Annotated in this window: 103 protein-coding genes, 2 tRNA genes and 1 riboswitch (1 of these 106 running past the window's edge); of the genes, 39 read left to right on the top strand and 66 right to left on the bottom strand. The window is 39.1% G+C overall.

Annotated features, from left to right (window positions below; translation table 11 throughout):
• Both ED557_00005 and ED557_00010 read left to right on the top strand, forming a co-directional pair.
• Positions 1-1,046, top strand: a 1,046-nt coding sequence (locus tag ED557_00005) for an insulinase family protein (protein ID RNC85197.1), incomplete at its 5' end; no start/stop codon positions are given.
• A 61-nt stretch (positions 1,047-1,107) separates the two neighbouring features.
• On the top strand, positions 1,108-2,601 hold the full coding sequence (locus ED557_00010) for an asparagine--tRNA ligase (protein RNC85198.1): 1,494 nt from the start codon (positions 1,108-1,110) through the stop codon (positions 2,599-2,601).
• A gap of 184 nt (positions 2,602-2,785) precedes the next feature.
• On the opposite strand, the gene ED557_00015 is transcribed toward ED557_00010, so the two are convergent.
• Together ED557_00015 and ED557_00020 are read right to left on the bottom strand one after the other, a co-directional pair.
• Positions 2,786-3,187: an RDD family protein gene (locus tag ED557_00015; protein ID RNC85199.1), complete on the bottom strand. Its 402-nt coding sequence runs from the start codon at positions 3,185-3,187 to the stop codon at positions 2,786-2,788.
• Positions 3,188-3,391: 204 nt separating this feature from the next.
• Complete coding sequence (locus ED557_00020) at positions 3,392-4,129, bottom strand: carbonic anhydrase (protein RNC85200.1); 738 nt, start codon at positions 4,127-4,129, stop codon at positions 3,392-3,394.
• Positions 4,130-4,378: 249 nt separating this feature from the next.
• On the opposite strand from ED557_00020, the gene ED557_00025 reads away from it, so the two are divergent.
• Positions 4,379-5,686 carry an MFS transporter gene (locus tag ED557_00025; GenBank protein ID RNC85201.1) on the top strand — a complete coding sequence of 436 codons (1,308 nt, stop codon included), beginning with the start codon at positions 4,379-4,381 and terminating at the stop codon, positions 5,684-5,686.
• Positions 5,687-5,728: 42 nt separating this feature from the next.
• Here the strand turns inward: ED557_00025 and ED557_00030 are convergent, their stop codons facing one another.
• From ED557_00030 to ED557_00050, 5 genes are all read right to left on the bottom strand, one after another.
• Positions 5,729-6,490: a hypothetical protein gene (locus ED557_00030; GenBank protein ID RNC85202.1), complete on the bottom strand. Its 762-nt coding sequence runs from the start codon at positions 6,488-6,490 to the stop codon at positions 5,729-5,731.
• 174 nt (positions 6,491-6,664) lie between these two features.
• Complete coding sequence (locus tag ED557_00035; protein ID RNC85203.1) at positions 6,665-7,201, bottom strand: SRPBCC family protein; 537 nt, start codon at positions 7,199-7,201, stop codon at positions 6,665-6,667.
• Positions 7,202-7,204: 3 nt separating this feature from the next.
• Complete coding sequence (locus ED557_00040; GenBank protein RNC85204.1) at positions 7,205-7,705, bottom strand: hypothetical protein; 501 nt, start codon at positions 7,703-7,705, stop codon at positions 7,205-7,207.
• A 2-nt stretch (positions 7,706-7,707) separates the two neighbouring features.
• Positions 7,708-8,037: an ArsR family transcriptional regulator gene (locus ED557_00045; protein ID RNC85205.1), complete on the bottom strand. Its 330-nt coding sequence runs from the start codon at positions 8,035-8,037 to the stop codon at positions 7,708-7,710.
• A gap of 305 nt (positions 8,038-8,342) precedes the next feature.
• The gene (locus ED557_00050; GenBank protein ID RNC85206.1) at positions 8,343-8,681 is read right to left on the bottom strand and encodes a hypothetical protein; all 339 of its coding nucleotides are present in this window, start codon (positions 8,679-8,681) and stop codon (positions 8,343-8,345) included.
• Positions 8,682-8,821: 140 nt separating this feature from the next.
• Here ED557_00050 and holA point away from each other — a divergent pair, with 140 nt between their 5' ends.
• Genes holA through ED557_00065 form a run of 3 tightly spaced genes read left to right on the top strand, consistent with a single transcriptional unit; the run spans position 8,822 to position 10,794 of the window.
• Positions 8,822-9,880, top strand: a complete 1,059-nt coding sequence (gene holA, locus ED557_00055; protein RNC85207.1) for a DNA polymerase III subunit delta — start codon at positions 8,822-8,824, stop codon at positions 9,878-9,880.
• A 54-nt stretch (positions 9,881-9,934) separates the two neighbouring features.
• Positions 9,935-10,546 (top strand): sigma-70 family RNA polymerase sigma factor, encoded by a 612-nt coding sequence (locus tag ED557_00060; protein RNC85208.1) that lies wholly within the window; start codon positions 9,935-9,937, stop codon positions 10,544-10,546.
• 41 nt (positions 10,547-10,587) lie between these two features.
• Complete coding sequence (locus tag ED557_00065; protein RNC85209.1) at positions 10,588-10,794, top strand: hypothetical protein; 207 nt, start codon at positions 10,588-10,590, stop codon at positions 10,792-10,794.
• 59 nt (positions 10,795-10,853) lie between these two features.
• Here ED557_00065 and ED557_00070 read toward each other — a convergent pair whose 3' ends face one another.
• From ED557_00070 to ED557_00095, 6 genes are all read right to left on the bottom strand, one after another.
• A complete protein-coding gene (locus ED557_00070) occupies positions 10,854-13,337 on the bottom strand; it encodes a T9SS C-terminal target domain-containing protein (protein ID RNC85210.1) in 2,484 nt (827 codons plus the stop codon).
• Positions 13,337-13,678 (bottom strand): hypothetical protein, encoded by a 342-nt coding sequence (locus ED557_00075; protein RNC85211.1) that lies wholly within the window; start codon positions 13,676-13,678, stop codon positions 13,337-13,339. The genes ED557_00070 and ED557_00075 overlap by 1 nt, the downstream gene beginning before the upstream one ends.
• Positions 13,675-14,310 carry a hypothetical protein gene (locus ED557_00080; protein ID RNC85212.1) on the bottom strand — a complete coding sequence of 212 codons (636 nt, stop codon included), beginning with the start codon at positions 14,308-14,310 and terminating at the stop codon, positions 13,675-13,677. Before ED557_00080 ends, ED557_00075 begins: the two co-directional genes overlap by 4 nt.
• A gap of 100 nt (positions 14,311-14,410) precedes the next feature.
• On the bottom strand, positions 14,411-14,752 hold the full coding sequence (locus ED557_00085) for a hypothetical protein (protein RNC85213.1): 342 nt from the start codon (positions 14,750-14,752) through the stop codon (positions 14,411-14,413).
• A 23-nt stretch (positions 14,753-14,775) separates the two neighbouring features.
• Entirely contained in the window at positions 14,776-16,113 is a 1,338-nt protein-coding gene (locus tag ED557_00090) for a hypothetical protein (protein ID RNC85214.1), read from the bottom strand.
• Positions 16,114-16,138: 25 nt separating this feature from the next.
• Positions 16,139-16,930, bottom strand: coding sequence for a hypothetical protein (locus ED557_00095; GenBank protein ID RNC85215.1), 792 nt, complete (start codon positions 16,928-16,930; stop codon positions 16,139-16,141).
• Positions 16,931-17,102: 172 nt separating this feature from the next.
• On the opposite strand from ED557_00095, the gene ED557_00100 reads away from it, so the two are divergent.
• Positions 17,103-19,844: a S9 family peptidase gene (locus ED557_00100; GenBank protein ID RNC85216.1), complete on the top strand. Its 2,742-nt coding sequence runs from the start codon at positions 17,103-17,105 to the stop codon at positions 19,842-19,844.
• Between the two features lie 388 nt (positions 19,845-20,232).
• Here ED557_00100 and ED557_00105 read toward each other — a convergent pair whose 3' ends face one another.
• The 5 genes from ED557_00105 to ED557_00125 all read right to left on the bottom strand — a co-directional run bounded on the left by ED557_00105 (position 20,233) and on the right by ED557_00125 (position 27,306).
• Positions 20,233-21,030, bottom strand: a complete 798-nt coding sequence (locus tag ED557_00105) for a TIGR02391 family protein (protein ID RNC85217.1) — start codon at positions 21,028-21,030, stop codon at positions 20,233-20,235.
• A 71-nt stretch (positions 21,031-21,101) separates the two neighbouring features.
• Positions 21,102-22,670: an RNA-directed DNA polymerase gene (locus tag ED557_00110; protein RNC85218.1), complete on the bottom strand. Its 1,569-nt coding sequence runs from the start codon at positions 22,668-22,670 to the stop codon at positions 21,102-21,104.
• Between the two features lie 68 nt (positions 22,671-22,738).
• Positions 22,739-24,721, bottom strand: coding sequence for a dehydrogenase (locus ED557_00115; protein ID RNC85219.1), 1,983 nt, complete (start codon positions 24,719-24,721; stop codon positions 22,739-22,741).
• Positions 24,722-24,935: 214 nt separating this feature from the next.
• Positions 24,936-25,910: a deoxyhypusine synthase gene (locus ED557_00120; protein RNC85220.1), complete on the bottom strand. Its 975-nt coding sequence runs from the start codon at positions 25,908-25,910 to the stop codon at positions 24,936-24,938.
• Positions 25,900-27,306, bottom strand: coding sequence for an arginine decarboxylase (locus tag ED557_00125; protein ID RNC85221.1), 1,407 nt, complete (start codon positions 27,304-27,306; stop codon positions 25,900-25,902). The genes ED557_00120 and ED557_00125 overlap by 11 nt, the downstream gene beginning before the upstream one ends.
• An 85-nt stretch (positions 27,307-27,391) precedes the next feature.
• On the opposite strand from ED557_00125, the gene ED557_00130 reads away from it, so the two are divergent.
• A complete protein-coding gene (locus ED557_00130) occupies positions 27,392-29,065 on the top strand; it encodes a hypothetical protein (GenBank protein RNC85222.1) in 1,674 nt (557 codons plus the stop codon).
• A gap of 2 nt (positions 29,066-29,067) precedes the next feature.
• On the opposite strand, the gene ED557_00135 is transcribed toward ED557_00130, so the two are convergent.
• Positions 29,068-30,612 carry a tetratricopeptide repeat protein gene (locus ED557_00135; protein RNC85223.1) on the bottom strand — a complete coding sequence of 515 codons (1,545 nt, stop codon included), beginning with the start codon at positions 30,610-30,612 and terminating at the stop codon, positions 29,068-29,070.
• Positions 30,613-30,683: 71 nt separating this feature from the next.
• Positions 30,684-30,799, top strand: a riboswitch (SAM riboswitch).
• Positions 30,800-30,846: 47 nt separating this feature from the next.
• Here ED557_00135 and ED557_00140 point away from each other — a divergent pair.
• The 3 genes from ED557_00140 (at position 30,847) to metF (ending at position 35,607) form a co-directional block, all read left to right on the top strand.
• On the top strand, positions 30,847-31,851 hold the full coding sequence (locus ED557_00140; protein RNC85224.1) for a 5-methyltetrahydrofolate--homocysteine methyltransferase: 1,005 nt from the start codon (positions 30,847-30,849) through the stop codon (positions 31,849-31,851).
• Positions 31,851-34,535: a methionine synthase gene (locus ED557_00145; GenBank protein ID RNC85225.1), complete on the top strand. Its 2,685-nt coding sequence runs from the start codon at positions 31,851-31,853 to the stop codon at positions 34,533-34,535. The genes ED557_00140 and ED557_00145 overlap by 1 nt, the downstream gene beginning before the upstream one ends.
• Before the next feature lie 115 nt (positions 34,536-34,650).
• On the top strand, positions 34,651-35,607 hold the full coding sequence (metF, locus tag ED557_00150; GenBank protein ID RNC85226.1) for a methylenetetrahydrofolate reductase [NAD(P)H]: 957 nt from the start codon (positions 34,651-34,653) through the stop codon (positions 35,605-35,607).
• A gap of 71 nt (positions 35,608-35,678) precedes the next feature.
• Here the strand turns inward: metF and ED557_00155 are convergent, their stop codons facing one another.
• The 9 genes from ED557_00155 to ED557_00195 all read right to left on the bottom strand — a co-directional run bounded on the left by ED557_00155 (position 35,679) and on the right by ED557_00195 (position 45,451).
• Complete coding sequence (locus ED557_00155) at positions 35,679-36,758, bottom strand: hypothetical protein (GenBank protein ID RNC85227.1); 1,080 nt, start codon at positions 36,756-36,758, stop codon at positions 35,679-35,681.
• Between the two features lie 6 nt (positions 36,759-36,764).
• Positions 36,765-37,751, bottom strand: coding sequence for a hypothetical protein (locus ED557_00160; GenBank protein RNC85228.1), 987 nt, complete (start codon positions 37,749-37,751; stop codon positions 36,765-36,767).
• A 25-nt stretch (positions 37,752-37,776) separates the two neighbouring features.
• Complete coding sequence (locus ED557_00165; protein RNC85229.1) at positions 37,777-38,826, bottom strand: hypothetical protein; 1,050 nt, start codon at positions 38,824-38,826, stop codon at positions 37,777-37,779.
• Between the two features lie 151 nt (positions 38,827-38,977).
• Complete coding sequence (locus tag ED557_00170; GenBank protein RNC85230.1) at positions 38,978-39,493, bottom strand: hypothetical protein; 516 nt, start codon at positions 39,491-39,493, stop codon at positions 38,978-38,980.
• Positions 39,486-40,826 carry a gfo/Idh/MocA family oxidoreductase gene (locus tag ED557_00175; GenBank protein ID RNC85231.1) on the bottom strand — a complete coding sequence of 447 codons (1,341 nt, stop codon included), beginning with the start codon at positions 40,824-40,826 and terminating at the stop codon, positions 39,486-39,488. Before ED557_00175 ends, ED557_00170 begins: the two co-directional genes overlap by 8 nt.
• A 63-nt stretch (positions 40,827-40,889) precedes the next feature.
• On the bottom strand, positions 40,890-42,791 hold the full coding sequence (locus ED557_00180) for a DUF1565 domain-containing protein (protein ID RNC85232.1): 1,902 nt from the start codon (positions 42,789-42,791) through the stop codon (positions 40,890-40,892).
• Positions 42,788-43,483: a class I SAM-dependent methyltransferase gene (locus ED557_00185; protein ID RNC85233.1), complete on the bottom strand. Its 696-nt coding sequence runs from the start codon at positions 43,481-43,483 to the stop codon at positions 42,788-42,790. Before ED557_00185 ends, ED557_00180 begins: the two co-directional genes overlap by 4 nt.
• On the bottom strand, positions 43,480-44,442 hold the full coding sequence (locus ED557_00190) for a phosphoribosylaminoimidazolesuccinocarboxamide synthase (GenBank protein RNC85234.1): 963 nt from the start codon (positions 44,440-44,442) through the stop codon (positions 43,480-43,482). The genes ED557_00185 and ED557_00190 overlap by 4 nt, the downstream gene beginning before the upstream one ends.
• The gene (locus ED557_00195) at positions 44,435-45,451 is read right to left on the bottom strand and encodes a LacI family transcriptional regulator (GenBank protein RNC85235.1); all 1,017 of its coding nucleotides are present in this window, start codon (positions 45,449-45,451) and stop codon (positions 44,435-44,437) included. Before ED557_00195 ends, ED557_00190 begins: the two co-directional genes overlap by 8 nt.
• Before the next feature lie 171 nt (positions 45,452-45,622).
• On the opposite strand from ED557_00195, the gene ED557_00200 reads away from it, so the two are divergent.
• From ED557_00200 to ED557_00240, 9 genes are all read left to right on the top strand, one after another.
• On the top strand, positions 45,623-46,597 hold the full coding sequence (locus ED557_00200; protein ID RNC85236.1) for a phytoene/squalene synthase family protein: 975 nt from the start codon (positions 45,623-45,625) through the stop codon (positions 46,595-46,597).
• A 54-nt stretch (positions 46,598-46,651) separates the two neighbouring features.
• A complete protein-coding gene (gene accC / locus ED557_00205; protein RNC85237.1) occupies positions 46,652-48,139 on the top strand; it encodes an acetyl-CoA carboxylase biotin carboxylase subunit in 1,488 nt (495 codons plus the stop codon).
• A gap of 4 nt (positions 48,140-48,143) precedes the next feature.
• A complete protein-coding gene (gene murQ, locus ED557_00210) occupies positions 48,144-49,064 on the top strand; it encodes an N-acetylmuramic acid 6-phosphate etherase (GenBank protein RNC85238.1) in 921 nt (306 codons plus the stop codon).
• Between the two features lie 3 nt (positions 49,065-49,067).
• Positions 49,068-49,796 carry a 1-acyl-sn-glycerol-3-phosphate acyltransferase gene (locus tag ED557_00215; GenBank protein RNC85239.1) on the top strand — a complete coding sequence of 243 codons (729 nt, stop codon included), beginning with the start codon at positions 49,068-49,070 and terminating at the stop codon, positions 49,794-49,796.
• Positions 49,793-50,476, top strand: coding sequence for a hypothetical protein (locus ED557_00220; GenBank protein RNC85240.1), 684 nt, complete (start codon positions 49,793-49,795; stop codon positions 50,474-50,476). The genes ED557_00215 and ED557_00220 overlap by 4 nt, the downstream gene beginning before the upstream one ends.
• 55 nt (positions 50,477-50,531) lie before the next feature.
• Positions 50,532-52,514, top strand: a complete 1,983-nt coding sequence (locus ED557_00225) for a GWxTD domain-containing protein (protein ID RNC85241.1) — start codon at positions 50,532-50,534, stop codon at positions 52,512-52,514.
• A 66-nt stretch (positions 52,515-52,580) separates the two neighbouring features.
• Positions 52,581-52,668 (top strand) — tRNA-Ser (locus ED557_00230).
• A gap of 285 nt (positions 52,669-52,953) precedes the next feature.
• Positions 52,954-55,221 (top strand): hypothetical protein, encoded by a 2,268-nt coding sequence (locus ED557_00235; protein ID RNC85242.1) that lies wholly within the window; start codon positions 52,954-52,956, stop codon positions 55,219-55,221.
• Between the two features lie 107 nt (positions 55,222-55,328).
• Positions 55,329-56,744 carry a hypothetical protein gene (locus ED557_00240; protein RNC86120.1) on the top strand — a complete coding sequence of 472 codons (1,416 nt, stop codon included), beginning with the start codon at positions 55,329-55,331 and terminating at the stop codon, positions 56,742-56,744.
• 46 nt (positions 56,745-56,790) lie between these two features.
• Here ED557_00240 and ED557_00245 read toward each other — a convergent pair whose 3' ends face one another.
• The 3 genes from ED557_00245 to ED557_00255 all read right to left on the bottom strand — a co-directional run bounded on the left by ED557_00245 (position 56,791) and on the right by ED557_00255 (position 59,924).
• On the bottom strand, positions 56,791-57,897 hold the full coding sequence (locus ED557_00245) for an FAD-binding oxidoreductase (protein ID RNC85243.1): 1,107 nt from the start codon (positions 57,895-57,897) through the stop codon (positions 56,791-56,793).
• Positions 57,898-57,960: 63 nt separating this feature from the next.
• The gene (locus tag ED557_00250) at positions 57,961-58,566 is read right to left on the bottom strand and encodes a penicillin-binding protein activator LpoB (GenBank protein ID RNC86121.1); all 606 of its coding nucleotides are present in this window, start codon (positions 58,564-58,566) and stop codon (positions 57,961-57,963) included.
• Between the two features lie 32 nt (positions 58,567-58,598).
• A complete protein-coding gene (locus ED557_00255; protein ID RNC85244.1) occupies positions 58,599-59,924 on the bottom strand; it encodes a hypothetical protein in 1,326 nt (441 codons plus the stop codon).
• Between the two features lie 52 nt (positions 59,925-59,976).
• On the opposite strand from ED557_00255, the gene ED557_00260 reads away from it, so the two are divergent.
• Both ED557_00260 and ED557_00265 read left to right on the top strand, forming a co-directional pair.
• Positions 59,977-61,620, top strand: coding sequence for a hypothetical protein (locus tag ED557_00260; protein RNC85245.1), 1,644 nt, complete (start codon positions 59,977-59,979; stop codon positions 61,618-61,620).
• A 110-nt stretch (positions 61,621-61,730) separates the two neighbouring features.
• Positions 61,731-65,198: a methylmalonyl-CoA mutase gene (locus ED557_00265; GenBank protein RNC85246.1), complete on the top strand. Its 3,468-nt coding sequence runs from the start codon at positions 61,731-61,733 to the stop codon at positions 65,196-65,198.
• A 28-nt stretch (positions 65,199-65,226) separates the two neighbouring features.
• On the opposite strand, the gene ED557_00270 is transcribed toward ED557_00265, so the two are convergent.
• On the bottom strand, positions 65,227-66,516 hold the full coding sequence (locus ED557_00270; protein RNC85247.1) for a hypothetical protein: 1,290 nt from the start codon (positions 66,514-66,516) through the stop codon (positions 65,227-65,229).
• A gap of 283 nt (positions 66,517-66,799) precedes the next feature.
• On the opposite strand from ED557_00270, the gene ED557_00275 reads away from it, so the two are divergent.
• Both ED557_00275 and ED557_00280 read left to right on the top strand, forming a co-directional pair.
• Positions 66,800-67,792 (top strand): hypothetical protein, encoded by a 993-nt coding sequence (locus tag ED557_00275; GenBank protein ID RNC85248.1) that lies wholly within the window; start codon positions 66,800-66,802, stop codon positions 67,790-67,792.
• 79 nt (positions 67,793-67,871) lie between these two features.
• Positions 67,872-69,047 carry a glycosyltransferase gene (locus ED557_00280; GenBank protein RNC86122.1) on the top strand — a complete coding sequence of 392 codons (1,176 nt, stop codon included), beginning with the start codon at positions 67,872-67,874 and terminating at the stop codon, positions 69,045-69,047.
• A gap of 33 nt (positions 69,048-69,080) precedes the next feature.
• Here ED557_00280 and ED557_00285 read toward each other — a convergent pair whose 3' ends face one another.
• Together ED557_00285 and ED557_00290 are read right to left on the bottom strand one after the other, a co-directional pair.
• The gene (locus tag ED557_00285) at positions 69,081-69,650 is read right to left on the bottom strand and encodes a hypothetical protein (GenBank protein ID RNC85249.1); all 570 of its coding nucleotides are present in this window, start codon (positions 69,648-69,650) and stop codon (positions 69,081-69,083) included.
• A 74-nt stretch (positions 69,651-69,724) separates the two neighbouring features.
• On the bottom strand, positions 69,725-70,579 hold the full coding sequence (locus tag ED557_00290) for a LytTR family transcriptional regulator (GenBank protein RNC85250.1): 855 nt from the start codon (positions 70,577-70,579) through the stop codon (positions 69,725-69,727).
• 59 nt (positions 70,580-70,638) lie between these two features.
• On the opposite strand from ED557_00290, the gene ED557_00295 reads away from it, so the two are divergent.
• Complete coding sequence (locus tag ED557_00295) at positions 70,639-71,730, top strand: ROK family protein (GenBank protein ID RNC85251.1); 1,092 nt, start codon at positions 70,639-70,641, stop codon at positions 71,728-71,730.
• Here the strand turns inward: ED557_00295 and ED557_00300 are convergent.
• From ED557_00300 to thrS, 12 genes are all read right to left on the bottom strand, one after another.
• A complete protein-coding gene (locus ED557_00300) occupies positions 71,727-73,058 on the bottom strand; it encodes a sugar MFS transporter (GenBank protein RNC85252.1) in 1,332 nt (443 codons plus the stop codon). The two genes, ED557_00295 and ED557_00300, sit on opposite strands and share 4 nt — an antisense overlap.
• 74 nt (positions 73,059-73,132) lie before the next feature.
• Entirely contained in the window at positions 73,133-73,819 is a 687-nt protein-coding gene (locus tag ED557_00305; protein RNC85253.1) for a hypothetical protein, read from the bottom strand.
• Positions 73,820-73,885: 66 nt separating this feature from the next.
• On the bottom strand, positions 73,886-74,572 hold the full coding sequence (locus ED557_00310; protein ID RNC85254.1) for an ABC transporter ATP-binding protein: 687 nt from the start codon (positions 74,570-74,572) through the stop codon (positions 73,886-73,888).
• 1 nt (position 74,573) lies between these two features.
• Entirely contained in the window at positions 74,574-75,386 is an 813-nt protein-coding gene (locus tag ED557_00315; GenBank protein ID RNC85255.1) for a TIGR00282 family metallophosphoesterase, read from the bottom strand.
• Between the two features lie 26 nt (positions 75,387-75,412).
• On the bottom strand, positions 75,413-75,706 hold the full coding sequence (locus ED557_00320) for a cell division protein ZapA (protein ID RNC85256.1): 294 nt from the start codon (positions 75,704-75,706) through the stop codon (positions 75,413-75,415).
• Positions 75,703-75,957 carry a hypothetical protein gene (locus ED557_00325; protein ID RNC85257.1) on the bottom strand — a complete coding sequence of 85 codons (255 nt, stop codon included), beginning with the start codon at positions 75,955-75,957 and terminating at the stop codon, positions 75,703-75,705. The genes ED557_00320 and ED557_00325 overlap by 4 nt, the downstream gene beginning before the upstream one ends.
• Positions 75,958-75,969: 12 nt before the next feature.
• Positions 75,970-78,378, bottom strand: coding sequence for a phenylalanine--tRNA ligase subunit beta (locus tag ED557_00330; protein ID RNC85258.1), 2,409 nt, complete (start codon positions 78,376-78,378; stop codon positions 75,970-75,972).
• Between the two features lie 13 nt (positions 78,379-78,391).
• Complete coding sequence (locus tag ED557_00335) at positions 78,392-79,399, bottom strand: phenylalanine--tRNA ligase subunit alpha (GenBank protein RNC85259.1); 1,008 nt, start codon at positions 79,397-79,399, stop codon at positions 78,392-78,394.
• Positions 79,400-79,491: 92 nt separating this feature from the next.
• Positions 79,492-79,839: a 50S ribosomal protein L20 gene (locus ED557_00340; GenBank protein RNC85260.1), complete on the bottom strand. Its 348-nt coding sequence runs from the start codon at positions 79,837-79,839 to the stop codon at positions 79,492-79,494.
• An 18-nt stretch (positions 79,840-79,857) separates the two neighbouring features.
• Entirely contained in the window at positions 79,858-80,058 is a 201-nt protein-coding gene (locus ED557_00345) for a 50S ribosomal protein L35 (GenBank protein RNC85261.1), read from the bottom strand.
• A 77-nt stretch (positions 80,059-80,135) separates the two neighbouring features.
• Positions 80,136-80,672, bottom strand: coding sequence for a translation initiation factor IF-3 (locus ED557_00350; GenBank protein ID RNC85262.1), 537 nt, complete (start codon positions 80,670-80,672; stop codon positions 80,136-80,138).
• Between the two features lie 15 nt (positions 80,673-80,687).
• Entirely contained in the window at positions 80,688-82,637 is a 1,950-nt protein-coding gene (gene thrS / locus ED557_00355) for a threonine--tRNA ligase (GenBank protein RNC85263.1), read from the bottom strand.
• Positions 82,638-82,798: 161 nt separating this feature from the next.
• Between thrS and ED557_00360 the strand changes: the two genes are divergently transcribed.
• Positions 82,799-84,886: a PAS domain S-box protein gene (locus tag ED557_00360; protein ID RNC85264.1), complete on the top strand. Its 2,088-nt coding sequence runs from the start codon at positions 82,799-82,801 to the stop codon at positions 84,884-84,886.
• Between the two features lies 1 nt (position 84,887).
• Here the strand turns inward: ED557_00360 and ED557_00365 are convergent.
• Positions 84,888-84,961, bottom strand: a tRNA-Val gene (locus ED557_00365).
• A gap of 96 nt (positions 84,962-85,057) precedes the next feature.
• Between ED557_00365 and nusB the strand changes: the two genes are divergently transcribed.
• The 3 genes from nusB to ychF are packed head-to-tail and all read left to right on the top strand — an operon-like array spanning position 85,058 to position 87,306.
• Complete coding sequence (gene nusB, locus ED557_00370) at positions 85,058-85,522, top strand: transcription antitermination factor NusB (protein RNC85265.1); 465 nt, start codon at positions 85,058-85,060, stop codon at positions 85,520-85,522.
• Positions 85,519-86,193: a serine/threonine protein phosphatase gene (locus ED557_00375; GenBank protein RNC85266.1), complete on the top strand. Its 675-nt coding sequence runs from the start codon at positions 85,519-85,521 to the stop codon at positions 86,191-86,193. Before nusB ends, ED557_00375 begins: the two co-directional genes overlap by 4 nt.
• An 18-nt stretch (positions 86,194-86,211) precedes the next feature.
• Positions 86,212-87,306, top strand: a complete 1,095-nt coding sequence (gene ychF, locus ED557_00380; GenBank protein RNC85267.1) for a redox-regulated ATPase YchF — start codon at positions 86,212-86,214, stop codon at positions 87,304-87,306.
• A 104-nt stretch (positions 87,307-87,410) separates the two neighbouring features.
• On the opposite strand, the gene ED557_00385 is transcribed toward ychF, so the two are convergent.
• The 8 genes from ED557_00385 to deoC all read right to left on the bottom strand — a co-directional run bounded on the left by ED557_00385 (position 87,411) and on the right by deoC (position 95,688).
• The gene (locus ED557_00385; GenBank protein ID RNC85268.1) at positions 87,411-88,076 is read right to left on the bottom strand and encodes a DedA family protein; all 666 of its coding nucleotides are present in this window, start codon (positions 88,074-88,076) and stop codon (positions 87,411-87,413) included.
• A gap of 48 nt (positions 88,077-88,124) precedes the next feature.
• Complete coding sequence (locus tag ED557_00390) at positions 88,125-89,324, bottom strand: hypothetical protein (GenBank protein RNC85269.1); 1,200 nt, start codon at positions 89,322-89,324, stop codon at positions 88,125-88,127.
• Positions 89,317-91,014: a HAMP domain-containing protein gene (locus ED557_00395; GenBank protein RNC85270.1), complete on the bottom strand. Its 1,698-nt coding sequence runs from the start codon at positions 91,012-91,014 to the stop codon at positions 89,317-89,319. The genes ED557_00390 and ED557_00395 overlap by 8 nt, the downstream gene beginning before the upstream one ends.
• Positions 91,015-91,022: 8 nt before the next feature.
• Complete coding sequence (locus ED557_00400) at positions 91,023-91,763, bottom strand: hypothetical protein (protein RNC85271.1); 741 nt, start codon at positions 91,761-91,763, stop codon at positions 91,023-91,025.
• A gap of 64 nt (positions 91,764-91,827) precedes the next feature.
• On the bottom strand, positions 91,828-92,391 hold the full coding sequence (locus ED557_00405; GenBank protein RNC85272.1) for an SPOR domain-containing protein: 564 nt from the start codon (positions 92,389-92,391) through the stop codon (positions 91,828-91,830).
• A gap of 1 nt (position 92,392) precedes the next feature.
• The gene (locus ED557_00410; protein RNC85273.1) at positions 92,393-93,259 is read right to left on the bottom strand and encodes an aldehyde dehydrogenase family protein; all 867 of its coding nucleotides are present in this window, start codon (positions 93,257-93,259) and stop codon (positions 92,393-92,395) included.
• 9 nt (positions 93,260-93,268) lie between these two features.
• Positions 93,269-94,777 (bottom strand): aldehyde dehydrogenase family protein, encoded by a 1,509-nt coding sequence (locus tag ED557_00415; protein RNC85274.1) that lies wholly within the window; start codon positions 94,775-94,777, stop codon positions 93,269-93,271.
• Between the two features lie 11 nt (positions 94,778-94,788).
• A complete protein-coding gene (gene deoC / locus ED557_00420) occupies positions 94,789-95,688 on the bottom strand; it encodes a deoxyribose-phosphate aldolase (protein ID RNC85275.1) in 900 nt (299 codons plus the stop codon).
• A gap of 205 nt (positions 95,689-95,893) precedes the next feature.
• Between deoC and ED557_00425 the strand changes: the two genes are divergently transcribed.
• Positions 95,894-96,289: a DUF1761 domain-containing protein gene (locus tag ED557_00425; protein ID RNC86123.1), complete on the top strand. Its 396-nt coding sequence runs from the start codon at positions 95,894-95,896 to the stop codon at positions 96,287-96,289.
• Positions 96,290-96,438: 149 nt separating this feature from the next.
• On the opposite strand, the gene ED557_00430 is transcribed toward ED557_00425, so the two are convergent.
• Positions 96,439-97,458, bottom strand: coding sequence for a glycosyltransferase family 2 protein (locus tag ED557_00430; protein ID RNC85276.1), 1,020 nt, complete (start codon positions 97,456-97,458; stop codon positions 96,439-96,441).
• Positions 97,459-97,562: 104 nt separating this feature from the next.
• Here ED557_00430 and ED557_00435 point away from each other — a divergent pair, with 104 nt between their 5' ends.
• Positions 97,563-98,078, top strand: coding sequence for a metallophosphoesterase (locus ED557_00435; GenBank protein ID RNC85277.1), 516 nt, complete (start codon positions 97,563-97,565; stop codon positions 98,076-98,078).
• On the opposite strand, the gene crtI is transcribed toward ED557_00435, so the two are convergent.
• Entirely contained in the window at positions 98,066-99,538 is a 1,473-nt protein-coding gene (crtI, locus tag ED557_00440; protein ID RNC85278.1) for a phytoene desaturase, read from the bottom strand. The two genes, ED557_00435 and crtI, sit on opposite strands and share 13 nt — an antisense overlap.
• 187 nt (positions 99,539-99,725) lie before the next feature.
• On the opposite strand from crtI, the gene ED557_00445 reads away from it, so the two are divergent.
• Complete coding sequence (locus tag ED557_00445; protein RNC85279.1) at positions 99,726-100,907, top strand: class I SAM-dependent methyltransferase; 1,182 nt, start codon at positions 99,726-99,728, stop codon at positions 100,905-100,907.
• Here ED557_00445 and rlmD read toward each other — a convergent pair.
• From rlmD to ED557_00465, 4 genes are all read right to left on the bottom strand, one after another.
• Positions 100,902-102,314 carry a 23S rRNA (uracil(1939)-C(5))-methyltransferase RlmD gene (rlmD, locus tag ED557_00450; GenBank protein ID RNC85280.1) on the bottom strand — a complete coding sequence of 471 codons (1,413 nt, stop codon included), beginning with the start codon at positions 102,312-102,314 and terminating at the stop codon, positions 100,902-100,904. The two genes, ED557_00445 and rlmD, sit on opposite strands and share 6 nt — an antisense overlap.
• Before the next feature lie 3 nt (positions 102,315-102,317).
• Complete coding sequence (locus tag ED557_00455; protein ID RNC85281.1) at positions 102,318-102,854, bottom strand: cyclic nucleotide-binding domain-containing protein; 537 nt, start codon at positions 102,852-102,854, stop codon at positions 102,318-102,320.
• 14 nt (positions 102,855-102,868) lie between these two features.
• Positions 102,869-105,199, bottom strand: a complete 2,331-nt coding sequence (locus ED557_00460) for an outer membrane protein assembly factor (GenBank protein RNC86124.1) — start codon at positions 105,197-105,199, stop codon at positions 102,869-102,871.
• A gap of 111 nt (positions 105,200-105,310) precedes the next feature.
• Positions 105,311-105,565, bottom strand: a complete 255-nt coding sequence (locus ED557_00465; GenBank protein ID RNC85282.1) for a DUF2795 domain-containing protein — start codon at positions 105,563-105,565, stop codon at positions 105,311-105,313.
• Positions 105,566-105,729: 164 nt separating this feature from the next.
• On the opposite strand from ED557_00465, the gene ED557_00470 reads away from it, so the two are divergent.
• The 7 genes from ED557_00470 to ED557_00500 are packed head-to-tail and all read left to right on the top strand — an operon-like array spanning position 105,730 to position 111,686.
• Positions 105,730-105,948: a twin-arginine translocase TatA/TatE family subunit gene (locus tag ED557_00470; GenBank protein ID RNC85283.1), complete on the top strand. Its 219-nt coding sequence runs from the start codon at positions 105,730-105,732 to the stop codon at positions 105,946-105,948.
• A 14-nt stretch (positions 105,949-105,962) separates the two neighbouring features.
• A complete protein-coding gene (gene gatA, locus ED557_00475; protein RNC85284.1) occupies positions 105,963-107,495 on the top strand; it encodes an Asp-tRNA(Asn)/Glu-tRNA(Gln) amidotransferase subunit GatA in 1,533 nt (510 codons plus the stop codon).
• Positions 107,496-107,521: 26 nt separating this feature from the next.
• Positions 107,522-108,286, top strand: coding sequence for an SDR family NAD(P)-dependent oxidoreductase (locus tag ED557_00480; GenBank protein RNC85285.1), 765 nt, complete (start codon positions 107,522-107,524; stop codon positions 108,284-108,286).
• Positions 108,279-109,250: a M28 family peptidase gene (locus ED557_00485; GenBank protein RNC85286.1), complete on the top strand. Its 972-nt coding sequence runs from the start codon at positions 108,279-108,281 to the stop codon at positions 109,248-109,250. Before ED557_00480 ends, ED557_00485 begins: the two co-directional genes overlap by 8 nt.
• Positions 109,250-110,080, top strand: coding sequence for a 50S ribosomal protein L11 methyltransferase (locus ED557_00490; GenBank protein RNC85287.1), 831 nt, complete (start codon positions 109,250-109,252; stop codon positions 110,078-110,080). The genes ED557_00485 and ED557_00490 overlap by 1 nt, the downstream gene beginning before the upstream one ends.
• On the top strand, positions 110,077-111,003 hold the full coding sequence (locus ED557_00495) for a Ppx/GppA family phosphatase (GenBank protein RNC85288.1): 927 nt from the start codon (positions 110,077-110,079) through the stop codon (positions 111,001-111,003). The genes ED557_00490 and ED557_00495 overlap by 4 nt, the downstream gene beginning before the upstream one ends.
• A 53-nt stretch (positions 111,004-111,056) precedes the next feature.
• Positions 111,057-111,686, top strand: coding sequence for a sigma-70 family RNA polymerase sigma factor (locus ED557_00500; GenBank protein ID RNC85289.1), 630 nt, complete (start codon positions 111,057-111,059; stop codon positions 111,684-111,686).
• 113 nt (positions 111,687-111,799) lie between these two features.
• Here ED557_00500 and queG read toward each other — a convergent pair whose 3' ends face one another.
• The 5 genes in view from queG to ED557_00525 are tightly spaced (at most 40 nt apart) and all read right to left on the bottom strand, a layout consistent with a single transcriptional unit that may run on beyond the window.
• Positions 111,800-112,792, bottom strand: a complete 993-nt coding sequence (gene queG, locus ED557_00505; protein ID RNC85290.1) for a tRNA epoxyqueuosine(34) reductase QueG — start codon at positions 112,790-112,792, stop codon at positions 111,800-111,802.
• 16 nt (positions 112,793-112,808) lie between these two features.
• The gene (gene ftsE / locus ED557_00510; GenBank protein RNC85291.1) at positions 112,809-113,516 is read right to left on the bottom strand and encodes a cell division ATP-binding protein FtsE; all 708 of its coding nucleotides are present in this window, start codon (positions 113,514-113,516) and stop codon (positions 112,809-112,811) included.
• Positions 113,510-114,277 carry a class I SAM-dependent methyltransferase gene (locus tag ED557_00515; GenBank protein ID RNC85292.1) on the bottom strand — a complete coding sequence of 256 codons (768 nt, stop codon included), beginning with the start codon at positions 114,275-114,277 and terminating at the stop codon, positions 113,510-113,512. The genes ftsE and ED557_00515 overlap by 7 nt, the downstream gene beginning before the upstream one ends.
• Positions 114,270-115,268, bottom strand: a complete 999-nt coding sequence (gene pdxA / locus ED557_00520) for a 4-hydroxythreonine-4-phosphate dehydrogenase PdxA (protein RNC85293.1) — start codon at positions 115,266-115,268, stop codon at positions 114,270-114,272. The genes ED557_00515 and pdxA overlap by 8 nt, the downstream gene beginning before the upstream one ends.
• Positions 115,269-115,308: 40 nt before the next feature.
• Positions 115,309-115,343: the 3' end of a GWxTD domain-containing protein gene (locus tag ED557_00525; protein ID RNC85294.1), read on the bottom strand. The gene runs 1,345 nt beyond the window's last position; the window shows 35 of its 1,380 coding nt (coding positions 1,346-1,380); its start codon lies off the right edge, out of view; its stop codon occupies positions 115,309-115,311.

A 115,343-nucleotide genomic window follows, 5' to 3' on the forward strand; every position in this document is an offset into this window, starting at 1 on the left:
ACGATATTGCTCAAAGTATGGAATCGGTTGGAGGCTATTTAAATGCCTTCACTTCTTCTGAATACACCTGTTATTACGCTCGTTGTGTGGATGATCAGCTAGAACGAGCATTAGATGTACTTTCAGATATGGTACTCAGCCCATCTTTTCCAGAAGAAGAAATTGAAAAGGAGAAGAAAGTGGTTATCGAAGAAATGAAGATGTACCGGGATTCCCCGGATGATTACCTCTTCGAGGAATTCAGTTCCAAGCTCTTTGAAGGTCATGCCCTGGGTCGCCCAATTCTTGGCTTCGAAGATACTGTATCCGCCTTCAAGCGACAGGATTTATATGATTATATGACAGACCGTTACAAGCCGTCTAATCTCTTGGTAGCTGTAGCCGGACATGTTGACCATGAAAAGGTAGTTGAGCTTGTGAGCGGCTATTTTGGAGCTAATCAGAGTGATCAGGTGGTTAATGGTCATCAGCCTATAGATGTATTTAGTCCTGAAAAGCTTCAACTCACTAAAGCGATTGAACAGACGCATTACATCCTCGGGAGAAGAGGGTTGAATTTTGATCATGATGACAAGTACCTGCTCCTATTAGCAAATACAGTACTTGGAAGTGGAATGAGTTCACGACTGCACCAAAATGTGCGCGAAAAATATGGCTACTGCTATTCCATCCAAACCTTCAATCAATCCTATTCCGATTCAGGAATATGGGGCGTGTATGTAGGAACGGATAAAGAATATGTGAGCCACGTTCATGAACTAGTTGTGAATGAGCTTGATAAGATCAGAAATGAAGAGATTCCAGCTAAAGAACTCGAAGAAGCAAAATCACAGCTGAAAGGAAAACTGTTACTTTCTCAGGAAAACACCAGTAACCGGATGATGCGATTGGCAAAGAGTGAGCTTTATTTTAATCGCTTTGTGACTTTAGATGAGCTTGAGGAAAACATTGAAAAAGTAAAAGCTGAGGATATCCAGCGGTTTTCTGATAGTTTCTTTGATCAACAACACTTTATGGAGGCAGTTCTTTCACCAGAGGACAATTAATCAATTTTTCAATGATCAATTAAGAATGATTCATTCTTAATTGACTAATTCTTAATTGTATATGACTTACATCAACCAACTTGCAAACCACGTAGATACCGAAGTAACCTTAAAAGGATGGGTTTACAATTATCGTAGCAGCGGAAGCCTGGTATTTATCGAAATGAGAGATGGAACCGGCCTTGCTCAGTGTGTGGTAGCTAAAGATGACGTTTCAGAGGCAGCATGGGAAGCGGCAGCTTCGTTAAAGCAGGAAAGCTCCCTGGAAATAGTTGGAACGGTTAAAGCCGATGAACGCAGTGTTGGCGGACATGAAATCCATGTTTCGGATGTAACGGTCATTCAAATTGCCGAAGATTATCCTATTACTCCTAAAGATCACGGCGTTGAGTTTTTGATGAATAATCGTCACCTCTGGTTGCGCAGTCAGCGCCAGTGGGCGGCGATGCGCGTACGGAATGAGATCATTTTTGCGATCCACACCTTTTTCCAGGGAAGGGGCTTTATGCAGATGGATTCCCCAATATTTACGGGTAATGCTGCAGAAGGAAGTACCACCTTATTTGAAACGGAATTCTTCGAAGAACCTGCTTATTTAGCTCAAACCGGGCAATTATATGGTGAGGCTATGGCGATGGCTCATGGTTTGATTTACACCTTTGGTCCTACTTTTCGGGCAGAGAAGTCCAAGACTCGTCGACACCTTTCTGAATTCTGGATGATTGAACCGGAAATGGCCTATTACGATTTAGCCATGAATATGGACCTGGCTGAAGATATGATCCGTTTCATTGTAAAAACGGTACTAGAGAAGAGGGGGGCGGAGTTAGAGATCCTGGGAAGAGATATTTCCAAGCTTCAGCCTTTGGTTGATAAGCCATTCATTCGAATGACCTATACCGAAGCAGTAGATATTCTCACCAGTGAAGCCACTGCTCAACTACTGGATGATATGATGGCTTCCCGAAAACAAGAAGAGAAAGACCTGAAAGAAGAGAGAGAAGCTATTAAGAAAGAACACGGCTCCGCAAAGAAATGGAGAAAGAAACAGATCGAAGCTCGTCAGATTGAAATAGGCGCTCGCTTAGACCAGATCGAAGAAGATTACCGCAATATCCCTCAGTGGAAAGAGTCTGCTAAAGGTTTTGAATGGGGTAATGATTTTGGTGGTAGTGATGAAACCGTATTGATGATACAATATGATGTTCCCATTATGGTAACTCACTGGCCAGCAGAAATTAAAGCCTTTTACATGAAGAGAGATGAAGGTGGTAAGCACGCTCTTGGTGTGGATGTACTTGCCCCGGAAGGTTATGGCGAAATTATTGGCGGAAGCCAGAGAGAAGACGACCTCGAACTCATGCACGAACGCATTGAAGAGGAGGGACTGGACAAAGAAGTCTTTGAATGGTACCTGGATTTACGCCGCTATGGAACTGTACCTCATGCCGGATTTGGCCTTGGCCTTGAACGAACCGTAGCCTGGATTTGCGGCCTTCAACATGTGCGTGAAACCATCCCATTCCCAAGAATGATGGGTAGGTTGACGCCTTAGAAAACTAACTACGGAGGTTTTGGGGATTTAGTCATCCTGAGGATACCTCCGAAGGATCCAATCGAATATCCGTTTAGATTCTTCGCTTTCGCTCAGAATGACTCTAATAAAGGGTTTTGGGTGTGTCCAAATGTATACTTAAATAAATTCAGTACAGTATGCTTGAGCCATAAAAGGGCCTAACTCATTTCTTAAGCTTTATCACAACTGATACTGAAAGCATATCATGAATAGCTCTTTTGTTGTCGCTAAACGAAACAGTTAATAGCGATAACCATCCTAGTAGAAATTTAGTCCAGTGCCTAAAGAATGAAAGGGCGACAAAGATGTTCTGATCCGGATCTCTATATTGTCTAACTCTCAATCCTATTAGATAATGCCCGATAGTGCCTCCAAAAAAACTTACTGTCAAAGGCTCATAAAGAAATAGAGGTACGACAAATAATGAGAGCCTTACCATAGGCAGGGGATCTTCAAAGTTTTCCAAAATTAAAGCTACAGCTACATAATAAGTGGCAAGCAAAATCCAGTCTATAAAAAAAGCTTTTATTCGATCGATTAGGTAAGGATAGGATATGTTTTCCATGGGAGGGATGTCGTTTGAGTAATACTGAATAGAACTCAATAAATACAAAAATAAGCTAAGACTTACCTTCTCTATACTTAGTTTTTCGGAGAGTAATTGCTATTCTTTGAAATTTCAAGAGTATTAGCAAAAGCTTAATACAGAAATAAAAAAAGCCCTCACGCTTTGGCGTGAAGGCTTTTCAGGTCATTATGCTGTGAGAACTTATTCGTTCTCAACAAAAGTTACTTCTCCGGTATCAAGATCGTAGTAAGCACCTACAACCATGATTTCACCTTGCTCTAACAAGCCTGCTAATACAGGGCTTTCAGCAAGCATTTCGTCAATAGTGGTGTCTACATTTTTGTGAACTACATCGTCTACAAACTCAGCGTTTGCGGAAGTCCTGTCGTCATAGCCTGTTACAGCGTCGATAGCTGGTTGTACTCTTCCAAGAAGAATGTCAGCGTTAGCACTTAACTCTGCTTTATCGATAGCAGCTTTAACGGCTCCACAAGCTTCGTGACCCATTACAACGATCAATTTAGAGCCCGCAACAGCTGCGCCGTACTCAATACTTCCGAGAATATCAGGATTAACAGTATTTCCAGCTACACGTGCAACGAATACATCACCTACACCTTTGTTGAATACTTTTTCAACAGGCACACGGCTATCGATGCATGATAGAATTACAGCTTTTGGATATTGACCGGCTGCAGTTGCAGCAACCTGAGCATTATAGTCTCTTGGTGTAAGGTCATTGTTCATATACTTAACGTTTCCTTCCTTGAAACTCTGTAGAATTTCTTCAGGAGTAAGAGCGGCTTGTTCTTCCGCAGTTAGTACAGCATCAACCAAATCTTCAGAAGATTCAGCGGTATAGTCCCCGGTATTTGTACATGCTGCAAAAAGGACAAGCATTAACATACCAGTCAATAGAGATGAGTATGATTTTCGCATAGTTGTTTAATTTTATGGGTTATTATGGTACAAAGTATTATTAACACTCGATAATCGATGGAATAACCTCTTGGATTATTCTCCTCGTTCTCCTGAAATTGTAAAGAAACGTAATATCGATGTAGCGCTTTAACCCTAAGTCGTTCAAAGGCTAATATCTTTTCTAATTCACTCAATTATTAGTGACTGGGTTTTGCGTCTGGGAAACGAACTCTATTTCATCTATACTCCACCAGCAAAAGAATTCTAATGAGTACAGTTACTACCACAGCATCAGCCAAATCTTCTTCAATCTTTCCCATTCTGCTGGTGAATTTCATTGGTGCCCTGGGGTACAGCCTGGTTCTTCCATTCCTGATAGTATTGGTACTTAACTTTGGTGGCAACGAAGTGATATATGGAATTCTGGGAGCTACCTATTCTTTCTTCCAGTTTATAGGGGCTCCTATTCTAGGTAAATGGTCAGATACCCAAGGCAGGAAAAGGATATTGATACTAAGTCAGGCCGGGACATTTATAGCCTGGATTCTTTTCCTGGTTGCGCTGGTGATTCCTAATACCATTATTTTTGAAATTGAATCTTCAACCATAGGTGTTTTTCTATTATCTATTCCTTTGATTCTTTTATTTGCCGCACGTGCTTTAGATGGGATCACAGGAGGGAATATCTCAGTTGCTAATGCTTATCTATCAGATATAAGTACAGATGAAACCCGTAAGAGCAATTTTGGAAAGATGGCTGCTTCTGCAAATTTGGGATTCATCATTGGACCCGCACTGGCAGGGGTTTTGGGCTCAACGGTATTAGAAGAAAAATTACCTGTATTGGTTACCATGCTTATATCCTTAGTGGCAATTGCTGTAATTAAGTTTTTGCTAAAGGAATCCAATCCTTGTGCCAGAAAAGACCAGATCCAAACCGGGGAATTGAAGAAGGTGATCGGAGCCGAAGTAAAGAACTGCTATGATGATACCAGTACAAAAAAAGCCGGGTTCTTTGAGATAGCCCGAATGGAATGGATTGGATTCATCCTGGTGCTCTATTTCCTCATTTTTCTTTCCTTCAATTTCTTTTATGTAGCCTTTCCGGTACATGCTGTTCAGGCCTTGGGGTGGGATTTATTTCAATTAGGAATTTTCTTTTCGGTGATGGGGGCTATTATGGTGCTTGTTCAAGGACCGGTTCTATCCTGGATTTCCAATAAGCTTTCCGAAGGCATACTTATTGTTTTAGGTAGTTTAATTTTGGCGATTGGCTTTTATCTATTTACCAAGCAGGATATGATCCTGATTTACCTGGCTGTAACATGCTTTGCAATTGGGAATGGCATTATGTGGCCTTCATTCCTTTCTGTGCTGTCTCAAAAGGCAGGAGGGGAGTACCAGGGAGTTATTCAGGGTTATGCAAGCAGTATGGGAAGTTTAGCCAGTATCATTGGAATGCTCTCAGGTGGATTTGCTTATGGTTTAATGGGAGGTCTACTGTTTTGGGTTCCGGCGATATTAATGGGAGGTATTGGTTTTATATCCGTTCGTTTCTTGAGGACTAGTTCTTAGTTATCCTTTAGCATATCAAGTCCGGGATGACCAAGGAAAAATCTAATCCACCTTATTAGCCAGGGTATCATGGTGCTCGAGGAGGAGGGAGCGTAGGTAACTTCCGATATAGTTTACTCCTTCAAAGCCAGCCTTTTTTGCGGCTTCATTTTCATCCTCGAAGGTGGTTTCTCCATCACCGGCAAAATCCCTAAGATTATAGTAGGCTCCAATGGTAAAAATATCCCACGATGGCCCAAAGACTCTTGTGAAGATCAGATTTCCTTTATGGTCAATATGGCTGTAAAACACATTCTCCATCTGGCGCTGCTTCAATAACTCTTCTTGCTTTCCAGCCAAAGCAGTAAAAATTTCAATGTGGAAATAGCCATACTCTTCAAACCAGCTAACAAAGGTTTCTCTATCAGGGCCTTCAACAATAGCCTCTTCCTGGAAGCTCACCAAATCAAAGAAGTCATCTCCATAAGCTTTGTTTAGTGTGGCAGAAGAGCTCCGCTTTTCTATGCTTTCTTCTGAAAGGTAAGAGCTAATATTCTCGATAGGGTAGATGAACATCAAATCCCAGTGGTCACCCTGGCTATGCCTCAGCAAATAGGGCTTTTCAATTCCAAACTCTTCATGATTTTGAATGTCTTCTTTCACTTCATCAATTAATTCCAGCAAATCACCAGGATTGGCCCTCAGTAAGGTAACTTTGTATTGTTGGGTTTGTGCTGAAACCGAAAGGCTCAAAAAAGTGATACAAAGAATAAGGAAGACTTTTCTTTGTATTAGGGAAGGTAAAAAATGGAAGAAACGCAGCATTGAATTTTTTTGAAGGAGTGTACTGCGTTTCTTCCAGTAAGACAATAGGGGATAAGTTTAGATATATAGGAACTCATCCGCGAGGTACGAAGCGGTCTCAGAGTGTCTAGAGATGATTCCGAGATTGCTTCGTCTCCCGAAAACCTTCGGGATCCTCGCAAATGATGAGTTGGACTAGATTAGCTTTTCATATTCCTCTTCAAGTGGCATGTGGACGCTCCAAAAACCTTTCGGTTTGTTTTGATTTAACACATCTTCTAGAATGTTGAGGTGAGTATGCCATCCAGCACTTACCCCGATCTTAAAGTCATGAGAATCCGGAACGCGCTTATGAGTCAGAACCAAAAGCACTTTATCTTCACCGACCTCCGAAAGTTCAAAAGTAACTTCTGAAGAAGAGTTATCAACTTCATTCCAGGTATAACTGAGCTTAGAGTAAGGATTCCAGATAGTCACATCGCCAAACATCGTGCTGGTCTCACCAATATCTTTGTATTTCTCAGGCAATGGCTCGTACTCACCACTTAATGAATGATGATCGAAATTGTGGGTTACTTTACCACCTACTTTAGGCTCTACATCTCCACCGGAAAGCCATTTCCCTTTATGCTCTGATTTAGTTAGGCAATCCCATACTAGCTCCAAATTACCAGTAAGCACTCGTTTGAATTGAAGGGTTTCGGTATCTAAAAAACTTCCAAATTGTGACATAAGTTACTCCGCTAATGTTGCTAAATGCTTGTCGAGGCAATCGAAGCTGGAATTCCAGCCTTCCACCACATGCATATTTTTGTGAAGATCTCTGTCGTGCTGAGAAGGGTAGGTCATAGTGAGGGTAAGTTTAGTTTTCCCCTCTACCTCTTCAAAAAGAGCTGTAATTGTATCGATTTGAGGAATCTCAACACCCATTTTTTTGGCCATTTCCTTGTACTCCTCTCCAAATTCATCGGTGGAGACAACCTTTTCGTTTTCAACTATCTCAATAAAGCGACCGGTTACGGGATATTCTGTGCCATCCGGTCCCGTCATTACAAATTTTGACCGACCACCAACTTGAAAATCATATTCTTCAACACGAGTGTCGAATCCTTCGGGGCCCCACCATTTGGCAATATGCTCCGGCTCTGTCCACACCTTGTAGAATAAATCTACAGGTGCATCAAAAACCCTGGTAATGATGATAGGTGGTATTTCATGTCTGGTCTCAGTAGTCATAGTTAATCCTTTTTAGTGCTTTGTTGAATTTCTTTGAGGTAGCTATCCAGGGCATCAAGCCGATTATTCCAAAGTTGCATATTCTTTTCTACCCATTCTGAAACTGGATTGAGTTCTTCTGGCTTAAGTTCACATATGCGTTCACGGCCTTCCTGCTGGATATCGATGAGGTTGCACTCTTCCAGTATCTTAATGTGTTTCGAAATGGCCGGGCGGCTAATATCAAATTGATCAGCAATGGCATTAAGATTCAAAGCCTCGCCTTTAGCCAACAGGCTGATTATTTCCCTGCGGGTGGGATCAGCAATTCCCTGGAAAACATCTCGTCTCATAGTTGTATTTATTTTCTTTGTTCTAGGAAAGAAATCTTTATTAGCGTTAAAGTCATTCCGATGCGTAAGCCGGAATCTAGATTGATATGAAAGGCTAACTCTAGATTCCTGCCTGTGCAGGAATGACTCATTAAATTATTTCTGCTACACCAAAACTGTTCTTATTAAGCAAAGAGTGTATTAATGTAACCGAATGATTACAAATATATATGTAACTATTCGGTTACGCAAATTAATTTTTTTCAAGGTGAGATCTAAAGAGGGAAGGGGGAAAGTAACCCCCTACCGTTAAGTAAGGGGAAAAATTAAAACTGAGGGGTTAATACAACTGTCGTATCAGCAGTGGGGTTATTTATAGTGAATTGCGCATACCAGTTATCTGGTTGAGCACCCACTTCTGTTACGGTTACAATATGGTCTACTGATAGTTGAAGATCCGTAATGCTTCTTGTTTCTTCAAAGGAAATGGTTCCATAGTTCTCAACGGAACCGCCAACGGGTTGAATGTGGAAGTCTACATCAATCTGGAATGCACTTGTCACATTCAAATCAAAAGTTGTGTCCGGTTCTGAATTGGAGGCATCGCTGCATGAAAAGCTCACAAATAGCCAACCCAATACTAATAAATAAGAGTACTTTTTCATTTTTTTGTATTCAAATTAAAGTTTGATATGCGAGTAAAGAGGAGGTAGTAATTCGACGTTACACAAAAGTGAATTTCGTAGACCAATCATAGACGATTTCTCAGCGAACTATCGGCTGCTTCTGTATCTTTGAAGAGTCTATGGCAGCCAAAAAGCAAAACAGTTCGGATATTTTTCAACAACTTCAGCAGGAGATAGGATCGGGGAGCCTTAAACCTGTTTATTATCTGTTTGGAGAGGAAGAATTCTATCTGGATGAGCTATTAGATCGTTTTTCAAATATCCTTCCAGAACATGAGAAAGATTTCAACTTTGATTTGCTTTATGGTCAGGATATAAACCCTGCAAAAGTACTTGGCATCGCCCGTAGTTTTCCAATGATGGCCGAGCGAAGGGTTCTTATCGTTCGGAATTTCCTTCAAACAGCAAAAGGTGCAGCCGGTGAAGGGGATATGAATGATTTCATTCCCTATTTAGAAAACCCAAATCCAGCCTGTCTCTTAATTCTTTTTGATACCTCAAAGCCAGCGGGTAATACTAAAATTGGTAAGGCTCTCTCCAAGAATCCGAATGTAGGTTTTTACCAGTTTGAAGCTATGCCGGATTATCTGGTACCGGAATGGGTAATTAGCTGGGTAGAATCTCATCATAAGAAAAGAATCAACCCGGGCGCTGCGCAAATGTTAGCTCAGTTTGTAGGTAATAATTTACAGCTATTGTCTACTGAAATAGACAAAGTGAGCACTTTTGTGGACACTTCAGATTCGATATCTGAAGACGATGTCAAAAAAATAATAGGCTCATATCGCGAATATACCGCCCTGGAGCTTAAAGAAGCGGTAATTAAGAGAGACTTAGAAAAAGCTCTATTTATCTCGGAACAGATGTTGCAACACAGTAAAACAGACACGGGGGAGTTAATCCGACTCGTGGGGTTCTTTTACAGTGTGTTTGTGAATATCTGGCAGATTAGAAGGCTAGCTGACCGTGGTAATGCTAAACAACAAGTTCAGGCTCAGCTAGGCATCAGCAACAACTGGTACTTTAACAAGTTGTGGGATGATGCTTCTCAATTCAGATACGGTGACATGCCCAGGGTTTTTGAAGCTCTGCTTGATGCCGATAAATCCATTAAAGGGTTCTCTACACTCGACTCCACTTCGATTTTATTCCTCCTTGTTAGGCGAATGATTGGCTAAACAGCTCATCGATCGCCGATTAACATTAACTGGAATGAAATTTGGAGATCGAAAATGGATGCGTTTAATCATACTGTTATTTCAAGCTATAGCGATGAAGACTTAATGGAATACTTTCAAGAGGGGAAGAACCTAGCTTTTAATGAGCTTATTAACCGCTATACCGATCGCCTCCATAATTTTTTGTATCGATATACTCATAACCATCAGGATTGTGAAGACCTTGTTCAGGAAACTTTTTTGAGAGTTCATAAGAGCAAGCAGTCCTACGTGAGAATCGCCAAATTCAGTACCTGGATGTACACAATTGCACTTAACCTGGCCAAGAGTTTGTATAAAAAGAAGTCGAGAATGCAGCAGGTTTCTATTCATAAAGATGATTCAGACCCAAATGATTATGAACTCACTATTGAGGATAAAGCCATTTTGCAGGATGAGGAATTGCACCAACAATTAAGTATTGAGCAGTTAGAAAAAGCATTAATGAGTCTCGCTCCTGAATTCAGAGAGGTAGTGGTTTACCGCGATCTGCAGGAATTTACCTATGAGGAAATTGCAGAACTCACTGGCGTAGCCATGGGGACGGTAAAGTCCAGGATCAATAGGGGAAGAGCTCAAATTCAACAAATGATCGGAAGTTATGTGGATATGGGAACATCTTTCTAGAATCGGAATACAAGGTTCTAAAGATGGACTAGCATTACCATATGAGAAATTTTATTGAGAAAGAATACCACCCGGTAATCGAAGAGTATATAACATCCTATGTAGACGACGACATAGAATCCGTTGAGAGAGAGACCTTCGAGGAGTTGCTGGTTTATGATGATGATCTCCGTGAACTGGCATTCTCCGCGAAGGAGGGGAAAAAACTTATGGAGACGCTACGATTGCTAAAGCAGGGTGATAATTAGGAATTTGTGAATTAGGAATAACTTCCCATATTCCTAATTCTATATTGACCTATTCTTAATTATTTGATCAATGTCATCTTTTTAGTGGAAACAAAATCTCCTGCTTCCAATCGGTAGAAATATACCCCACTTGATAGAGTTGATCCTTCAAATTGAACGGAATGAGAACCCGCTATTCTTTTCTCATTTACCAAAGTACTAACCAGGCGTCCGGTTATATCAAATACCTGGAGTTTTACTTCTGAAGCCTGAGGTAAATAGAAAGAAATGGTGGAGGTAGGGTTGAAGGGGTTGGGATAGTTTTGCATCAGCTCAAACGAGTCTATATTTCTACTTCCATCCTCATTAGATAAGCCTCTAGGGGCTAATTTATAAACTTTAATTTCATAAGGAGCGAGTTCTACTTCATGTAGCATCCATGAGTCATTCATAGGTGTAGTTGCTCCAAATCCCGGTTCAGAAAACAAAATCGGTTCAAGATAGTAGTCGATCAGTTCATTGTTATTCACCGCGTTGTAAGTAAAGGTGAAATTACTGGTAACCTGATTGCCACTAAGATTTATAAGTACAGTGTAAGCCGATAATCCATCAGTAAATCTTGAAAAACCAATGGTAGAATTGGTGGTACTATTTCCAAATTCTAATTCTCCTAACTGAAAAGGTTCATGATCATTTCTCAAGTGAATAAGATTCCTGTAGTGATTGAATAATGAATTCTGATCCTCACTCATCACCTCAACATTGAAATCTGCAAAGTTTGAGTTGGGGTTTCTCCAGGGAGAACCAGATGTAAATCCTGAATTAGATTCATCACTCCATTGCATGGGCAACCGAATATCTTCATCCGGCTTTTGGCCGAGCATACCTACTTCTTCTCCATAGTATAAATAGGGAATTCCTGGTAAGGTGAGCAGGAGGGAGGCGGCTACTTTAGCTTTGTTTATATCTTGTCCCAATACATTCATAACCCGGTTTTGGTCGTGATTGGTTAGAAAGGTCCCATATTGAAGGAAAGGATATACATCGTACACTTTCTGCATCTGGGAAATTATTGAAGCAGCGTTTCCACTATTTACAGAACCCAGAATGGCATTAGCCAAATCAAATTCAAAGGCATAGTCCAATCTATCATTGGAGATATAGTCTAGAACGATATTGGTAGGTTCCCAGGCTTCTCCAACATTAAAGGCATCAGGGTTAATGGATTTTACATGGGTGTTAAAGTCTTGCCAGAATTGAAAAGTCTCATCGGTATTTTTTAACTGAGAACCATCTTCATCAATATAAAGCACGGCATCCTGTCGAAAACCATCTACTCCTATATCGGATAACCAAAACTCAGCAACAGCAAACATAGAGTCTTTTAGGGCTTCGCTGTCATAGTTGAGGTCGGGCATTCCTCCCCAGAACAACCCGTAATAATATTCACCATTTCTTGAGTGCCATACCGTTTGTCCCCACGGTCCAGTATATCCAGGATTGGTATTGCTCCAGCGGTAAAAGTCTCTGTACTGAGGATCATTGGCAGCCGATTGTTCAAACCATGGATGCTGAGTAGAGCTATGATTCATTACCAGATCAATGATCACTCTTATTCCACGGTCATGAGCCTCAGAAAGGAAGTTCTTGAAATCTTCCAAAGTCCCATAATCCGGGTTAATGGATCGATAATCGACCACATCATAGCCATGGTAGGAGGGAGAGTCATGAATGGGCATCAACCAGATTCCGGTAATACCAAGATCCGTATCGGTATTGGGATCACCATCATTAAGATAATCCAGTTTCTCAGTCAACCCGTTGAAATCACCAATTCCATCTCCGTCTGAGTCATAAAAACTTCTGACAAATATTTCGTAGAAAACCGATTCGTTCCACCATTTGGTTTCTGCTAGCACCCGTTCGTTAACTTCTATATAGTTCTCATAAAAGAGGGTATCGAATACTTCTCCATCGGATACGATAAGCTCTACATCAAACAAACCAGTTTCTAAATACCTGATGGCAGGTTCAGCATCTGATGAGGTGTCAGGAGTCCCTCCTTCAAATGCCCATGAATAGCTGGTTACTTTGCCTGAGCTTAAATCATTGAACTGAACAAGGCTATTTTGAAAAATGCTTCTGCTTGAGGTTTCAAACCCAGCCGTTGGAGGGCCATCCGGGTCTACCTCATTATTATACCATACCAGGATGATGTTGGTATCGGCAGCGACGGTATATCTTCGGTTATTTCCAGCGCCGGGAAATTCTTCCCTGTCGTCCCAAGCTCCGTTATATCTGAATTTGTATTCGATTTCCTGACCTATGGTGAATCCACCTACTTCTACAGAATAGACAGAGTCGTCATCGGCATCATTGAGTTGGATAAGGTTTCCTCCCCAACCGTTAAATGTACCGGCGATATCTACAAATTCAGAGGAAAGGTCAAAGCTTCCCTTTTTGATTTGGTAACTCATATCCACCTGAAAAAGAATGGACTTATCCTGAGCCTGGATAGTAAGAGTAATAAGTAAGATGAATAGGAGTGAGAAGGTAGACTTCATTAACTAATTGATTGGAGCATGACTACTACTATAATGGCACTTAAAATAGAAATCAGGTTACCTATTAGAAAGTAGTCATTCGATACTTTGTTCTCATCTTGTTTGATTCTTGTACCAATCTTCAATGCTCCAAATGCAGTAATTACATGCGGGTAGCCTGCCATAAGTCCAACGATTAACACGATTCGTTCCAGTATTCCTTTTAGAACATCCTTTAAGTTGAGAGTAGGGGATGCTCCCTCCTGAATAGATTTGATCATTTTTTTATTAAGGATATAAAAGATCAGATGGACAACCACTTCCATCAAGGTCCAAATCAGTATACTTCGTGGGTCTGTCATAGTGTTTTAATGTAATCGAAGATAAAAGATTTGAGCAGGCTATACTCCTTAATCATCAGTGTTTTTCTACGCTTCCAGATTTGAGTCCTCGTTTTCTGATGGAGCTCCCCGACTTCCTGGTTATTCTCATTGTTGATCATATCCAGAATGAGAGGGAAGTCCTCTTTTTTCCACGATTCTATAATGCTGTCCAGGACCTCAAAAATTCGTGTTAATTGCTCTGAGTGAATCGGTTCGTCCAGATAAAATTGAAACCTCTTTCTATCCCTCTTTTTGGAGGTGAGCATTTTTCGGGCTTCGGTTAGGCCAGCGCCAAGCATTTCATGAGCTATATCGGGGTTTATTTCGGTATCAATCTCTCCATATTGATACACATAGTGTAGGTTGAAATCTAAGGATTGTTGAAGCCTTAGTTCTTCCATAGAGAATATGATGTTTATTGCAGTGGAAAGAGAATCAGTTACTCCCTGAAATTCATCACCGAGTGTGATAGTAAGAGGAGAAAAAATACTGTTCTTGAATAAACTATTCGCTTTATCAACCAGGGTTTTGAGGTCTGCCTTTAGCGCCTCAGCATCTTTAGTTGAGCTACCAGTTACATCACCCATCAATATGGAGTAGTTTTTCGACATGCTCTATTGTATCAAAAAAAATGAAACAAATCAATGTGTATCAAAAAAAATGAAACAATATAATATGTGTCAATAATTGTGAATCTGGACAGGGGCTATTCTACCACTCGCTGAAAGCGATAGTACCGTGGGTGAGGTGAGTTATATGCCGGGGATTGCTAATAGGATTTTGAGCTACCCAAAGCTCTATTTCAACTCCAAGAAGCTCGTCTTGTAATTCTTCAACGTTAAATCCTTGCTCAATACCCCGATTGATGTAGTACCTGGTATCGTCACCCTCCAGCTTGAAAACAATATCATAAGAAGGGCCTTCAATGATATTTGTAACTACTCCGGTAATAGCAACAGAATTTTCCTGGCTTGTATCAACCTTAAAGAAATAGATAAGGATAAAGAATCCAAAGAATGAAAGAGTTGCGAGGTAGAAGAGAGCTTTTTTCATAATGGGTCAGGTTATTAAACAGTCTAATTATCCATACTATTCTTCAAAAACTCAAGATGTTTAAAAGCCAGCCGCAAGGCGGAGTCTCCGGCAGCTAATAATCCTTCTTCTAATCGTTGATCTACTTCTTCTTTAGTAAACGGAATTCCCCATCGGTCGGCTTCGGTAATGATGACTCCCTCATCATTATTTGTGAAAGGAGTGGGGCCAAAGAGCTCGTTGAAAGTGTCTTCTTTAAAGATGGAAACAGAAACTACTTCCGCCTGTAAGCTGAGTGGGTCCAGGCCAAAACCAAGAAAGAAGTTTTTGATGTTTCCCTGTTCTACTTCTCTTAGATAATCGCTAAACGGGGAGGTTTTTGAATAGTCGAAGATTTTGCCCTCTTCTCCTTTGAATTCTTCCAGGTTCCCAAGCTCTTCCGCGTACTCTCTCATGGTATTATTCCATAAAGGGAGATCCTTGCTGAAGTTATCGCCTTTGCTCAATGGCTGATATTCTCCAGCTGGAATAACGTGCCGGATATTTGCAGCATACCCTTGTCCTGAACCTCGTTCATGCAATAGAAAGCGGAAGGAGTTTCCATCATAAAGCAAAGTAAGTGTAGAAACCCCACCTAAGACCACCGTATGATTGAAAGTTTCGGTGTTCTTTAGTCCTTCGAGAACCTTCCTTCTGAAAGGGAGAGATTTGATTTTAGGGGTTTTATCAAAGGAAAATACATCATCGAATAAGTCAATTTTGTTTATTCGAAGGAGCTCGCTAATCAATTCATGCTGTACCCCTTTTCCATAGTTGATCTTATAGAAATAGCTGTACGGTTTTCTGGAAATATTGAACTGAAAGTTCGATCCATCACTTTCCAAATCCAGAAATCGATATTGGCGGTTATCCTCAAATATTTTTGGCTTGAGTAATTCCTTGACTGCGCTTGTATAAAGGGGAAAATGATTTTGCTCATCGGTATAGGGAAGAGATAGTTTAACCGGATTGAGTTCTGGAGCTTTTTCATCTATCAACGAACAGGATATACTTTCAAGTGGAACAGGCTTTTCAGGAATCCATCGATCAATACAAAGCAAAGGAAGTTCTTCTAGCGGTAGGAATTTCTCATCCTTTAGGTAATCCAGATTGATGGAATGCGCAATTCGTGAGATCTGAGTACGGTTAAGTCCTCCAAATTTCTTATTGATGATGACAAATTCTTCTTGGCTCTGTTTAAAATTGACAGGTTTCTGGTTCTTATTTTTTGCGGACTTGATTACCCACATTACGATCCCGAAAGCAGGAGCAGCGATACCAAGTATGATAGCAAGAGCCTGAAGGATGGGACTCTCAACTATAGATTGAAAAAACTCACTCATTAGTAGTCAAAGAATATTTAGTGGGTTAGTTTTTAAATGAGTTTTGGATATCAAGAAATTCATTCTGAAGTTCATCAAACATCTTGAACTCATCTCTATTGATGTTGTAGTAGTAAATTATTCTGGTTTTTTCGAAATGATTACGGTAGGCCAATGGGCTATCTCTATCTTCGAGGACACGGTCGAAGTAAATCTCATTATAATCATCCGAAAACCAAATCTGTCTAAGGTCAAGGCTATCCGGAGTGATTTGCCTTAAATTGGTACCATCAAGGTCAGAGATATAATAAGGGGTAAAGTCTTTATCATTAATTCTTGAATCGCCGTTGTTGTCAGCTAGTGCAATTTTATATATGGCAAATGGAAGGTGCTCTTCATCTTGGGAGTAATAGCGCCCCTCTCTAGAACCAATAGTAAAGCTATGTATGTAACCATTATTTGGTAATAGCCTTCTAACTTCGGTTCGGTCTTTATTGAAAAAGATGACATTAATCGCAGCTCCGACCATGTATATGGAAATATCGCTTGCTGAGTTAATCATATCCACCACGTCTCTAGGCAAGTCTTTATCCTGTACTATAACGGGGGAGTAATAGAATTCCGAGTTTTTGATACTTGTAGGTTGATCATAAATCAAATGTTGAAGATCGATATTTAACTGTTCTGCTCTTTCAGCTTTCTTTGCTACAATAAGTCCCTTCTCCGAGGTGTCGGATTCAAACCAATAACCAACTCTGTGAAATGGAAGGATGTCAATTATAGAGATCACAATAAGTACAGCTAATCCAATTCCATTGAATGTCCAAACAAACTTCATGAATTTAGTTTTTGGGTACTTGTCACTCATACTGATAATCCATTGTGTTCTATGTTGAGAGTTCAACGTCCAAGGTTCAGATAAGAACGGGAATTATCCTGATTTACAAAACTTGGCTTTTAAACCATTTCGAATTTGCTATACTTGAATGCTTAAAACTAACTAGATAGCTATGAAATTGATCGTCAAAAGAATACTGCTCTTTGTAACTATACTTTGTTTACCTGTTTCTGTATTTGCACAAGGGCAACTCACCTTCGAAGATGTGATGAAATTCGAAGACCTCACCACACCAAGAATATCTGACCAGGGAAACTGGTTGATTTATGGGGTTTGGCCTGATCGTGGAGATGGATATTCGGTTGCTAGCCAGGTTAATGGAAACACGGAATACCAAATCGAGTTGGGTGCTAATCCTATTATTTCATCCAATGAATTATGGGTAGCTGCCAGACGAGAAGTCTCTTTAGCAGTTCAATTGAAAGAAAAAAAGAAGGCCCCAAAACGAGGGATGAGTTTACTTTCCCTGGAGGATGGTTCCATTGCTCAATTTGACAGTGTAACCAGCTTCCGGTTTTCGAATAACGGGGAATGGCTGGTTTATAAGAAACTTCAGACAAAGGAGATCACGGATCTGAAATCGAAAAACAAGAAACTTGGCACCGAGTTGGTGCTTCGCGAATTGGGAACCGAAGAAGAGTTTTCTTTTGACTTCGTTACAGCTTTTGCCTTCGACAGCTTGTCCAGCTATTTAGCCTATTCGGTTATTGACACCTCCAATATGGAAAACGGGGTCTATCTGTTTGATCTCTCTGCAAAAGAAACAATGACAGTTCAGAACATCGAATCAGGAGTATTTAGCAATTTAACCTGGGAGCCTAAGAAATCGAATCTGGCTTTCACAGTGGCGACCTATGATACTAATTTCATAGACAGCGATGCATCACTAATGCTATGGACATCCAGAAACAAAGACCTGAGTACTCTGGTGGAGCCCGGTGATGTAGATGATGAGTTTGCTTTGCGATCCAGAAACCGCCTGCTGTTTACCCATGATGGGGATCGATTGTTCTTTGCACTAAGAGATCGTGAAATGGTTGATCTGGATAACCAAAAGGATGAGGAAGAAGAGGAGATCGATATTTATGACATCAATTCTATTATTGATGACCGAGGCCTGGATATCTGGCATGGAGATGATCCTCTAATCAAAACACATGAAATTCAGACCTGGAACGGAAGAAAGAATCATTTATACACAGCAGTCTATCATTTTGGAAGACGGGCAAAGTGGGTGCAATTAGGTGATAAATCCGTTCCCGATGTTCAGCTACATCACAATGAGAATGTAGTGCTGGGATATAGCAACTTACCTTATCGAAAGGATAGAACCTGGGATGGTACCTATCGCGATTTCCATACCATAGACCTGGAAACAGGAGAGAAGACGCAATTTCTAAGTCGTCAGGGATTCTTTCCTCAACTTTCTAAGGAAGGAAATTATGTTGCCTACTACCAGGATAAGCACTGGTACCTGTATGATGTTGAAAATGAGTCTTCCCGAAATTTAACAGGAGGAATAGACAACCCTTTTTATAACGAAGATCATGACTATCCAAGCGCTGTTCCAGGTTACGGGGTAGCTGGTTGGACTTCCAACGATGCCCATGTGCTGATTTATGACAAATTCGATGTCTGGAAGTTTGATACCAGGAATGGAAACTCTACCAACATTACCGGTGGAGAGGGAAGAGCCGAAAACCGCATTTTCCGTATTACTCGCCTGGATAATAGCGGGAATGCGTTTGCACCTGGTCAGAGGGTTCTTCTCAATTCTTACCACGATTTAAACAAGAACTTCGGCTTCTATTCAACAGGGATCAATGATTCTGAAGTAGAGGTGCTTTTGGAAGAAGACAAAAAGTTCACTTTTGTGACTAAGGCCGATGACTCGGATGCTGTGTTGTATAAGCGAGAGGCTTATGATGAATTCCCGAATCTATGGGTAGCCAATGACTGGATGTTTAGAGATGTAGCAAAGCAAACGAATCTACATGAGAACCTGAGTGAGAAATGGAATTGGGGGAAAGCTGAACTGGTGGATTGGTTAAGCACCGATGGAACCTATATGCAGGGGGTGGTCATCAAACCCGATGATTACGATCCTAATAAGAAGTATCCCATCATGACCTATTACTATCGATTCTTTACTAATCGTTTGCATGATTTCAATGAGCCGAGAACTAACCACCGCCCGGTCTTTGCCCAATATGTGAGTGATGGTTATGTAGTATTCCTGCCGGATGTACGCTTTGAAATTGGTCGACCTGGTTTTGCAGCTACCAAAAGCGTGGTTCCGGGTATACAGAAGCTAGTTGATATAGGTATTGCTGATCCTGATAAACTGGGGCTACACGGTCATTCCTGGAGCGGATACCAAACAGCCTTTATTGTCACCCAGACTGATATTTTTGATGCGGCTGTTTCAGGTGCCCCGGTTAGTAATATGACCAGCGCTTATGGTGGAATACGGTGGGCGTCTGGATTAGCACGTAGTTTCCAGTATGAAAAAACGCAAAGTCGGATAGGAGAGACCCTGGTGGATGCTCCGATGAAATACATTGAAAATTCCCCGGTCTTTTATGCCGATCAAATCACCACGCCGATGCTCATCCAGCACGGAGACGATGATGGAGCCGTGCCCTGGTACCAAAGCATTGAGATGTACCTGGCCATGCGCCGCTTTGATAAAGACGTGATTTTCCTACAGTACCATGGAGAACCTCATCACCTACAGAAATTCGAAAACAAGCTGGATTATGCCATCCGCATGAAGGAGTATTTCGATTACTACCTGAAAGGAGAAGGCGAACCCGAGTGGATCATCTCCGGTGAAAGGTTTCAGGGGCGGTAGGAGTTAAGTCATTCCTGCGTAGGCAGGAATCTGGATTTAAATAGAATAATTGCTCTTGATAACAATCTAGATTCCCACCTTCGTGGGAATGACAATCATCCGCCAAGTAGTCGTCATCCCGGACTTGATACTGAATCAAGTTCAGCACAGGTCCCGGGATCTGTAGGGGATGATTCGCGATAGAGGGCTTGTTATTAGCTAAAGCTACTCCTTACAGATGCTGAATCAAGTTCAGCATGACTGCATTTAGTAAAACTGGTTCAAGTAGCCTGTACTGAACTTGATTCAGTATCCACTTGGACCAGAGACATTGCACAAGCGGACGCTTGCGATAAGTTAGGGAAGTGCGATTTAGTCCACCAAAAAGTTTTTTTGGTACCGCAAATAATTAGTTAGAATTGTCAATTCTTCTATGAACATAAGAAGCAGTAACTAAGAGATCTAAAGCATCTGACTCGGGCATATCCCATTCTATTCTTGCTTCATGTGCAGCAGGATTTCTAAATGTTCCAAATAAACCTTTTACCAAATTTAGGAACCCTTTCTGTTCACTTTTTTCAGACTGGGTTTCGAAGCTATTTATTAAAACCCTTGGAGAAGATCCACCAATTGAAGCATCAATTAAGTGACTTCCATCAAGATCAAGACCTGACTTTTCTCTTAATTTTGCGGCTATACTTTTTGTGGCTTCAAGTACTGCATGAAAATAATTGTCTTCCAGTAATTCGGCCTTACAAAATTTCAAGACGTCCAAATGAACATCTCGATTTTGAAGTTTTTTCCGAAGTTGACTGGCTTTTTTTTCTGCTTCTGATAAAGATTTAGCTTTAGAAGCTTTAAGAAATTTACCATTGTCAGAAAACTTAAATCCAACAAAGGCTAAAACATTATTTATCTCTTCTTGTCTTTTTTCAAAAACATCTTTACTTCCTACATATCTAGCTGGTTCTAGTGCGTGATGGATAAAGTTAAATACACAAGTACTATTCCCAGCTTTATTTTGACAGTTTGCAAAGGCATTGTAAAGTCTTTTCCATTTTGTGTTGTTTGGATCAACATCTTTTATACGAGCTTGTTCAAGTAGCTGTCCAATTTGACTTCCGGTCAAACCATCCTCTGTATTTCCTAGAATCTGTGCAATTTTTTCTACTTGACCAGAAGTGAGATAAGGAGGTGTACTTGACATAGTTGGTAAATGTATTAATAGGTTAGAAATTTAAGCGGGCACTTGGTTAGATGGGGGTATTTTAGGTATGATTAAATTTTCTTTTCTAATATACCATCTATTTGATTGGCTAATTTCCAGTGCTTTCTTTCATCCTTGCCTAGTTTATTTGACGAACTTAAAATTGCTAGTTTTAGTATATCAGACGAAGCTGGAAAATCGTTTTTGATCACCAGGGCTTCTGCTCGGTTTCCACATTTTCCTATCGCCAGTGCAGCGTATCTTTTTAATACTTCTGAGTTAGAGTTTTGATATAACTCAATTATATCTTTTGAATGATTCCAATCTTCGGAAGTCGAAAATATCCATAATATCCACATTGCGTAGTAGTTAGGAGGAGGGTTCCTTTTACTTTTTAATGGCTTAAGTAGAAGTTTCGCAATGTCCTTTTTTTCTTTTCTAGTAAGCCCACTATAGTTTTGAACATATTTAGCTATTTGTTCAGTAACAGGGTAAAGTAGTTCTGCATTTTCAATAACAAAATCTAATACCTGTTTTTTTAAGTCTTCAGAAACACCCGGGACTCTATTTAGCTTAGTAAGCACATACTTAACAATTTCATAGTCAACAAGATTTTGATCAGATACAGATTCATTGAGCATGCCTAATAAATCAAATTCTTGTAGCTTCAATAATACTTCTTGAATTTCACCCTCATCTAAATCTTCCTCATCGATTTCTTCATAGATTGAAGTAAAATCCTGAAGAAATTCTACAGCTTGATCTCTGTTGGATAATTGATCATCTGGCTTTATTAGAATTTCGCCCAAATATCTTTTTACTGGTAATATTTTCGTTTTTGCAGATTGAAAAGTAAGTCCATGATTTGTGTAAAGCCATTCTCCAAGTCCAAATAAAGTAGATTGAGCTTCATATTCAGATTTGCAAAAAATATTGTAATCATCAACCCATCTAACGAAATCTATATTTTTTGAATATAGAAAAGCATCTACATCAATTAGAACTGCTTCAGCTAATACTCTTGATGCATAAGGTCCAACTGGGATTCCATAACTATTTCGCCCCATCAAATTACTTATAAGTTTTTTTACTAAAACTCTAGCTACTTCTATACTTCTATTATCTGTTGCTATTGTTTCAATTACGTTTTCAAGCCTATGCTGATAGATCCTAGGGTAAAAATCTGCGATATCTGCAATGCCTACAAACTTTATATTTTTCTTATCACTTTTCTTCTTTAGGTAACTCAAATATTCATCGTGTGCACCACGGGCGTCATATAATCTATCTGACTTTGAAGTGTCAACCCGATAAGAGAAAACTCTTTTTGCTTTCTTACTAATACGTCCAGCTTCAATATCATTTTTTACGATAATTGTAAGCGCAGTGTAGATTATTAAATCTTGAGGGTGCAGTAGATGAACAACACGAATATTAGCTCGATTCTTAGGAGCAAAAACCTTCATTGGTTTAAAAGGTTTATAGTTATCCAAATCGAGTTCCTTTATATAGTTGGTAATTTCAACTCGATTTTCTAATACAACTTGCCACTCAATTGGTTCGGGTAACAAGGCACTATATCCATGAAATTCAATTGCTTTGATTGCATTTTCAATTTCTGTTTCTGTTAGCTTAAACATAGAGCCATGCAATTAGATAGATTATTAAGTGGTGATAATCTACACTCTAGCCATTAATAAACAAATATTTAATAAGCTAATAAATCCTCAACCTTCCCCTTCAATCCCTCCAAATTCAAATAGCCATCCTCTAAGCCTTTATTGAAAGGTATAGGCATATCAAGGGCAGCGGAGCGGAGGACGGGGGCATCCAGCCATTCAAAGCAATGTTCGTTAATTAGGGCGGAGACTTCACTCATGGGGCCCATGGTTAGAGAAGGTTCCTGAAGTAATAAAACCCGGTTGGTTTTTTGGACGGTAGCTTTAATAGCCTCCAGGTCGAGGGGAGAGAGGCAACGGAGATCCAGGATTTCCAGGGAAATCCTATCTTTTTCCAGTTCTGTAGCTAATTCCAATGCCCATTGCACGCCCATTCCATAAGTGATGATGGAAGCGTCAGTTCCTGCTCGCTGGATTTTAGCTTTCCCAAGTGGCTCATAAGAAACGGAATCAGGGGTAGTGCTTCTCAGACTTCGGTACAGCTTTTTATGCTCAAAGAAGAGTACCGGATTTGGATCATAGAGGGAGCTGTAAAGCAGGTTTTGGGCATCTTCCACAGTTCCAGGAACTACAATCTTCAATCCTGCATGAGGCATAAACCAACCTTCCGGTGACTGGGAGTGGAAAGGCCCAGCACCAACGCCTGCTCCATGAGGGAGCCGGATGGTAATATTCATCGGTGGAGTCCAGCGATAATGGGATTTGGCAATATTCTGGATGATCTGGTTCATCCCGCAGCTCACAAAGTCCGCAAACTGCATTTCAACCACAGGTTTAAATCCTTCCAAAGACAGACCTAAAGCGGCTCCTAAGGCTCCTGATTCAATAATGGGGGTATTCCTGACCCGCTCCTTGCCAAACTTGTCTGTGAAGCCTTCTGTGATTTTAAAAACCCCGCCATATTCGGCGATATCCTGTCCCATAATGAGAAAGGATTCATCTTCCTCAAAAGCCTGAGCTAAAGATTGCTGGATGGCATCAATAAAGCGTTTTTCAGAGGAGCCACTCTTTTCAATAGAAGAAATAGAGGGAGTTTCATTGGAAAAAACCGCATCAAGCTCTGTTTGCTTATCAAATATGGGAAGCTCTGCATTGAGGGCTTTATCAAGGTCTTCTCTGAATGAGGGCTCTATCTCTTGCTTGATTTCTAATAGAGCCTCTTCGCTGAGCTTATGCTCTGATTGAAGGTATTCCTCCATTCGTTTGATGGGATCCTTTTTCGACCAGGTATCAAACATGTCTTGAGGGACATAGGCAGTACCAGAAGCTTCTTCATGGCCACGCATTCTAAATGTCTGGGCTTCAATAAGAACAGGCTTACCTTTAAGAGTTAGTTTACGAGCCTTTTCGATGGTAGACATCACTTCAAAAACATCGTTTCCATCAATATGAAAACCTTCTATGCCATATCCTTTGGCTTTGTCTACCAGTCGCTCGCAGGCATATTGTTCTTTGGTAGGAGTAGAAAGTCCATAGCCGTTGTTCTCAATGATGAATATCACGGGTAAATCCCATACCGCAGCCAGGTTAATGGCTTCGTGGAAATCTCCTTCACTAGTGGCACCATCCCCGCAAAAAGAAAAAGCGACCGCATCTTCTTTTTTCAGTTGCTTCGCCAGTGCAATTCCATCAGCAACTGGCATCATTGCTGCCAGGTGGGAGATCATCCCAACAATGTTGTGCTCCATTACACCAAAATGGAAGGAACGCTCCCGTCCTTTGCTGAATCCATCTGTCTTTCCGAACAGTTGGCAGAAGAGAGGGTAGAAGGGCACTTCCCGGGTAGTAAACACCCCAAGGTTCCGGTGCATGGGAAGGATATAATCTTCTTGTTTGCTGGATAGCGTAACTCCAACGGCAATAGCTTCTTGCCCGATTCCGGAAAACCATTTGCTGATCTTGTTCTGGCGAAGAAGCTTAAGCATTCGTTCTTCAATAGAACGGGGAAGGAGCAGTGCCCGATAGATCTCAAGGGCTTTTTTTTTACTAATCTTTTTTGATGGTTTGATCACGAAGACTAATGTAACTCTTATTAATGGTCATCCTGAGGATATTTCCGAAGGATCTAATCGGCTTTAAGTCGACGAGATTCTTCGCTTTTGCCTGTCCTCCGTACGAGTACTTCGGAAGGCGGGCTCAGAATGACAACAAGGTTGTTTTAAGTCGAGTAGATAGGCAAATTTGTATCCATCAACAATAGGGAAGTGAATCAGAAAACCGCTTTTTCTACCAACCGAGCAGGTAAGCGAAAATTAACGGAGCTACAATGGTTGCATCCGATTCGATAATAAATTTCGGAGTATCTATTCCCAGCTTGCCCCAAGTGATTTTCTCATTGGGGACCGCTCCTGAATAAGAGCCATAACTGGTGGTAGAATCGCTTATCTGGCAGAAATAAGACCACAGAGAAGCATCAATGCCTAAATCCTGGTCTAGCATAGGAACCACGCATATCGGGAAGTCTCCGGCTATTCCTCCGCCGATCTGGAAAAAACCAATTCCATTCGTTGAATTTAGTTGGTACCATTCCGCCAGGAACATCATGTATTCAATGCCTGATTTCATAGCAGAAGGCTTGGTTCTGCCTTCGATACAGTGAGAAGCAAAGAAATTACCACAGGTAGAATCTTCCCATCCTGGTACTATAATAGGGGTGTTTTTCTCTGCTGCAGCTAATAACCAGGAGTTTTTCGCATCGATCTGGTAGGAGGGAGTCAGGTCTCCGGAAAGTAGGATGTCGTAGAAATACTCGTGAGGAAAGAATCGATCTCCGTTTTCGGAAGCAGAAACCCATCGTTTTACCAAATGCTCCTCGATAGCCCTCATAGCCTCTTCTTCGGGGATACAGGTATCAGTGACACGATTAAAGTGATTATCTAACAGTTCCTGTTCAGCTTCAGGACTTAGGTCTCGATAGTTGGGTATTCGCTTATAATGATTATGAGCAACCAGATTGAACACATCTTCTTCCAGGTTTGCCCCGGTACAGGTGATAATGTGCACCTTATCCTGCCGGATCATTTCTGCCAATGAGATGCCAAGTTCAGCGGTACTCATTGCCCCGGCAAGAGTGATCATCATCTTCGCATTAGAAGTCAACTGATCTTCGTAAGCCTTTGCAGCATCAACTAGTGATGCTGCATTAAAATGTCGATAATGGTGGAGTATAAATTGAGAAACGGGTCCTTTGTTAGTCGTCATAGCCAAGGATATTTAGCATGTTTTCTACGTTTTGTTCTTCCCGGTACACATGGTCAATAAGGTTACCATCTTCATCAATATCCACAACCACTTGTTTGGGCGAAGGGATCAGGCAATGTTTAATTCCTCCGTACCCACTAATGGCATCCTGGTAGGCACCGGTATGGAAAAATCCCACATACAAAGGTTCTTTGTCAGTTTCTGAATATCCAGGAAGGAGAATCTGCTGATTTAGTTGTTCAGAGTTGTAATAGTCCAGATGATCACAGCTGATGCCCCCGATATTGATTCGTTTATACATTTTATCCCATTTATTCAGGGGGAGGAGGATGAACTTTTCGTTAATGGACCAGGCATCAGGAATCGTATTCATCAGGCTGTTATCAATGATATACCACAACTCGGTATCGTTTTGCTGTTTTTGCTCCAGCACTTCAAAAATGACAGCCCCACTTTCGCCAACGGTGAATTTCCCAAATTCTGTGAATAGATCGGGCTCGCTCACATCTGCTTCAATACAGGCCTCTTTCACATTTCGGATGATTTCATTCACGATATACTGGTAATCATAATCGAAGCTGAGGCTATTTTGGATCGGGAATCCACCTCCGATATTCAGTGCAGATAATCCAGGAGCAAGTTTTTTGAGTTTTACGAAGAGCGAAAGTGCCTTTTGAAACTCTCCCCAATAGTAGAGAGAGTCGGTTATTCCGGAATCCACGAAGAAATGAACCATCACCAATTCAAATTTAGGATTTCCAACGATCTTGTTTTTTACCAAATCCAGGATTTCTCCCTTATTGATTCCCAATCGAGAAGTGTAATAGGCGGCCCCAGGACTTTCTTCAATAGAGATTCTAAGCCCAATTTTGATAGGTTTTGAGGTGTTTAAGGACTCAAGCTTAGCTAACTCATTGGGGCTGTCCAACACCGTAATTGAGTTCTCAAAACCCTGCTCAAGTAACCTTCCAATCTTTTTAATGTAGTTATCGGTCTTATACCCATTGTGAACCAGGGTTGTGGATGTATCAAGTCTTCCGTTTTGATGAAGACGTTCAATCAGGTCGATATCGAAGGAAGATGAGGTTTCGATAGAAACATCTTCAGTAAGGGCGGTTCGTATTACATGGCTGAAATGACAGCACTTAGTGCAATAACAGAATTCATAGTTACCGCTGTAATTGTGCTTTTCAAAAGCATTTTTGAAGTAAGTGCGTGCCTCTCGAATCTGTTCTTTAATCTTAGGTAAATAGGTCAAACGAAATGGAGTGCCATATTTATCTATTAGGTGCTTTAAATCTACGTTATTGAAGGTCAGGTACCCGTTTGACTCATCAAACCCATTTTGAGGGAAGTCGTAGGTCTGTTCAATAAGTTCTCGGTAGGTGTTTTTCATTCAGGTAAAAGATGCGAGATAAGCGGGTGCAAAGTTATTTAGTTTATGCCACAATAAAAATGGATGCATTGGTTATTATTCAGTAATGATTTCATCTGCTCTCAACAAAGTTTTTCCAGCTGGTATATTCGTTCTTTTGGTGATGTTAGTATTAACTCATAACGTTGATGCCCAGTCTGTTATAAAAATCACCGAAGATGGTAAGGAGCTTGGTATCCCAAATGAATTAAAGGCTTCACTTACGTCAGCAAATGGGAGCGAAAATGAGATTTTAAAGCAGTGGTATGCTTCAAAAGGATTTCTTGCTGCTAAGATAAGGCAACTTGGAGAATTGCGATTTGAGATCAATAAAGGATGCCTGTTTCAGATTGAAAATGTGATGGTGCAATCTGAGGTCAATTCGAAGTATCGATTAGAAGGATTTGGTTCCTATTCCGATACAAAGCTTGAAGAAATCGCCGGTCAAGTTCTATCAGACTTTGAAGACGAAGGGTATGCCTTTGCCAGTTTAGAGATCGAGCATATTGATCAACAAACAGGGAAATGTACCCTGGATATACATTTAAAGGTGAATGCAGGTCAGAAATACTACACTTCTGAAATCCTATTCCTTGGAAACAGACTGAATAATCAAGCTTATCTTAAAAAGATTTCATCATTCCGTGATTCACTGCTCATTACTCCTGATTATCTGAAAGGTATCCAAGAACGATTGCTGGGGACTGAGCTTTTTGAGCAGGTATTCTATCCTGAAATTGTGATTGATTCATCATCAACTGTACTTTTGATTTCTGTACAAGAGCGCTCTTTGAACCAGTTTGATGGGCTCCTTGGATATGTTCCTGATCAGAATGGAGATGGGCAAATTGTTGGTAATTTTGAACTATCTCTATGGAACGTACTAAGCCAGGGCAACGGCATTGATTTGAATTATCAACGGTTACGACCTGAAACAACACGGTTGAATATTGGAGTTGAACAGCACTGGATAGATCAGATACCTATTGGATTGGGTTTCAATTTCAACTTTTACCAGAATGATACTACTTACCAGACACGCGATCTCAGGTTGAGCTCTTTTTACCAGGTTTCTAATAGAATGAGATTAACAGGTGCAATTGGCCAGATATCATCTACTTCATCCAGTTCAGCCATTACAAATCTTGAGCCTGATGGGAAGAAACAATATGCCGAGCTTGGTTTCAGGTATTCAACGCTGGATAACCCGGATGTGCCAACCCAAGGCAACCGTTTAGAGCTTAGTCTCGGAACTTCTGCAAAGGATATTGAGTCAGATTCTTCAAGGGTGATAGCACAGCGCTATGTGTATTCCAGTTTTTCTCAATTTATTCCGGTTTCCAGGAAAGGAGTTGTGGTAGTTTCTACCCAAGGATTCTTTCTGAATGCCAATACTATTACAGAAAATGATCTTTATCGCTTCGGGGGAGCGTCTTCATTCAGGGGGTATGAGGAAGAGCAATTCACTGCTTCAACATTGGTGTGGGGAGAACTTGAGTATCGCTTTTTAATAAATAGATCATCTTATCTATTCGGTTTTGGAGCGTATGGCGGATATCATCGTCCTCGATTATTCAGTGAGATTGATAATAGTTTTAAAACCACTGATTACCTTTCATCCCTGGGATTTGGAATTAGCTATAAAGTTGCTGTAGGTCGATTAACCTTTACCTATGCTATTTCACCTGAAGAAACCATAGGTAATGGGAAGGTACATGTGGGTATTAATACGAAATTGTGATTTTATTCAGAGCAACTATTCGCTCTAATAGAATCAAGTTCTTCTGATTCCAATTCTAACTGGAAAGCTAAATTGAAATCAATACAAGCTTTTTCTTTTTCATCTTGCTCTAAATAGAGCTTACCTCTTTCTAAATAAATTTGAGCATCGTTAGGGTAGAGCTCAATGGACATTGTAAAATCATTAATTGCTTCTTCAATTTTATTAAGATTAACTCTTGCCCGGGCTCTGTAATCATAAGCTTGCGTAAAGCTTTCATCAAGAGAAATAGTTTTAGAGAACAAGGTTTCTGCCCCTTCAAAATCCTCTAGTTCAAACAGAGAATACCCATAGTAATAGGTTAGGTTAGATGAAGTAGAATCGATGAGAAAGGTTCTTTCAAAGTATTCAAGGGAGGCCTGGTGTAATGTACTATCTTGAAGTGCGTATGCTTTAAACATGTTCGTCTCAAACGAAGTAGAATCTATATTCAGGGAAAGATCGAAATACTTGATGGCATCGCGATATCTTTCTTTGTAATAAAAGTTCTTTCCTACCTCTAAAAGGTTTATCGGGTCAGACATTGTTAAAGAGTCATCTAGCAGGATATTAATAGCTTTGTCATATTCATAAATGTTTGTGTAGGATTGAGCCAGATAATAGCTTTGATCAGTAAAATTCCCACCAAGCTCATAGTTTTTTTCGAAGGACCTAACCGCATTTACATCATCTTCGAGATACTGATAAGCAAGCCCCGAATTAAAATGAAGGTAAGCCTGAGTTGAATCTATATTTAAAGCGGTTTGGTAATCGTTTAGCGCTTCAGAAAATTTGCTCTGATAATAATAGGTAAGACCCCGACCATTAAGTGAGGTGATGTTTACAGGGTCGTATTTTAAAGCTTCACTAAAATCTAGAATAGCTCCATTATAATCCCCGATACTTCTTTTAGCTAATCCTCTGTTGCTAAGTGCCAAAACAAAACCTGGGTATCTTTCTATTGAAGTGGATAGATCTCCAATAGCTCCATAATAATCCCCAAGTAAATATTTACAATACCCTCTATTATTATAGGTTGTAGTAAGTGTTGAATCGGGTACATTTGGAGTATTAATTATCTCTGAGTAAACAATATTACCTTCCTCGCAGCCTTTAGTGTTGGCTATTTCATTGGCATCCAATAACCGTTGATAACTATCCTTTTCTGTTTGTTCTTTTTGTTCCTGTTCTTGCTGTAGCATTACTTCCAGAAAAGCAGGGCAAGTCCGCAATAATTCATAGCCTATTTGTTCTCCAAACTCTTCATCTATCATCGATATATCAAATGCTTGTGTACTATCTGAACCAAATAGCACAAGTAAATCAGAGTTTTCTTCAAAAAAATTGACCAAACACTTTTCGAACTCCTCTTCAAATGAAGTAAGAGTACTATCACTCTGGAAATTTTTTATACAATTACATGCTTCTTCACTTGCAATGGATACAGCTTCTTCATACTGAGCTGATGCATTTTTTGGGAGGATTAGGAGAGGCAACAAGCAAACGAGTAGAAAGATTTTTTTCGGCATATGAATAGAATTTTGAAAGAAAGTAATTCTTTTTTTGTAGTTATCAATTATGTTATCTTTAAAACTGTTAATGCTTATTAAGAAAGACTGAGGGAATGGGCCCGATGAAGTCTTGGCAACCATTTCGATATAATCGGAAAAGGTGCCAAATCCCACTCTGAAAAAGAAGTTCAGAGATAGATAAGTGATCATTTTTTCACTCTTTGTTAATAAGCCTATCTAAATTTATTAAGAGTGAATATTAAAGAGCTATTACAGGAACGCATTTTGATACTTGATGGTGCTATGGGTACCATGATCCAGCGCCATCGACTTACTGAGGAAGATTTCAGAGGAGATCGATTCCGTTATTCCAACATAGATTTAAAAGGAAATAACGATCTGCTTTCAATTACACGTCCTGATATTATCCAGGGGATTCATGAAGAGTATTTAGAGGCAGGAGCTGATATTGTTGGCACCAATACATTCAGTGGAACAACGGTAGCACAAGCCGATTATGAATTAGAATCAGCGGTTTATGATATCAATTATGAATCAGCAAGAATTGCTAAACTGGCTTGTGAGAAATACACTAAAAAAGACTCATCAAAGCCTCGCTTTGTAGCTGGTGCTATGGGGCCTACGAACAAAACCTGTTCACTTTCACCCGACGTTTCACGCCCAGAGTATCGTGCCATCAATTTTGATCAGCTTAAAGAAGCTTACAAATTACAAGCTCAGGGACTGATCGACGGCGGAGCAGATGTATTAATCATCGAAACCATTTTCGATACATTAAATGCAAAATCTGCGCTATTTGCAGTACTTGAGCTCTATGAGGAAACAGGCACTGAACGTCCCATCATGATTTCGGGAACCATTACGGACGCCAGTGGACGAACGTTATCAGGCCAAACCGTTGAGGCATTCCTGATTTCATTATCACATGCCCCACTTCTTAGCATTGGTTTTAATTGTGCGCTGGGAGCTAAACAACTTAAACCGTACCTGAAAAACCTGGCTGATCGATCTCCATTCTTTATCAGTGCTTATCCAAATGCAGGATTACCTAATGAATTTGGTGAGTATGATCAGGGGCCAGATGCAATGGCAAAGGAAGTTGAGGCATACCTACAAGATGGAATTGTCAATATTTTAGGTGGGTGTTGTGGAACTGATCCTGAACACATTAAGAAAATGGTGGAAGTTGCTTCTCGATATGAGCCGAGAAGAATAACCAAAGAAATCGTAGCCTGATGAAACCGAATCCAATTACACTTAGTGGGCTGGAGCCTCTTATTATTACTCCAGATTCTAACTTTGTTAATGTTGGAGAACGAACCAATGTTACCGGGTCGAAGCGGTTCTTAAATCTAATCAAAGCCCAAGATTATACAACGGCACTTGAAGTGGCTTTAGACCAGGTTCGGGGTGGCGCCCAGATTCTGGATGTAAACATGGATGAAGGGATGCTGGACAGTGCCCAGGAGATGACCACCTTCCTGAATCTGATTGCTTCTGAGCCGGAAATTGCCCGGATTCCCATTATGATAGATTCCTCCAAGTGGGAGGTGATAGTAGCTGGATTGAAATGTATTCAAGGGAAGGGAGTAGTTAATTCCATCAGTCTAAAAGATGGGGAAGAGGAATTCCTCAAACGCGCCCGGATTATCAGACGTTTTGGAGCAGCTGTAATAGCTATGGCCTTTGACGAAGAAGGTCAGGCAGATAGTTTCGAACGAAGAAAGGAAATTTGTGACCGATCGTATCGGTTGTTGGTCGATGAAGTTGGCTTTGATCCATCCGATATAATTTTAGACCCGAATATTTTTCCGGTTGCTACAGGAATGGAAGAGCACCGTCGAAATGCATTAGATTTCTTTCTAGCCGCGAAATGGATCAGAGAAAATCTCCCTGGAGCTCATATCATAGGGGGGGTAAGCAATGTGTCTTTTTCATTTAGAGGTAATAACCCAGTAAGAGAGGCGATGCATTCTGCCTTTCTCTATCACGGCATTCAGCATGGAATGGATATGGGAATTGTGAACCCTACTCAGCTGGAAGTGTATGACGAAATCCCGAAAGAGTTACTCGAACGGGTTGAAGATGTCCTTCTGGACAGAAGGGATGACGCAACGGAGCGGCTACTTGAAATTGCTGAAAAGTACAGGGATTCAGGAGAAAAGAGGGAAAAGGAAACCGAAGAATGGCGACTTGGTACGGTTGAAGAACGGTTGAGCCATTCCCTGGTCAAAGGAATTACCGATCATATTGAAGAAGATACCGAAGAAGCTCGGGTGAAAATCGAGAGTCCTCTGGAAGTTATTGAAGGGCCATTAATGGATGGTATGAATATCGTTGGAGATCTATTCGGTTCCGGAAAAATGTTTCTGCCACAGGTGGTGAAAAGCGCCCGGGTCATGAAACAGGCAGTAGCTTACCTGACTCCATTTTTAGAAGAGGAGAAAAAGAAAAACAAGGATGTAGCACAACGCTCAAAAGTACTGTTAGCTACGGTAAAAGGAGATGTGCATGATATCGGGAAGAACATTGTAGGGGTGGTTCTCGCCTGTAATAATTTTGATATCGTCGATTTGGGAGTGATGGTGCCCACCGACAAAATTCTTGATGAAGCGGAAAAGGAACAGGCTGATATCATTGGGTTGAGTGGCTTGATTACTCCTTCACTAGATGAAATGGTAGGAGTTGCCAAAGAGATGCAGCGAAGAAAGATGAGAACTCCTTTATTAATTGGAGGAGCAACGACTTCAAAAATTCACACTGCAGTAAAAATTGACCCTAATTATGACTCCGCAGTAGTGCATGTATTAGATGCTTCTCGTTCGGTAACTGTGTGCAGCGATTTACTAAGTACTACCAATAAAAAACGTGTTTCTAAATCCATCAAGCAGGAATATGAAAAAATGAGGGAAGAGCATGCTGCAAGGACCTCAAGAAAAAAGATACTTTCTTATAACACAACACTTTCTAACAGGACGGATATTGATTGGGAGAATACAGAGTATCAGAAGCCTGCTTTTGTCGGAAAGAAGGTGTTTGAGGATGTAGATCTGAATGAGCTTCGGAATTTCATCGACTGGTCACCTTTCTTCAGAACCTGGATGCTTACGGGGAAATACCCGGCTATTCTTAAGGATGAAAATGTTGGAGAACAAGCTCAGGACTTGTTTAATGATGCAAAGGAAATGCTGGATGAGGTGATTTCTAAGAAATTACTCCGAGCTAAATCGGTAATTGGGTTGTTTCCTGCCAATAGCTTTGGAGATGATATTATTCTTTTTGAAGACGAAGCCAGAACTAAACAATTGAGCAAGTTTCATTTCCTCAGGCAGCAAACTCAAAAAAGAGGGGATCAACCAAACTCATCCCTTGCTGATTATGTCGCTCCATGGGATACGGGTAAACCGGATTATATGGGCTTATTTGCGGTAACATCTGGTCTCGGTATCGAGGAACTGATAAAGAAATACGAATCTGAAAATGATGACTATAAGTCTATCATGATTAAAGCATTGGCCGATCGCCTGGCGGAAGCCCATGCCGAATACATGCATTATAAAATCAGGACCGAGTTTTGGGGCTACGCTCCAAATGAAGGTTTTGATAATGAAGAACTCATTGCTGAAAAGTACCAGGGAATTCGGCCAGCACCTGGATATCCTGCATGTCCTGATCATACTGAGAAACGAACTCTATTTGATGTGCTGGAGGTGGAGAAGAATACGGGCATCTCGCTAACGGAATCGTTTGCTATGTATCCGGCCAGTTCTGTAAGTGGCTTCTATTTCTCGAATCCTAAGTCGAGGTATTTTGGAGTGGGAAAAATAGATAAGGATCAGGTTATTAATTATTCAGAACGAAAAGGGCAGAGTATTGAAAAAACCGAGAAATGGCTGGCTCCAAATTTGAGCTATAAATGAAGTAATAAGTTTTAAGTCATCCTAAGCATACCTGCGAAGGATCATCGCAAATATGAAAATGCGCTGATTCTTCGCCTTCACTCAGAATGACCAAATAAATAATATCATCAGTAGAATGAAAGTAACCGACTATTTTAACCAGGCAAATGGCGAAACCCTTTTCACGTTTGAGGTTTTACCTCCATTAAAAGGTCAGAACATTCGAACACTATTCGATCATATCGATCCGCTTATGGAGTTTAATCCTCCATTTATTGATGTGACTTACCACAGAGAGGAATATTCCTACAAGAAACATTCGAATGGTCTATTGGAGCGAAAAACTGTTCGTAAACGCCCGGGCACGGTTGGAATGTGTGCTGCTATCCAGAACCATTATAATGTGGATGCTGTCCCTCATATCATTTGTGGGGGGTTCACCAGGGAGGAAACAGAAAATGCGTTGATTGACCTTAACTTCCTTGGGATTGATAATGTGTTGGTGCTGCAGGGGGATGTAAGGAAACCTGATCGCGAGTTTATCCCTGAGGAAAATGGGCATGCCTATGCTTCTGAGTTGCTGGGCCAGGTTGTAGAGATGAATAACGGGATTTATTTAGATGATGAAATCGAAAATGCTCAACCTTCCAATTTTTGTATTGGTGTTGCAGGGTACCCCGAAAAGCATACCAATGCTCCCAATATGGAATCGGATCTTCGCTACTTAAAGAAGAAAGTAGAAGGGGGCGCTGATTACATTGTTACCCAGATGTTTTTCGATAACCAGAAGTATTTTGATTTTGTGAAGTCATGCAGGGCTATAGGAATCGAAGTTCCTATCGTACCGGGACTTAAGCCTATAACAACCTTAAAGCAGATCACGCTTCTTCCAGACTTATTTCACATCGACATTCCTGAACCACTCACTAATGAACTGGAAAAGTGTAAGGATAATGAAAGTGCTCGGGAAGTAGGGATTGAGTGGGCCATAAAGCAATCAAAGGAACTGATTGAGTTTGGTGTACCTACGCTACACTATTATTCAATGGGCAAGTCTTTATCCGTGTATGAAGTAGCTAAAGAAGTGTTTTAAAGCAATTGCTAATATTGTTATAATACCTAAAAAAATAAAAGAAAGAAGAGTCTTGGCTTTTTTTTCATTTTCTATAATCCAAATGCACTTTTTTTTTTGCTGATTATTGTTTCCATGTTTTTTAAGGTTAAATCCATTTTATCTTTTAGTAGGACAAGTGTATCAAATTCTCCTTCCATAATTTTTATTTTTTTTTGAAAAGATTTTAAAGATAAATCTAATTCTTCTTCCTTCTCTTTTTTATCCTCTACTGATTTCTTTAGAGTCGAACATTTTTGTTCCAGTATGTTAATTTCTTCTTCATACTTTTTTCCTTCTTTAATTATTGAATCGAAGTTATTAGCATTTACTTTTAAATCATTGACTAATCCATTTAATCGCTCTATTTCTTTTATAGAATGAGTAATTTTTTCTGATAAATGCCGTGAGGTTTTTTGGTTCTGTTCTATTTGAGAAAGCAAGGAGTTTTTTTGCACATGTAATTCATTAAGAAAATTTCTTCTTGCTTCAGACAGTGATTTAAAGTCAAGGTTAATAAACTTAATGGGAATTTTATTTTTATCACGTATATATTCTTCTGTTTTCACAGAAGAGGAAAAATATATATCTGAATAATTGTTGAGCTCTTCAGTAAAAATTGAATCAATTAGATTAAGTTTTGATGAAAAACTTTCATTTAGTTTGAAGAAAACCGTTTCTCCACTTGTTATTGGTTTTGAAGGGTTTTTCTTCAGACTCTTTTGTAAGTCTTGGGCAAAAGTTCTTCTGATATATATTGATTCAAAATCTTCAACTTTAAATCTAGAGTTATTTTGAAGTCCAAAATTGGCATAAGCTAAAAGCTCATGAAGATGACTTAAAATAATCTCGGATGAAGCAAAACAATTTTTGAAACCAATAGATGCCCCATTAAAACAACCTTCTCTTTCTGAGTTTCTTGCTTTTGCAAACTCATAAATGAAAAATGTAATGTAGAAATCGCCTTTCTGTATAAATCTATTAACTCTATAAAGTGAAGAATTAGGTAAAACTTTGATTTCAGTATTGTCTATATCGAAGTAGTTAATTCTAAAATTCTCATAGAAGCCGAATTTTTTTGCTTTCAATCCAATTGGAGTACCAAATAAAGCAAATCCGAGATCACTTTGCATTTTATATCATTTAAAAAATCTGAAGATAGTTCTAAATAATTTAAACTTAAATAGTTTCTCTTTTGCTATTTTTTCGTACAACCAGGTAACTACAGTTTCTGAAGATTCGAGCTTTAGTTCCTTAACAGCAATAACTGAGTTATCGGTCTTATCGATTTGCATATCTCCCAATGAAAACCAAACAACATCCGCTCCTTGGTTTATTGAATTAAGTTTTTGATAAGTACTTTTTAAGTGTTCATTTACATATCCTAAAACATTTTGCTTATGAGCGTCTTTATAGGTATCCCATTTCGTAATCGCAAGAAGAATATCAGGGTTTTCGTGGTTATCTGATAACTCTCTTATATATTCGATGAATCTTGCTAGCAGTTGGTCATCATCTTCATTCGTATCATGTGATGTAACTAAAATAAAAAGTAAATTTATTTCAGGGCATTCGAGATAAAAATTAATTTCATCAGGTAAAATACCGCTATATGGTTCTGAACTAGAAGTTTCAATTTCTACTTTTTTAAGATCTTCGCCAGACATCTCTAAGAACGTTAGATTCATTTTTTTCCGGTTTTCAGGAGTGAAACTCAGATCTAGTTCAGTGATTGTTTTTTTGTTTAGAGTAGGAGTTCTATCAATAAACTTACCAACATTTATATTTCTTCTAAGATCATTATAAAACCTAACTCCTTGTTCATTTTGTTTGCGCGTACTATTTGGGGTTAATTCACCGAAGGGTGTAGTAGCCATATAGTGAGTTAGTCCTGATACCATAGCACTTTTTCCTGATGACTCTCTCCCAAAGACAAATACGTATGTCGTATCCCTTTCTTGTAGTTGTGTATATATCCTTCTGTAATCTTCTGGTTTATATTTAGAAGCAGCATCGTCATTATCAAATCCGATATTAAAAGAACTTTCAATGGTATCTTCTTCTGATAATCTATCTCCTAATGGATTATCGTTAAATGGGAAGTCTTGATTCTGTTCTATATCCATTTTTGTTTGTTTAAGTGGGTAAGTATTAATTGCGTGCTCTTACTTTATCCGATCGAAATCTATGAGAAATCCTTAAATTGGATGTATAATTATTGCTAGCAGTAGTAGTAAATCGAACGAAAAGGGGTATAAGCAAATCTATTCCAAGGCTCATAAATGTGATCAATATTGTAGCTGTATTATTTACTCTATAGACAAAGGCCGACCTGTAAGAGTGACTCATTTTGCCATATTGTCTATTCAAGGGTTCAATTAGGGAGTAATCAAAATCTTCAATGCTGAGAAATTCATTTGTTAGTTCCCCAATTAAATTATTTGCCTCTGCTATTTCATTAACCGTGGTTTTATATTTCTCTAGATCAGCTGAGTCAAAGTTCATTCTTTTAATAGTATGACTAATCGAATCATAAGTAGCATCAATTCTTCGCTTAACATCATTGTAGTTTTGTAATAATGGTTGAATCTTAAATTCTAAGCTAGAATCAATTATTTTTTCAAATGAATTTGCAATTTGAGCAGGTGTGCCATACGGAACAGTCAATTCTAATTCCAAAATATTGTCAATCTTCTCTTTTATCAATTTAGCTCTAGTTCCGTAACCTGGGTTACTTTCATCAAGAATTTGAAGAACTAAATTTATTTTAAGTTGATTGACAATAGATTTTATTTCTTCTGCTTCTTCAAAGTATGTTGAACCTTGAAGTGCAGTTAGAGATGAATTGTATGTTTGGTCTAGGGTCTCTTGGGAACTTAAAACTTCATTTTGAAGTAACTCTTGACTCATGTATTTCATATAGAAGGCATTGAAATTCCCTCCAAAGCTAAAAATAAGAGGCAGCAAATAAATAAATAATAAACCGCGCGTAGATTCATTTCTCTTTGAAAGCTCTCTATACCGAAAGTTCAGAAATAAAAACATAATTGCTATTGCAAATGCAAATACTAATGAGATTGTAGTACCGAGCATCAATCTGTATCCCAAGAAAGTTTGTATTGCACTTATGCTTACAAACAAAATATTTAAGATTAAAAAAGTAGTGAATTGTAAGTCAACAGTATTGTTTTGATTATACATTTAAGACAATATTAGTGATTTTTATTACTATAGAGTTACATATATATCATACAATAACTTTTCCTTAAAAAAAAGTATCTACTCAACATTATTTTATTGGGTTAGTCACTTTATGTGTATGAAGTAGCGAAAGAGGTTTTTTAATAACGAGTTAACTCAGCTCGATCTCCTGTTCTAGGCACCTTTCCATAAAGCGGTGTAGTCCTGACATCTGTTTATGTCCCAGCTTTTGTCCGGTATAGGCGACCAGGTAAAGACTCAAGAAAATGAATGTCAATACGGGAACTAGCCAAAGTATAGTAGCTGGTTGATCGAGCGTAAGGAAGGAGAGGCCAATCATCAATACAATAAGAATAGCAAACCCAATGAATGAGTAGAAAAAAACGAACATTGTCCAAACAGAAGGTTTGGGTCCATACAGACCTCGTACCAGTGATCCTTGTTCTTCCTCCTCAATGGTAATGGTTAGCTGAGGAGACCAGTAGTGCTGGTCTTCAGCTAATGGGTAAATCGTGGCAAAATGGGCAGTGGTCTTGCCTGTACAAGTAGGTGATTCGCTTTTGAGCTGATTTCTTATTATTGATACAATTTCTTCAGAACGCTTTTGGCTATGCACTTTGAATCGTGGACGGATTCTAGGAATACTGATATGTGATTCCTCATGCATCAAGTTCATACCCTTTTCGGTATTCCTTCTTTAATCGGGAATTGGCATAATCGTCGTCAATAAACTGTTCTGAAACCGGATCCCAATCCAGGGGCCTTCTAATTTCATAGGCGATATTAGCAATATTGCATATGGTTGCCGTTCGATGCCCAATTTCTACATCGGCAACGGGTTTGGTTCTGTTCTTGATAGCATCAATCCAATCCTGGTAAAAGTTATCCGTTCGATACAGTTTTATTTCAGTATCAGAAAGTTCATGATCAATCAGTTTTGCATCAGAAGGTTCAAAGAAGCCACGACTGATATCAATACTTCCTTTAGTTCCGATAAACCGGACTGCATTTCCTCGTCCAAAATCTTCATGCACCATTTCGATACCGTTTTCATACATGAACTTCATTCCACGCTGGGCATTTCTAGCTGTTGGAGGAATGAATTTAACAGGCCCGGAATCGTCCATGCCTAAAGCCCATTGGGCAATATCAAACATATGAGCTCCCCAATCGGTGACACCACCGCCTCCAAATTCTTTGTATCTCCTCCACATCGGATAATTATCCCAGGGGAAAGGAGGGGCCAGGATATCATTATACTCTTCATAGAATGCCGGGCCTATCCATCGATCCCAATCCAACGTGTCGCGAAGAGGTTGTTTGGGTAAATCATAAGGAACAGGAGGGCCACCGACATTAACTTTGATCTCTGTTACATCCCCGATATAGCCATTTCTAACAAGTTCGCAGGCTTTTCTAAAGTTTCCCCAAGAGCGTTGCATGCTCCCTGTTTGAAATACCCGGTTATTTCTCCTGGTGGCTTCAACCATTGCCCGGCCTTCTTCTACAGAATGTGCTAGTGGTTTTTCACAATACACATCTTTTCCTGAATTTAATGCGGCAATAGAAGGATGGGCATGCCAGTGATCAGGGGCACAAACGATAACTGCATCTATATCATCCCGATCTATAATTTCACGATAATCATCATGAATGGTACAGCTACTGTAAGAACCTGAACCGGTTTGTTCTGTATATCTGCGGTCAATCCATTGTTTAAATCTTAGCCTCTTGATTGCATCAACATCATTAGTTGCTACAATTTGAGCTTCATCAATTCCGATAAATGGATTGGCTAATATTGTTCCTTGTTTTCCATTACCTATAAAACCTATCGTAATTTTGTCGCTGGGAGCTATATACCCGTTTCCACCCAAAACAAAGCGAGGGACTATGCTAAAAGCAGTAAGTCCCAGTGCCGTTTTTTTAAGGAATTCTTTTCTTGATACAGAAGAGTTGGTTGAATTTTTTTTGGCTAGATTAGTGGGATTTTTTTTCATCAAACAAAGAATTAATTCCCTGAATGTGAAAAAAAAGAGCCGGAATTTCAAAGCAGATGTTTTCTAAAATTGGGCGTTTAAGAAAGTACCTTGATAGAGCAATTTAGAGGGGGTAGGGACAAGAGGCGCACTTATGGAAAGAACGTTTACTCCGGGTTTCAAATCAGTGAGAGGCCCAAGAGTGGGAAATCTGCTTTTCCTTTGGTTTTTGTAGAAATCCCAATCCACAGTAATGGGATTTCCTTCTTCATCGGCTATGCTTTGTTCGGCGTTTGGGATAACACCAACAAGCTCCTGGTTAATAGTTGGGGTTTCGAAATCAGAGTAGGTGCTATCTAGAGTAATAGTAAGTGTGGCTGCCTCTGAATTAAACTTCAGACTATGTGAAAATGTCCGTTCCCTGTAAATCGCGAATTCATGGCTATCTCCCGGAGTAGCACCCCCTGCATAAAGGTTATGAGAAATCTTATTCCCGGTTCCCGTTTGGGGTCCGAATTCATAAGGGCCTTTTGCACCCAAAAAAATATTGTTATACATCTGGTTGTATTCTATCTCAACCGGGATGCCCATATTGGTTCTTATTGTAGAATGTGGTTTAAGTGTATACGCTCTTCGGGCTCCTGAACCCTCATTATCAAACTCCTGGATCCTGAAATCAAAATTACTGTTAACAAATAAGTTATGAGCGAAAATGGAACCTCCTGAGTACACCATAATGGCTCCTTCTTTCTTATCAATAATCACGTTGTTATCAACCAGGGTAGGGCCGACATTTGCTTCAAGGAATAATGCAGTAGTTGTTTGACGATCTGCATATAGGAAATTTCTCGTGATCCTTGTTCCCTGGTTCGCATAATCAATCCAAATACAATAGGCCTGAGAGTTATTACTTTGATTAGCAACTACCCGCTGAATGGCATTATGCTCAATAAGTACATCCGAAGAATTCCAAATTTTTATACCTGCGGGTTCATACCCTCCAAATTCATTACGGTAGTTAATTGCTTCAATTCGGTTTCCGGAAATCTCACTACGGGAAATTCCTTTTTGCCCTGCAATACCATACTGACCATTCTTGTGGATGTAATTATTACGAATGACATGATCTCCAAACTGAGTAACATCTTCAAAAGAAGATTCCGGCCCATCATTTTCTCCAAACATAATACCAGCTGTTTTTGAGTAGGCTATTTCGGAGTTCTCTACGATCCAGCCTTTGCCCATGTTAGAACCCACTGCACCAACCTGTATAAGTCTGTTAGGATCATTATCCCCGGTATTGGGAGCCTGCCAGTTTGGAGCTGCATGAAGAAACCTAAAGCCATCAATCGTTAAGTAATTGACATCTGTATCGGTAGCGAAAAAAATCAATTCCCTTACATTGATTTCTACAAGCTCTGTGTTCGGATTGTAGTCTACAAAATTGGCATAGATAGTTGTTTTCCCATTTTCTGTTTTGGTATACCAGGTGTAGGTAGTTTCTTGTACTTCTCGTAGAGTTTTTCTTTCGCCAAGAGGACTATTGTTGAGATATACATCTCCACGGGTATGCCACTGGCCGTAGTTTTGATAGTCACCATTTACATGTAGGATATAAGGGTTATATCCATTAAAGTAAGAGGTGTCAAACTCTGCCTTCCAAAGCTTGTCTCTGGTTGGAACCCATCGGTTGACTTCTTGAGAGCCTTTGATAAATACAGTTTCGCCTTCTGCCGATTTAAAAGTAACTCGCTCTTCATCAGAGTTACCCCCTATCGGAGGATTGACATATTCCCTATAGGTACCTTCATGAACGATAATGCTTTGTCCGGGTTGAACAATTTCGGCTGCTCTTTGAATAGTTAGAAGGGGGGATTCTTTTGATCCGGAGTTTGAATCGTTTCCGGTTTTGGAAACATGAATCTGGGCATAACCAGCTTGCATACAATTCAAAAGAAGGATAAGAAGAATCAGTAATCGAATCATTTTTGAGCAATAAGCATCACATTTCTGGAGTCTGGGTCAAAGCGATGAACCAGGTTGAATCCCGCTTCTTTCAGCCATTCGAGGAAGTTATCGTTAATGGCAGGAAAATCGAAATTTCTCATGTGATTATAAATAAGCTCCTTATCAGAGTCAGAAATCATAGTCCATTTTGTGGCAATATGTTCTATGTATTCTTCAAGATATTCTTCTCTCGATAGTTTTTGATCTCGCATGATATCAATAGCAATAAAGATTCCTCCTTCTCGCAAATGATTATAAAAACCCCTGAGTAACTCTTTCTTTCCGTGGTCATCTAAATGGTGGATAGCAAAACTACTATAGATTAATCCGAATGTGGTATCCTCTTTTTTTATAGAAGATTCCATTGGGCCTTGAACAAGTTTCACTTCTGTCTTTAAAGCATGAAGATTTTCTTTTGCTATAGACAAAGCCTGGGAAGACATGTCGTATCCGGTAAAGGAGTTGACGGATATATTTTTTAAGAGATTGGAAAGCATATAAGCATCGCCACAGCCAGCATCCAGAACATTGAATGGGGAAGAGAAACGGTGCTTTCTCAGAAATCGAAAGATTTTTTGCGAAAGGTTATGGTGGAACATATAGTTTTGTTCCAGTATTTCTTGATATATCCGCCAATTTCTAGCAAATATTTCTGTCGAAGCAGTATTCATTGGTAAATAGAGAAAATATTATTCAGTGTTGTACTGAAATCCATTTCCATTCTCGGTTTAAACGCTTCTCCTGTAAGCATTTCGAATAATTCAGCATATCTACTAAAAACTTCCAGTCGAAATTGGTCGGGGAGATCAGGTAGGGTTTGTCCTTCTAAACCCTGGAATTGATGCTCCATGAGCCATTCTCTCAGAAATTCTTTGGATAATTGCTTTTGAGGATCTTTTGCAAGCTGTCGCTCCTCATAACCTCCCAGGTAGAAATATCGAGAAGAATCGGTTGTATGGACTTCATCAATTAATGTAAGTTCCCCATTGTAAATTCCAAACTCATATTTTGTATCCACAAGAATCAATCCTTGTTTCTCTGCTATCTGAGTACCTCTTTCAAATAGTTGGAATGCTTTTTCTCTGATTTCACTCCATAATGATGGTTCCACTATACCTCGCTCCAATATTTCTTTTTCAGAGATATCCTCGTCATGACCTTCAGTTGCTTTGGTAGCGGGTGTGAGAATGGGAGCTGGAAAACGATCATGTTCGTTCATCCCATCAGGAAGGGGGACTCCGCAAAGTTCCTTAATTCCTGCTTTATAAGTTCTCCAGGCATGACCAGTTAAATAGCCTCGAATGACTACCTCAATGGGAACGGGGGAGCACTTTTTGGCAATAGTAACATTTGGATGAGGTACATCAATGATATGTGTGGGTACAATGTCCTTTACCTTGTCGAATGAAAAAGCAGCAAGCTGGTTCAAAATCTGACCTTTGAACGGAATAGCTTGCTTCATGATGTAATCAAAAGCAGAGATACGGTCGGTTACTACGATTCCCAATGTATCAGCATCAAGCTCGTACACTTCACGAACTTTTCCTTTATAAGGTGTTTTTCCTTCTACTGATGTTTCAGTAATACAATAGGCGAGTGCGTCTTCGGTTGAGAAAGGATAATTACCCATCCACTTTATTAGTTGATCCGCGTTCTACAAGAATCGGGTTAATAGAAGTTTGGAAAAGATTATCGTCTGGATCCTTAATGATTGCTGATAACCTGGATGTTGCCTGAATACCAATTGTATGCATTTGCTGATCGATAGTAGTTAGATCAAGGTATTTGCTAAGTTTGATATTATCATAACCCATCAAGGCAATATCGGTGGGTACTTTCATTCCAAGGCGGGATAATGCATGCAAAGCTCCTAAAGCCTGTGTATCGTTTACACAAAAAACAGCATCAGGATATTTACCCATCTTGTCATATTTCTCTATAGCTTCAAAACCTGCCTCTTCAGTAAACCCTGCATGCTTGGTGGTTTCGCCAGTAACGAAGAGCTCCTTATCGATCTTCATTTTATAATTCTTTAGTGCGTCTTTGAAACCTCTTTCTCGTTCTGAAGAAGATCTTGTTTTAACAGGAGTGGAAATCATACCGATATTTTCAAAGCCTTTTTTGACAAGGTGCTCACCCGCCATATAGCCACCCTGGTAGTCATTTACCATAAAATAATTATAGGAGGGGTGCGAAGCATTTACGAGAACCACAGGAACATGAGTAGATTGTAAGTGCTTATGGATAGTTTCGCTGACATCTATAGATAATAGTATAAGTGCATCCGCAGTACCTCTATCAAAAAAATTAATCACTGCGTCTTCAGGATCTTTTGAGCCAGTATTATAGAGAATGATATCGAGATCCATTTTTTTGATCTCATCTTTAACTCCTTTTAAAACCTCATTGAAAAAAGGAGTGGTGAAAGAAGGAACTGCCACAGCAAGCATTTGGGGTTCCTTACTGGCTAGTTTACGCGCACTTACCTGAGGCCTAAAATTAAGGTCATCGATTGATTTCTGTACTTTTTCCTTAGTCTCATCTGACACATTCGGGGAATCATTTAACACCCTTGATACTGTAGAAATTGCAACGCCGGCATTCTTCGCTACATCGTATATGGTTATTTTCTTACTCATAATCCGTGCGTGTATATTCTAAATTTCTTTAAAGTTTTGTCCTTTATTTGGGCAAAATTTGTTTCAATGCACATAATACTCATCTTATGTTGAATATGTAATTGATTTCAAAAAATTATTTATTTCTTCATGAATGGAACTTTTACCATCTTTTTTTCGATTTAAGATTTCATGAGTACAATACTACGTATCCCATATTCAGTTATAAGACCCATTTACGAGAGAACGTCATTTCATCGCTCGGTAATTGAGGAGATTAATGATATAGAGCTCAAGCCAGCCTATTCGCATTGCAGGGCTATCACTAAGTTTTATGCAAAAACCTTCTATATGGCTACCCGTTTTCTACCAAATGAAAAGCAGCGTGGTATTTTCGCTATTTATGGGTTATGTAGATACCTAGACAATTTAGTAGATGATGCTATTGATCTTTCCGACTATTCATCAGTCTCACTTTCGCAGGTAGATGAAAAGCTTGAAGATTTCAAATGTCGTCTCATTTCGGTTTATAATGGATACCAGGGTGATGATCCCATATTAATTGCGTTCTCAGATACCCTTAAAACGTATCATATCCCCATTGATCTTCCATTCTTATTGATTGATGGCGTTAGAAGCGATCTGGAGAAAAATAGATTCAGGAATTTCCAGGAGGTTTATGATTACTCCTACAAGGTAGCATCAGTAGTCGGTTTGATGACAAGCCGAGTATTTGGGTATAGTAACGACTCAGCTTTAGAGCATGCAGTAGACTTAGGTATTGCGATGCAGTTAACCAATATTTTAAGAGATATTGGAGAAGATTTGGAAAGAGATAGGATTTACATCCCTGCTGATGAATTGAAGATGTTTGGCGTAAGTGAAAAAGAATTATTCAATCATGAAGTATCAGAGAATTTCATTTCTATGATGAAATTTCAGATCGATAGGGCACGAAAGTATTACGAAAGCGCAGACAAGGGGATAGAAATGCTAAATCGCGATAGTCGTTTGCCTGTGTACCTGGCTCGTTATAATTATGGTCGAATCTTAGATAAGATTGAGGAAAATGATTACAACGTTTTTGATGAGAGAGCTTTTCTTAGCGGGTTTGAAAAATTTTCAATCCTTCCGCAAATCTTCGTTAAAATGAGAGCAGCCAGCTAAGCTTCTATTGGTGCTTTTTTAACGAATTCGATACTATTGGGAAAAAACTATCCCATGCCAAAAATCAATAAAGTTTTAATCGCGAATCGAGGAGAAATTGCAGTTCGTGTAATTCATACATGCAAAGAACTTGGAATCAAGAGTGTCGCCGTTTATTCACGACCAGATGCACAAGCTCCTCATGTACAACTCGCTGATGAATCTGTATTTATAGGGGAAGCTGCTTCTTCTGAAAGCTATTTGGTAATGGATAAAATTATTGATGCGGTTAAGCTCACCGGAGCTGATGCTGTACACCCTGGGTATGGTTTTTTGAGTGAGAATGCTGAATTCTCCAAACGCTGCAAAGAAGAAGGGATCATCTTTATTGGTCCAGACCCTAAGGCGATTTCGTTAATGGGGGATAAAACTTCAGCACGTGAGTTAATGACAGAGGTTGGTATTCCAACGCCTCCGGGATTAAAAAGTACCCTCCAGAGCATCGAAGAAGCCAGGGAAGTTGCCTTAGATATAGGGTTCCCTATTTTGATTAAAGCCTCAGCCGGTGGTGGTGGTAAAGGAATGAGGATCGTCCATGAGGAATCTGAATTTGAATCAAGTATCAAAGCAGCAAAATCTGAAGCCAGGAATGCTTTTGGTGACGACCGGGTGTACATCGAGAAATACTTAGAAGAGCCACGCCATATCGAATTTCAAATAATGGCGGATACTCATGGGAACATAGTTCATGTGTATGACAGGGAGTGCTCAATTCAGCGCAGGCATCAAAAAGTAATTGAAGAAGCTCCAAGTGTATTATTAACTCCCGAACTGAGAGAAGAAATGGGAAAAGCGGCAGTTAAAGCAGCTGAAGCTTGTGATTATGTTGGTGCTGGGACGATTGAATTTCTCGTTGATAAGCATATGAATTTCTATTTCCTAGAGATGAATACCCGGTTACAGGTAGAACATCCGGTCACAGAAATGATTTCAGGGATTGATCTTGTAGCAGCTCAGATAGCTGTAGCTGAGGGTAAAAAACTGGAATTCACTCAAGATGATATCAAGAAGAAAGGGCATGCTATTGAGTGCAGGATCTATGCGGAAGATCCTGAGAATAATTTCCTGCCGAGTACCGGTCTTTTATCAAAACACAGAGTGCCTTCCGGAACAGGTGTTCGAGTTGATGCCGGAGTTGAGGAGGGGCAGGAGGTAACGATCAACTATGATCCTATGATTTCAAAGCTTACTGTTTACGGAAATGATCGTGAGGATGCCCGGAAGAAAATGCTAAGAGCTCTAGATGAATATGAGATAGCAGGTTGCAAGACAACGATTCCGTTTTGTGAATACACGTTAGAACATGAAGCCTTTATTTCAGGGAAATATGATACCCATTTTGTAAAGGATCATTTTAGTCCACAGGATTTAAGTAATACTGTTTCTAATGACATCATAGCTTTAGCTGGTACACTTCTTAAACTTCAAGAAACGGCAGAACCACAACAAGCACCTATCACAATGGGTGAAGGGTCATCCGAATGGTGGAGAAATCGCCGCTAGATAAATGGATACATCAAAACAGAAGCTCTTCGATCAGCTAAAAAAACTAGACACAGAGCAGCGCAACCCAAATACAATGTCTATAGATTTGGCTTCGTCGAGCGAAATTGTAGCATTAATCAATCAAGAGGATAAAAAGGTTGCTGATGCTGTATCTCTGAAGATCGATGAAATTTCGAAAGCAGTTGATATAGTAAGTGACAGTTTTCACATAGGAGGGCGCTTACTGTATTTTGGAGCAGGGACAAGTGGCAGATTAGGAGTCTTAGACGCTGCAGAATGCCCTCCAACTTTTGGTTCTGATCCAAGTCAGGTTGAAGGCTTTATTGCTGGTGGAAAAGAAGCGATGTTTGTCGCACAGGAAGGAGCAGAAGACTCAGAGCTTGTTGGAGAGAATGATTTAGTGGGTAGCAAAGCTTCTAAAATTGATGTTGTCTGTGGACTTGCTGCAAGTGGAAGAACTCCCTATGTACTTGGAGTAATCAAAAAAGCAAAGGAACTAGGCATTTCAACTATTCTAATTACTACGGTACCTAAAGACCAATTAAGTGTTCTGGGTGATATTACTATTGATGTTCCTGTTGGGCCTGAAGTGATAATGGGCAGCACTAGAATGAAAAGTGGAAGTGCCCAGAAAATGGTTCTCAATATGATTACTACTGGAGCTTTTATATTACAGGGAAAGATTCTTGAAAATGTAATGGTGGATCTCAAACTCACAAACAAAAAACTTGTAGAGAGAGCAAAACGAATCATCATGAATTTTGGTAAGGTAGATTATGATACTGCTACCTCTTTTCTGGATAAGTCGGGCAGCCATGTTAAAACAGCTCTTGTAATGATTTTGTCAGGTGTAGATAAAAAGGAAGCGGAATCATTACTAAAAACGCATAATGGTTTCATAAGAAAAGCGATTGAGAATTGAGATATGAATAAGGTTTTGTTCAGTATTTTTGTTTGGACTTATTATGTAGTACTATTTTTACTTTTCTTCGTCCTTATTCTAGCCACTTTTATTCTCACTTTCCCATTCGACAGGTACCAAAAAATACCCAATAAAGTACTCGGAATGATGGCCTGGTGCTTAATGCATGTGAGTCCTGGGTGGAAAATTACCATTGAAGGGCAAGAAAAATATGATCCTTCTAAGCCTACTATTTTCATAGCCAATCACGAGAGTTTTCTGGACATACCACTTCTTTTTCAACTCCCTTGGAAAATGAAATGGGTAGTAAAGCATAGTATGACATTTATACCGGTAATGGGCTGGATGGTAAAGTTAACAGGGCAGCTTACGATAAATAGAGGTAGCAAAGGGGCCCTCAAAAAACTATCGAATCTAGTAAACCCGTTAAAAGATTTGGTTCCCGTTATGATATTTCCTGAAGGAACACGTTCAATGGATGGTAACTTACAATCGTTCAAAAATGGTGCTTTTTTACTAGCTATGGAACACAGTTTTCAGATTCAGCCAATTGTTGTCGACGGGCCTTATGAAGTGCTTATTTCAGGATCAAAGATGTTAAACCCAGACGGAAATTTTAAAGTGTCAGTTTTGGATGCTATTAATCCTGATGATTTTGACAATATGAACGCACTAAAATCCCATTGCCGAACGATTATACTTGAGGAAAAAGAAAGATTGGAATCTTCTTGAAAAAAGAAGTTATAGATATCATCGTTTCACAAACCCACTATCAACACAGAATAATGGGGTGTATAATAGTGGCTCAGCTAATTATGATATCTGTATTTAAATTCTGGCCGGAACAGGAAATCAAAAAACCAGCTTTTATTATTCCAGATAATGAGGCCATTATTGTCGAAGAGATGATAGTAACCAGGCAGGCAAATGCCCCAGCTTCTCCTCCAAAACCCCAGGTTCCGATACCAGTACCTACTTATGAAGTGATTGAAGATGAAATCCTGGATTTTCCAGAGATGGATGATTTTCAAAATGCTGATCCGTTGAGTGAATCAATTACAACGGGTCAAAGAGGAGACGAAGAACGGATTTCTGGTAACCCTGATCGTCCTCCCAGAGTGACTAAGATTTTTGAACCTATTGTACCTGAAGAGGCAAAAGAAGCCAGTATAAAAGCCATAATTTTTGTGAATTTTCTTGTAAACAGAGATGGTAGTGTAAAAGAGGCCTATGTTTCAGAAGTACGACTTTACGATGATAAAGGAGAGAACTACGAAGTCGTTCAGAGTATCAGGTATGGATTGATCGAAGCAAGTCTTGAAGCTGCCTATAAATGGAGGTTCCGCCCGGCTACAGAAGGAGGAGAGAAGGTAGGAGCCTATGCTCAGAATTCATTTACTTTTGGTTTTTAAAGGGAATTATTTTCGCTGATTGTAGATTAAAAGTTTAATCAACAAAATTAATGATATGGCCTCTGTACTACTGTTTCTATTCGCGATCTCATTTAGTAACGACCAGATTCATCTTGAAAAGCAGATTCTTGAAGATGGTCGCTTCATGGAATTAAATGAAAATTACGAAGCGGCACTTCAGATATGGGAATCTGCTAAAGAAAGATTAGATAAACCTAGTATAGAAATTGCTCTCAATTATATCCGCGTTTCAACCGAGCATGATATGAGGGGCTATTATGAGTCGGCTTCGGATCTTTATAAATGGGCGTTATCTGCTGACTCAATAGAGAACAAAGATATTGCAATTTGGGAATTAGAACTTTCTATGGTCGAACCCATAATGTCTCAAGAGCTTCAAAAGAATCTGAGAAATTACCTTTCTCAAAATGATCCAGACTTTTTTGAATACTTAAATGGATTCTGGAAGCAAATAGATCCAACACCTTTTACAGAATACAACGAGCGTTTAATCGAGCATTGGCAACGTATAGCTTATGCTCGTGCTAACTATGACAGAAACGAAAATACAGTTTATAATACCGATGATAGGGGGCTTGAGTACATTAGATATGGACCTCCTTTAAAAAAAAGAACCGGTGTTTTAAGGGTGTCTCAATCTGATATAGAGAAAACATGCAATATCTTGAGTGCATGTGATCCTGATGTAATGCGATCGGTTATCTTTGGAATGGACCCAACTCCATATTATGAAGTATGGATTTATAACAGGTTCAATACTGAAATGCGGGATAATTTAGTATTAATATTTGGGGAATCTCCCTTTGGTTTGAGGCGTCTTAACTCTATAGATGATCTAATTCCTAATCAGGCATTTAGTTTTGGAAAGAGGTTTGACCATCCCACTCTGGCTGGATTTGAGTTGGAAGCTGGAGTAATTAGTCCCGGTATGGTTTTCCAATATGTGTACTACACAAAGCTTGCTAGTTTGGATATGTACTTTGGAAGATTTGCCTCTGAAATGAATATGAATTGGGATGCATCTAGTCCGACCAGTCTTGCGAGGTTAGGACCACATTTAGGGCCTGTACTTAATCAAGAAGCGGATTTAGCAATAAGATTGGCAAGAAATGCAGCTCCTGAGCAAGTTACCTCAACATCAAACATGATTCGAAATATTGATATAAAGATATATCCGTATCGATTTCTTGGTGTAAATGGCCAACCTTATTATGCCACATTTTTAGAAAGTCAACCTCATCGAGCCTTTGTAGAAGACTTAAGTTCGAACGATGAAATTATGATGCCAGAGGGTACATTATTTGAAGAAGCTTTTCAGCAATATGAGCTTTTGCATGGCATTCAAATTCTTGACGAAGTTGGAAATGTACGCACTCAGTCCAGAATCCAATCAGAACTGGTAGTAACGGGTGAAGAAGAAAGTGCCCCCAGTTACTCTGTGTTCACAATACCGTATGTGAGTGATGAAAATAAAATCATCTTTCAAGCAGAGCTTCATAATAGAAATACTGAAACCAACCCGAAGCTTAATACAGCTTTTTCCAGTTCATTGCGAGGCTTAGGTAAAATTGATTATGAACTACCCGGTCCTCTCGAAAATGATCCGGAAGAGTTAGTATTGGGTGATATAATCTTTGGATATGATCTGGACTATGATTCAGAATTAAATACCCTAGTTCCTTTTGTAGTTTCTCACGAACGCATGATTCCCAAGGGTAAAGCACTGGCGCTTCATTTCCAGTTATACAATTTGATCCCAACTGAAGGACTAAGTGAATTTCAGCTAAAATATGAGATCACCAGAGATAGGGGATTTGAATGGTTAAGAGGGAAGGAAAGGGAGGTAAGTCTGGAAGTAGGGTTTCAAACCCGCGGTTCCAGGTTTGTGGACAACCTGGAAATTCAAACCCGTGACCTGGAACCTGGCGACTATACACTTTCTGTTGTATTCACGGACTTAAATACTCAGAAAAGAGTAGAAAAAGATTTAAGCTTTAAAGTGATTTCTTCTGATTAGAGTAGAAATTGTACTAATTGTATTGATAACAGAACTTATTACTTCTATATTTGTCGCCCTTCAAAAGGAGAGGTGCCGGAGTGGTCGAACGGGCTCGCCTGGAAAGCGTGTGTGCCTCACAAGGGTACCGAGGGTTCGAATCCCTCCCTCTCCGCTCTACTTTGCCAAGGCTTTGTAGAGCAGACTCAGTCAGGAAAATCGACCAAGAGTCTTTTTTAAACTGTATTTATAACACCCTATTGTGCAACTGTAAATAATTGGGCTTCAACAAAAAACTGCACATAAAGTTTAGAATTTATCACTACTTTCAAGAAATATTAGAGTAATCTACAGGCATATGGGTAAACATTGAATTGTAAGAATTTAATTTGCATTCAGGATCCCCTTTCTTAGGTTTATTAGAATTAACATTTCAAATCAAAACTCAATCAAGTAACAGATGCGTAATTTCAAGCTGTTAGCTTTCTGGTTGTTGGTCTTTGGCACCTTTCTAGGGTGTGAAATACCAAAAGAACCAGATTTTACCACTTCCCAGCGCATAGAAACACCTATTCTTGTTGATAAAGAATATCAGTTTTTAGGCGGTGGCGGATCAGTAGATGTATTGATCGATACAACAGGAAGCGAATTTGATTCGCTTTTTACATTAGATGCAACCGGGTTCATCACTCTTTCTCAGGAACAAGATTTCGAGTTTGGAGATCTAAATGATGCTATTCCTGAAATAACTACCGACCCAACTGATTTTAGCTCAGAAGTAGGTGAGTTGGAGATTGGAAGTTTTTCTTCAGGTGGATCTAGTCTTGGTAGTGCAAGTTTCGAAGAGGTAACAGGCTTAAACCCAGCTTTAGTGCCAGCAGGTACACCAATTCCTGGCGGGACCACTCCAACCCCTGTTAATATCGAAGTAGGTAGCAACACAGATTACTTTGTAAGCGCCACGATTAAACGAGGAGGAGTAGAGGTTACTATTTTTAATAACTTGGGATTTGATATCGCAGAAATTGACATAGACTTGAATTCTGGGGCAACATTTGTGGCTACCGGAACAATAAGTAATGTTGATCATGGAGCTAGCAGTAGTGGCCTAATTCCTTTCTCTGATGGAGATGTGTTAGCTGATATAAATGTCGATATTTCAGTTACCTGGAATGCTCAGAATACTCAGGCTAATCCTGGAGAAATGGATGTTGAAGATATTCAGGGTGTAGATCTTGTAGCTTCTGCTGTTGAAGCAGCACTTACCCCTCAACGATTTGTTACCAGTAGTACAACTGAATTTGATGACACTGAATTTGTGTTCTCTTCACCTAACCATTATATGGAGATGGAATCTGGAACTATAGTTATAGACCCAATCGTAAATGGTATAGATTTAACTCTTGATACTTTATTAATAAGTTTTCCTGAGATTCGACAAGGCCCCAGCTATCTGCCTGGTGATTCCTTGGTAATTGAATATGTTGCAGGTAATGACCAGGTCTTAAGGAGCAGTACTTCAAATGCTAAGAATATTGATTTAGCTGGATACAGAATATTCGCTTTCAATAATGAGGTACAGTACAATATTGTAGCTATCACTGAAAATACACAAGAAACTGATCCATCAGATCAAAACCGTATTATCACAGAAACAGATGAAGTTTCATCCAGAGTAGTAATTAATAATCTGACTATAGCAGAAGCTTTTGGAGATATTTTACCTCAAACCGTAATACTTGGTGATGACGTTGGAGATGATGGTATTATTGATGTCTTCAATGATACTGAGGCAGAAATAACAGATATAGATGGTCTTGAAGACCTCTCTTCTCAGGTTGATGGTCTTGAGTTCACTCAAGCTTCTTTAACCATCAATTATACTTCAAATATTGAGGTTCCTACAACCATTTACGCTTCGTTTGTTGGTACAAATGGGGATGGCGATGAAGTGTATTTAAGTGGGAAAGCTGGAACAGTTACTGAGGTGGATATAGTAGATCCAATAAGTGGCCTTGAAGCTAATGGTGTTCAATTGCAACCTGATCAAATGATAAAGTTTGAATTGGAAACCTATGATGCGGTTACGAATCCTGGGCCATTTTCACTTACTTTTGATTCTACCAATTCAACAGTGAACCAGTTTTTAAATAACCTTCCAAACCAAATAAGGTTTATTGGTAAATCTTTAGTAAATGAAGATGGTACGGAAGCAACAATCAGTACTCCATTGGAATTTGATCCAATGATTTCTGTAAACCTTCCTTTAGCATTTAGCACAAGTAGTGCAGCAACTTTTTCTGATACAACAGAAACATCTGATCTTCAAGATTTACCAGATGAAAATGATGATCTTAGGATTACACAAGGTCTATTGAACATCAATTACAGCAATGGTTTGCCACTTGGGGTAGATTTAAGTTTAATTTTATTAGATGAGAACGGAGCTGAAGTTACTACACTTCCGATCGACGCATCAGCTGGTGAGAGGTACGAGTTACTGGGTGCACAAGTTGACGCAATAACACGCTTTGCTACAATGAGTACCAATGGTAGTATTCAAATAGCTCTTACAGAACAGCAGTTACTCGACTTATCTGATACTGCTTCAATTGTTATTGAAGCTGAGCTTAGGACTACTAGTAATGAAGAGGTCAAATTCAGAGCAACTGATGCCATTCGAATCAGTGTTAGTGCACAAATCACTATCGAAAACACTGTAAACTAAGGAAGCAGACCATGAAAAATTTAAGATTCATTTTCACGATCGCATTTGCTCTTTCGGCTGCTTCTTTAGTAGCGCAAAGCAGGCATTATAATTCAACTACCCTTGGTATGGGAGGTGGAGGTACCGCATTTATTGATGGTTACCATGCTAATTTCCTAAACCCAGCAAACTTAATGCTTGATGACGGACGAAAGCCCAAAAGAGAATTAGGGCTAGTTGGTGGAGTAGGAGTGAGAGCCGGAGGTTCTCTTGTAAACCTGGATGTTTACGATCAATATTTAACAAGAGGCTTGAAGATTGAAGGGCAGATCAGGACTGATATGTTAGAAGAATGGTTTGGTTCTGATGTTACCAATACACGTGATTTGTCAACTACTATAGATGTTGTACCTCTTGGGTTTTCTAGTAGGGGGAGGAAGTCTGCTTTTAGTCTTGCTACAAGAGTAAGAACCACTCAAGACCTTACTTTTAACAAGGGATTTGCAGAATTATATTTTTATGGACTTGATTCCGAGCAGTTTGGATCCGGGGTACCTGTAGATTTAAATAGTCGTACGATTTCTTACACCGAAATCTCTATTGGTTATGCAATGAAGTTACCTGTACCACTAACTGGGTTAGTAGAATCTTTGCCCTTCATCAATGGGATTAATTTATATGCAGGTGTAGCTCCAAAATACCTTGTAGGTATGCAATCTGTCGAGCTGGACTTAACTTCAACATTAACGGTTAATCCTGTATCACTAACCAGTAATGGTGGTATTACTCATGATTTTGAGTATTCATTGTATTCCTACGGAGAGCTCTCGGAACAACTTAGAGCGTATTCTTTAGCTCGTGAAGTAGATGAAGATGCAAAACTGGAAGATTATGTCGACTATTCTGGCTCTGATATTGGAACACTAGGATCCGGATTTGGTCTTGATTTGGGTGTTACTGCAGAGCTTGATGTTTCTTTACCAGCACTTGGCTTTTTTGGTAAAAGACAAAAACTTGTATTGGCAATGTCGATTACTGATATGGGTAGTATTACTTATGACGAAACACCTTCTCGCGTAACAGCCTCAGGTTTGGTAACTATTGATGGAGATATTGGTGACCAAGCACCAGGAGATTACTTCGAAGATTTAGCTGATAGTCTTGGCAATGATGTGTATGGAGGATTTACTTCTGAAGACGCAAGTAACCAGAAATATTCATTACCAGGAATGTATAACTTTGGAGCTGCACTTACCCTCGGTAAACTCACTACTACTCTGGATTATGGATTTGGGTTTAATGATGTAGGTACTAACTCAAGAAGAAGTGCACTTACATTAGGAGCTCAATATCGTTTATTAGGGTTTATTCCAATTAGGGTTGGAACCCGCTTAGGAGGTTATTCTTCTGCATCTTACTCTGCGGGGATAGGTCTCGATTTCCGTTTCTTGGAACTTACCGTAGCAGCATCTATGGCTAACAATTCCGGTAGCAATGGGAATTCGGTTACTGCAGCATTTAGCGGTTTAGTAATCCGGTTCTAAGATCGGTTGGATTTTTGAAAGCCTCATTCAGAAATGGATGGGGCTTTTATTTTTTATAGAACCGCTCAATCGAAACTTCTTCAGGCAACGCCTTTCCATGTATCAGAAACTCACTCATTAGCTTAGCAAGGTAAGCTGAATATAAAAGTCCTTTTGAAGCCAGCCCTGTAAATATTGAGCAATTTTGAACCTGATCATTATTTCCCAAAACAGGCATTCGATTAGGAGTAGATACTCTCACACCAGACCATTGAGTTTTAAGTGTGGAGTTTTTCGCTAAAGAGGGGAAAACCTGGCTAAATCTCTTCATTAAATAGTCCAGACCATTTCGGTCAGGGTTTTGATGATCATAATTATGTTCATAAGTACTACCAACAACAAATTCATTACCTGATAATGAGGTGATATATCCCAAGGAGGAAATAGCATGTTCAAAATCTAAGGGAGCCTTTGATTCTAAAACAGCCAATTGCCCTTTTATAGTATGAGTTTTGATTGTATTCCAAAGCGAATGATTATAGATTGAAGAACCAATACAAAAGACAATATGATCAGCCTCAATAGTTCTTCCATCATCAAAGCTAATCTGCCATTTTTGAGTGGAGTTGGTGAGCTGATAGTTCTTGCCAGTGATAAATTTTACTCCCCGGGATTCAAGTAACCTTGCATGATTGAGTAAATAGGTAGGTATATCTACGGTTAATCCAACAGGTAACCATACACCTCCATCAACGCATGAGATGCCTGGATGAAATTCTTTTATTTCTTTTTCATCCATCCATGAAATCCACCCCTCCGGCCAATTATACTCATGAAAATTGCGATGCATTTTTTCTGCGATTTCTTCTTCTTGAGCCGGGCGAAGTACACCACTCTTTCTAAAGAAGAAACTCTGACTTTGTTCGCTAACATACTGGAGGTTCTCTAACACAGCCTGATAACATTCTTCAGCTCTCCATGATAAAGAAGCGAATCGACCACCTGCGGGATTTACTAACCCTAAGGGAGTTCCGGAGGCTCCGCTAGCAATTCCATAAGGGTCAACTACACATGTACTAACTCCATTGGATGAAAGCTCTTTTGCAAGAGTTATACCTGCTAAACCAGCTCCGAGTATGCAATAGTCGATATTTTTGGTAACTCTGTTAATTATCTATATCCATAAAAAAAGGCCTTCTGAAAATCAGAAAGCCTGAGAAAATTAGCGAGAGGAATTTTACCCTCTGTAATTTCTGCGTTCGATCAACTTTTTAATCTTCTTATTTCCAATCCAAACCTTTTGGTTGGTTTCTACATTAACGAGTTCAAGATTCACAGTATAAAAGACAGCAAGGGTGCTATTATCAACGGCTTCGTCAACAATCGAATTAATGTTTCCGATCATCATAAAGTCGGCGCCTAATTCCTCTGCCATCCTTTTTGTTGTTTCGAAGGAAGCAAAATCCTGTTGATCTGCTCTTTCTTCTCTAATTTGTTGGCGTTCTTCTGAATTTGCTACTACTGATACAGAGCCAGAGTTTACAAAAGCACGTTCCATTTCTTTCGTAAATACTTCAGTATCGATGTGTTCCATACTTTCATTTCTAACTCTTCCCAGTATTAAGACAGGAGGTTTCTGCGTATCCCTGCTAAATTGGTTGAGCCATGGTTTAGTTAGTGCATCACTAATCAGTTCTTCAGCGACGAGTCTGGCATCTGTATCATTCCATTTTCCAGATAGATCTGTAGTTGTACCTGGGTCGATTCGTGTTACTTTATTTGAAGGCTGGCAGGCAGTAACTGCCATAAGTATCATAAGTGTACTCAGTAGAGTGTATCTCATTGTGGTTACCTGTTGGTTTTGGTTGATAATGTTCATTTTGAAAAAATAGATTCTATAAGTTCGAGGTCGGTATTTTCTGTTATATCTACTTCATATTCTTCAGCATAGAGTACTTGTCCTGTTGAAGAAAGATATTCTAATGTGACGGTATTAGTGCCTATTGGGAGGTTAATGGCATGCATCCAGGCCTGACCGGGCATTGTTTGCCATCCTCTTAAATCGGCTTTTTCACTCGCTTCTTTATATAATAGGCTTAGAACTTTTGCAACAAATCCTGCCTCTGTACTTTCTTCTTCAATTGCATCGGAGATTAAAGAGGTTCCTCCAGCTTTAAATAATGATCGGAGAAAAGCCCGGGTATAAATAATAGGTTGTTTGGCCTGATAGATTTCTTTGGAAACAAGATCCATTTCCTCAATAAGATGAAGATTAAGGTCTCTTTTTCCGTTTATTACAGCTCGAACATTATGTACTCTTGTCTGATATAATTCTATTGAAGGAAAGGAGAATTTTAAATAACTCTTATCAAGAAATAATCTAACGTCATTTTGATATTTAATAGGTGATTGACCGGTAAAACTTGTTAGGAGGACATTATATGTTCCCGGGTTTTTCAGGTACTCAAGCTCTTTAGTATCGAAGGGCTCATAATTGCCAAGTGCTGCCTGATCACGGAAAGCTACTCCTATTTTTTCAAACTCTATGCGGGCATTATCAGGATTTCCGGTTTTAGCATATAAAACTGTTGACAGATAATGAGCAAAGGCACTGTTCTGAATATTTACTTTATTCGACTCCCATTCTCCTCTGCCGGAACTGTCTGCCTTTGAGAAGGCATCAGCAAGACCTTTAATCTTTATATCGAGTTGTTCCATTTTAAAGCTCATACGCCGGGTTTCAACAAGTGCGCCTTCCCAGTCTTTTTGATGGACAAAATTTAATGCCTTAAATGCATTCAGATATATATCCTCATAAGGTTCTCCATCGTAGGCTAGTTTATTGTCGTTTGCGATTAGAGATTCAAATCCAACACTAATACTCTTTGTATAATTGTTCTCGATATCAAGCTCTGCTTGGTGCAGGAAAGTGGTACTGCTATCATATTTTCCTGCAAACCGGTAGATCATCCCATTTTCCAGATTCCAAAGTACAGCGTCTTTTCCTTTATATAGATCTCTTTCATCAAAACTTTTCAGGAGTTGTTCTGATTGGCTATAATCTCCATCAGCGAAGGAATTTCTTAGATCATATTGAGCATCATCTAATAGGTAAGAATTACATCCTGCTATTAGAAGCAAAAGGAAAGGGAACAATATTCTAATACAATAAGAATTACTATGTTCTGTTTTTTGCTCCATCTATTTTTTGACCAACCTCATAAGTTTTAAATCCCATTTGTATATTTGCTTGATGATTGAGCACACGCAAAGTTACGTCAAAAAAAATCCCCGGTTATATCACATTTTGGTGCTAGTCGTTTTTTTGACGATTTATGGTTGTGCAACACCAATTGCACCAACTGGTGGTCCACCAGATAAAGAGGCACCAAGAGTCACAGAAACCTTTCCTGTACCGGGCACAACTAACTTTACAGGAGACACCTTCGAGTTCCAGTTTTCTGAGTTTATCCAGCGATCATCAGTTTCACAGAATATTAATGTTGAACCGGATTTAGACCTGGAATACCGCATTAAATGGAAGAAGAAAAAACTGTCGATCACATTTCTGGATCCATTACCTGACTCCACCACAGTGATTCTAACCTTGGGGGGAGAGATTACAGATACAAAAAGAAATAAGATGGGGAGACCCTTAACTGTTGCCGTTTCTACCGGACCGGAAATTGATGAGGGTACGGTAACAGGGAAAATCAAAGAAGCTGAATCAGGAAGATCAGCAGATGGAGCAAAGGTACTGCTTTATAGAGAGCCGTTTGACTTCTCAAAAAAAGCGACCTACCAGGCTGAAACCGATACTTCGGGTGAATTTAACTTCGCGTATCTACGAGAGGGAACCTATAGGGCTATCTATGTGGATGACCGAAACAGAAATAAAATTTGGGAACAAGGCCTGGAAGATGCTCAACCGTTTTCAAAAGAGTTAATAGAACTGGAAAAAGCCGGAGGAGATACTCTCGATGTTTTATACATCAATAAACCAGATACTATTGCACCCAGGTTATTGGGAGTAGGGCTATTTTCTTCTAACCGGTTGAGGCTGAGGTTTAATGAAAATATAAAAATTCAGGAAGGCGCTGATATTTCGGTTCTGGATACTTTAGGTGAGGAGTTTTCATCTGGTTATGTGCTGTATAATTCTCAAAAAGACCCATTTGTTGCTTATGCTCAATCAAGTAATGAGTTGGGATTATCTCAGGAATATGGGATAAGAGTTAACGGAATTACCGATGCGGCTGGAAATAGAGCTGTGACTGAGGATGTAATATTTGAAGGAAGTACACAAGCAGATACAACCATTCAGCGCATAATAAGTCATGAGACAAAAAATGGAATTTCTCCTACTCAAAGTGTAGAAGTAGTGTATGCAGCTCCAATCCAGGATCCAATGATTTTGGATTCCATTGTAGTAATAGAAGGGGATGTGAGTTTTGATGACTGGCCGGCAATTGAAGTAATTAATAATAGACTATTCGTTGATCCTCAGGGTACATGGATAGAAGGATTGACCTATCAATTCCTTGTTTGGAGCCCAAACTCAAGAAGACGTCAACTTTATACTCCGGAAATTTGGGATGAAGTGGAATTGGGTGATCTCATTTTAAAAGCAGCCAATAGAGATAGTGGGGAGGTGTTTTCTGTGTCGCTCGAAAATGAAAGCATTGCTTTTTCTGTAGACACTGTATTTACAGATAGTTTGTTGATCCAAAACCTGCCACCAGTAAACTACACCCTAAAAGTGTTTATAGATAGAAATAGCAATAATAGATGGGATCAGGGGATACCTTTTCCTTTTAAAGCTCCCGAACCTTACTACATTCAACAAGGTGTTCAAATTCGTCAAGGCTTTGCCTCCGAAATTATTATGCAGTTTTAGGTGTTCATAGTTTTGAATGCCTTTTTTAATAAACATTATCTTCTGAGAGCTACTAAATACATCTGCAAATCCATATCTTTGGAACCGCTTCCATAAACTGAACATTGTCTATGTCAACGAAAACAAAAGAATCAAAATCAAAAGAGAGCGACTCTACTTTGTCTATCAATTCAAGTATTCCTTATCAATCACAGAATAAGATTCGGTTTGTAACTGCAGCGAGTTTATTTGATGGTCATGACGCAAGTATCAATATTATGAGGCGTATCCTCCAGAGTAGTGGAGCTGAAGTGATTCATTTAGGACATAACCGTTCGGTTCACGAGATTGTTAATTGTGCTATCCAGGAAGATGTACAGGGGATTGCAATTAGTTCCTATCAAGGTGGGCATGTAGAATATTTTAAATATATGATTGAGCTTCTTGAAGAGCATGGAGCGGGTCATATTAAAGTATTTGGAGGCGGTGGTGGTGTAATTGTACAGGATGAGATAGATGATCTCCATGCATCCGGTGTAACCCGAATTTTTTCTGTTGAAGATGGTAGTAATATGGGGCTCCAGGGTATGATTAACTTCATGCTTAGAGAATGTGATTTTGCCCCTGTTACTATAGGTGATTTTGATGCTCATAAAATAAAAGAGAAAGATTCGATCACCCTTGCTAAAGCTATTTCAGCATTAGAGAACGGAAATGAAGAGCTCATCTCTTATGATCCTGGTAGCTATCTGATGAGTAATGGGAAGCGATTAGATGTTCACTCTGATCGAAATATTCCTCTACTAGGAATAACCGGGACAGGAGGTGCTGGTAAGAGCTCACTTACCGATGAGGTTGTTCGTCGCTTTTTGAATGAATTTACTGATCTGTCAATTGGGATTATCTCTGTTGACCCGTCCAGATTAAAAACGGGTGGTGCCTTATTGGGAGACCGGATACGAATGAACAGCATAGATACTCATAGAGTGTTTATGAGGAGTCTGGCTACTCGCGCGTCAAACAGGTCTACCAGTGCGGCATTGCAAGCTGTGATTGAGTTATACAAAGCAGCTGGTTTCGATTTAATCATTGTAGAGACCAGTGGAATTGGTCAAAGTGGTACAGAAATCGTTGATTTGACTGATATACCAATTTATGTAATGACCAGCGAGTATGGAGCGGCCACTCAGCTTGAAAAGATTAATATGCTTGACCTGGCTGATATTGTAGTGCTCAATAAGTTTGAGAAGAAAGGCTCACAAGACGCCCTTCGTGATGTAAGAAAACAAATGCAAAGGAATTCAGGGCAATGGCATACAAACCCGGAAGAAATGGCTGTGTTTCCTACCATTGCTGCACAATTCAATGATGAAGGGGTAAATCGCCTTTTTAAAGCGCTTGTCGATCGAATCAATGATAAGTATGGGGTAAACTGGGAAACCAGTATTTACACTGATTCTAAGCCTTCAGATGGAATTCAGTCTCAGGCAATCATCCCCGGAAAAAGAGTCCGGTATTTATCTGAAATTTCAGAAACGGTAAGGAACTACCACACATGGGCGAATCAACAAGTTGAAGTAGCAGCTAAATGGGAGCAGGTTAAAGGAACCATCGCTCAATTAAAAGAAGCGGGTTCAAAAGTAGATGCCCAACTATTGACTCCACTTAAGCAGCTTCAATCAAGGTGGGAAGATGAACTGGACAGGGTGCCTAAAAATATTCTTGAAAACTGGGATAATCTGTCAGAAAAATATCAGCAGGAAAGTTTTGATATCCAGATTCGAGACAAGGTTATAAAGAATAAGCTTTATCGAACGTCCTTAAGCGGACTTCAGATCCCAAGAGTAGCTCTTCCGAAGACAAAGCAGGCAGCTGATAGGCTTCATTTCGCCTTGAAAGAGAATTTACCTGGCTATTTTCCATATACGGCTGGAGTTTTCCCATTCAAAAGAGAAGGAGAGGATCCAACGAGGATGTTTGCAGGTGAAGGAACTCCTGAACGTACTAATAAACGTTTTCACTTTGTTAGCGAAGGACTCCCTGCAGCACGATTATCTACGGCCTTCGATTCAGTCACTCTTTATGGTGAAGATCCGGGTTTCAGACCCGACATATATGGGAAGATTGGAAACTCAGGAGTAAGTATTTGTACGCTTGACGATATGAAAAAGCTGTACTCCGGCTTCGAGCTTACTAAACCAACTACATCTGTATCAATGACCATAAACGGTCCCGCTCCAATGATTTTGGCCATGTTTATGAATACAGCCATTGACCAGGAAATAGAGCGTTATTTAAAATCAGAAGGGAAGTGGGAAGAAGCACAGGAAAAGATAAAAGCACATTTCGAGAAAATTGGAGTGCCTGTTCCCGTTTATACAAATGAAATTCCAAAAGGGAATAATGAGTTTGGGCTTGGTCTGCTTGGAATTACCGGAGATAAACTTGTAGAGCCTGATGTATATAAGCGCATAAAAGCTGAAGCGCTTAGTGTAGTTAGAGGAACAGTACAAGCAGATATTCTTAAAGAAGATCAGGCTCAAAATACCTGTATTTTCTCAACCGAGTTTGCACTTAAGATGATGGGTGATATCCAGGAGTATTTCACACAGCATAAAGTTAGGAATTACTACTCGGTATCTATTTCGGGATATCATATCGCTGAAGCCGGAGCTAACCCTGTTACACAAGCAGCATTCACACTGGCGAATGGTTTTACCTATGTAGAATATTATCTGGCACGAGGGTTAAATATTGATGATTTCGCACACAATCTATCGTTCTTTTTCAGTAATGGCTTAGATCCTGAATATTCTGTGATCGGAAGGGTAGCACGTCGTATATGGGCGGTTTCTATGAAGAATAAATATGCTGCTAACGATCGTTCACAAAAGCTTAAATATCATATCCAAACAAGTGGTAGATCATTGCATGCCCAGGAGATTCAGTTCAATGATATCCGAACCACATTACAAGCATTATTAGCAATATATGATAATTGTAACTCATTGCATACCAATGCTTATGACGAAGCAATTACTACTCCAACTGAGGAATCAGTTAGAAGAGCACTTGCTATCCAAATGATTATCAACAAGGAACTTGGTACCGCTAAAAATGAAAACATAAATCAGGGTTCATTTTTTATAGAAGAGCTAACGGATTTAGTAGAAGAAGCTATACTCGCTGAATTTGACAGAATCACAGATCGGGGTGGAGTTCTTGGTGCAATGGAAAGCATGTACCAGCGAGGAAAAATTCAGGACGAAAGCCTTTACTATGAGAGTAAAAAGCATAGCGGAGAACTTCCGATAATCGGGGTTAATACCTTCTTTGGAAAAGGAAGTGAAGAAGAAAATAAACCAGTAGAACTTATCAGATCTACCGAAGAGGAAAAGAAACAACAGATTACAAATCTGGAAGCCTTTTGGAAGCGAAATGAGGGAGAAGCTCAACAAGCTTTAGATCGACTTAAAACGGCAGCCAGAACCAACGGTAATATCTTTGAAGAATTGATGGAGACTGTAAAAGTGGCCTCATTAGGTCAGATTTCGCATGCTTTATACGAAGTAGGTGGACAGTATAGAAGGAATATGTGATTCGTTTACTATTTATGAAGGTGTACTATTAGCGAGGTTTAATTTCTCCATATTCATTAAATAAAAAACAAGGCCAGGGGAGATCAAAATCACTATTTAGACTTCTTAAACTTATGTCTAGAACTGTTGCATTTGTTTTATCATATGAGTCAACATGGTATAATAAGAGTGTGTCATCTGGTAGCAAAAACCATAGAGAAGCTGAGTTCCGGTTACTTTTTATTTCAAAAAAAATTGCTTCTTCTATGAATGAACGATTAAAGCGATAATTACATCCAGTATGAACCATTTCAGAAGTTCTTCTTGCTTTTTGATCACCATATCTATCGAACCATTCTAATCTGATATCATGCTTAATCCATTCGGATGAATCCTTATTCACCCTATAAATGTTATACTCATTTACGGTCCTATTATCATAATAATATATATCCAGTCTGGAGTTAGTGTCATCTTTTAGATATTTAGAAATAAAGTTGTTGGACTGAATTCTATTTAATATATCTGTATAGTTTTTTTTGAGACTGTCCCCTGTGTATAAACTTCCTTCGGAGATTGTTGCTATAAATTGTATGTAAACGTTTGGGAAGAAATGGTCATTCTTCAACTCAATCCTTAACGTCCTTTCAAAACCAGATATATATCGACCTCCACCTAGATTCTCATTTGTTGAAAGTACATCGAACTCGGTTCTCAGAATATTGATTTCTTCTCGGAAAGTTTCTCCGCTCATTGCATAGAGTTCTCTGATATTATTATCCAATATTTTATTGACTATATACCTTATTAATTTCTTTTCGGTTAATGGCTTTTCAACCTTTATTCTAGAATCAAATAAATTGTGTAATTCTTGGTCTACTTTATAATTGTATATAGTTTCTCCATTTTGATTGGTATATGGGAAGAGATAACCCCAGGCTCTTTTTTGCGAAACAAATGAGGCATAAACAGATCCTTCTTTATAAAACTTAACTGTGAATTGGTATCTATACTGATTATGCATTGTGTAACAACATCCTTTTGATAGATAGTCTTGTAACTGTTTTCTGTAGTTATCAAGGTTGGATAATTTTTTTCGAATATGCTGTTTTTGTTTAAAATTCCAATCTATTCTATCTCTATAGTAGCCATCGTAGAGTTGAAGTAATTCTTCCGGGTTATTTTTGATATAGCTTGTATCTAATCCAAATTCAACAAGTATATAATCCTCATTGATAGTTTTATTGAGTTCTATAACAAGCCTTCTTTTACTTCTCTTTCGTTTTATTACCTTTTTCCTGGTTTCCAAAAAGGAATCCTCACCTGAGATACCCTTCATATAAAATGTTGTTCTATAAACCACGATACTATCCGGCAGGGATTGGGCCTTAACATTAATGCTTATTTGTATAAGTATTAGTAAAACAACTAAGGTTCTTGTTTTCATTCTATAATTTGATGAAATAGAAAATCTTTTGGAACAAGTTTTTCACTCAGAATCTGAGTATATAGTTTTTTGTAATCTATAGATTAAACTTTTATCCAGCATCTAAGACTATTAATACCGAAACTAAACCCAGCTACATTCGTGTATCTGTCAGATTTAAAAAACTCAGGGCATCATGAGTACCAATAAAGATAAGTTCCGTAAAGGGATACCTAACGATTTAAATAATAATGATCCCGACTTCAACCTTGATCAGTACATTGATGAGCAATCAATGGAAGGGGAAGAAGATGTTCGCCCTGGAGTTACCTTTCGAGTAAAGGAAAAGAGCACCAAAAAAAGAGACCGTACGGTAATAGCTGTAGTACTTGCTATCATATTCCTATGGTATTTCGATTGGAATCCAATCAATGCGATTACTCAAACAAGCCAGGGAATAGCGGGGCTCTTCTCGAGTGACGATCCAATCACTCAGGTAGAAGCAAATGCTGTACAAGAAGCATTAAATAGTGAAACGGCATCGGGTTCCAGCTCAATCTTAGAATATTCTGCTGCTTTAGGGAATTTAAGATTCGATTCAAATCCAGCAAGTTCCGAAGTGTTGGCATTATATAATAATGGGGTTCCTATCAGCTATATGGAAAAGCTGAACCAATTAGATTACCTCGATGAGGTTAGTTACTCAGGGGTAATCGGCCTCTATGCAAATGGAGTCCCGACCTCTTACTTTGAAAAGCTTAATCAGCTGGATTATCTGGATGAGGTGTCTTACTCTGGAATTATCGGGCTTTACGCTAATGGAGTAACCACGGGGTATCTGGAAACCTTAGATCAATTGGATTACCTGGATGAAGTAAGCTATTCGGGAATTATTGGCCTCTATGCCAACGGAGTATCAGAAAGTTATTTGAGGGGTCTTAACCAACTAGATTATCTGGATGAGGTTTCGTATTCAGGAATAATTGGGATGTATTCCAACGGTGTTACTCTAAGCTATCTGAATACATTGCATGAAATTGATTACTTGGATGAGATTAATTATTCAGGGATTATTGGCCTTTATGCTAATGGCGTAACTCCTTCATTTTTGAGAGAACTTGCTCAACGAGACCTTTTGGATGATATGAGCTATTCTGATATTATTCGTGTGTATATGAATGATAACTAACTAATACACACCTTCTTTGAATGTCTTAATTATTGGCAAAGTCTGGCCGGAACCGCAGTCTTCCGCTGCGGGCTCTCGAATGCTACAGCTCATAGAACTATTTCAACACCAGGGGTGGGATATAACCTTTGCCTCAGCTGCAAGCAAAAGCAAATACTCTACAAGTCTCGAATCGATTAATATTGATTCCGTTACAATTCGTTTAAATGACCCTTCCTTTGATCAATTTATAGAAGATCTGAAACCTGATCTCGTTTTATTTGATCGTTATATGACGGAGGAACAGTTTGGATGGAGAGTAGCAGAATCTTGTCCTAATGCAATAAGAATACTGGATACTGAAGATTTGCATGGTTTAAGAGAAGGAAGAAATATTGCTCTAAAAGAGGGTAGAAGCTTCCACCAAAGTGATCTGCTTAATTCAATCTCCCTAAGAGAAATCGCAAGTGTTTTTCGATGCGATTTGTCCTTAATAATATCAGAATCGGAGATGGAACTATTGGAAGGTTTTTACAAGATAGACCTCTCTCTGGTTCATTATATCCCATTCATGATTAACTCGTTGACATACCTGGATATAAAAGAGTGGAAAGGGTTTGAAGAGCGGGAGCATTTTGTTTGGATAGGAAACTTCCTTCATGAACCTAACCTGGATGCAGTTCAATATTTAAAAAAAGAGATTTGGCCTGTAATTAGAAAGCAGTTGCCAAAAGCAGAGCTCCATATTTATGGCGCATATCCTAAAGAGAAAGTCTTTCAATTAAACAATGAAAAGGAAGGTTTTTTGGTAAAGGGGAGAGCCTCTACAGTAGAGAGTATTTTTTCCAATTCAAGGATACTATTAGCTCCAATTCGATTTGGGGCTGGATTGAAAGGAAAGTGCATAGAAGCTATGCAATATGGTCTTCCATCTGTAACTACTAAAATCGGAGCAGAAGGAATTCCAGGAGAGCTACCCTGGCCCGGAGCTATAGCTGATAGCGCTGAACAAATCATTAAGGAGGCAATTGCCCTATATACTTCCTCAACTGAATGGGATAATGCTCAGGCAAAAGGCGTGGAAATCTTATATAAGCGCTTTGATAAGCAAAAACATGGTAGTGTTCTCATACAAAGGATAGAAAAGCTAAGAGATGAATTAACACAGCATAGAACGAATAATTTTGTTGGAGCTATGCTGCAACATCAAAGCATGAGTAGTACAAAATTTATGGGTAAATGGATTGAGGAGAAGAATAGGTCAAAGGAGAGTTAACCAATTTTGGCATCAATCAAATTCATCAGTTTATTAGTCTTTCTTTGTACAACTAATCTTCCAGGTAGGAAATATAATTTTTTCGGTTAAATCAACCCATTCTCCAATCCATTCAAAATTATCATCGGAGATATCGAAAAATGTAAGCCGGTAATAACCCTCCATTCCATTTGGAGCAACCTGGGGGCGATATAGCACTATATTTCCATCGTCTTTTTTTGATCCTTCCCATACGGGTAAAACAGGAGCAGCTCCTGCTGAAGCATAATAGTGTACATACCAGGCAAGGCTATCTGAATTAAACTGACGAATGCTGCCAGAATGAGTCCCATCTTCTTTAAGGGTCTCATCCTGTACAGCCATACCGTCCATTATATATTTAAATCTCCAAAGCATAGGTACGGGGTCAGCCCAGGATTGATCTGGGTTACGTGTAACCGAGCTACATTCTGATTCTCCGATCAAAGGTTGGAAATCCGCAAGTTCGCCTCTGGCACTTGGGTTAATTCTACCAAAGGGATATTCCTCGGAGGGCTCATAATTATATTGTGCTGAAAGGAATTGAGGAAATAGGAAAAAGAGTAATAATGCTGTTTTCTTCATTTTTTCCCGAAAGAAAAGGAAGAGAGCATTAGGAATTTAATCTTTGCAGTAAATCGTGCTACTTTTGCAGGAAATCAAAGGGATGCTGCTTTTAGTACCTGTTTTAAATATCCGATCCGGGATTTTGAAATGGGGATTTCAGAACGGTCGCTTAATGTAACGGTGCAATTATTGAAATCAGCTTGTTCAAAGTAGCTAAGATTAACGAGTGCACGGCGGTGTACCCGCACAAAATTGAAGTTTTGCAAATCCTTCTCTAAGGATTTGAGGCTTTTTCTTAATGAGTAAGTTCTGGATTCGGTATGTATACGTACACAATAGTCATCAGCCTCAAACCACGTAATTTCAGTAATTGGGATCAATTTTTCTCTTGAACCGATCCTGATAAGAAGATGATGTGCATCACTTGCTTTTTCCGGGTTACCAACAACTTGGTCTTTCAAACTCTGTATCTCTACCCACTGAGCTTCAATGATATGTTTCTTTGACCGGTTAAATAGAAGTAGCAGAGTTAGTCCCGAAGCAAAGGTAAAACTCATTCCTTTTTGATAAATCATAAAAACAAAGACTTCCTTTAATACCACAAAACTTAGTTCAGTATTAGATTGAAGAATATTATGAGCAGAGACTAATACAAGAGCAATGATGTTTAAAAAAAGGAAAAGGCCAGAAATTAAGATCCAATTTTCTGTCTTATCAGAGCTAAAAAGACGGTCAGTGGATCTGAGAAATGAAATTCCCAGAAAAGTAGTACCAAGCCAAATAGTCCACCTGATAAAATGAAGTTTGAGCAGGAAGAGAAATGATATTTCACCATCCGAATACAAATCAAAAGTATCGAGGTAGAATTTCTGCTGGAGAGCATCAAAAAATATCACCCCTAAAATTGAGATGATTAATAAGAGAGTGATTTTATTCTTTGTTAGCATTTATTTGTGACTTAATAAGTACTACTTTCAAACGAATCTAAAATAGCATATTTGCAGTTTTGCCCAAAAAACCTGTTGTCTTAACCCTTGATGCCGGAGGTACTAATTTTGTTTTCTCCGCTGTAAAAAATGGGGTTTCATATGGTAAAAGCTTTTCATACCCAGCTAAGACTAATGAGCTGGAATCCTGTATCCAACTGATTATAGATGGGTTTGAAAAACTTGCATCTACTCTAGATGAAAAACCGGATGCTATTAGTTTTGCTTTTCCCGGTCCTGCAGATTATGAACAGGGAATAATAGGTGACTTGCCAAATTTACCAGCTTTTAAGGGGGGAACTCCATTAGCCTCTATGATAGAGGAAAGATTAGGAATACCTGTATTTATCAATAACGACGGGAACCTGTTCACTCTTGGAGAAAGCAAGTCTGGTTTTTTGCCATATTTAAATCAGCAGCTGAATGAGGCCGGGAGTTCCAGACGATTTAATAACCTCATAGGAATAACTTTGGGTACTGGTTTTGGAGTAGGGGTTTCTATAAATGGTCAGCTAGTTATTGGTGATAACAGCGTAGCTGCCGAAGGATGGTTGTTAAGGAATAAACATTATAACTATTCAAATGTTGAGGATACACTTAGTATCCGTTCAATTAAGCGAATCTATGCTGAGCAAATTTCAATGGATCCTGCAAAAGCTCCGGAACCACATGAAATATTCGAAGTTGCCATCGGGCAGCGAGATGGTATTCGTGAAGCAGCTATAGAAACCTTCCTTAGATATGGAGAAGTCCTAGGTGATGCGATTGCTCATCTTATCACAATTGTAGATGGAGTAGTTGTAATTGGAGGTGGAGTAAGTGGAGCATACCCGATTTTCTCTCGTTCTATGTTGGATGAGCTAAATGGAAGTTTTACAGCACTAAATGGAAAGAGATTTCCAAGGCTTATTCAGGAGGTTTATGATTTTGAAAATGAGTTCAAAAGAAGAAGCTTTTTAAACCTGAAAGGGCAAACTATTTCTATTCCAGGTTCAGAAACACCAATTACCTATTATGAGACTAAAAGTACGGTAGTAGGCCTATCAAAGCTGGGAACCAGTAAAGCTATTTCACTGGGAGCTTATCACTTCGCGGTAGAAAAACTGGGCTAGTCAACTACTTTAACTTCAGATCCTTTAGCTCCATACCATAGGATGTATACGTAACAGAATGCCAAAAACAACAGTGCATTTTGTAAACCAAATGAATCTGCCAGGCTACCATAAAGAGGAGGAATAAATGCTCCACCTACAATTGCGGTACAAAGAATACCAGATCCCTGTGCGGTATGCTCCTTTAAATCTTTAATTGATAAAGTAAAAATAGTGGGGAACATGATTGAGTTGAATAACCCAATACATAAAATGCTCCACATAGCTATATAACCACCGGAAAGCATGCTAACAATTAAAAGGGTAATATTTACTCCTCCATATACAGCAAGAAGACGCCCCGGAGCAATTTTTTGTAGGAGTGCAGATCCAACAAATCTTCCAATCATAGCACCTCCCCAATAAAAGAATACAAACGTACCTGCCATTTGAGCTGGGTTCATAGAAGTAATATCAACGCTGGAAAAACTTAGCGTAGCGAGTATGTTAGCTACCCCACTCATAAATGAACTTTCGGATACAAGTGTAGCAATGTCCAGATTTAAGAAATAATTGACCAGGTAGCTTCCAATAGCAACTTCGGCACCCACATACACAAAAATTCCGATAGCCCCGAAAGTAAGGTGTCGATTTTTTAAAGCTGATTTATAACTACCGTGATGATGTTCATCACCTTCAAGGATACGTGGTAGTTTAAAAGCTGAAAATGCAAGAGCGAGTCCAATTAAGACAAAGGCGAGAATGACAAATGGTCCCTGAACAGCGGATGCTTCAGAAGCGTAATAGGAGAGCTTTTCAGCTTCACCAAGTGCGTCAATTTCTGATGAACTCAATACCGAATTACTCAGAATGAATGCGGCACTTACTAAAGGAGCAATTGTTGTTCCTAAGGAGTTAAAAGCCTGGGCTAGGTTTAGCCTACTTGAAGCTGTTTCCTGAGGACCTAATGCAGCAACGTATGGATTTGCTGCTACCTGAAGAATGGTGATACCTCCAGCCAATACAAACATTGCCAGCAGAAAAATTGCAAACATTCTAAACTCTGCAGCTGGGTAGAAGAGTAAACATGCTACACCCATTGTAATCAATCCCACTATTGCTCCTTTTTTGTAACCGATTTTTGATATAAGTTGGCCTCCGGGTATTGAAAAGACAGCATAGGCCGTGAAGAAGGCAAACTGAACAACACCACTTTGAAAGTAGGTTAGCTCAAATACATCTCTTAGTCTTGGAACAAGTGCATCAACCAAAACAGTAATGAAGCCCCACATAAAAAAGAGGGAGGTAATTACAATGAAAGGTACCAGGTATTGATTTTTCTGAGTCATGTTTTTTTGGTTAGGCGCTACTGATCAATGTGAATGTATACAAAAAAGGCTCCCTAAAGGAGCCTTGAATTTTTTTAGCTGGTAGCTGCTATCCGACCTTGGAGATTTTGTGAACTTGTAAGTTCAGCACTAGTGGGATACTCTGAAATAATTCGATCGGTGAGTTCTTGAGCCCTTTCTAAATCACCAGCTTCAAAATAAGCTTCAGCAGCCTGATACAGATTGTATGGAGTGGTATTATCATTAATATCCCAGTTCGCAGCTTTAACAAAAGTCTCAGCAGCAAGCTCCGAATTACCATTCACGAGTAATAGCTTCGCATTAAAAGAAATTGCTCCTACGCCAAGTATTCCCTTAGGAGCATCATAGCTAGAAAGATGGTCAAGTGCGTCTTCAACGTTTCCTAATTTAAAACTAGAAACCGCTGCGTAATACGTAGCCAGGTTTCCCGCTTCTGTTCCTGAAAACTCGTTAGCTATTGCAAGGAAGCCATAGGTAAGCTCAAAACTGTCGCCATTAATAGCTCTGTCAAAGTCGCCCTGAGTGTAATATCCTTCAGCTATAGCTAAAAGTTGTTGTGCTTGTTCTTCCTGATTTTGAGAATAGAAGTTGTAACCAATTAGTGAACCAACAACAACTATGATACTAATTACAATGGCCAGAATTGTAATTCTATTTTCAGTAAAAAATGATGCCGCCTTATTATAGCTTTCGATTAGCGGATCAGATTCAAGTTGTTCTTTAGAAAGGTGTTTAGCCATGGATGTGTTTAATTATCAAAAAAATTTCAGACTTAGAAAATACGGCTGTTTGAATTGATAGTAAAACTAAAGTGAGCTCAATTCACCGTTTTTTATTTCAAGTATCACATCTGATCGTTCGGCTATAGCTTTTTCATGAGTTATTAGAAGAATAGTCACGTCTTCTTGGGCACGAAGTTCATAAAGCATATCAAGGATAATCTTTGTATTAGCATCATCAAGATTACCTGTGGGCTCGTCGGCAAGAATGAGAGAAGGGGAGTTCATTAGGGCTCTTGCCATAGAAACTCGTTGTTGTTCCCCTCCTGACAATTGAGTGGGTCTATGTTCAGATCGATCGGCTACACCAAATCTTTCCAATAATTCAAGAGCTCTCTTAGAAGCAGTAGTAATCGGAGAGCCTGCTATCAAGGCAGGCATTGCAACGTTTTCAAGTGCAGTAAACTCGGGTAATAAATGATGAAACTGGAATACAAACCCGAGATTTTTATTCCTGAAGTCAGCAAGTTGATCAGCATTCAGTTTAGAGATTTCTGTTTCACCCCAAAAAACAGATCCGGAATCAGGTTTGTCAAGTCCTCCAAGTATATGAAGTAAGGTGCTTTTTCCACTTCCACTTGAACCAACAATGGAAGTAATACTTCCTTTTTCGATAGTTAGCGAAATACCTGAAAGTACCTCAAGCAGGGAGTCTCTTTGTTCGCTTCTGTAACTTTTCTTTATATCAATTGCCGACAGTACGTTAGTACTCATTTCAAGAGATCGAGTTATTGAATTCAGGATATATAACGGATTCTATATGAACACATTTTCCGCTTTGAGTATTTACTTTTGCAAACGCCCCGCAGATATGATTATCACCATTTGCAGGTTGATATTTTTGATGAACACCAGTCATAAATCTTTTTATGGCAACTTTTTTATCCATTCCTAATGACGAATTATATGATCCTGTCATACCAGCATCAGTAAGATATCCCAAACCTTGAGGAAAAATACGAGCGTCTCCAGTGGGTATATGGGTATGGGTGCCTATAAGTACAGAAGCTTTTCCATCAATATGCCAGCCCATAGAAACTTTTTCAGCTGTTGCCTCCGCATGAAAATCTACAAAAATGATATTTGTCTCTTCAGAAATTTTTGAGAGTGCCCGATCGGCTGAAGTGAAAGGGTCGTCAATAGCTTTAAGAAAAGTTCTTCCCTGGAGGTTTAACACGCCGATCTTCAAATCTGTTTTAGGAACATGATAAACCCCAAATCCAAAACCAGCATTACCTCTGGGGTAGTTAAGAGGGCGGAGGATGTGATTATTTTCCCTCATGTAATTAAACACTTTCCATTTATCAAAGGAATGATCCCCACCGGTAATTACATGTACACCAAGAGATAGCAGCTTTTTTATTATTTCTTCATTAATCCCATGACCTTCGTGACTGTTTTCTCCATTGGCAATTACAAAATCGGCTTCATATTTCTTTATCAAACTTGGTAGAAATGTTTCTGAAATAGATAAGCCCGGATTTCCTACAATATCGCCAATAAATAAAATGCCAATGGTTTCTGACAAAGCAGAAGGGTTTAAGAATTATGAAATTAGGATCTGATATCCTCAATTAAGCGCTCCAGCCTTGCATTAACGCGCTCAAGAATAGCCTCTTCACTTTGTTCCAGGCTAGGGGCGTTTTGGCGTACTTCAAAAAGCTCTTCTGCAATACTTAGTGCTGCCAATACCATCACTGTAGACTCAGGTTGTTTTACAAGTTGGTTACGATAAGTTTGAAACCTCTCGTCAACAAATTTGCAAATACGAAGCATAGTCTCTTCTTCATGGTCTTCAACCTTGAGAGGATATTGTTTACCAAGAATGGTAACCTTAATCGACTTCATACTCCACTGTTCAGGTGATTGTCAATTTTAGTAATTAAGCTTTGTACGTGTTGTCTTAATGCTAGGCGCTCAGACTCACTAATTGCTGAAAATATATCAGTTTGCTCACTCTGAAGATCTTCAATTTTTAGAACAAGTTTACTGTTTTCTCTTTTTAGATCACGTAATTCTTGCTTTAGTATAGTTACTTCATCATGAACTTCAGTAAGCAAGTCACCGAACCGCTCCGATTGATTTATTATTTGATTCATTAAGGTACCCCGTCATCCTCTTAATTTTGCGGAGAATTGTTTCTCTAAGTTTTTTATGGCACCCTGTATAATAGGTTCTACATCTTTGATATTCAACGTTTTGTTGGGGTCTACAAAGGATAATCTAAAAGCGATGCTTTTTTTACCATTCCCAATGGATTCATCTTCGAAAACATCAAAAATATCAATGGCTTGGAGGTTGTTTCCACCTTTTTCTCTAATGGTATACAAAAGGTCTCCTGACTTAACACTGTTATCTACAATTAGAGAAAAATCATATTCGATGGGTGGAAACTTGGGTATGATCTGGTACTTTTTTTGAGCTAATGAAGCATTAATTTTGTGCAAAGCATTGACTGAAAACTCAGCCACAAAGGTAGGTTCTTTAAGATCATAGGTTTTTTTTAGTGACTTATCTACTGGTCGTAATTCCCCTATCCGTTCACCTTTTACCTTATATATCAGGCTTCCATCAACTTCGTCTGTTTTGACTTTACTTATAACTCCGATCTTTGAAAGAAATGCGTTAACTAGAGACTTTAAATCGAAAGGAGTGAAGTTTATCGGACCGCTCGTCCAATGTTCACCAACTTTTAATCCGGAAACTCCAAATAATACATGTGTTTGTTCTTGAATGCCTTCATGGAAGATACCTTGATCGTTTACTTCAAACACATTGCCAATCTCAAAAAAGCGAACGCTATCTTTTTGGCGGTTGAAATTATAAGAAGCAGCTTTTAAGAAACCATGCAGTAAAGAAGGTCTCAGGGTAGTCATATCCTTTGTTAAAGGATTAATGGTACCCACCATTGATTCTAATGATCCAAATTGTTCCGCTTCTTTTTCTGATATAAGTGAGTTCGTGTAGATTTCTCTAAAACCTAATTCCACTGAGGCTTTTCTTATATCGGAATTAAGAATTTCCCAGGTTGAGAATTCCTCGGTAGAAACAAAGATCCCATGGCTAGGAGATTCAATGTTATTGTAATCGAATAATCTCCCTACTTCTTCAATTAGATCAACTTCTCTTTCCAGATCCGGACGAAACGTAGGTATCCTAAATGTTACTTTCTCGTCTGATTTTTCAAGAACCTCTAGTTCAAGACGTTTAACCATTTCAATGGCTTCTTCAATATTCAGGTTTGTACCTAATAGCCTGTTCAGATAACTTTTTCTGAGGGTAAGTTCTTTTGGATCCGTTTTTATCGGATGTACATCTACTATGTTACCCGATATCTGTCCACCAGCAATTTCAACAATTAGATCAGCTGCTCTTTTTGCTGCAAGTGCCTGTAGATTTGGATCTATACCTCGTTCGAAACGATAGGAAGCATCCGTTTGAAGTGTTTGTGCTTTTGCTGTTTTTCGAACGGAAACCAGATCAAAATAAGCACTTTCCAACAGGATTGATGTTGTGGAATCAGATACTTCCGAATCAACCCCGCCCATTACACCGGCTATTGCAACTGGGCCATCTCCGTCACAAATAAAAAGCGTTCCCGGTTCGCATTTTCTTTTTACATGATCGAGGGTTTCAAATTCAACAGTTTTTTCGAACTCTCTTACAATTATTTTTTTGCCTGCTATATTATCGTAATCGAAAGCATGAAGAGGTTGTCCTACTTCATGCATTACATAATTTGTAATGTCTACAATGTTGTTTACAGGTCTTAAACCAATTGCAGTAAGTCGCTGTTTTAGCCAGGTAGGAGATTCTGCTACTTTGGTACCACTGATTACGATCCCTACATATCGATTACACTTTTCAGGAGATAAAATCTGAATATCAATTTCAGAGGAGGAAGTACCTGAATGTATACCTAGTTCTACTTCCGGCTTTTTAAGTTCCAGGTTAAGAGCTGCAGATAAATCTCTAGCAACACCTAGATGACATGTTGCATCTGGGCGATTTGGTGTAATCGCTATATCGATTATTGAGTCGGTATAAAGATCGAATAGTTGATTGATAGGTGTACCGACTTTACTCGAGCTATCCAGAACCATGATTCCTGAATGATCTTTACCAAGGCCTAGTTCATCTTCCGCACAAATCATACCCTGAGATGTTTCTCCCCTAAGCTTTGCTTTTCGAAGGGTTAAAAAACTTCCATCATCAAGCTTAATGGGAAGGGTAGTACCCACAGTAGCTACAGGAACTTTTTGACCTTTAGCTACATTATCAGCTCCACAGACAATTTGAACTTTTTCCTCTCCTATATTAACCTGGCAAACTTTAAGTCGGTCTGCATTAGGGTGTTGTGTTACTTCCAGTACTTCACCAATCACCACACCTTCCAGGTTACTACCAACCTGAAATGTTTCCTCTTCTTCAAGACCGATCAATGTAAGCTTATCGGCTGTTTCAGCAGGGGATAAAGTGAGGTCAATAAATTCTTTTAGCCAGTTGTATGAAATTTTCATGAACCTGAAGGTACTAATTAAACTGTTCTAGAAATCGGATATCGTTTTCGTAAAAGGTGCGAATATCGTCAATCCCATACTTAAGGATGGCAATTCTTTCTACACCCATACCCCACGCAAATCCAGTATATTTTTCCGGATCAACTCCGGCCGCTTTAAATACATTTGGATCTACCATTCCTGATCCAAGGATTTCAAGCCATTTGCCTTCTTTTTCTGATCCCCACCAAATATCCAATTCAAGACTGGGTTCAGTAAAAGGAAAGAAGCCAGGCCTTAGTCTGTATTTGACATCACTACCATACATTAGTTTGATAAAGGTGATCAGAGTTTCTTTTAAATCAGCAACACTTACATTTTCATCTACATATAGTGCTTCAACCTGGTGAAACAAAAAATATGATTTAGGTGAAACGGCTTCGTTTCTATACACTCTGCCAGGCATAATTGATCGAATAGGAGGGGTGGTGTTCTCCATTAGTCTGATCTGCACTGGGGACGTGTGTGTTCTAAGGACTAAATCCATCATATCAGGATCATCACTCTTTCTTACAAAAAAAGTGTCCTGTTCATCTCGAGCCGGATGATTTGGTGGAAAATTCAAAGCTGTAAAATTATGGAAGTCATCTTCAACTTCCGGTCCATCCGCTATCGTAAATCCCAGCCTATAAAAGATATTCTTCATTTCATCCAGAGTCTTCGTTAATGGATGAAGAGAACCAATAGGGAATTCAGGAGCAGTAAGTGTCAAATCATCAGTTGCACTTATAGATTTGCTTTCGGAAGAAGTAAGAGATTCCTTAGCTGTGTCAAATCTTTGCTGAGCAAGCTGCTTTGCTTCATTCATTGCTTTTCCAAGAGCTGCTCGTTCTTCTTTAGGAGCAGAGCCAAGTTCTTTGAACATTGTTTGAACACGGCCATTTCTGGAAAGAAATTCTAAACGGAAGTTCTCCAGTTGTTCTTCGTTCTCGATGGCAAAGCTTTCAATTTCTTTTTTTAGTTGTTCAATCTTGTCAAGCATGTAAGTGAATGAGATTATTCAGGTGCAAAAATAAAAAAACCGGTAAACCTATTTGAATAAGATTTACCGGCTTATGAATAGCAAGTTTGCAATTACGCGCGGGCTTCCTTTACAATGGCAGCAAACGTTTCCGCGTCATGAACTGCTAAATCTGCCAAGACCTTACGGTTGATTTCCATATTCTTCTGGCTCATGGCATGCATAAGCTTTGAATAGGTAGTTCCGTTTAGTCTAGCTGCGGCGTTGATTCTAACAATCCATAATCTTCGGAAAACACGCTTGCGATTCTTTCTATCACGGTATTGGTACTGAAGACCTCTTTCTACCGCATTCTTCGCAATCGTGTAAACATTTTTTCGCTTGCCCCAGTAACCTTTCGCTTGATTTAAAATCTTCTTGCGACGGCGACGGGAAGCCACCAAATTTAGTGATCGTGGCATTTTGTCTAGATTATGTGATTAAAATTTATTTGGGATCATTTCCTTAACTCTTGCAACATCAGCTTCAGCTACGAGAGTGGATTGCCCCAACTTTCTTTTGGTTTTACTGCTCTTTTTAGTAAGAATGTGACGCTTAAAAGCTTTCTTACGTTTAATTTTACCAGAACCGGTAACCTTAAAACGTTTTTTAGCCCCACTATTACTTTTCATTTTAGGCATTATAAGTCCACTTGCTTTGTGAAAATTTAAAGACCAGAAAGATAGGCATTAATCAATGTCTAAGCAATGAATTTCGCTTATTTCATTGGTGATAAAATCATAATCATTCTACGGCCTTCGAGGTTGGGTTTAGATTCAATTTTTGAAACGTCTTCCAAACTCTTGGCTAACTTAAGTAATAAGAGCTCTCCTTTTTCGGTATAAAGCATATCCCGTCCTCTAAATTGAACCGATGCTTTAACTTTGTCACCACTTTCAAGAAACTCTCGGGCATGTCGGGTTTTAAATTCGAGATCATGGTCGTCTGTATTTGGACGGAATCGTAGTTCTTTAACCGTAACAGTATGCTGTTTCTTTTTAGCTTCCTTCTCTTTCTTCTTCTTTTCGTATTGATATTTTCCGTAGTCAATAACTTTACATACAGGAGGATTTGCATTGGGAGCGATCTCAACCAAATCCAGATTATATGACTCTGCTATCTGTAGAGCTCGGTCAGAGTTAGTTATTTCATGTCCTCCATCGGGCTTGATTACCCGTAACTGCATTGCTTTAATTTCATCATTCAATCGTGGCCTGTCTTCCTTGACAGGTCCTCTGAAATTTCTTCTTTTGATGGTTTTCCTCGTTCTTTAGTTTTCGTTTGGTAGTATCTTATTGTCTATTTCATGATTTAGGTTCGAAAGAAACTCAGAAAAATTGAAAGTTCCAATATCACCTTTCTTATGTCGGCGTACTGAAACAGATCCTGCTTCTTCTTCCTTTGAACCAATAATCAACATATAAGGGGTTTTTTCGGTTTCGGCATCCCTGATTTTAGCTCCGATCTGCTCACTTCGTTCGTCGACGGACACTCTTACATTTGAATCTTTAAGTTGTTGCGCGCATTGAAGAGCATATTCATTCTGAGTATCCGAAATGGGTAGTATTCTAACTTGCTCCGGAGATAACCAGACCGGGAAATCTCCGGCAAAATGTTCAATCAAAATGCTCGTAAATCTTTCCATTGATCCAAAAGGTGCTCTATGAATAATTACCGGGCGATGTTTTTCATTATCCGAACCTGTATAGCTTAAATCGAATCTTTCTGGCATTACATAGTCTACTTGAACCGTTCCGAGCTGCCATTTTCTGCCTATAGCGTCTCGGACAATGAAATCGAACTTAGGACCATAAAAAGCTGCTTCTCCAACACCGATGAAATAGTCGAGTTCCATTTCTTCGGCAACCTCCAGAATATTTTTCTCGGCCAGTTCCCACATTTCATCAGAGCCTGCATACTTCTCTTTATTCTTAGGATCTCTAAACGAAAGCCTTGTTTTAACAGGCATTCCAAAAGTCTTAAAAACCAGTTGAGTTAGATCAATAGCATTTTGAAGTTCAGACTTAAGCTGCTCTTCAGTGCAATAAATATGAGCATCATCCTGGGTAAAACCTCTAACTCTTGAAAGACCACTAAGCTCTCCGGATTGCTCATACCTATAAACAGATCCAAATTCAGCGAGACGAAGAGGTAGATCTCTGTATGACCTCATTTCAGAAGAGTAAATTCTGTGGTGGTGAGGACAATTCATAGGCTTGAGCATATACATCTCGTCCTCAACTTCAATAGGAGCGAATTGTGAATCGGAATAGTATGGATAATGTCCGGAAGTTTTATAAAGCTCAATATTCCCGATATGGGGAGTAATTACTTCTTTGTATCCTCTTTTTAAAAGCTCATCAGTTAAAAACCTTTCGAGAGTCCGTCTAAGAGTAGTTCCTTTTGGTTTCCAAACTGGAAGCCCTTGTCCTACCATTTTATCGAACATAAATAGGCCAAGCTCTTTTCCAAGCTTTCTATGATCTCTACGTTTTGCTTCTTCAACCTGGATTAGATACTCATCAAGCATTTTCTGCTTCGGGAAACTCACACCATAAATTCTGGTCAGCTGCTTACTATTTACATCTCCACGCCAATAAGCACCGGCCAGGTTTGTAAGCTTTATTGCTTTTACTACTCCGGTATTAGGAATGTGAGGCCCCTTACATAAATCGGTAAAGCTACCCTGGGTGTAAAAGGTAATATCACCATCTTCAAGACCTTCGATAAGGTCTACTTTATATTCATTTCCTTTTCTTTTATAAAAGGAGAGAGCTTCGTCTTTAGATATTTCTTTTCGATCGAAGGTAGATTTGTTTCTTGCTACTTCTAAAAACTTTTTCTCAATCTTGGATAAATCGTCTTGTGTTATTTGATGATCTCCAAAATCGATATCATAATAAAATCCAGTTTCGATAGGAGGGCCAATTCCAAACTTAGCTTCCGGGTAGAGTTCTTGAACTGCTTCAGCAAGTAAATGGGCAGAAGAATGCCAAAAAGTATATTGTCCGTCCTCTGAATCCCATGTATTAATTGAAATAGATGCGTCTTCTTTGATAGACCGATTTAAATCCCAAATCTCATCATTTACAGTAATACTAAGTGCTACTCGTGCAAGTCCTGATGAAATAGATTCTGCAATCTCTAATCCTGTTACCCCATAATCATATTCCCTTTTTGATCCGTCGGGAAGAGTTACAGTAATACTTTTGTGTGGCATTAAGCTTATAGAAAATTCGTTTTTTAAAGGCCTCAAAGATAGAAAAAATCAAAGTTATGCACATGACTTAACTGTTTTAATTTCATTGAAATAATTATTTGGGAAAAGAGATCAGAAGGCCTAATATTTAAAAGCAATGATATAATTTTATTAAAGTCTGGATGTCGCAAAAAGAAGACACTTTCTTTGGAACGCAATGTATGTTTGTATGCGACCAAATTTCTCTTGAGATACTTGATGTTAATGAGAACACAGTTCAGCGCTTAGGGCTGGGAAAAGAAGAGATTTTGGGCAAGAAACTTTTCGAACTGGGAAGTGAAGTTTCTTCGCTCTACCATAAATCATTTATGAATAAGTCACTATCGAATAAGATTTGGGAGTTTGATATAAATGGTTCGGGATCCCAGTTAGTCCAATTTTCCTCGCATCTAATAAACTATCAAGGGAGACCCTGTAAGCTTGTTGTAGCACACGACATCTCTCAGACTCCCTTTAATGTTCCAAAGGAGTCGCAGCTATCAAGCCCTGTTGAATTTATTGATTTTCCAATGGGCGAAATTGAATGGGATAGCAGTCATAAAATTTTGAGGTGGTCACCTAAGGCTGAGGAAATTTTTGGTTGGTCTCAGGAAGAAGCGATGAGACATCCGAGCCTATTAAAATCATTTGTACATCCCGAAGATTTAGTGATAATTCGAAAAGAATTTGCTCAAACGATAAAGGAGAAGATTAAAAGTAAATCGATCGTAAATCGGAATATTACTAAGTCTGGTAAAGTAATCTACTGTGAGTGGTATAACTCCTACTTATTTGACGATGATGGCAATCTGGTATCTATCTATTCATTGGTAATAGATATTACCGATAGAATAAAAGCATTGAATAAGGTTCAAAGAAGTATGCAGAGCTTTAGGGATTTATTTGATTCAATTAGCGATGCAATTTATTTGATTAATGATGAAGGAGTAATTGTAGGAGCTAATAAAGGAACTGAATTAACTTACGGATATAAAGTCAATGAATTAATTGGAGAGAATCATAAGATTCTGGGTGCTGTTGGGAAATTTGATCCTGCTCGGCTTGCGGAGATAAGTAAGAATAAAGGGGATAAAGGATCACAAAAACTGGATGGATGGGGCAAAAAGATTAATGGAGAGGTCTTTCCAACGGAACTTTTGGTAAGTAAAGGGATCTATTTTGAGCAAGAAGTGCTCATCATAATTGAAAGGGATATTTCTGACCGAAGACTTGCTGAGGAGGAGCTTAAGAAAAGAGAACATCTCCTCAACGATTTATTTAATACTTCACCACTCGGAATAGCACTTTTAAATAAGCACAACGAAATAATTGAAGTAAACAAAGGTTTTGAGGAACTATTTGGATACAGCGGAACAGAGATTGAAGGTCTGGAATTAGATCGCTTAATAGTACCTGAGCAAGATATTGTTGAAGCAAAAAAGCTTTCTAATACTCCGCGTGTGGAGGATTTGGTAACCAGAAGGAAATCAAAAGAGGGTGAGCTCATTGATGTAATTATTTATGCAGTTCCCATCATTATCGATGAAAAGATGATGTATAAATATGGGATCTATGTAGATATCAGTGATCGAAAGAAAACAGAAGAGCAGTTGCGTTCATCACTTAAAGAAAAGGAAGTACTACTTGCCGAAATTCATCATCGAGTAAAAAATAATCTTGCGGTTATAATGGGCTTACTTGAATTGCAGTCGTACTCTGTAAATAACGAGGACGCCAAAACCATTCTTCAGGAAAGCCAAATGAGAATCCAGTCGATCGCACTGGTTCACGAGAAACTTTATGATACCGACGACTTTTCCGAGATCAAGGTTGAAAACTACATAAAAGAGCTTGCCCAAACTGTTCAGCAAACTATTGGTAATCAATCGGTACCTGTACACATCCAGTTTGATATGGATGAGATTTACTTGCCTATTACACAAGCCATTCCTTGTGGGTTAATCCTCAATGAGGTACTTACCAATTCCTATAAACATGCCTTCATTGGTAAAGATGAGGGATGTATTCAGGTTGTATTTAAAAAGGAAGCGGACCACCTTCTTTTTATAATTAGGGATGATGGAATAGGTTTTGATATTGAAAGCTCCAAAAGAAGCAGATCTCTTGGAATGAAATTGATTAAAACACTAGCCGATCAATTGAGTGGAACCTTAGAAGTATCGACCAAAGAAGGAGCGGAATTTGCCTTCCGTTTCAAGAAAGAAGAGTAAGTGCGTTCTGGCAGATTCGAACTGCCGACCTCCACGATGTCAACGTGGCGCTCTAACCAACTGAGCTAAGAACGCAGAACCACAAGATAAAGAACCCTTGATAAATACATCAATCTTTCTTTTTAGGGAATAGATCAAATCAGTATCTTTGCGCTCCCAAAAATTTTGTTCATGATTAATCGTCGCCACGTTCGCGAAACTGTTCTTCAATCTATTTATGCCTTTCGACAAAGCGGAGATACGGCTCAGCATGTAGTTGATTCTATCATGAAAGAGCAAGTAGGTACCGAAAAAGAAGCACGTCGGTTCGCTGAGAAGCTTTTTTTTAACACTCTCGAAAATGAAAAAGAATTCAACGAGATTATTGAAGCCCATATTCAGAATTGGGATATCAATAGGCTCGCTATGATTGATCTTATTGTACTTAGGATGGCATTGTGCGAGTTTATTTATTTCGAAGAGATACCTACTAAGGTGACAATTAATGAGGCTATTGAGATAGTAAAAAAATATTCTACTGCAAAATCTGGTCGTTTCGTGAACGGAATTCTTGACGCTTCGCTTTTAGAACTCACAAAACAAAGTAAGATTAAAAAAACAGGTCGAGGATTGATCGACAGATCAACCACAAAATGAGTTCAACGCCATATGAAAAAGTAGCTATTGGAGATATCCATGGCTGCACAAAAACCCTAGATGCATTATTACAGCGCCTAGACAAGGTGTTTGGTAGCTCCCGAGAGTACATCTTCTTAGGAGACTATGTAGATAGAGGACCAGATTCGAAAGGAACAGTGCAAATGCTTCTTGATTTTTCAGAATCGCATCCTTGTGTGTTTCTAAGGGGAAATCATGATGCAATGTTCATGAATTCCTATTCAAAGAGGAATCTTCTTGACTGGTTTGACTATGGGGGAGATGCTACAATGGAATCTTATCAAAAAGGGGATACTGATATCAAAATCCCTACTCATCATCTTCAATTCTTTGCTGATACACAATTATATTATAATACACCAGACTGGTTATTTGTACATGGTGGTATGCCACCTCATCAAACGATAAGCGAAGCACTGGAAGATGAGACTCAATACAGTAGTTTTCTTTGGAGGAGAGATCATATTGCAGAGGAAGACAATATTTGGGAAAAAACCGTAGTTTTCGGGCATACACCAACCCGGGTTCCATATGTTGGAAAAAACATGATAGGGATTGATACAGGATGTGTATATCCACATTTTGGTAAGCTAACAGCATTGTTACTTCCCGAAATGGAATTTATTCAACAGCAGCGGCTGGACTTTTAACAATCAAGAAATTAATTAATGAGTTTAAAATGTGGCATCGTTGGTTTACCCAACGTTGGTAAATCGACCTTGTTTAACGCACTGAGTAATGCAGGTGCTGAATCTGCAAATTTTCCTTTTTGTACTATCGACCCAAACGTAGGACAGGTTTCTATTCCTGATTCCCGGTTATTAAATCTAGCTGAGATTGCCAGTTCGGTAAATGTAATTCCCACTACCATTGAATTTGTGGATATAGCAGGCCTGGTAAAGGGAGCTGCTGAAGGAAAGGGAAAAGGAAATGCTTTCTTGTCTCATATTCGAGAGGTTGATTTAGTGATTCACGTAGTTAGGTGTTTTGAAGACGACGATATTATTCATGTAGAAGGAGATGTTGACCCTGATCGTGATATAGCAATCATTGAATCAGAGCTTATTCTGAAAGACCTGGAAAGTGTTGAGAAGAGAGTAGAAAATCTAAAGAAACAGGCAAAGAGTGGTGATAAAGCTATAAAAAGCCAACTTGAAGTAGTTGATAAGCTTCGTGCTCATTTAGAGGATGGAAATACGGCTCGGACTTTTGAGGTTAGTGAGGAAGCGAGGCAAGCTTACAGAGATTTATTTTTGTTATCAGCTAAACCAGTTCTTTATGCATGTAATGTAGGAGAAACCGATTTAGAAACTGGTAATGAATTAGTGGAAGTAGTTAAGGGTGTTGCAGCAGAATTTGGTGATGAAGTAGTTATGTTCTGCGCCAAAATTGAAGCAGAAATAGCAGAGCTTGATGAAGAAGAGAAGGAGATGTTCCTTGAAGAATTGGGAGTTTCAAGTGCAGGCTTAGATCGCTTGATACATGCTGCCTACGCTGAATTGGGTTTGATTACCTACTTTACAGCAGGCCCTAAAGAAGCCCGGGCATGGACTATAAAAAAAGGAACAAAAGCACCTCAGGCTGCCGGGGTTATTCATACCGATTTCGAAAAAGGATTCATTCGCGCAGAGACTATTGCGTATGATGATTACATAGAATTAAATGGAGAGAAAGGAGCGAAAGAGGCAGGTAAAATGCGTCAGGAAGGGAAGGAGTATACTGTTGTTGACGGTGATGTAATGCACTTCCGGTTTAATGTTTAGCATCGATACCATCTCTTTTAGTCATCCTGAGCATACCTGCGAAGGATCTGGTTGAATTGAACCCGTTTAGATTCTTCGGCAGTAGCCTCAGAATGACCCTGAAACTAAACCTCTTTCTTCAGCTTCTGTTTATTGAAGTACAGAAACACCATCCATATAATGGTCAGTCCTCCAAAAATTCCAAGAAAAGTAAAGATTGCTGGATTAGGGTTTTCAACGGTACTTATGGATCCTGAATACGCTGCAATGATTGAATAGGGAAGAGTACCAATCAAATAGAATAGAAGGTATTTGAGGTAAGGCATTCTTGTAACACCAGCAAGGCAGGAGGTCACCTCCGGAAGCATTGGAGCTGCACGGCATAGCATTAATGAAAAAGGTCCAAATTGATGGAATAGTCGTTTCATTTCATCTAGCTGTTCCTGGTCTTTGCTGATGAAACGCAGCAATTTGTTGCCATGGAATCGGCTAATTACATAGCCAAGTGACCCTGCTCCAAGCATTCCAAGTGTAGAGTAGAATACTCCAAGTTCAAGGCCAAGAAAAAAACCTGATAGAATGGTTAACGAGAGCGTTGGAATTGCAATGAAAAGGTCTACTAACAAAAGGAGGACAATGATACTACCGACAATCCATGGAGATAACGTCATGGCTTGTTCTAGCCAGTACTTAATATCGTCGACAGATAGTACTCCCAGAACTTTAAACAGCAAAAGAGTAAAGGTGAAGAAGGCTCCGAGAAGGACAACGAATTTTATTAGTGCTTTCATACTTTAATCAAGTTCAGCCTTAACCAAAACTTTTCCCAAATTATTCCATTAAAAAGCAGCAGTTACGTAGGCTTTAAAAGAATAGAAATCACCGTTAAAATTATCCTGCTCGGCAAAAGCTACTTTTAGAAGTACATTTCTATCAAGCTTATATCCAACCAAGGCAGTGAACCTGGTCACATCGTAATCCCACATAAAATCTCCTCCTTGTGTTGGAGAGTTTGCAGTAGGATAATAAAGTTGATCGGCTCTTAGGGCGAAATAACCTCCTGTAAAGAAGGGGGGCTCATATCGAATATCAATGTTTGCAGCTATGTTTGAGAGATCAAATTCTTCTAATCCGCCACTAGTTTTTTCTATAAAGCCATCTTCATTCGTATATCCTGGTACTAACCATTTAGAATAGGTGACCTCAGAAACAATTTCGAAGTAGGTAAACCCAAGTTGAAAATCAAAGCCAAGGGCAGTTTGGGTAAATTTGCTGAAATCATGATCATAGCTTAGTGTGTCTGCCGAGGCTTGATGCATAAAACTTCCATGAGATGCCGATAAGCCAAAAGTAAGATAGGCGTTCGGAGAATGAGTCCAGCGTAACATACCGGCTAGTGTGTTAATAGGAGAAGCATCGTAGCCAGTTGGAGATTCATTGGTAAGGGCAAACTTGAAGGTACTTTTCTGATTTTCTACTCCATAAACAAGTCCGGTTGTGTACCCTCCGTAAAAGAGAGTATTAACCCCATAATCACGATCGCTGGTTGGGATATCGCTATCGTAATATTTGCCCCGAGTTCCTTTCCACCAACCTCTTTCCCTGGAAATGAAAAGGCTGTAAGAATAGGATAAGGGGTAATCGATGAATGTTCGATCTATTTGTAGTTGACGGCTAGGATAAAACCCAAATGGAAGGATGATCTTACCACCAGAGATAAAATAATTCTTATCAGTCGGACTATAGGTAACGTTAGCTAATTCCAGTTTAGGAACTCCTAATTTACCAGTAAGAAATGTGCTGATTTTAACCCGTGCTTCTGTATAGAAATTTTCAGAAAGAGGAGCGAAGAGTAGCAAATTAAATTCTTCTGCGGTGGCATGTAAGTGAGTAAATTCTTCAGGGATTCCATTCACAAAAAAACCTGATTCATTTCCACCTGCTTTTATCGCAACGTCAACGCTTCCATTAATCTGCACTTGAGAAAATCCAAGTGTCGGAATGAGTGATATTAGTAATACAGAAAAAACTTTATTCATAAAGTACCTCAACGGTTTCAATCGGGTTGGTAAATCCTTTCAAAGATTTAGGCTCTACATCTTTGAAGTTAAATTCTCTTGTAAGTCCATGCTCTTCTATTTTCATCTTAGGTAACAGGATCTGTCCCGATTCTGCAGCGGAACAAAGGCGGGCACAAAGGTTAACTTCAGGGCCAATTACGGTATAATCCATCCGTTCACTTGCTCCCATATTTCCAAGTACCATACTTCCAAAATTCACGCCAATACCCAATCCCTTAAAGAAAGAGGAGAGTGTTTCATCTTTGTAGAAATCTTTCTGCATGGTCAGCGATGCTTTTATAGCACATTTAAGAGCGTCCTCTCCACTAAATAAAGCGATGATTGAGTCTCCAACAAATTTATCAATAGATCCTCCGTAAGCTGTTACAGCATCGGCTTGAGAGGTAAGGGTTTTATTGAGGTTTTGAATGAAGTCTTCAGGATCCGTTTTTTCAATTTTCGCTGTTGATCCACGAATATCTGTAAACAGAATTGCTAATTCTTGCCGGCTTCCTCCAAGTTCTAATCTCCCATCTGATGTTTTATTAATCATCTCGAGAGTGTGCGTGCCTACATAATTTTGTAATGCAAAACGTTCTTTAAGCCCAACCGTCATCTCATTGAAACGGTTTGCCATAAAGCCTATTTCATCTTTTGTTTTGGATTGCACGGTCACATCGAACTTTCCTTCTGAGACTTCTGCCATAGCCTCACTTAGATTTTTTATAGGAGATGTAAAGAGATTCCCCAAAAAGATGGAGAGCAAGATGATTATAAGAAAAGCTACAAGAGCAATTATTAAAACGTTCTCTTGTAGAAGTTGGAGGGAAGAGAATTCCATTGCTACAGGAACAGTAGCGATGAAGAATGCATTTTCTCCGGTTCCAAGAGGTGAAACGGCCAAAAGCATTTCTGTGTCATTAACATCCGTTTGTAGGGTAGAAGAAAGAACAAGATTCGAAGTGACTGAATCTACCAGTTCAGGATAACTAAGAAGGAAAGGCCAGAAATGTTCACTCCGAAAACTACTATCAGAAGTAGCAATCAAATCTTGCTCAAGAAAAAGTGAGATATCTATTTCAGTATTTAATTTTAGTTCTTCCGCTTCGGTATCAGTGAATTTGGCCCCAAAAGTAAGGGTGCCAATTACTATATCTTCAACATTAAGAATGGGGACTGAAACTACTTGGTATAGCTCGTTCTCAAATGCCCAGATTGAAGGCCATTCTGGGTTGTATTCTGGATAGTATCCTTCAAGGGCTTCAGAAACATATTCCAGGCTACTCAGGTTTGTACCATGCAAATCCTGTCTTCTAAACCAACCTAATGTATTTCCTATATCATCAGTAACAATGATTAGATCTGTCTCAGCGAAATTGGAGAACTCTAGAACATTAAAATAAACATTGCTTTCATCCTTGAGTTCAACATTCGTTTTAAGTGAGGAATTTTCTGCTACTAAAATAGCTGATTCGATGAGGCGCTTATACTTGGAATCTTGCTGTATTTTAAAAACTTCCTGAAGATTACTGAAGTCAGATATTACCTCTTCACGAATGGTTTTAGAAGAGATCGTATTGATTGCAATTAAAACGGTAGCGAGTACAGCAATGGTAAGTAATGAGAGAAGGAGAAAGAGTTTGAGCCGGATTGGAAAACCTATTTTCATAAGAGTGATTATGAAAATTCCAGAACTATACTTTTAGATTCACTAACAGATACTGTTATTTCCTGTATCAACAGGCTAAACCTGGGATGATATGCTCTTATTTCATACTCACCCGGAGGAAGGTTATCCAGTTGAAATGTACCATCATCGTTAGCCCTGGTGAAATAGGGTGTATCCAGACTCAGAACAATCGCATTCATTTGTGAATGAATATCACAATAGATACTTATAGGACCAATACCTTCTACTCTCCAATTGAGTTCTGGGACAACTTTACTGTATACATCTCCTTTAGGACGACGACCAATGTTGAATCTTGCACCGGGAGTAAGGCTAAAGACATTATGAAAAAAAGGATCATCATTGACAAACTGAACAGTAGATCCAACGGTAACTGCTGTAACTCTGGGAATAAATACTGCATCTTTCTGGATAACTTGAGCAGGTTCTTCAAGTGGAGTTGTTTCTACTGTAAATGATATCGGATGTGCACTAATAATTACATCGCTGAAGTTACTTGAGCTATTTGAGGATTCATCAGTTGAGGAGTCACCAGAGGTTCTGTTTCTGTAGGTTCGTCCTCTAAACCTGTTATTAGAAGCTTTTTGGATAGCAGGCAACACAATAGTACCTGAGACGGTAGCATCATTTTGATCTATTTGCTCAACAGGAGCTAATCTGCTATCAGTGTCAATGTCAGAAGTGGGAGACAAAACCATCAGCCCTAATAGAAAAACAAGTGTCCTCATAAATTGAATTTCGAATGAGTTTTTTGTGGTCTAAAGAAAATAAATATGAACAGTTTTAAAAACTCTATTTCGCATAAATCATTGTTGTATCAGAAGGAACATTCCAGGGGTCAACACGATCATATACTACCCATGCTTCTCGAAAGCGTCTCTTGAGGAGGTTTGAATAGTAAATAGCTCGGTCTCGGTCATGAAAATTGCCGACGTGAACTTTATAGTAAGGGGTCTTGAAAAAAGTATAGGTTTCAGCCTGGTAGCCTACAATAGTAGTATCCGACCATGCTCGAAAAATGGAAGCTATTGTATCAGCCATGGCTACATTTCTCCCAGAATAAAGCTGAACCCGGTATCCTTCAAATAGATTTTTCTGGTCTTTATTCTCTTCTTCTACTTTGATGCGGGCATATTCATCAGGGATTGGGTTACTCTTGTTCTGATAAGTATCAGAAAGAGTACTTCTGTAGCTATCAAGATAGGAGCCAGTAGATGGGTTAGTAACCGGAGGTTCTATCGGATTGGTTGTATTAACTGTTCCAGAATCAGCGGTTTCATTAGTTTCAATTACAGGCTGAGTTCCTGAACATGCATAAATAAGAAAAATTGAAACTGCTAAGAGAACTCGAGACATATTAAAACCCAATAGGGTGCCAGGTTGTTTTCGTTTCCTGAAAATCGGTGATAAAATATGGGCTCTGAGCTTCGCTTGAATACCAGTCAGAAGTTATCTTTTTGACAACTCTTTTCAGATTTTCGGTAGACTGCTCATCAATCATTTTAATCATTTCAGGGGTTAGTGTATCTGTATAAATGATAGCATTTACATCCATATGACCACTGAAATGTTCCGCAAGTTCTTCTTTTTTTCCTGTCAGGATATTTACAACCCCACCTGGAACATCCGATGCATTTAACACTTCTGCAAAAAGAATGGAAGTAGTTGGGTAAGGTTCAGATGCAAGTGCTACACACGTGTTACCACCCGCTATAGCAGGAGCAATTAATGAGACTAATCCTAGAAGGGGAGATTGATCCGGAGCTAATATTGCAACCACTCCAGTAGGATCTAGCAAACTAAAGTTGAAATGAGCACTTGCAACCGGATTTACAGAGCCAAATACCTGCTGATATTTATCCGTCCATCCCGCATAATATATGAGTCGGTCGATAGATGCATTAACATCTGCTTCCGCTTCAGCGGCAGAAAAACCAATGGTAGAAAGTTGCTTCTCAAATTCAGCTCTCCTGCTTTCGAGCATTTCAGCAATTCTGTAGAGGATTTGCCCGCGATTGTATGCATTTCTTGATTTCCATCCCGAAAAAGCTCCCCGGGCACTTTTAACAGCATCCCTAACATCCTTTCGGCTGCAAAGGCATGCATTAGCCAGTAATTCTTTTTCGCTATCAAAAACCTTGTAATACCTTCCAGATTCAGTTCTTGGGAAGTTCCCGTTTACATAGATTTTGTAAGTTTTTAATACTTCTAAATGTTCACTCATGGCCAATTATCATTTTAGAGTTAAATAAGCGGATAATCCATGCAAACCGCCTTCTCTTCCAATTCCACTTTCTTTATATCCACCAAAGGGTGAGGTTGGATCAAATTTGTTGTATGTATTTGCCCAAACAACACCAGAACGTAGCCCTGAGCCAACCTTAAATACTTTTGATCCTTTATCAGTCCAGACCCCGCCAGCCAGTCCATAAGGAGTGTTATTGGCTTTCTGTATAGCTTCGTCAGCAGTTCTAAACGTTTGAACGGTAAGAACAGGGCCAAAAATTTCTTCCTGAACCACCCGTTTACTTTGTGATACATTAGTAAGGAGGGTAGGGCGAATGAAAAAACCGGTGTCCGGGATGGAGCATTTGCTTTGATATACATCAGCTCCCTCATCTAAACCAATCTCTAAGAATGAGTTAATAGTGTCATATTGTTGACCGGAATTGATGGCTCCAATATCAGTATTCTTATCAAGTGGGTCGCCAACGATGAGTGTTTCCATCCGGTCTTTTAGCTTTCCAATTAGCTCATTAGCTACTCCTTCCTGAACAAGAAGCCGTGACCCTGCGCAGCATACATGTCCCTGATTAAAGAAGATGGCATTGATAATACCTTCTACCGCCTGATCTATGGCGGCATCTTCGAAAATGATTAGAGCACCTTTTCCACCTAATTCAAGGGTGAATTTCTTGTCTGTTCCTGCAATAGATCTTTGTATCAGTTTTCCAACAGCAGTAGAGCCGGTAAAAGCAATCTTGTCAATATCCTCATGATTCACCATTTCAGCGCCTGTTTGGCCTGCTCCTGTAATAATATTTACTACTCCATCAGGTAAACCGGAATCCTTAATTAATTCTGCAAATTTTAATGCAGTTAAAGAGGTAGTCTCAGCTGGTTTGAGAACGACGGTGTTTCCACATGCCAACGCTGGAGCAATTTTCCAGGCCAGCATAAGTAAAGGAAAGTTCCATGGTATGATTTGTCCACATACGCCAATAGGTTCAGGGGTTTTGCCTGGAAATGCATACTCAAGTTTATCAGCCCATCCTGCGTAATAAAAGAAGTGAGCAGCAGCAAGAGGAACATCTACATCTCTGGACTCTCGAATAGGCTTACCTCCGTCCATACTTTCTAATACTGCAAATTCCCGTGCTCTCTCTTGGAGCATCCGGGCGATACGATATAGATATTTCCCCCTGGTTTTCGGTGCCAGTGAGCTCCATTCACCTTTAAATGCTTTCCGAGCTGCTTTTACTGCACTATTTACATCACTTTGGGTAGCTTCTGCAAACTCAGTGATGACTTCTTTATTTGCAGGATTAATCGTCGGGAAATATCTGTCTTTGGATGGTTTAACAAATTTACCACCAATAAATAGTTCATAGCGATCTTTAATCTCAACATGGCTGGTACTCTCAGGAGCAGGAGCATATTCCCAAACTGAGGCGAAATCGAGTTTCGAGTTTGGAGAAGTGGGTTTGAAAGGGGTTTCTTTAGTCTCTGTTGTTTGTGACATATCGGTCAGTTTTAATCCACTGAAAAATAGTCCGGACTTTGATATCGTCCGGTTTCCTGTTTTACGATTTGCATAAGCACATCGTTGGCAAGTGAGCTGGCTCCAAATCGGAAGTATTCATTATTTAACCAGGCTGCTCCAAGTGTTTCTTTTACAAGTACAAGGTATTGTAATGCTTGTTTTGCAGTTCTAATTCCTCCTGCAGGCTTCATTCCAATCATTTTTCCTGTTCGATTGTAAAAATCACGGATCGCTTCCAGCATTACTAACGTAACGGGTTGTGTAGCTGCGGGGCTTATTTTACCAGTAGATGTTTTAATAAAATCAGCACCAGCATCCATTGAGATATCGCTCGCCTTTCTCACATTTTCATAGGTATGAAGTTCTCCGGTTTCCAGAATCACCTTTAAATGGGCTTCTCCACAAGCTTCTTTCACAGCAGCAACTTCATCAAATACCTTGTTGTACTCACCTGATAAAAAAGCTCCACGGCTTATTACCATATCAACCTCATCTGCACCTTCGTCTACTGCAAATTTAGTATCATCAATTCTTACCGAGAGAGGGGCCATCCCACTTGGAAAAGCAGTAGCAACACTAGCTACATTAATTCCTGTACCTTTCACTTGTTCTTTTGCAATTCGAACCATTGTAGGATAAACACAAACTGCAGCTACTTTTGGGAGATCCGGAAGCGGGGCGTACGGTAGTTTAGCTTTTTGACATAATTGGATGACTTTTCCTTCGGAATCTTTTCCCTCCAGTGTAGTCAAATCCATCATGCTAAGCGCCATTTTTAATCCACTTAACTTAGCATCTTTTTTGATACTCCTTTTATTAAGCCTGGAAACACGTTCTTCGATACCAACGTGATCTATGGGTTTTGTGATAGTATAGTCTGATCTGTTCATTCTATTACAAACATTAAGTGAATTCTATGCAGAAATATCAGGGGCAAAGGTACGAAAACTATAGAAAGCATATTAACCAAACATCCAGGAGCTTTAACATATAAATCGGAATACTGGCACTAATACTTCTTTTTCCTTTAATTCAATGGCTACCAATACGATAGTATTGGCGCTAAATTATTAACTAATAGGAATAAACATGGAAATGGATATTAACTATTTGGCAGTGGTTGTATCAGCTTTAGTGGGATTTGTTGTTGGTTTCCCATGGTATGGGCCTGTTTTCGGGAAGGCCTGGATGGAGCTTGTCGGAATGACTGAAGAAAAAGTTCAACAGGGAAATATGGCTAAGATATTTGGACTGTCATTTATCTTTCAATTAATAATGGCTTATTGCCTGGCGATGTTTTTGAATGACCCTACTATTGACGCTGCAATGGGAGCGTTTTATGGATTCTTAACAGGCTTTGGCTGGATATTCTTTGTATTTGCTACTTCATATTTATATGAACAAAAACCATTCAAGCTTACCTTAATTAATGGCGGGTACTGGACAGTAGTGTTCACAATTATGGGGCTTATACTCGGAGCCTGGAAATAATCTTTTCAAGTTTCTTATAAGTGGGAGCTAAAGCCCGCTTAATTAAATTGAAATGAATAAGCTACAAAAACACAGAATCAATGAGGTTTTAGTGTTTTTGTGGCTAAGTAATAATCAGCTTACCTCAACAAATTGATCACACTATGTGATTAAGATTCATGTTTTACAAGTTGATTATATGTTTTTTTCCCTCTGGCAAAAAATTTCCAAACGAGAAATACATTACTCAAAGCTTTTTGTGCACCCTTTATTGGGTTAGCTTTTCTTTTTTGTTGTGCTAAAGGCAATCTTATCCAAAAGTGAAGATGAGCTTTAAGTATTGCAGTAAATTCATCCATTCGAAAAGTCAATAGAGAGCGAAGTACCGCTACCCAGTCGAGGAGTAATCGGATTGGGAACCTGACCAGCAGTGCTCCAAAAGGAAGGTTTTTCCAAAGCATATAAAGGCTGTTTCTGAAATTAAAGTACACCTTTCTATATGATCCCATGGGAAGTGAACCTCCGCCAAGATGATAAATAGTACTCTTAGGAGTATAAATAATCGTGTGTCCCTGATTCAATGCTCTCCAACATAAATCGATTTCCTCCATATGGAATTCAAAGTCTTCATCGAAACCGCCCAAAGACTCAAAACAATCTTTCTTTATTGCTAAAGCCGCTCCTGATGCCCAGGTAATTGGAGCAATTGAATCGTATTGTCCTTCATCTTTTTCAGTAACATCAAGGATCCTTCCTCTGCAGAACGGGTAACCCAGCCAATCAAGATATCCACCTGCAGCTCCGGCATATTCGAAATATTCTTTCTGAGAATAGGATTTAATTTTTGGTTGAATGATAGAAGGAGAAGAAGCGTGACTGAACCCATCTTCAAGTCCGGTAAGCCACTCAGAATCTACTTCTACATCATTATTAAGGAAAACGAGTACTTCTTTCTCTGCATATGGAACAGCCCTATTATTTCCCCCTGTGTACCCATAGTTAAGATCGAATGAGGCAATTTTTACAGAGGGGTAATGTTCTCTAACCCATTCAATGGATTCATCTGTAGATGCATTGTCTGCCAGAATGATTTCAAAATTACCATAGTTTGTTTCTACTACTGATGGCAGGAAGCGCTTTAAGTGATCTAAACCATTCCAGGTAACGATGATTATGCTAAATCCTAACAATGAATGAAATTAAAGATGTGTATGTTGAACGCAGGTATAGAAGAAGTCAGTAAAAAACCTTTTATTTGCGAGCTATTTAACCCGGCAATGATGATAACGAATTTATGATCAAAATAGGGCTTATTTCGGATACACATAATTACCTGGACCCTCAGGTATTCGATTACTTTAAAGATTGCGATGAAATATGGCATGCAGGAGATTTTGGCACTATTGAGATAGCTGACAAATTGAAGCAAATAGCTCCTGTATTAGGTGTGTATGGGAATATTGACGGGAAAGACATCAGAGATGAATATCCGCTCCATCAACGATTTGAAAGAAACGGCATAGACTTTTGGATGACTCATATTGGAGGAATTCCTGGAAGATATTGCATTCCAATTCGAAAGGAGATAGAAGAGAAAACACCGGATGTCTTTATTTGTGGGCATTCGCACATTTTGAAAATAGCAAGAGATCAAAGCTTAAATAAAATGTTGTATATAAACCCTGGGGCAGCAGGCAAGCAAGGTTTTCAGGAATACAGAACTTTAATTCGATTCAATATTGGAGATGGAAACATATCCGATGTAGAAGTAATTAATCTGGGCAGGCAAGGAGTTGCTCAGACTTCATAGCGATCAATCAATTCTACTGCATTAAATGCAGATTGCACAACTAAAGGAATTCCTCCTCCTGGGTGTGTTGAACCTCCAACGAAGTAAAGCTTATCAATGTGTCTGGATTTATTCCGAGGCCGCACAAATGCGGAAAATTTACTATTTGAAGAAGTACCATAAATACTTCCTTTATTGGATAGATACAGGTGATAAAAATCCTCAGGGGTAATGCTTTCCTGAACTACAATCGCATCGGATAATCCATCAAGACCTCTTTGTTCAAGCCCTTGGATTACTTTTTTCGAGTAAGCCTGAACATGGTTTTCCCACGAGTAATATTCTGATAAATAGGGAGCATTAACAAGGACAAAAAGGTTTGAACCACCTTCAGGCGCATGAGCGGGATCTGAAAAAGAGGTATTAGCTATATAAATCGTAGGGTCGTCTGGCATCACCTTTTCTTTGAATATCTGATGGAATTCATGCTCATAATTCTTACTAAAGAAAATATTATGGTGAACCAGCTGATCATATTGTTTATCTATTCCCAGAAGAAGTACAAAGCCTGAACAGGAGGGTTCAATTTTACTGGCTTTTTCCTTTTTCCTTTTTGGGAAATGATCATCTCCAATGAGATTAAGGATGGTTTCGGTGGAGTCGCTATTTGCGATGACTATATCCGAATGGAAATATTTTTCTTGTGACCGAACTCCTTTCGTTTGGCTTTTTTCAATTACTATTTCTTCGACCGGCGAATTAAAGTGAAACTGAACTCCAAGTTTTAATGCCAGTTCTTCCAGAACAACAGTAAGGCGATACATTCCTCCTTTTATATAATAGCCACCTTGATTAAGCTCTACATGTGGTATAACATTTAATGTAGCCGGAGCCTGGAATGGAGAAGAACCGTTATAGGTGGTGAATCTCTTGAAGAACATCCGCAGATACTCTGATTGAAAAGCTTTATCTACTGATTTACTTACGGTAGTAAAAGCATCTATACCAAAAAAGGAGGGAACATTAAGATTTTTGACATCCGAAAAATCAAAGAGAGGATTTCTGATAAAAGCTGTGTCCGTTTTTGTGTAAAGTGTACTACAGTAATTCAAAAACGGAGGGTAGGCTTTAGCATCCTCAGGAGCAAACTTAGCTATTTCTCTTATGGTTGCTTCTTTGTCTTCAAAACAATCGAAACTGACTCCATCCTGATAATTGTACCTGCAAATAGGTTCTAAAGGAGTAAGATTAAGATGATCTGAAAGTCTTTCTCCCGTCAGCTCAAATAACTTTTCCAGAATATCCTTCATGGTAAGTAAGCTTGGACCAGTGTCAAAATGGAAGCCTTGTTTTTCAAAGATATTTAGCTTTCCACCAGCTCCACTGTTTTTTTCAAAAACAGATACCTGGTTTCCTTTTGCAGCGAGCAAGCACGCTGTTGCAAGTCCTCCAATTCCGGCACCGATTATAGAAACTCTCATTTTTTGAATTTGTGTGGTCTAATTGATTTGAGCTTGAAACAAGAAATGTTCTTTAAATGCTAAATAGTAATGAGGGTTATTAGTTATTGGCTATTGACTAAAATAACCAATAACCAAAGAGAGTCTGTTTAGGTGCTTTCCAACGTTTCTTATCTCAAACTCAAGGTAATTACTGTTATCTTGTATTATGATCTCGGAGCTTTCCAACCCAAAAGTAATTCAATTCATTCAAGAACATCTCGATTCTGATCCTGTTGAACTGGTACTGAAGGCTAAAAACTACCCGGAAATACCTGTAAAGGCAGTTGCTGCACAAATAGCTTCAAGAAAGAAAATAGTATCCAAACTACCAGAATGGTATAGTAACCCCCAAATAATTTTTCCACCTAAGGAAAATCTTGAACAGGCTTCTTCTGAAAAAACAGCAAAGTTTAAATCAAGATGGGTATCAGGTAATAGTTTACTGGATTTGACGGGGGGAAGCGGAGTAGATAGTTATTATTTAAGTCAACGTTTTTCGGATACAACCTATGTCGAGCCTGATTACCAACTATTTGAATTAGCCGAACATAATTTTAATACGCTTAATACATCTATTCTTTGCATCAATGATAGTGCGGAGTCTTTCCTGGAGTCACCTTCAAAGAAATACGATGTAATTTATCTGGATCCTTCCCGACGAAACAATAAGAGCAAAAAAGTATTCGGAATAGAAGAATATCAACCTAATGCTATCGAGCTTTTTGACGTGTTGCTTAAAAAAGGAAAAACTCTTTTGATTAAAGCATCACCCATGCTTGATATAAAATCTACATTAGTAAAGATGCCAGGCACATCAAAAGTTCAAGTAGTAGCAGTAAGCAATGAAGTAAAAGAAATACTGTTCTTCATTGACAAAGGTTTTTCAGGCAAAACTCAAATTGAAGCCTGGAATTTAAACAAAGACAATGAAGAGCTTTTTTCTTTCACTCATGAAGATGAAATAAGATCAAAATCAAATTACCATGCTCCCCTTACATTCATTTATGAGCCAAATTCTTCTATAAGAAAAGCCGGAGCTTTCAATCTAATAGGCGAGAAATTTAAGTTATACAAACTCCATCCGAATACTCACCTCTATACCTCAGATGAAATAATTGAAGGCTTCCCAGGCAAAGTTTTTAGAATAAAAAACATCGTGAAGCCGAATAAAAAAGAGGTTCTTAAACTAGTGCCGGATAAAAAAATTAATGTGATTTCTAAGAACTACGCACTTGGAGCGAACGAGCTAAAGAAAAATTACCAGATGAAAGACGGGGGAGAAGAGTTTTTGATTTTTTGTGAATGCATTCAGATTGGTAAGATCTGTATGCATTGCGAAAAGCTATAGGTTGGTTTTGAGCTTAAGTTTGGCCACTGCTTCCACATGATAGGTTTGTGGAAACATATCTACAGGTTGGACTTCCAGGACATCATAGACTTCTGAAAGGATTTTTAAGTCGCGAGCCATGGTACTGCTATCACAACTCACGTACACTATTCGGGGTACTTTTAAGTCGCAAAGCCTGCTAACTACATCCGGATGCATACCAGCTCTAGGAGGGTCAGTAATTAGTACGTCAGGAGCTCCGAACTCTGAGACTATTTCCTCGGTAAATACATCTTTCATATCTCCTTTAATAAAGGAAACATTCTCAACTTTATTTTCTTTCGCATTGAATCGAGCGTTTTCGACAGCTACTTCGACAAGCTCTATTCCAAGTACTTTACTGGCCTTTTTGCTCATGTACAGACTTAATGTTCCAACACCGCAATACAGATCATAGACAACATCTCCTTCTTGTAACTCAGCAAACTCAAGTGCTACATTATAAAGTTTTTCTGCTTGTGCTGTGTTTGTTTGAAAGAAAGCATTTGGATGAATCTTGAACTCGAAGTCACCAATTTTGTCTCTGATAAAACCCTGACCATGAATTACCCGCTCAATTCTTCCTATTGAAGTAGGAGAGGGAGTATCATTAATGTTATTAACAATAGTGGTGATTACCGGGAATTTCTCTAGCAGGGCATCAGAAAGAGCTTCTATGAGTTCCTGGTTGTGCTCAAAAGTAACCAGGTTAACCATGAAATCTTCGGTATAAAAGGAATTACGAATCATTACATGGCGAAGAAATCCTGTTTTTTGAAAAGTATTATATGGAGCTATTCCATTAGTGATACAGTAGCCTCTAATGAAGTCGAGGATTTCAAATGATTCCTTTTGTTGGAGATGACATTCATTAAGGTTTAGAATCTTATCGAATCTACCCGGAGCGTGTAAACCAGCAAAAAAACCAGAATCATCAACAAAATCGTCGCTTCTGATTTCTTCTTCTGTAAGCCAGCGCCTGTCACTCACACTGTATTCCATCTTATTGCGATAGTACAGTTCATTATCCGATTTAATTGCAGTATGAACGGGAGTATCAAGGTTGCCAATCCTTCGGATATGATCGGTTACTTGTTGGGTTTTATAATCGAGTTGTTTGGCATAGGGGACATGTTGCCAACTGCATCCTCCACAAACATTGGCATGAGAACAAAGTGGGGTGATTCTATCTGGGCTTGGATCAAGTATTTCAAGGAGCTTTGCTTCCCTAAAGTTTTTCTTTCTTTTTATGATCCGCGCTTTAACGAAATCACCGGGCATGGTTCCTGAAACGAATACAGCCATGCCGTCAATTTTTCCGATTCCTTTTCCTTTAAAAGCTGCCCCTTCAATCTTAAGGGTAATTTCCTCTCCCTTTTTTAAAGCCATTAGTTATTCGTTAGGATCTTTCTGCTCGTAATAGGCTTCGAATTCAATTTTTACTGCTGTATGTGCGTCTGATAGTTCTTCAATTTTATTAGTAGCACGTTCCAGTTGCCTTAAAGCAATATTTGAGAGGGTTTGTAAGAACTTAACCGCTATTTGAGGATGGCGCTCCATTAATAGTTCGAAATCCGGTTTAAAAAATCCAAGAAGAGTACAATCAGTAATACATCTTGCGGAAGATTTTCTTCTCAAATTATATCCTATAGAAAGTGCTCCAAAACTATCAGAGGTTTCTAGCAAGAATCCTTCTTTAGACTCTTCGTTATCATCTAAATTAAAAGTAAGCTCTACCTGCCCATCTTCTATGAAATACATTCCTGTACCCGGATCATTTCGATAGAAGACGTATTCACCCTCCTTATAACTTCTTCTGTGGCATAATTGCAAAAATTCAAAACGTTCAGCAGCAGAAAGATTTTTTATAAACTTTGAGTTGAATACTATTTTTGCCTGATTTGTTAAGCGCTTTAATTTTTGTTTCATGCTATGACCTATAGTTAAAAGGAATGCCCGATTCCAAAACTAAAATACATTTTTCTATTGTTAAACCATCCTTCTTCAAGGTCGTGTGCCCGAAAAGCAAAATCAAATCTAACAACTAAATACTCCCAGTCTAATCTTACCCCCAAACCGGAGCCTACTGCAATCTGCTTGTAAAATGAATCGAGCTTGAATTTTCCTTTTTCTAGTTCGGATTGATTGGAATTGTCACTGAAATCAGCAGTAGGGCGGTACCAAATATTTCCGGCATCAACAAACCAGGCTGCATGCCAGTTTGCTCCGAGTAGGTCTTGTATAAAAATTTGGCGAGCTTCGGTAAACGCTCCGAGTTTGATCTCTCCGCCATTAATGGTCACATTTTCCGGTGAAATTTCTCCTGGCCCAAGCTGGAAAGGAGCCCATCCCCGGATGTCATTACTTCCACCAGCAAAAAATCTTCTGTTTAATGGGATGGTGGTACTTTTTCCGTAGGGATGAGCGAAACCTCCGAAAAGTCGCCAGGAGAATACTGAACTAGGAGAGAGGGTGTAATACTTTCGATAGTCTGCAGTCAACTTTACGAAACGGCTATATTGTAAGCTGTTATTACTTAGTCCAAACAAAGAAGGTAGTTCTTCTTCTACAGTTCCCGGGGTAATAATGAAGCGATCTAAAGCATAGGGGATATTTCCACCTGCAGAGATTGAGTATTCGCTGTAGTACCCAAAATTTCTTTTAATCAAATCTGTGTTCTGACTTCGAAAGCTATATCTGATAATTGATGATACTTGTGGCTCGAAATCCTCAAGTATCCGAATATATTCGAGTGAGTTTTCTCCGAATTCATCGATAAGATTCTGTGTGAATTCTTCTGAAGGATTGGTATCTACTATATCCAGTTCGATCAAATCAAGAAAGGACGAGTACCGATTATTATGTTGAACCTCATATCGGTAGTTGAAACGTACATCTGAGTTAATATCAAAGTACAATTGGTCGGATCTGCTATACGACAATGTATATCTCGATAATGCACTTGTGAAATAACGAGTGTTATCTAAAAACCGGAAAGGGAAAGCTAATCTTGGAAGCGTGTATTCACCACTAACCTCATAGCTTCTGAATAAAGAAGATTGAAGAGTATCGTCTGGTGCTATTTCTTCAAGGGTTCCTGAGCTAACAAATTCAAAGCTAGCATTTGCACCTATGTTCAATCGCTCAGCTTTACCGAATACATTGTTGTTTGAATAGTCAATACCAAAACCAGTACCAAAGCCATAGCGCTTCATTCCAAAGAATTCTGTACTGATGCTGTGCTTTGTAATGGTCTCTAGATCAAAGTAAACAGGGATTTTCTCTTTCGAATAATCTGGCCGAACCCCATTTTTGTTTTGCCCAAACCTTCTGATATAAAGCATTCCCAAATTCTGGAATTCTTTTACTGTTTGTAAATATTGCTCTTCATTATAGATATCACCTGGCTTGAATAATATTTGATCGGAGAGCAAGGAGAAACGAGTATCTGAGCCAGGTTCTTTCTCGAGATATACTTTGTTGGTGTCCAGGGCAATGGGCTCTCCCGAAAGAACTCGGGATTGAGAGTAGTTGTCAGGAGGGAATGGATCAGCAAGTTTGATTTCCAAATCTCCAAAGCGATATACACTTCCGGGTGAAACACTAAACAATACATTTAAATTTAGTGCATCTACTGAATCTCTCATCACAAATGCGATGACAGAATCTCTATCAATGGATGCATAGCCGTTATTTTTCAAAAAATTCAAAATACGTAACTGCTCATCCTTTAAATCTTGAGAATTATATTGTCTATTTACCTGGTAAGTAGAATCATTAATGCCTTGCCTTGTCATGGGGCTTTGAATAAAGAATCTTCTTTTAAGCTCTGGATCATCGAAATTTGGAAAACCTGAATAGGAGAGAGTTTGTATTTGTGAGGGTTCGTTTTCCTCGATAAGAAAGGAAACTTCAATTCTATTGGCCCTGAATTCAACGATTGTGGTATCCACCTGAACGTTTAGAAAGCCCAGAGACTCATAATAAAGCCTGATTCTCTCCATATCATTGGTAACCGTTTGACGATCCAGGTATGCAGGTTCCTCTCCGAAACGACCGTTACTTATTTGCCAGAAATAATGCCAAGGGGTAAATCTTGGAATTCCTAAAAATTCTCTGTTTGTCCTTGTTCTGATTAGGTTCTCAAGGGCTTTGTTTTTCACGAATTTATTTCCTGAGAAACGAACTCTACGTACAACATCATCTATACTTGAAGAGTCGGGGGAAGTAGTTTGAGAAAAAACAGGAGACAAAAACCCACTTTGAAGCACCATAAAAAGTGCTAGCGCAAAGATTAGCAGTAATGGGCGGGTTCGAGTTTTCAAAGAAAAAAATAAAGACCGCGTAACATGCGGCCTTTTTAAAAATTGTTAAGGAGCGCAGTTTTATACGTCGTCGTAATCAAACCCTTCATCTTCTTCGTTGTGGAAGAAGTCTTCTTTTCTGATATAGTCGGGCCAGATATCTTCAATACCTTCGTATATAGTGTCCTCGCCTTCGTCAATTTCTTCTAGTTCCTCGAGATTAACAATCACCTGGCTGGGAAGTCCATTTCGCTCAGCCCACTCTATTAATTCGTCTCTACTTGCAGGAAATGGTGCTTCGTCTAAAGCAGCAGCTAGTTCAACTGTCCAAATCATACGTTTAGCTTTGTTTTAAAATTTGTAGCAATCTTCGATTACATTAAACATGGGAGCGCGGTAAAATTCAAGTATTCAATAAATTTTTTTTGCGCTCAAATCGTGCCGAAAATATTGTTATCTTCGCACAAATACATCAACTAAAATCCATATAGGATTATTTTATGTTCAATGCACTTGGAGCTACCGAAATTATTATCATTCTGGCTGTTGTACTCGTTCTTTTTGGTGCGAAACGCATTCCTGAGTTTGCCCGAGGTTTAGGTCAGGGAATTAAGGAATTCAGACAGGCGTCTAAAGACATCAAAAGGGAAATAGAAGAGAGTTCTAGAGATATTGATTCCGCAGTTAATCAAGACGACTCCAAAAACACTACTAAATAGCTGTAGAGGACGATTTGACGATTAGCACCATCGCGGAGGCCAGAGCTAAAGTTCTGGCTGGAGAGATCACATTAAAGGAACTGGTTTCAGAATATAAATCTCAAATAGAAGCGAATAATGATGACATTAACGCTTTTGTTTATCTGGACTTTGATCAAGCATTTGAGCAAGCAGAATCTATCCAAAAAAGGGTAGAGTCAGGAGATGCAGGATCTCTAATTGGAGCGGTAATGGGAATTAAGGATGTAATTTGTGAGCGCGGAAAGCCCACAACTTGTGCGTCAAAAATACTCTCAAATTTTGAAAGTGTATATGACGCTACTGTGATTGAGCGCCTTAAGAAGGAAGATGCTATCCTTGTTGGCAGATTGAATATGGATGAATTTGCGATGGGATCAACCAACGAATACAGCCATTTTGGATCAGCTAAAAACCCTCACGATCTTACAAAAGTAACGGGTGGTTCTTCAGGTGGTAGTGCTGCTGCTGTTGCAGCTGGTATGGTAAATTCGACTCTTGGATCTGATACAGGAGGCTCTATTAGACAACCTGCATCTTATTGTGGAGTGATTGGTCTAAAGCCTACGTATGGAAGAGTTTCCAGATATGGATTAGTAGCTTTCGCATCTTCTTTTGATTCAATAGGTCCATTTGGAAACAGTGTAGAAGATGTTGCTACTGTATTTAATGTAATTGCAGGATTTGATGAAAAGGACAATACATCTTCTCGAAATGAAAAGGATGATTACATAGCTTCTGTTAACAATCCTGAAAAGAAGATTAGAATTGGAGTTCCGGAAGCTTTATTCGTTGAAGGCCTAGACCCTGAGATTTCTCAAGGGGTAAAAGACATTCTTGCTCAGTTGGAGAAAAATGGAGCTGAATTAGTCCCAGTTGACCTACCTCATTCCAAATATGGTATCGCTACTTATTATATACTTGCTACTGCAGAAGCATCTAGCAACCTAGCCAGATATGATGGCATTCGATATGGTCATAGAGCAGATAAGGATGAAATGCTCGATGAGCTGAAGGTTGAAGAAGAAGCGTTAAAGCAGGCTATCAAATTAGCAGAAGGTGATGAATTAGGTGCTTTACAGAGCCAATTGGATAAATTAGATGCTCCGTTAACAAGGTTATACAAAAAATCCAGAACAGAAGGATTTGGAGTTGAGGTAAAGCGTAGAATTATGCTAGGTACCTACGTATTGAGCGCTGGTTATTATGATGCCTATTATGGAAAGGCTCAACGAGTGAGAAGATTAATCAAAGACGATTTTACCAAAGCTTTTAAAGATGTAGATGTAATTGTTACTCCTACAGCACCAAGCACAGCATTCGATATTGGTTCGGAGTTAAATGATCCAATCCAGATGTATTTAAACGATGTATATACTATATCGGCAAATCTTGCTGGAATTTGTGGGATAAGCGTTCCAGCTGGTACCCATTCTAATGGCTTACCTTATGGTATTCAATTTATGGCTGATGCTTTCCAGGAATCGAAGCTTTTAAATGCTGCACGTTTAGTTGAACTTCTTGATTAATTATTTATAGGTTCAGCAAAAAGATTATGAACCGACTAGAAGGCAAAACAGTACTTATAACAGGAGCAACAGCGGGAATTGGAGAAGCATGTGCTCTTGAATTTGCCGCTCATGGTTGTAATCTGATACTTACCGGGCGACGAAGAGAACGACTTGAAGATTTAGCCAGAACCATACTGGACAAGTATAAAGTAATCGTAGCCTATGAAGTTTTTGACATTCGTGAGGTGGAAGAATGCAGGGAATTTGTACAGAATCTGGCTCTTGATGTAGATGTCCTTATCAATAATGCTGGTCTGGCAAAAGGTGTAGATCCGATTCAGACCGGAGATTTTGAAGATTGGAATACGATGATAGATACCAATGTAAAAGGCTTGCTTTCCATGTCCAGATTTATAGCCCCAAAGATGCTTGAACGGAATTCTGGTCATATTATCAATTTAGGATCTACTGCCGGGCACGAGTCTTATCCTGGAGGGTCTGTGTATTGTGCAACAAAGCATGCGGTAAAAGCAATTACCGAGGCCACTAAGAAGGATCTTCACGGTACTAAAATTCGAGTAAGTATGGTTTCTCCAGGCCTGGTTGAAACTGAGTTTAGTAATGTTCGATTTAAAGGGGATACAGAAAAAGCTAAGTCAGTATATCGGGGAATGCAGCCACTAACAGCTGAAGACATTGCAGAAATAGTAGTGTTTACTGCTAATCGGCCTGAGCATGTTAACATCCTGGATTCTATCATTATGCCTGTTTATCAATCATCAGCTCAAATGGTTCATAGAGATGAATAAATATCTTCTAGTAAGTCTGATCATTATTGGAATTGGGTGTTCTGAAAAAGAACAAACGAAGCCCGTACTTCAGTTTTCCCAAAAGGGAAGAGAAGTACCCGCGTTTAATGCTGATTCAGCCTATCAATTTATCCAGGCGCAGGTAGATTTTGGGCCAAGAGTTCCAAATACTTTTGGACATGTTGAGACACGTAAATACCTCGAACAGAAGTTTCGCGGTTATGCAGGTTTTGGAAGTGTTTTTACCCAGTCATTTGAAACCCCTGGTTATACAGATACTCTTCAGCTTTCAAATATAATTGCAGCTTTTAACCCTACAGCACAAGATCGGATAATGCTTAGTGCTCATTGGGATACTCGTCCACGAGCTGATGAAGACACAATTAGAGTAGCAGATTATATTCCTGGTGCTGATGATGGAGGAAGTGGAGTAGGAGTTCTTGTAGAATTAGCGCGCATTTTTTCTGAGAATCCTCCGCCTATAGGTGTAGATATTGTATTATTTGATGGCGAGGATTATGGAGTATCAGGTGATCTTAACTATTATTTCCTTGGCTCGAGATATTGGTCTCAAAACCCTCCGGTTCCAGGGTATTCTCCAAGGTTTGCGATCCTTCTTGATATGGTAGGCGCTGAGGGCGCAAAATTTCCTAAAGAAGAATATTCAATGATGTATGGCCCGAACATAGTAAACGGGGTATGGGATATTGCTGTTGAAATGGGACATGAAAACTTATTTCTCGATCAAAGAGGAGCAGCAATCCAGGACGATCACTACATCGTTAATCAATACACAGATATTCCGATGATCAATATCATTAATCACAAATTTAGTGCTGAAGGGGGTAGTTCTGTATTTGGAGATCATTGGCATACTCACCAGGACAATATGGATATCATAAGCAAGGAAACTCTTCAAGTTGTAGGAGATGTACTCTTAGAGCTTATTTATAACCGCATGTGATGGAATATATTCGAATAAGTATATCCTTGAATGATGACTACCATGAGTTGTTGATCGCAGAATTGTTCGAACTGGATTTTGAAGGTTTTGAAGAGGAAGCTCATAAGCTGATAGCATCAATTCCTGCGAATCGTTTTGATGATGTTAAGAGAGAGGAGATAGAACGATTATTGCTCGGATATGGAGATAATGCATTCATTGAGGATGAGCAACTTATACCTCCTCAAAACTGGAATACGACCTGGGAACAATCTATAAAACCACTTCAAATCGGTTTGTTTTATGTTAGACCTACCTGGGAAGTGTCAAATCATGATCCTTCTCTTACTGAGCTTCTGATTGATCCGAAAATGGCCTTTGGGACAGGCTACCATGCTACAACCAAATTAATTCTGGAATGGGTGCCAGAAGTTATTTCTAGGGAAGACGAAGTGTTAGATGCTGGAACCGGAACAGGAATTTTAGGTATCGCTGCATTGAAGATGGGAGCATCATCAGTATTTGGTTTTGATATAGATGAGTGGAGTAAGGAAAACGCAGAAGAGAATATTGTACTTAACCAGGTTTCAAATTTTGAAGTGAAACTCGGTTCATTAGAGGTAATCCCTGGAGGATCGACTTATGATGTTATTCTGGCCAACATAAATCGTAATGCGCTAATAGAGCTTATTCCTCAATTAATAACTCACCTTCCTAAAGGAAAACTTCTGTTATCTGGATTATTGCAAGAAGATGAACCGACCATTCTTAATCTCGAAAGCCTAAAAGGATTCACGCATCTGGAAACAAGGCAGCATATGGAATGGATTGCAATGTTATTTGAGCGATGAAAGCAGCCATCGATATTGGAACTAACACGGTGTTGCTTCTGGTAGCCATATTAGATGGAAACAGAATTAAGGTTATTCGAGAAGAGCAAAGAATCCCAAGACTTGGGAAAGGCGTGGATGAATCTGGGGTGTTACATCAGGATAGTATAAACAGGGTACTCAAGGTATTGAGGGAATACAAGAAGATTATATCCGAAGAATATCCTGAAACAGATAAAGTATTTGTAACAGCAACTAGTGCTGTACGAGACGCTAAAAACCGAGAGCCGTTCATTCATTTAATTAAAGATGAATTAGGCTTTGAAGTGATTTTACTTAGCGGAGATGAAGAAGCCAGGAGTACTTTCCTGGGGGCACTTTCGGTGCTGGATTTAGAGGATTCGGATTCTGCATTTGTTCTGGATATAGGAGGTGGTAGTACTGAGATAGCCCTGGGTTCGAAAAAGGGTATCCAGCAATTTCATTCTTTTGATATGGGAAGTGTTCGTTTTAAAGAACGTTTTCTAAAACATGATCCTCCTTTAAAAGAAGAAATTGATGAGTGCAGAACAGAGATTCAGCGACTTTATACTTCTGTTCCATTTTCTATCCCAGATTCTGTTACAGCGTTGGCTGTTGCAGGTACAGCTACAACCCTTGCTGCTATTGAAGCAAATAGGGATGAGTATGTGGCGACAGAGTTAAATGGTTTTGTTATAAAAAAAGAGAGCCTTTTGAAGCAGATCCAATATTTTAGTTCTGATAAAAGCTCCGAATTACTAAAAAAGAATCCAGTGTTTTTGAAAGGCAGGGAGGACATCTTTTTATCAGGATTACTTATTTTAGAAGGGTTTCTCAGTTTTTATAAACTAGAGCAGATTATCGTATCAACAGGTGGAATTCGCCACGGTATAGTGTTGGGTAGAAATCATATTAAAAATTAGAATTTTCATTTCCGCGAAGGTTTGTATTTTAAGCCTCAAATTTTATCCAGTTAATGTCGGAAAACAGTAACATTTCAAATAGTTCACCACGAGAAAACGCATCTGCCAGTAGTATTGAAGATGACAAGTTTGTAGCAGACGCTTTAGCTGGTAATGAGGATTCGTACAAAAAATTGGTGGACAAATATGACAGGCCCATCTTTTTCCATATCCGCAAAATGATAAGGGAACAAGAAATGGTTGAAGACCTTGTACAAGAGGTCTTTATAAAGGCGTTCAAAAACTTGCAGACCTATAGCAACGAGTACGCGTTTTCTACCTGGTTATATCGTATTGCTACTAATCATACTATAGATTATCTACGGAAGAAGAAGCTTCAAACGTTCTCCATCAATGATCCCATCAAAACAAAAGATGGAGAAATGGAAGTCCAGTTACCTGATATGAGCTTTTCTACTGACGCTCCGGTAATGAAAAAAGAAAGGAAAGCTATCGTTCAGGATGCTATTCATAACCTTCCGGAGAAGTATCGAAAAGTAATACAGCTTCGTCATATGGAAGAATTAAGCTACGATGAAATTGCAGATGAACTGGATTTACCTCTTGGGACAGTTAAAGCGCATATTTTCCGTGCAAGAGAGCTTCTGTATAAGGCGCTAGTAGATAAACGAGATAAGTTTTAATCTCCTTTAAGTCATCCTGATCTCGAACGCATTCAGGAGAGGATCTTATAGAATGAAGGTCTTTTTTTTAGAGCTAGGTAGTGACTCTGCTCTAGAACATTGTACATAAGGAACTACTGGTTTTCTATCAGCTTAGATTCTTCGGCAGTAGCCTCAGAATGACTTTCAATTAAATTAGCTTTAACAATATCCAGATTCCTTTTGAAACCAGAGTATTTGGTTCTTTTAACCGCGCTTCCAAGGAATACTTCATCAAAGTCAGATTCAGAGGTTAGTAACCACTCTTTAAGATTCTTATTGATTACCTTTTCTCTTGGATAAAAATCCAGAAGCTGTGTCAACCTTGCTTTGCTATTCCATGGACACACATCCTGGCATATATCACAGCCAAATATCCAGTTTTCAATATCTGAATGATATTCCTCGTCAATGTCTCCCTTATGCTCAATGGTTAAGTAAGAGATACATTTGGTACCATCCACCTTATAAGGCTCATAAATTGCGTCTGTTGGACAAGCTTCAATACAGGCCGTGCAAGTACCACAGTGATCAGTAGTAGGGGAATCATAAACTAGTTCCTGATCGATAATTAATTCCGCAATAAAGAAATAGGAGCCTAATTTTTTGTTAAGCACATTGGAGTTTTTTCCAACCCAACCAAGTCCTGCTTTTACTGCCCATGCTTTATCCAGGATTGGAGCAGAATCAACGAAGAACCGACCTTGAATTCCACTGCATAATTCATTGGTGAATACAAACAGCTCCTTCAGTTTCTTTTTTAAAACCTTATGGTAATCTCGACCCTGGGCATATTTAGCAATGAGCGGTTTTGAAGTAATACCAATTTGCTCTTGGTGAGATGGATGATAATAGCTGGCTAATAGAGAAATTACTGTTTTTGATCCTGGAACCAGAAGGGTAGGGTCTACTCTTTTTTCAAAGTTGTTTGCCATCCAGTCCATTGTTGCATGTCGATCTTCGTTAAGCCACTGTTCAAGCCTTTCAGCTTCTTCGTCTAATCGCTCTGCTTTTGCAAAACCACAGGCATCAAATCCTAATTGAAGGGCGAAATTCCTGATCTGATGTGTTTTTTGCAGGATGTTCATCTAACTAAGATGAAAGTTATCCGGTTTTAAGAGGGATGAGCTTGTCTCCCTTCCAGGTTAAATCCTGAACTTTACCCTCAATGAGCCGAACTGTTCGGAATGGATATTTTTTAACTACCGCATAGTCGTGGGTTACCAGCAATATGGCAGTTCCACGATTATTGATCGTTTTCAAGATATCCATTATACCTTGAGTTGCCTTAGGATCTAGATTTCCGGTAGGCTCATCTGCAAGAAGAATGCGGGGTTCATTAGCAAGTGCCCTGGCAATAACTACTCGTTGCTGTTCTCCACCTGATAAATCGGAGGGCATATTTTTTCTACGATGACTTAATCCTACCAATCCAAGCACTTCAAGTACCCTTTGCTTAATGAACTTTGGTTTTTCTCCAGTCACCTGTAGAGCAAAAGCTACGTTTTCAAATACATCGCGATCGGGAAGCAGTTGGAAATCCTGAAAAACAATACCCATACGTCTTCTTAACATAGGAACTTGTTTCATGCTGATTTTATTAACCGGGAAGTCAGTTACACGGATGGTTCCTTCATCAGGTACAATATCACGATATAAGAGCTTTAAAAAGGAGCTTTTTCCTATTCCCGTTGGGCCTATCAGATAACAAAATTCTCCGTTATTGAGCTTAAAATTTATGTTTCTCAGAATCTGACGATTCTCATAACTGAGAGACACATTGCGTAATTCTATTACTGCATTATCTAACATTGAAGTACCATCGTTACTCGTGCACTGTTTTCATTGGCGTCAATCAAATCAAAGCCATCGTATTTTGCTACAAGATGATAGGGTGTTTGTTCCACAATTGACAGCATTTGATCTAATGAATATGCCCTTTGCTCATGAATTTCCTGAACCGTTTGAAGTATGTTTCCTGTTTTAATATCTATTTCTTCAATTTCAAATTCATTTCGATGGATTTTCTGTTTAGGATCATAGGCACTTTTCCTGAAGAATCTAAACCTACCATTATCACCTTCATTTTCATTTAAGTAATCAACCGATTCCAGTGAATTTTTTGGAGTTGAAAAGTCAAAGATTAACAGTCCGTTTCCATTAAGCTTTTTACTTGCTCCAATAAGAAATTTCTTTATTTGCTCAGCATTCATGAGATAATTCACACTATCAAAAACGGTGAAAATACAATCAAAAGATTGATCAACATCGATATCAAGAAAGTCCAGGGTTATAAAATCAACGGTGCTATTAAAGTCTTTTGGTTTCTTCCTGGCAATCTCAATCATCTTTACTGATTTGTCGCTAGCAAGGATGTTGTAGCATTCCAGTTCACCTAATGAAAGAGAGAGGGAACCCGTACCGCAAGCCATTTCCAAAAGATCTACAGCTTCGGGATGATGCGTTTGAATAATTTCGTCGATAAAATCAGCCCAGGATTCATAATCTACATCCTCCATCAGTACATCATACAAAGCTGCCAGAAAGGTATAATTCTCTTTTAACTCAGACATCGATCCTTTTTGTTGCCATGCTTACGGCCAGATTATAGGCTTCAAGAAAAGAAGAAATAGTGGCCATTCCATGTCCGGCAATATCAAATGCTGTTCCATGATCCGGCGAAGTTCTGATAATTGGTAGGCCAGCAGTAAAGTTTACTCCTTTACCAAAGGAAAGTAGTTTAAAAGGAGTCAATCCCTGATCATGATACATCGCTAGTATTGCATCGAATTCGTTAAAAAGTTGCTGTCCAAAAAAACCGTCGGCAGGAAATGGTCCAGTTACTGTTATTCCTAACTCCTTTGCCTTTTTCAAAGTTGGTTCAATTACATTGATTTCTTCTTTTCCAATAACTCCACCATCTCCTGAATGAGGGTTTAAACCCAGAACTGCAATATTGGGTTGCTCAATTCCAAACTGATGGATAAGGGCTTCGTTTAGGATATGGAGCTTTCTGAGAATTAGTCCTTCATTTATTTCTGCAGATACCTTTTTAACTGGAATATGCCCTGTTACCAGCGCTACTCTAAGTGTATCAGTTAGAAGGATCATCAGAACTTCAGACGTATCTGTTTCTTCAGCCAAGAACTCGGTATGACCAGGGATTGAATAGCCAGCCAGATTGACCGCTTCTTTAGAAATAGGACAGGTTACCAGTGCTTGAGTTATTTCATTCATAGCGAGTTCAATACCAAGCTCAATGGATTGCATTGCGATAAGCCCACTCTTTTTATCCAGAACCCCCGGCTTTATTTCTATTCCATGATCCGGGAGACTTAACAGATTTATAGTATCTGGTTCAATCTGATCAATGTACTGGCAGGTGTTTACATGAACTGCACGTTTAAGAAGGATAGCGTAATATTCCAGAACAGATTTAGGAGCAATAATAAGTGGAGATGATTTTTTTAAATCAATATGGTCCAATGCTTTAAGAATTATCTCAGGACCAATTCCATTAACATCTCCGATACTTATTCCAATTATTGGCTTATTGCTTTCCATACATTAAGAAAAGTACGGTAAGGGAAATTAAACTACACCTTTAATCTGTACCACGAAGTACAAAATCTCCAAATC

The sequence above is a fragment of the Balneola sp. genome (assembly GCA_003712055.1).
In the GTDB taxonomy this organism is placed as follows: Bacteria; Bacteroidota; Rhodothermia; order Balneolales; family Balneolaceae; genus RHLJ01.

Excerpts from the sequence above, each read along its gene's own strand:
- ED557_00010 (RNC85198.1), top strand. The coding sequence starts at position 1,108 with ATGACTTACATCAACCAACTTGCAAACCACGTAGATACCGAAGTAACC.
- ED557_00015 (RNC85199.1), bottom strand. The coding sequence starts at position 3,187 with ATGGAAAACATATCCTATCCTTACCTAATCGATCGAATAAAAGCTTTT.
- ED557_00020 (RNC85200.1), bottom strand. The coding sequence starts at position 4,129 with ATGCGAAAATCATACTCATCTCTATTGACTGGTATGTTAATGCTTGTC.
- ED557_00025 (RNC85201.1), top strand. The coding sequence starts at position 4,379 with ATGAGTACAGTTACTACCACAGCATCAGCCAAATCTTCTTCAATCTTT.
- ED557_00030 (RNC85202.1), bottom strand. The coding sequence starts at position 6,490 with ATGCTGCGTTTCTTCCATTTTTTACCTTCCCTAATACAAAGAAAAGTC.
- ED557_00035 (RNC85203.1), bottom strand. The coding sequence starts at position 7,201 with ATGTCACAATTTGGAAGTTTTTTAGATACCGAAACCCTTCAATTCAAA.
- ED557_00040 (RNC85204.1), bottom strand. The coding sequence starts at position 7,705 with ATGACTACTGAGACCAGACATGAAATACCACCTATCATCATTACCAGG.
- ED557_00045 (RNC85205.1), bottom strand. The coding sequence starts at position 8,037 with ATGAGACGAGATGTTTTCCAGGGAATTGCTGATCCCACCCGCAGGGAA.
- ED557_00050 (RNC85206.1), bottom strand. The coding sequence starts at position 8,681 with ATGAAAAAGTACTCTTATTTATTAGTATTGGGTTGGCTATTTGTGAGC.
- holA (RNC85207.1), top strand. The coding sequence starts at position 8,822 with ATGGCAGCCAAAAAGCAAAACAGTTCGGATATTTTTCAACAACTTCAG.
- ED557_00060 (RNC85208.1), top strand. The coding sequence starts at position 9,935 with ATGGATGCGTTTAATCATACTGTTATTTCAAGCTATAGCGATGAAGAC.
- ED557_00065 (RNC85209.1), top strand. The coding sequence starts at position 10,588 with ATGAGAAATTTTATTGAGAAAGAATACCACCCGGTAATCGAAGAGTAT.
- ED557_00070 (RNC85210.1), bottom strand. The coding sequence starts at position 13,337 with ATGAAGTCTACCTTCTCACTCCTATTCATCTTACTTATTACTCTTACT.
- ED557_00075 (RNC85211.1), bottom strand. The coding sequence starts at position 13,678 with ATGACAGACCCACGAAGTATACTGATTTGGACCTTGATGGAAGTGGTT.
- ED557_00080 (RNC85212.1), bottom strand. The coding sequence starts at position 14,310 with ATGTCGAAAAACTACTCCATATTGATGGGTGATGTAACTGGTAGCTCA.
- ED557_00085 (RNC85213.1), bottom strand. The coding sequence starts at position 14,752 with ATGAAAAAAGCTCTCTTCTACCTCGCAACTCTTTCATTCTTTGGATTC.
- ED557_00090 (RNC85214.1), bottom strand. The coding sequence starts at position 16,113 with ATGAGTGAGTTTTTTCAATCTATAGTTGAGAGTCCCATCCTTCAGGCT.
- ED557_00095 (RNC85215.1), bottom strand. The coding sequence starts at position 16,930 with ATGAAGTTTGTTTGGACATTCAATGGAATTGGATTAGCTGTACTTATT.
- ED557_00100 (RNC85216.1), top strand. The coding sequence starts at position 17,103 with ATGAAATTGATCGTCAAAAGAATACTGCTCTTTGTAACTATACTTTGT.
- ED557_00105 (RNC85217.1), bottom strand. The coding sequence starts at position 21,030 with ATGTCAAGTACACCTCCTTATCTCACTTCTGGTCAAGTAGAAAAAATT.
- ED557_00110 (RNC85218.1), bottom strand. The coding sequence starts at position 22,670 with ATGTTTAAGCTAACAGAAACAGAAATTGAAAATGCAATCAAAGCAATT.
- ED557_00120 (RNC85220.1), bottom strand. The coding sequence starts at position 25,910 with ATGACGACTAACAAAGGACCCGTTTCTCAATTTATACTCCACCATTAT.
- ED557_00125 (RNC85221.1), bottom strand. The coding sequence starts at position 27,306 with ATGAAAAACACCTACCGAGAACTTATTGAACAGACCTACGACTTCCCT.
- ED557_00130 (RNC85222.1), top strand. The coding sequence starts at position 27,392 with ATGATTTCATCTGCTCTCAACAAAGTTTTTCCAGCTGGTATATTCGTT.
- ED557_00135 (RNC85223.1), bottom strand. The coding sequence starts at position 30,612 with ATGCCGAAAAAAATCTTTCTACTCGTTTGCTTGTTGCCTCTCCTAATC.
- ED557_00145 (RNC85225.1), top strand. The coding sequence starts at position 31,851 with ATGAAACCGAATCCAATTACACTTAGTGGGCTGGAGCCTCTTATTATT.
- metF (RNC85226.1), top strand. The coding sequence starts at position 34,651 with ATGAAAGTAACCGACTATTTTAACCAGGCAAATGGCGAAACCCTTTTC.
- ED557_00155 (RNC85227.1), bottom strand. The coding sequence starts at position 36,758 with ATGCAAAGTGATCTCGGATTTGCTTTATTTGGTACTCCAATTGGATTG.
- ED557_00160 (RNC85228.1), bottom strand. The coding sequence starts at position 37,751 with ATGGATATAGAACAGAATCAAGACTTCCCATTTAACGATAATCCATTA.
- ED557_00165 (RNC85229.1), bottom strand. The coding sequence starts at position 38,826 with ATGTATAATCAAAACAATACTGTTGACTTACAATTCACTACTTTTTTA.
- ED557_00170 (RNC85230.1), bottom strand. The coding sequence starts at position 39,493 with ATGCATGAGGAATCACATATCAGTATTCCTAGAATCCGTCCACGATTC.
- ED557_00175 (RNC85231.1), bottom strand. The coding sequence starts at position 40,826 with ATGAAAAAAAATCCCACTAATCTAGCCAAAAAAAATTCAACCAACTCT.
- ED557_00180 (RNC85232.1), bottom strand. The coding sequence starts at position 42,791 with ATGATTCGATTACTGATTCTTCTTATCCTTCTTTTGAATTGTATGCAA.
- ED557_00185 (RNC85233.1), bottom strand. The coding sequence starts at position 43,483 with ATGAATACTGCTTCGACAGAAATATTTGCTAGAAATTGGCGGATATAT.
- ED557_00190 (RNC85234.1), bottom strand. The coding sequence starts at position 44,442 with ATGGGTAATTATCCTTTCTCAACCGAAGACGCACTCGCCTATTGTATT.
- ED557_00195 (RNC85235.1), bottom strand. The coding sequence starts at position 45,451 with ATGAGTAAGAAAATAACCATATACGATGTAGCGAAGAATGCCGGCGTT.
- ED557_00200 (RNC85236.1), top strand. The coding sequence starts at position 45,623 with ATGAGTACAATACTACGTATCCCATATTCAGTTATAAGACCCATTTAC.
- accC (RNC85237.1), top strand. The coding sequence starts at position 46,652 with ATGCCAAAAATCAATAAAGTTTTAATCGCGAATCGAGGAGAAATTGCA.
- murQ (RNC85238.1), top strand. The coding sequence starts at position 48,144 with ATGGATACATCAAAACAGAAGCTCTTCGATCAGCTAAAAAAACTAGAC.
- ED557_00215 (RNC85239.1), top strand. The coding sequence starts at position 49,068 with ATGAATAAGGTTTTGTTCAGTATTTTTGTTTGGACTTATTATGTAGTA.
- ED557_00225 (RNC85241.1), top strand. The coding sequence starts at position 50,532 with ATGGCCTCTGTACTACTGTTTCTATTCGCGATCTCATTTAGTAACGAC.
- ED557_00235 (RNC85242.1), top strand. The coding sequence starts at position 52,954 with ATGCGTAATTTCAAGCTGTTAGCTTTCTGGTTGTTGGTCTTTGGCACC.
- ED557_00240 (RNC86120.1), top strand. The coding sequence starts at position 55,329 with ATGGGAGGTGGAGGTACCGCATTTATTGATGGTTACCATGCTAATTTC.
- ED557_00250 (RNC86121.1), bottom strand. The coding sequence starts at position 58,566 with ATGAGATACACTCTACTGAGTACACTTATGATACTTATGGCAGTTACT.
- ED557_00255 (RNC85244.1), bottom strand. The coding sequence starts at position 59,924 with ATGGAGCAAAAAACAGAACATAGTAATTCTTATTGTATTAGAATATTG.
- ED557_00260 (RNC85245.1), top strand. The coding sequence starts at position 59,977 with ATGATTGAGCACACGCAAAGTTACGTCAAAAAAAATCCCCGGTTATAT.
- ED557_00265 (RNC85246.1), top strand. The coding sequence starts at position 61,731 with ATGTCAACGAAAACAAAAGAATCAAAATCAAAAGAGAGCGACTCTACT.
- ED557_00270 (RNC85247.1), bottom strand. The coding sequence starts at position 66,516 with ATGAAGGGTATCTCAGGTGAGGATTCCTTTTTGGAAACCAGGAAAAAG.
- ED557_00275 (RNC85248.1), top strand. The coding sequence starts at position 66,800 with ATGAGTACCAATAAAGATAAGTTCCGTAAAGGGATACCTAACGATTTA.
- ED557_00280 (RNC86122.1), top strand. The coding sequence starts at position 67,872 with ATGCTACAGCTCATAGAACTATTTCAACACCAGGGGTGGGATATAACC.
- ED557_00285 (RNC85249.1), bottom strand. The coding sequence starts at position 69,650 with ATGAAGAAAACAGCATTATTACTCTTTTTCCTATTTCCTCAATTCCTT.
- ED557_00290 (RNC85250.1), bottom strand. The coding sequence starts at position 70,579 with ATGCTAACAAAGAATAAAATCACTCTCTTATTAATCATCTCAATTTTA.
- ED557_00300 (RNC85252.1), bottom strand. The coding sequence starts at position 73,058 with ATGACTCAGAAAAATCAATACCTGGTACCTTTCATTGTAATTACCTCC.
- ED557_00305 (RNC85253.1), bottom strand. The coding sequence starts at position 73,819 with ATGGCTAAACACCTTTCTAAAGAACAACTTGAATCTGATCCGCTAATC.
- ED557_00310 (RNC85254.1), bottom strand. The coding sequence starts at position 74,572 with ATGAGTACTAACGTACTGTCGGCAATTGATATAAAGAAAAGTTACAGA.
- ED557_00320 (RNC85256.1), bottom strand. The coding sequence starts at position 75,706 with ATGAAGTCGATTAAGGTTACCATTCTTGGTAAACAATATCCTCTCAAG.
- ED557_00325 (RNC85257.1), bottom strand. The coding sequence starts at position 75,957 with ATGAATCAAATAATAAATCAATCGGAGCGGTTCGGTGACTTGCTTACT.
- ED557_00330 (RNC85258.1), bottom strand. The coding sequence starts at position 78,378 with ATGAAAATTTCATACAACTGGCTAAAAGAATTTATTGACCTCACTTTA.
- ED557_00335 (RNC85259.1), bottom strand. The coding sequence starts at position 79,399 with ATGCTTGACAAGATTGAACAACTAAAAAAAGAAATTGAAAGCTTTGCC.
- ED557_00340 (RNC85260.1), bottom strand. The coding sequence starts at position 79,839 with ATGCCACGATCACTAAATTTGGTGGCTTCCCGTCGCCGTCGCAAGAAG.
- ED557_00345 (RNC85261.1), bottom strand. The coding sequence starts at position 80,058 with ATGCCTAAAATGAAAAGTAATAGTGGGGCTAAAAAACGTTTTAAGGTT.
- thrS (RNC85263.1), bottom strand. The coding sequence starts at position 82,637 with ATGCCACACAAAAGTATTACTGTAACTCTTCCCGACGGATCAAAAAGG.
- ED557_00360 (RNC85264.1), top strand. The coding sequence starts at position 82,799 with ATGTCGCAAAAAGAAGACACTTTCTTTGGAACGCAATGTATGTTTGTA.
- nusB (RNC85265.1), top strand. The coding sequence starts at position 85,058 with ATGATTAATCGTCGCCACGTTCGCGAAACTGTTCTTCAATCTATTTAT.
- ED557_00375 (RNC85266.1), top strand. The coding sequence starts at position 85,519 with ATGAGTTCAACGCCATATGAAAAAGTAGCTATTGGAGATATCCATGGC.
- ychF (RNC85267.1), top strand. The coding sequence starts at position 86,212 with ATGAGTTTAAAATGTGGCATCGTTGGTTTACCCAACGTTGGTAAATCG.
- ED557_00385 (RNC85268.1), bottom strand. The coding sequence starts at position 88,076 with ATGAAAGCACTAATAAAATTCGTTGTCCTTCTCGGAGCCTTCTTCACC.
- ED557_00390 (RNC85269.1), bottom strand. The coding sequence starts at position 89,324 with ATGAATAAAGTTTTTTCTGTATTACTAATATCACTCATTCCGACACTT.
- ED557_00395 (RNC85270.1), bottom strand. The coding sequence starts at position 91,014 with ATGAAAATAGGTTTTCCAATCCGGCTCAAACTCTTTCTCCTTCTCTCA.
- ED557_00400 (RNC85271.1), bottom strand. The coding sequence starts at position 91,763 with ATGAGGACACTTGTTTTTCTATTAGGGCTGATGGTTTTGTCTCCCACT.
- ED557_00405 (RNC85272.1), bottom strand. The coding sequence starts at position 92,391 with ATGTCTCGAGTTCTCTTAGCAGTTTCAATTTTTCTTATTTATGCATGT.
- ED557_00410 (RNC85273.1), bottom strand. The coding sequence starts at position 93,259 with ATGAGTGAACATTTAGAAGTATTAAAAACTTACAAAATCTATGTAAAC.
- ED557_00415 (RNC85274.1), bottom strand. The coding sequence starts at position 94,777 with ATGTCACAAACAACAGAGACTAAAGAAACCCCTTTCAAACCCACTTCT.
- deoC (RNC85275.1), bottom strand. The coding sequence starts at position 95,688 with ATGAACAGATCAGACTATACTATCACAAAACCCATAGATCACGTTGGT.
- ED557_00425 (RNC86123.1), top strand. The coding sequence starts at position 95,894 with ATGGATATTAACTATTTGGCAGTGGTTGTATCAGCTTTAGTGGGATTT.
- ED557_00435 (RNC85277.1), top strand. The coding sequence starts at position 97,563 with ATGATCAAAATAGGGCTTATTTCGGATACACATAATTACCTGGACCCT.
- crtI (RNC85278.1), bottom strand. The coding sequence starts at position 99,538 with ATGAGAGTTTCTATAATCGGTGCCGGAATTGGAGGACTTGCAACAGCG.
- ED557_00445 (RNC85279.1), top strand. The coding sequence starts at position 99,726 with ATGATCTCGGAGCTTTCCAACCCAAAAGTAATTCAATTCATTCAAGAA.
- rlmD (RNC85280.1), bottom strand. The coding sequence starts at position 102,314 with ATGGCTTTAAAAAAGGGAGAGGAAATTACCCTTAAGATTGAAGGGGCA.
- ED557_00455 (RNC85281.1), bottom strand. The coding sequence starts at position 102,854 with ATGAAACAAAAATTAAAGCGCTTAACAAATCAGGCAAAAATAGTATTC.
- ED557_00460 (RNC86124.1), bottom strand. The coding sequence starts at position 105,199 with ATGGTGCTTCAAAGTGGGTTTTTGTCTCCTGTTTTTTCTCAAACTACT.
- ED557_00465 (RNC85282.1), bottom strand. The coding sequence starts at position 105,565 with ATGATTTGGACAGTTGAACTAGCTGCTGCTTTAGACGAAGCACCATTT.
- ED557_00470 (RNC85283.1), top strand. The coding sequence starts at position 105,730 with ATGTTCAATGCACTTGGAGCTACCGAAATTATTATCATTCTGGCTGTT.
- ED557_00480 (RNC85285.1), top strand. The coding sequence starts at position 107,522 with ATGAACCGACTAGAAGGCAAAACAGTACTTATAACAGGAGCAACAGCG.
- ED557_00485 (RNC85286.1), top strand. The coding sequence starts at position 108,279 with ATGAATAAATATCTTCTAGTAAGTCTGATCATTATTGGAATTGGGTGT.
- ED557_00490 (RNC85287.1), top strand. The coding sequence starts at position 109,250 with ATGGAATATATTCGAATAAGTATATCCTTGAATGATGACTACCATGAG.
- ED557_00495 (RNC85288.1), top strand. The coding sequence starts at position 110,077 with ATGAAAGCAGCCATCGATATTGGAACTAACACGGTGTTGCTTCTGGTA.
- ED557_00500 (RNC85289.1), top strand. The coding sequence starts at position 111,057 with ATGTCGGAAAACAGTAACATTTCAAATAGTTCACCACGAGAAAACGCA.
- queG (RNC85290.1), bottom strand. The coding sequence starts at position 112,792 with ATGAACATCCTGCAAAAAACACATCAGATCAGGAATTTCGCCCTTCAA.
- ftsE (RNC85291.1), bottom strand. The coding sequence starts at position 113,516 with ATGTTAGATAATGCAGTAATAGAATTACGCAATGTGTCTCTCAGTTAT.
- ED557_00515 (RNC85292.1), bottom strand. The coding sequence starts at position 114,277 with ATGTCTGAGTTAAAAGAGAATTATACCTTTCTGGCAGCTTTGTATGAT.
- pdxA (RNC85293.1), bottom strand. The coding sequence starts at position 115,268 with ATGGAAAGCAATAAGCCAATAATTGGAATAAGTATCGGAGATGTTAAT.